Source organism: Mucilaginibacter endophyticus, assembly GCF_003351025.1.
Taxonomy (GTDB): domain Bacteria; phylum Bacteroidota; class Bacteroidia; order Sphingobacteriales; family Sphingobacteriaceae; genus Mucilaginibacter; species Mucilaginibacter endophyticus.
In genome coordinates, this window is record NZ_QPCG01000005.1 from 403,700 (window position 1) to 519,042 (window position 115,343).

General features: G+C 43.0%; 87 protein-coding genes (2 of these 87 running past the window's edge). 45 read left to right on the forward strand and 42 right to left on the reverse strand.

Features of this window, described 5'->3' with window-relative positions:
- The 3 genes in view from DUL71_RS21930 to lpxK are tightly spaced (each overlapping or abutting the next) and all read right to left on the reverse strand, a layout consistent with a single transcriptional unit that may run on beyond the window.
- Positions 1-57, reverse strand: the 5' portion of a protein-coding gene (locus DUL71_RS21930) for a putative porin (RefSeq protein WP_244228810.1). The gene continues 2,043 nt to the left of window position 1, outside the view; 57 of the gene's 2,100 nt are visible here — the first part of the coding sequence; it begins with the start codon at positions 55-57; its stop codon lies beyond the left edge, outside the window.
- On the reverse strand, positions 57-872 hold the full coding sequence (locus DUL71_RS21935; protein ID WP_114940049.1) for a purine-nucleoside phosphorylase: 816 nt from the start codon (positions 870-872) through the stop codon (positions 57-59). The genes DUL71_RS21930 and DUL71_RS21935 overlap by 1 nt, the downstream gene beginning before the upstream one ends.
- A complete protein-coding gene (gene lpxK, locus DUL71_RS21940) occupies positions 856-1,899 on the reverse strand; it encodes a tetraacyldisaccharide 4'-kinase (protein ID WP_114940050.1) in 1,044 nt (347 codons plus the stop codon). Before lpxK ends, DUL71_RS21935 begins: the two co-directional genes overlap by 17 nt.
- A gap of 194 nt (positions 1,900-2,093) precedes the next feature.
- On the opposite strand from lpxK, the gene DUL71_RS21945 reads away from it, so the two are divergent.
- Complete coding sequence (locus DUL71_RS21945; protein WP_161964484.1) at positions 2,094-2,819, forward strand: energy transducer TonB; 726 nt, start codon at positions 2,094-2,096, stop codon at positions 2,817-2,819.
- 4 nt (positions 2,820-2,823) lie between these two features.
- On the opposite strand, the gene DUL71_RS21950 is transcribed toward DUL71_RS21945, so the two are convergent.
- Positions 2,824-3,378 (reverse strand): hypothetical protein, encoded by a 555-nt coding sequence (locus DUL71_RS21950; protein WP_154402454.1) that lies wholly within the window; start codon positions 3,376-3,378, stop codon positions 2,824-2,826.
- Positions 3,379-3,398: 20 nt separating this feature from the next.
- On the opposite strand from DUL71_RS21950, the gene DUL71_RS21955 reads away from it, so the two are divergent.
- The 3 genes from DUL71_RS21955 (at position 3,399) to DUL71_RS21970 (ending at position 8,193) form a co-directional block, all read left to right on the forward strand.
- Positions 3,399-4,307, forward strand: coding sequence for a serine hydrolase (locus tag DUL71_RS21955; RefSeq protein WP_114940053.1), 909 nt, complete (start codon positions 3,399-3,401; stop codon positions 4,305-4,307).
- A 502-nt stretch (positions 4,308-4,809) separates the two neighbouring features.
- Positions 4,810-7,167: a TonB-dependent receptor gene (locus DUL71_RS21960; RefSeq protein ID WP_161964485.1), complete on the forward strand. Its 2,358-nt coding sequence runs from the start codon at positions 4,810-4,812 to the stop codon at positions 7,165-7,167.
- A gap of 498 nt (positions 7,168-7,665) precedes the next feature.
- Complete coding sequence (locus tag DUL71_RS21970; protein WP_114940056.1) at positions 7,666-8,193, forward strand: hypothetical protein; 528 nt, start codon at positions 7,666-7,668, stop codon at positions 8,191-8,193.
- Positions 8,194-8,197: 4 nt separating this feature from the next.
- On the opposite strand, the gene DUL71_RS21975 is transcribed toward DUL71_RS21970, so the two are convergent.
- Both DUL71_RS21975 and tcmP read right to left on the reverse strand, forming a co-directional pair.
- Entirely contained in the window at positions 8,198-8,959 is a 762-nt protein-coding gene (locus DUL71_RS21975; protein ID WP_112575819.1) for a DUF5131 family protein, read from the reverse strand.
- Between the two features lie 6 nt (positions 8,960-8,965).
- Positions 8,966-10,051: a three-Cys-motif partner protein TcmP gene (tcmP, locus tag DUL71_RS21980; RefSeq protein WP_112575820.1), complete on the reverse strand. Its 1,086-nt coding sequence runs from the start codon at positions 10,049-10,051 to the stop codon at positions 8,966-8,968.
- 200 nt (positions 10,052-10,251) lie between these two features.
- Between tcmP and fabG the strand changes: the two genes are divergently transcribed.
- Together fabG and DUL71_RS21990 are read left to right on the forward strand one after the other, a co-directional pair.
- Positions 10,252-10,995: a 3-oxoacyl-[acyl-carrier-protein] reductase gene (fabG, locus tag DUL71_RS21985; protein ID WP_114940057.1), complete on the forward strand. Its 744-nt coding sequence runs from the start codon at positions 10,252-10,254 to the stop codon at positions 10,993-10,995.
- 259 nt (positions 10,996-11,254) lie between these two features.
- Complete coding sequence (locus tag DUL71_RS21990) at positions 11,255-13,336, forward strand: vWA domain-containing protein (RefSeq protein WP_114940058.1); 2,082 nt, start codon at positions 11,255-11,257, stop codon at positions 13,334-13,336.
- Between the two features lie 901 nt (positions 13,337-14,237).
- Here DUL71_RS21990 and DUL71_RS21995 read toward each other — a convergent pair.
- From DUL71_RS21995 to DUL71_RS22030, 8 genes are all read right to left on the reverse strand, one after another.
- Positions 14,238-14,561 carry an FtsB family cell division protein gene (locus DUL71_RS21995; protein WP_244228811.1) on the reverse strand — a complete coding sequence of 108 codons (324 nt, stop codon included), beginning with the start codon at positions 14,559-14,561 and terminating at the stop codon, positions 14,238-14,240.
- A 161-nt stretch (positions 14,562-14,722) separates the two neighbouring features.
- Positions 14,723-16,087: a DEAD/DEAH box helicase gene (locus DUL71_RS22000; protein ID WP_114940059.1), complete on the reverse strand. Its 1,365-nt coding sequence runs from the start codon at positions 16,085-16,087 to the stop codon at positions 14,723-14,725.
- 155 nt (positions 16,088-16,242) lie between these two features.
- A complete protein-coding gene (gene lspA / locus DUL71_RS22005; RefSeq protein WP_114940060.1) occupies positions 16,243-16,779 on the reverse strand; it encodes a signal peptidase II in 537 nt (178 codons plus the stop codon).
- A gap of 192 nt (positions 16,780-16,971) precedes the next feature.
- A complete protein-coding gene (gene eno, locus DUL71_RS22010; RefSeq protein ID WP_114940061.1) occupies positions 16,972-18,267 on the reverse strand; it encodes a phosphopyruvate hydratase in 1,296 nt (431 codons plus the stop codon).
- A gap of 363 nt (positions 18,268-18,630) precedes the next feature.
- Positions 18,631-19,368, reverse strand: a complete 738-nt coding sequence (locus DUL71_RS22015) for a DUF2490 domain-containing protein (protein ID WP_114940062.1) — start codon at positions 19,366-19,368, stop codon at positions 18,631-18,633.
- A 121-nt stretch (positions 19,369-19,489) separates the two neighbouring features.
- Complete coding sequence (locus DUL71_RS22020) at positions 19,490-20,614, reverse strand: ABC transporter permease (protein WP_114940063.1); 1,125 nt, start codon at positions 20,612-20,614, stop codon at positions 19,490-19,492.
- A gap of 265 nt (positions 20,615-20,879) precedes the next feature.
- Positions 20,880-21,644, reverse strand: coding sequence for an ABC transporter ATP-binding protein (locus DUL71_RS22025; RefSeq protein WP_112575829.1), 765 nt, complete (start codon positions 21,642-21,644; stop codon positions 20,880-20,882).
- A gap of 549 nt (positions 21,645-22,193) precedes the next feature.
- On the reverse strand, positions 22,194-22,400 hold the full coding sequence (locus DUL71_RS22030) for a hypervirulence associated TUDOR domain-containing protein (RefSeq protein WP_114940064.1): 207 nt from the start codon (positions 22,398-22,400) through the stop codon (positions 22,194-22,196).
- A 466-nt stretch (positions 22,401-22,866) separates the two neighbouring features.
- Between DUL71_RS22030 and DUL71_RS22035 the strand changes: the two genes are divergently transcribed.
- Positions 22,867-24,438, forward strand: a complete 1,572-nt coding sequence (locus DUL71_RS22035) for a hypothetical protein (protein WP_114940065.1) — start codon at positions 22,867-22,869, stop codon at positions 24,436-24,438.
- A 295-nt stretch (positions 24,439-24,733) separates the two neighbouring features.
- On the opposite strand, the gene DUL71_RS22040 is transcribed toward DUL71_RS22035, so the two are convergent.
- The 4 genes from DUL71_RS22040 to DUL71_RS22055 all read right to left on the reverse strand — a co-directional run bounded on the left by DUL71_RS22040 (position 24,734) and on the right by DUL71_RS22055 (position 27,825).
- The gene (locus tag DUL71_RS22040) at positions 24,734-25,447 is read right to left on the reverse strand and encodes a siderophore-interacting protein (RefSeq protein WP_114940066.1); all 714 of its coding nucleotides are present in this window, start codon (positions 25,445-25,447) and stop codon (positions 24,734-24,736) included.
- Positions 25,448-25,524: 77 nt separating this feature from the next.
- A complete protein-coding gene (locus tag DUL71_RS22045; RefSeq protein ID WP_114940067.1) occupies positions 25,525-26,376 on the reverse strand; it encodes a helix-turn-helix domain-containing protein in 852 nt (283 codons plus the stop codon).
- A 108-nt stretch (positions 26,377-26,484) separates the two neighbouring features.
- Positions 26,485-26,811: a DUF6686 family protein gene (locus tag DUL71_RS22050; protein ID WP_114940068.1), complete on the reverse strand. Its 327-nt coding sequence runs from the start codon at positions 26,809-26,811 to the stop codon at positions 26,485-26,487.
- A gap of 90 nt (positions 26,812-26,901) precedes the next feature.
- Complete coding sequence (locus DUL71_RS22055) at positions 26,902-27,825, reverse strand: DUF6607 family protein (RefSeq protein ID WP_114940069.1); 924 nt, start codon at positions 27,823-27,825, stop codon at positions 26,902-26,904.
- 406 nt (positions 27,826-28,231) lie between these two features.
- Between DUL71_RS22055 and DUL71_RS22060 the strand changes: the two genes are divergently transcribed.
- On the forward strand, positions 28,232-30,769 hold the full coding sequence (locus tag DUL71_RS22060) for an NACHT domain-containing protein (protein WP_114940070.1): 2,538 nt from the start codon (positions 28,232-28,234) through the stop codon (positions 30,767-30,769).
- Here the strand turns inward: DUL71_RS22060 and DUL71_RS22065 are convergent.
- A complete protein-coding gene (locus DUL71_RS22065) occupies positions 30,759-31,286 on the reverse strand; it encodes a DUF892 family protein (RefSeq protein WP_161964486.1) in 528 nt (175 codons plus the stop codon). The two genes, DUL71_RS22060 and DUL71_RS22065, sit on opposite strands and share 11 nt — an antisense overlap.
- Before the next feature lie 694 nt (positions 31,287-31,980).
- Between DUL71_RS22065 and DUL71_RS22070 the strand changes: the two genes are divergently transcribed.
- Both DUL71_RS22070 and DUL71_RS22075 read left to right on the forward strand, forming a co-directional pair.
- Entirely contained in the window at positions 31,981-32,496 is a 516-nt protein-coding gene (locus DUL71_RS22070; protein WP_154402456.1) for a hypothetical protein, read from the forward strand.
- A gap of 136 nt (positions 32,497-32,632) precedes the next feature.
- On the forward strand, positions 32,633-34,816 hold the full coding sequence (locus tag DUL71_RS22075; protein WP_114940073.1) for a TonB-dependent receptor family protein: 2,184 nt from the start codon (positions 32,633-32,635) through the stop codon (positions 34,814-34,816).
- A 136-nt stretch (positions 34,817-34,952) separates the two neighbouring features.
- On the opposite strand, the gene DUL71_RS22080 is transcribed toward DUL71_RS22075, so the two are convergent.
- Positions 34,953-35,324, reverse strand: coding sequence for a response regulator (locus tag DUL71_RS22080; RefSeq protein ID WP_112575841.1), 372 nt, complete (start codon positions 35,322-35,324; stop codon positions 34,953-34,955).
- A gap of 128 nt (positions 35,325-35,452) precedes the next feature.
- The gene (locus tag DUL71_RS22085) at positions 35,453-36,034 is read right to left on the reverse strand and encodes a thymidine kinase (protein WP_112575842.1); all 582 of its coding nucleotides are present in this window, start codon (positions 36,032-36,034) and stop codon (positions 35,453-35,455) included.
- Between the two features lie 73 nt (positions 36,035-36,107).
- On the opposite strand from DUL71_RS22085, the gene DUL71_RS22090 reads away from it, so the two are divergent.
- Positions 36,108-37,172: a hypothetical protein gene (locus tag DUL71_RS22090; protein WP_114940074.1), complete on the forward strand. Its 1,065-nt coding sequence runs from the start codon at positions 36,108-36,110 to the stop codon at positions 37,170-37,172.
- A 105-nt stretch (positions 37,173-37,277) separates the two neighbouring features.
- Here the strand turns inward: DUL71_RS22090 and rodA are convergent, their stop codons facing one another.
- From rodA to DUL71_RS22135, 9 genes are all read right to left on the reverse strand, one after another.
- Positions 37,278-38,543: a rod shape-determining protein RodA gene (gene rodA, locus DUL71_RS22095; RefSeq protein ID WP_114940075.1), complete on the reverse strand. Its 1,266-nt coding sequence runs from the start codon at positions 38,541-38,543 to the stop codon at positions 37,278-37,280.
- Positions 38,540-40,573, reverse strand: a complete 2,034-nt coding sequence (gene mrdA / locus DUL71_RS22100) for a penicillin-binding protein 2 (protein WP_114940076.1) — start codon at positions 40,571-40,573, stop codon at positions 38,540-38,542. The genes rodA and mrdA overlap by 4 nt, the downstream gene beginning before the upstream one ends.
- Positions 40,570-41,088: a rod shape-determining protein MreD gene (locus tag DUL71_RS22105; protein WP_112575846.1), complete on the reverse strand. Its 519-nt coding sequence runs from the start codon at positions 41,086-41,088 to the stop codon at positions 40,570-40,572. The genes mrdA and DUL71_RS22105 overlap by 4 nt, the downstream gene beginning before the upstream one ends.
- Entirely contained in the window at positions 41,081-41,914 is an 834-nt protein-coding gene (mreC, locus tag DUL71_RS22110) for a rod shape-determining protein MreC (RefSeq protein WP_114940077.1), read from the reverse strand. The genes DUL71_RS22105 and mreC overlap by 8 nt, the downstream gene beginning before the upstream one ends.
- Positions 41,915-42,040: 126 nt before the next feature.
- Complete coding sequence (locus DUL71_RS22115; RefSeq protein WP_090528947.1) at positions 42,041-43,063, reverse strand: rod shape-determining protein; 1,023 nt, start codon at positions 43,061-43,063, stop codon at positions 42,041-42,043.
- Between the two features lie 273 nt (positions 43,064-43,336).
- On the reverse strand, positions 43,337-44,863 hold the full coding sequence (purH, locus tag DUL71_RS22120) for a bifunctional phosphoribosylaminoimidazolecarboxamide formyltransferase/IMP cyclohydrolase (RefSeq protein ID WP_112575848.1): 1,527 nt from the start codon (positions 44,861-44,863) through the stop codon (positions 43,337-43,339).
- 150 nt (positions 44,864-45,013) lie between these two features.
- The gene (locus DUL71_RS22125; RefSeq protein WP_112575849.1) at positions 45,014-45,379 is read right to left on the reverse strand and encodes a four helix bundle protein; all 366 of its coding nucleotides are present in this window, start codon (positions 45,377-45,379) and stop codon (positions 45,014-45,016) included.
- Positions 45,380-45,464: 85 nt separating this feature from the next.
- The gene (purN, locus tag DUL71_RS22130; RefSeq protein WP_112575850.1) at positions 45,465-46,043 is read right to left on the reverse strand and encodes a phosphoribosylglycinamide formyltransferase; all 579 of its coding nucleotides are present in this window, start codon (positions 46,041-46,043) and stop codon (positions 45,465-45,467) included.
- A gap of 113 nt (positions 46,044-46,156) precedes the next feature.
- Entirely contained in the window at positions 46,157-46,663 is a 507-nt protein-coding gene (locus DUL71_RS22135; protein WP_114940078.1) for a lipocalin family protein, read from the reverse strand.
- An 89-nt stretch (positions 46,664-46,752) separates the two neighbouring features.
- On the opposite strand from DUL71_RS22135, the gene yiaK reads away from it, so the two are divergent.
- The 3 genes from yiaK to DUL71_RS22150 are packed head-to-tail and all read left to right on the forward strand — an operon-like array spanning position 46,753 to position 48,478.
- A complete protein-coding gene (gene yiaK, locus DUL71_RS22140; RefSeq protein WP_114940079.1) occupies positions 46,753-47,745 on the forward strand; it encodes a 3-dehydro-L-gulonate 2-dehydrogenase in 993 nt (330 codons plus the stop codon).
- 42 nt (positions 47,746-47,787) lie between these two features.
- Complete coding sequence (locus tag DUL71_RS22145; RefSeq protein WP_112575853.1) at positions 47,788-48,006, forward strand: hypothetical protein; 219 nt, start codon at positions 47,788-47,790, stop codon at positions 48,004-48,006.
- Between the two features lie 10 nt (positions 48,007-48,016).
- The gene (locus DUL71_RS22150) at positions 48,017-48,478 is read left to right on the forward strand and encodes a type II toxin-antitoxin system VapC family toxin (protein ID WP_244228812.1); all 462 of its coding nucleotides are present in this window, start codon (positions 48,017-48,019) and stop codon (positions 48,476-48,478) included.
- 31 nt (positions 48,479-48,509) lie between these two features.
- Here the strand turns inward: DUL71_RS22150 and DUL71_RS22155 are convergent, their stop codons facing one another.
- Together DUL71_RS22155 and panB are read right to left on the reverse strand one after the other, a co-directional pair.
- Positions 48,510-49,235 (reverse strand): RluA family pseudouridine synthase, encoded by a 726-nt coding sequence (locus DUL71_RS22155; RefSeq protein WP_114940081.1) that lies wholly within the window; start codon positions 49,233-49,235, stop codon positions 48,510-48,512.
- 81 nt (positions 49,236-49,316) lie between these two features.
- Positions 49,317-50,132 carry a 3-methyl-2-oxobutanoate hydroxymethyltransferase gene (gene panB / locus DUL71_RS22160; protein ID WP_112575855.1) on the reverse strand — a complete coding sequence of 272 codons (816 nt, stop codon included), beginning with the start codon at positions 50,130-50,132 and terminating at the stop codon, positions 49,317-49,319.
- 358 nt (positions 50,133-50,490) lie between these two features.
- On the opposite strand from panB, the gene carA reads away from it, so the two are divergent.
- Both carA and DUL71_RS22170 read left to right on the forward strand, forming a co-directional pair.
- A complete protein-coding gene (gene carA, locus DUL71_RS22165) occupies positions 50,491-51,591 on the forward strand; it encodes a glutamine-hydrolyzing carbamoyl-phosphate synthase small subunit (RefSeq protein ID WP_114940082.1) in 1,101 nt (366 codons plus the stop codon).
- Between the two features lie 123 nt (positions 51,592-51,714).
- Positions 51,715-52,215: a helix-hairpin-helix domain-containing protein gene (locus tag DUL71_RS22170; protein WP_114940083.1), complete on the forward strand. Its 501-nt coding sequence runs from the start codon at positions 51,715-51,717 to the stop codon at positions 52,213-52,215.
- A gap of 328 nt (positions 52,216-52,543) precedes the next feature.
- On the opposite strand, the gene DUL71_RS22175 is transcribed toward DUL71_RS22170, so the two are convergent.
- Together DUL71_RS22175 and DUL71_RS22180 are read right to left on the reverse strand one after the other, a co-directional pair.
- Positions 52,544-53,404 (reverse strand): sigma-70 family RNA polymerase sigma factor, encoded by an 861-nt coding sequence (locus tag DUL71_RS22175; RefSeq protein ID WP_091165711.1) that lies wholly within the window; start codon positions 53,402-53,404, stop codon positions 52,544-52,546.
- Between the two features lie 335 nt (positions 53,405-53,739).
- The gene (locus DUL71_RS22180) at positions 53,740-56,133 is read right to left on the reverse strand and encodes an AsmA-like C-terminal region-containing protein (RefSeq protein ID WP_244228813.1); all 2,394 of its coding nucleotides are present in this window, start codon (positions 56,131-56,133) and stop codon (positions 53,740-53,742) included.
- 259 nt (positions 56,134-56,392) lie between these two features.
- On the opposite strand from DUL71_RS22180, the gene DUL71_RS22185 reads away from it, so the two are divergent.
- From DUL71_RS22185 to DUL71_RS22200, 4 genes are all read left to right on the forward strand, one after another.
- On the forward strand, positions 56,393-57,067 hold the full coding sequence (locus DUL71_RS22185; protein ID WP_114940085.1) for an NAD-dependent epimerase/dehydratase family protein: 675 nt from the start codon (positions 56,393-56,395) through the stop codon (positions 57,065-57,067).
- A 181-nt stretch (positions 57,068-57,248) separates the two neighbouring features.
- On the forward strand, positions 57,249-58,040 hold the full coding sequence (locus DUL71_RS22190) for an alpha/beta hydrolase (RefSeq protein ID WP_114940225.1): 792 nt from the start codon (positions 57,249-57,251) through the stop codon (positions 58,038-58,040).
- Positions 58,041-58,122: 82 nt separating this feature from the next.
- Positions 58,123-58,989 (forward strand): helix-turn-helix domain-containing protein, encoded by an 867-nt coding sequence (locus DUL71_RS22195; protein WP_114940086.1) that lies wholly within the window; start codon positions 58,123-58,125, stop codon positions 58,987-58,989.
- An 87-nt stretch (positions 58,990-59,076) separates the two neighbouring features.
- Entirely contained in the window at positions 59,077-59,619 is a 543-nt protein-coding gene (locus DUL71_RS22200; RefSeq protein WP_114940087.1) for a YbhB/YbcL family Raf kinase inhibitor-like protein, read from the forward strand.
- A gap of 198 nt (positions 59,620-59,817) precedes the next feature.
- Here the strand turns inward: DUL71_RS22200 and DUL71_RS22205 are convergent, their stop codons facing one another.
- Entirely contained in the window at positions 59,818-61,311 is a 1,494-nt protein-coding gene (locus tag DUL71_RS22205; RefSeq protein ID WP_114940088.1) for a family 43 glycosylhydrolase, read from the reverse strand.
- 123 nt (positions 61,312-61,434) lie between these two features.
- Positions 61,435-62,322, reverse strand: coding sequence for an AraC family transcriptional regulator (locus DUL71_RS22210; RefSeq protein WP_114940089.1), 888 nt, complete (start codon positions 62,320-62,322; stop codon positions 61,435-61,437).
- 303 nt (positions 62,323-62,625) lie between these two features.
- On the opposite strand from DUL71_RS22210, the gene DUL71_RS22220 reads away from it, so the two are divergent.
- The 11 genes from DUL71_RS22220 to DUL71_RS22275 all read left to right on the forward strand — a co-directional run bounded on the left by DUL71_RS22220 (position 62,626) and on the right by DUL71_RS22275 (position 80,260).
- Positions 62,626-64,074: an arabinose isomerase gene (locus DUL71_RS22220; RefSeq protein WP_114940091.1), complete on the forward strand. Its 1,449-nt coding sequence runs from the start codon at positions 62,626-62,628 to the stop codon at positions 64,072-64,074.
- Between the two features lie 529 nt (positions 64,075-64,603).
- Positions 64,604-66,310, forward strand: a complete 1,707-nt coding sequence (locus DUL71_RS22225) for a ribulokinase (protein ID WP_114940092.1) — start codon at positions 64,604-64,606, stop codon at positions 66,308-66,310.
- Between the two features lie 7 nt (positions 66,311-66,317).
- Positions 66,318-67,016, forward strand: coding sequence for an L-ribulose-5-phosphate 4-epimerase (locus DUL71_RS22230; protein WP_114940093.1), 699 nt, complete (start codon positions 66,318-66,320; stop codon positions 67,014-67,016).
- A gap of 5 nt (positions 67,017-67,021) precedes the next feature.
- Positions 67,022-68,383, forward strand: coding sequence for a glycoside hydrolase family 27 protein (locus tag DUL71_RS22235; RefSeq protein ID WP_114940094.1), 1,362 nt, complete (start codon positions 67,022-67,024; stop codon positions 68,381-68,383).
- Positions 68,384-68,430: 47 nt separating this feature from the next.
- The gene (gene araA / locus DUL71_RS22240; protein WP_114940095.1) at positions 68,431-69,924 is read left to right on the forward strand and encodes an L-arabinose isomerase; all 1,494 of its coding nucleotides are present in this window, start codon (positions 68,431-68,433) and stop codon (positions 69,922-69,924) included.
- A gap of 520 nt (positions 69,925-70,444) precedes the next feature.
- Positions 70,445-72,145 carry a sodium:solute symporter family transporter gene (locus DUL71_RS22250; protein ID WP_114940097.1) on the forward strand — a complete coding sequence of 567 codons (1,701 nt, stop codon included), beginning with the start codon at positions 70,445-70,447 and terminating at the stop codon, positions 72,143-72,145.
- A 215-nt stretch (positions 72,146-72,360) separates the two neighbouring features.
- Positions 72,361-73,533: an aldose epimerase family protein gene (locus DUL71_RS22255; RefSeq protein ID WP_244228814.1), complete on the forward strand. Its 1,173-nt coding sequence runs from the start codon at positions 72,361-72,363 to the stop codon at positions 73,531-73,533.
- A gap of 7 nt (positions 73,534-73,540) precedes the next feature.
- Positions 73,541-75,511: an alpha-L-arabinofuranosidase C-terminal domain-containing protein gene (locus DUL71_RS22260; protein WP_114940098.1), complete on the forward strand. Its 1,971-nt coding sequence runs from the start codon at positions 73,541-73,543 to the stop codon at positions 75,509-75,511.
- 3 nt (positions 75,512-75,514) lie between these two features.
- Positions 75,515-76,519: a family 43 glycosylhydrolase gene (locus DUL71_RS22265; RefSeq protein WP_208645628.1), complete on the forward strand. Its 1,005-nt coding sequence runs from the start codon at positions 75,515-75,517 to the stop codon at positions 76,517-76,519.
- Positions 76,520-76,720: 201 nt separating this feature from the next.
- A complete protein-coding gene (locus tag DUL71_RS22270) occupies positions 76,721-77,698 on the forward strand; it encodes a glycoside hydrolase family 43 protein (protein ID WP_114940099.1) in 978 nt (325 codons plus the stop codon).
- A 333-nt stretch (positions 77,699-78,031) separates the two neighbouring features.
- On the forward strand, positions 78,032-80,260 hold the full coding sequence (locus DUL71_RS22275; protein ID WP_114940100.1) for a glycoside hydrolase family 2 protein: 2,229 nt from the start codon (positions 78,032-78,034) through the stop codon (positions 80,258-80,260).
- Between the two features lie 237 nt (positions 80,261-80,497).
- Here the strand turns inward: DUL71_RS22275 and DUL71_RS22280 are convergent, their stop codons facing one another.
- Complete coding sequence (locus tag DUL71_RS22280) at positions 80,498-84,049, reverse strand: VCBS repeat-containing protein (protein ID WP_114940101.1); 3,552 nt, start codon at positions 84,047-84,049, stop codon at positions 80,498-80,500.
- 242 nt (positions 84,050-84,291) lie between these two features.
- Here DUL71_RS22280 and DUL71_RS22285 point away from each other — a divergent pair, with 242 nt between their 5' ends.
- The gene (locus DUL71_RS22285; RefSeq protein ID WP_114940102.1) at positions 84,292-85,608 is read left to right on the forward strand and encodes a vanadium-dependent haloperoxidase; all 1,317 of its coding nucleotides are present in this window, start codon (positions 84,292-84,294) and stop codon (positions 85,606-85,608) included.
- Between the two features lie 336 nt (positions 85,609-85,944).
- Here DUL71_RS22285 and DUL71_RS22290 read toward each other — a convergent pair whose 3' ends face one another.
- Positions 85,945-90,069 (reverse strand): hybrid sensor histidine kinase/response regulator transcription factor, encoded by a 4,125-nt coding sequence (locus tag DUL71_RS22290; protein ID WP_114940103.1) that lies wholly within the window; start codon positions 90,067-90,069, stop codon positions 85,945-85,947.
- 62 nt (positions 90,070-90,131) lie between these two features.
- On the opposite strand from DUL71_RS22290, the gene DUL71_RS22295 reads away from it, so the two are divergent.
- The 10 genes from DUL71_RS22295 (at position 90,132) to DUL71_RS22340 (ending at position 106,815) form a co-directional block, all read left to right on the forward strand.
- A complete protein-coding gene (locus DUL71_RS22295) occupies positions 90,132-93,341 on the forward strand; it encodes a SusC/RagA family TonB-linked outer membrane protein (protein ID WP_244228815.1) in 3,210 nt (1,069 codons plus the stop codon).
- A 23-nt stretch (positions 93,342-93,364) separates the two neighbouring features.
- Positions 93,365-95,260 (forward strand): RagB/SusD family nutrient uptake outer membrane protein, encoded by a 1,896-nt coding sequence (locus tag DUL71_RS22300; protein WP_114940104.1) that lies wholly within the window; start codon positions 93,365-93,367, stop codon positions 95,258-95,260.
- Between the two features lie 19 nt (positions 95,261-95,279).
- On the forward strand, positions 95,280-95,990 hold the full coding sequence (locus tag DUL71_RS22305) for a DUF3823 domain-containing protein (RefSeq protein WP_114940105.1): 711 nt from the start codon (positions 95,280-95,282) through the stop codon (positions 95,988-95,990).
- Between the two features lie 89 nt (positions 95,991-96,079).
- On the forward strand, positions 96,080-97,921 hold the full coding sequence (locus DUL71_RS22310) for a glycoside hydrolase family 2 protein (RefSeq protein ID WP_114940106.1): 1,842 nt from the start codon (positions 96,080-96,082) through the stop codon (positions 97,919-97,921).
- A gap of 11 nt (positions 97,922-97,932) precedes the next feature.
- Positions 97,933-100,005, forward strand: coding sequence for a beta-L-arabinofuranosidase domain-containing protein (locus DUL71_RS22315; protein ID WP_244228816.1), 2,073 nt, complete (start codon positions 97,933-97,935; stop codon positions 100,003-100,005).
- A 14-nt stretch (positions 100,006-100,019) separates the two neighbouring features.
- Positions 100,020-101,045, forward strand: a complete 1,026-nt coding sequence (locus DUL71_RS22320) for a family 43 glycosylhydrolase (RefSeq protein ID WP_114940230.1) — start codon at positions 100,020-100,022, stop codon at positions 101,043-101,045.
- Positions 101,046-101,079: 34 nt separating this feature from the next.
- On the forward strand, positions 101,080-102,216 hold the full coding sequence (locus DUL71_RS22325) for a sialidase family protein (protein ID WP_114940107.1): 1,137 nt from the start codon (positions 101,080-101,082) through the stop codon (positions 102,214-102,216).
- Positions 102,217-102,414: 198 nt separating this feature from the next.
- Positions 102,415-103,485, forward strand: coding sequence for a cellulase family glycosylhydrolase (locus DUL71_RS22330; RefSeq protein ID WP_208644800.1), 1,071 nt, complete (start codon positions 102,415-102,417; stop codon positions 103,483-103,485).
- A gap of 221 nt (positions 103,486-103,706) precedes the next feature.
- Entirely contained in the window at positions 103,707-104,717 is a 1,011-nt protein-coding gene (locus tag DUL71_RS22335) for a glycoside hydrolase family 43 protein (protein WP_114940108.1), read from the forward strand.
- A gap of 7 nt (positions 104,718-104,724) precedes the next feature.
- Positions 104,725-106,815, forward strand: a complete 2,091-nt coding sequence (locus DUL71_RS22340) for a hypothetical protein (RefSeq protein WP_114940109.1) — start codon at positions 104,725-104,727, stop codon at positions 106,813-106,815.
- Positions 106,816-107,302: 487 nt separating this feature from the next.
- Here the strand turns inward: DUL71_RS22340 and DUL71_RS22350 are convergent, their stop codons facing one another.
- Together DUL71_RS22350 and DUL71_RS22355 are read right to left on the reverse strand one after the other, a co-directional pair.
- Positions 107,303-108,109 carry a phytanoyl-CoA dioxygenase family protein gene (locus tag DUL71_RS22350; RefSeq protein WP_114940111.1) on the reverse strand — a complete coding sequence of 269 codons (807 nt, stop codon included), beginning with the start codon at positions 108,107-108,109 and terminating at the stop codon, positions 107,303-107,305.
- A gap of 265 nt (positions 108,110-108,374) precedes the next feature.
- Positions 108,375-109,151, reverse strand: a complete 777-nt coding sequence (locus tag DUL71_RS22355) for an SDR family NAD(P)-dependent oxidoreductase (RefSeq protein WP_114940112.1) — start codon at positions 109,149-109,151, stop codon at positions 108,375-108,377.
- Positions 109,152-109,376: 225 nt separating this feature from the next.
- Between DUL71_RS22355 and DUL71_RS22360 the strand changes: the two genes are divergently transcribed.
- Positions 109,377-110,543 carry a hypothetical protein gene (locus DUL71_RS22360; RefSeq protein ID WP_114940113.1) on the forward strand — a complete coding sequence of 389 codons (1,167 nt, stop codon included), beginning with the start codon at positions 109,377-109,379 and terminating at the stop codon, positions 110,541-110,543.
- Positions 110,544-110,545: 2 nt separating this feature from the next.
- On the opposite strand, the gene DUL71_RS22365 is transcribed toward DUL71_RS22360, so the two are convergent.
- Entirely contained in the window at positions 110,546-111,574 is a 1,029-nt protein-coding gene (locus DUL71_RS22365) for a S66 peptidase family protein (protein ID WP_114940114.1), read from the reverse strand.
- 148 nt (positions 111,575-111,722) lie between these two features.
- Between DUL71_RS22365 and DUL71_RS22370 the strand changes: the two genes are divergently transcribed.
- Positions 111,723-112,988 (forward strand): formylglycine-generating enzyme family protein, encoded by a 1,266-nt coding sequence (locus DUL71_RS22370; RefSeq protein WP_244228817.1) that lies wholly within the window; start codon positions 111,723-111,725, stop codon positions 112,986-112,988.
- Between the two features lie 318 nt (positions 112,989-113,306).
- On the opposite strand, the gene DUL71_RS22375 is transcribed toward DUL71_RS22370, so the two are convergent.
- Positions 113,307-114,038, reverse strand: a complete 732-nt coding sequence (locus DUL71_RS22375; protein WP_114940232.1) for a GntR family transcriptional regulator — start codon at positions 114,036-114,038, stop codon at positions 113,307-113,309.
- Positions 114,039-114,347: 309 nt separating this feature from the next.
- On the opposite strand from DUL71_RS22375, the gene DUL71_RS22380 reads away from it, so the two are divergent.
- Positions 114,348-115,343 carry the 5' portion of a glucosidase family protein gene (locus DUL71_RS22380; protein ID WP_114940115.1) on the forward strand. It continues 306 nt past the right edge of the window, so only the first 996 of its 1,302 coding nucleotides appear in the window; the start codon lies at positions 114,348-114,350; its stop codon lies off the right edge, out of view.

A 115,343-nucleotide genomic window follows, 5' to 3' on the forward strand; every position in this document is an offset into this window, starting at 1 on the left:
AGCCTGTACCGACAGGCACATCAGTAATAAAAAAATATATTTGAGCTTTTGGCGCATTAATTACCGGCTATCAGTTCTTTAAGTATCAGGGTCATTTTGGGTTCGGCTTCCTGCGCAATGGCGATGATCTCCTCAAGGGTTATTGGCTTAAGCACTTCAGGGAAACCTTCATCAGTTAACACTGAAATAGCAAAGGTTGGGATGCCCATGTGATTGGCAACAATAACTTCGGGCACGGTGCTCATACCAACGGCATCGCCGCCTATGATGCGCAGGTATTTGTATTCGGCACGTGTTTCCAGGTTAGGGCCCGTTACCGCTACGTAAACGCCTTTATGGCATGTAATGTTGTTTTTTTGGGCGATGGCCAAACCTTTTTCGATCATGTCATGGCGGTAAGGTTCGCTCATGTCCGGGAAGCGCGGGCCAAGTTCTTCATAATTGCGGCCAACCAGCGGGTTTTGAGGCTGCAGGTTAATGTGATCTTCAATGATCATCAGGTCGCCTTTTTTGAAATCGGGATTAAGGGAACCACTGGCGTTTGACACGTACAGGGTTTTAATGCCCAGGTATTTCATCACCCTAACCGGGAAGGTGATCTGTTGCATGTTGTAGCCTTCGTAATAATGCAAACGGCCCTGCATGGCAACAACCTTAACGCCTGCAAGCGTACCAAAAATAAGTTTGCCCGAATGGAACTCTAATGTTGAAATAGGAAAATCAGGTATGTTTGAGTACATCAACTGTTTTTCGACCTCAATTTCCTTTACCAGGCCGCCAAGACCGGTGCCTAAGATTATACCTACTTCAGGTTCAAAATCGCCTATCTTGTTTTTGATATACCGGGCGGTGCCTTCAATATTGTCTAACATATGTTTGTATTAATTCGTCAAATTGTTGTTGCCCGTTATTTAAAAAACTAATGCCTATGGGCAGCACCCAAACAGGCAGTTTTTTAACCATCGGAAGCAGGTCCTGTTCCCCTAAACGTTGCGCATCCTTTTCTGTTGTGATGATCACTTTTTTTTGTGAGGAGCAGGCCGAAAAATCATCGGCAAGTTTACTGATATTTTTTAAGCTAAAACGGTGATGGTCGGGATAATTATGATGTATAACCAGTTGTGTTTGCTTTTTGAGATGTGCCAGTAATGGTTTGGGATTAGCTATACCCGTAAGCAGAAAAACGGTGGTTTGGTTGTCGATACCGTTGTTGACCGTTACACCATCCAGAGTTTGGGCCGGCAGATAGTTTATATTAGTAAAAAACAGCGACTGGTGCGGATAGGGTTTGATCCGTTTAATTACACGGCCCTGATCCAGATCAGTTAATGAAGCAGGACATTTGCTGATGATGATCACATCGGCTCTTTTGCGGCCGCCAAATGATTCGCGCAGGTTGCCAGCCGGAAGCAGGAAGTGAGGTTCGTTAACCCGACTGTAATCAAAAAGCAAAATGCTCATGCCCGGATCAAGCGCGCGGTGCTGGTAAGCATCATCTAAAATAATAACGTCATGATTGTCTTTCAGCTGTTCGACGCCGCTCACACGTTTTTCGCAAACGGCTACATCAATATCCGGAAATTTATGTTTGAATTGTGCCGGCTCATCGCCAATGTCCGAAGCTTTGCTTTCGGCAGTCGCCATTAAAAAACCTTTAGTTGTGCGACCATAACCCCGACTAAGCGTGGCAATTTTATAACTGTTTTTTAGTAGCCTGATCAGATACTCGGTCATCGGGCTTTTGCCTGCCCCGCCAACGTCGAGGTTGCCTACTACAATCACCGGCATATCAAATCCGATACTCTTAAAAATGCCCCGGTTATAGCACCAGTTACGGATCCCCACAATAAGGCCATAAATAAGCGAAAACGGAATTAAAAGCCAGCGCAGGAATTTCATATATGGTATTTCTCAGCCCGTCATTGTTTTGTTGCTTATAATGACGTTCTTCTTTGTTTATTTCTGAAGAACAACAAAGTTACTATTTGAAGCTGATTTATAGAAGTTACTGTTTAATTGAAGGACTGCAGTTTTTTCGGATAGGCATAATGAAAAGTGCATTAATCCGTTTAAAGCGAAATGACCTTTACCTTATGGAACCGCTTCAAAATATTCAACTTACTTTCAAATGTCCTAAAACACTAAATGATCTTTCACCCTGTAACAGCGACTGGTATTGCGCCGGCTGTAACAGGATAATTATGGATTTTAGAGGAATGGAGGAGGCCCAGATCCTGGGCTCGCTGAACAATGGCGATAAAATACACTGTGGCATTTTTGATGCCCAAAGGATAGCCTATACACCTCAATCCAAATGGTACCGCTGGCTTTCGGCCGCATTAATAGCATTAGGACTAAATACTTTAAATAACCGCGTTTTTGCTCAGCAGAAAGTCTCTGCTTCGGGTAGCGATACCACCGCTGCTAAACAAAAGGCGACAGCCGATTCTTCAGATAACCAGGTTACCATGGGGATATTTCTGGTTTCTGCACGACCCGAATATCCTGGCGGGATAACCCGGTTTTATGATCACCTCCGATCAAATTTGCAGAAGGTATCGGTCAAAGAAGCTGCCACTACTGTTGTTAAGTTTACGATAGAAAGAGACGGTACCCCGGTTAATGCCAGGCTTGTAACAAGCGGGAATACCAAAGTAGATAAGCAGTTAGTACAGCTTATCAAAACATCTTACAGATGGAAACCAGGGGTGATAAACGGGCGTCCGGTGACTATAGATTACAACTGCACAGTTAAGGTAAACCCGGGCGGGGAGTTTGATATTAATGTTGAACAGGTAAACCAGACAGGATCCCGGTAGTAAATCAATCTACCACCCCAAACTGCTTTAAATGATGCGTAAAATGTTTGCCATGCCATATGATCCATTCGTTATAATCCAGTGGACCGAAACCGCCGTGGATCACTTTAAGATCGAGTGTGTTGAAATGCCTGTCAAAGGTATCCAGCTCTTTCATTAGTTGATTAATGGCTGTTTCCAGGTCAGGGTAGGTTAGCGCGTCGGGCAGTTCTTCTAAGATAATATTGCGGGGCATTTCATTATTGGTATAAATGCCGTTTTGCTTACGTGTGGCGGTGTTTTCATGAGGGCCATCCCAGGTTGGTATTCTAACGCCGTTGGTATATTGAACCTGTGTGATCAGATGTTCGATCATTTGCTGGGGTGTCATTTTACCCCAAAGTGGTTTAGCCTGCGCATCGAGGTTAAGCAATAAACGGTACAATACTTTGCGGTTGGTGATATCAACAAACTGGTTCATGTGCTCTGGGATTTTTTGCAAAGATAGAAAACGTAGTTTTGAGTAGTACTTCTGCATGAAAGGGATGGTTGCCCGTTGTATTAAAATTTGTATTTTCATTTTTTAAGATCGCACATCTCATGAAATATAAATTCACCCTGTTGTTGCTGTTGTTTGCAGCATCTGCCTTTGCTCAAACCGATGGTAAACTCACTGCCAAACTTAATGATGCCGTAAAAGATTTTCACGGCCAGGTTGGCATTTATGTGCATAACCTTAAAACAGGCAAAACTGCCGAGATCAACGCTGATACCCTGTTCCCTACGGCAAGTATGATCAAAGTAAGTATTCAATGCGGGGTGATGGATAAGATAGAAAAGGGCGAACTGAAATATAACCAAAAACTGGTTTACCGCGATTCGCTGCTTTACGCCGGTGAAGACCTGCTGGGTTCGTTTAAAGACAAAGATACCGTGCAACTAAGTAAAGTAGCCATGCTGATGATCACCATGAGCGATAACACGGCAAGCCTTTGGCTGCAAAAACTGGTGGGGAGTGAATATATTAACAACTGGCTCGATCAAAATGGTTTTAAGGTGATGCGTGTAAATTCAAGGGCGCCGGGCCGCGAAGCTATGCGCAAAATATACGGCTGGGGTGTAAGTACACCACGCGAAATGTGTCGGCTGTTCACCCTGATTCGGGAAGGAAAGGCAGTTAGCCCAGCCGCCAGCGAACGGATGTACCGTAACATGGGCCGCATTTACTGGGATGAGCATGCGCTGTCGCAGATACCGCCGTATGTGCACACCATATCCAAACAGGGCGCGGTTGACGAATCCCGCTCAGAAACGATATTGGTTAATGCTCCACATGGCGATTATGTATTTTCGATCATTACCAATCATAACAAAGATACCAGCTGGACGCCCAACAACGAAGCTGGCCTGCTGATCAAAAAAATATCGGCCCTGCTATGGCATTATTTTGAACCTGCTGATAAGTGGCAACCCGCTGATGGGGTAGATAAGTTTATGCTGAATGAATAGACTTTATTACTTGTTGCTATATTTCATTTGCTCCCCACTATTGCTGAATAAGTACCAGAGAATCCCGGGAAAATTGAGGTAATGAAAAAAAATTAGATGGTGTGTGCGGGGGCCTGCGTTAGTGATAGGAGCGGATACCGGCCTTGTGGTTAAGGCCTGTGTAGTATGAGCGCATAGCACGGGCCGCAGGCAACGCCCATATTTATGATGTTGCTCAAAAGACACCTCTCGCATCTTTCCAACGCTTCTGCAAAAACTTGCTATACCCTTTCTTAGGCACTGGCCACCATTGTTCTGTCCTCTTTCACTTGAAGCTTATGCTCAAGAAACATTTCTTTTACTTTGTCTTGTAGTGTATAGGAGCAACCTTAAATGTTAGAATATATTTTTTTATATAAATCACGTAATATTTACGCGGGATAGGTGTTAATTGTTTGTCATTTGCTATTATTGACAATCGATTACAATGTGTGATCTGTACACATTTAACTATACCTATTTTATGCGTAAATTATTTACTTTATTACTACTTATTATTGCTTTTTCGGCCCGGAGCCAAACCACGGGCGATTATTCGGGTACCATTACCGATAGCAAAAGCCAACCTATCGCAGGCGCCTCGGTGTACCTGCTCAATACAAACTATCAAACCAGCGCCGACAGGAGCGGGAAGTTTATTTTAAAAAATATTACTACCGGGAAATATACCCTGCATATCAGCGCTATTGGTTATGCGGCTAAAAATGTACCGGTAAATATGATCGGCACCAGTCGCCCGATAACAATCCAGTTAAATGATGCCAGCAATCAGTTGGATGAGGTTACGGTATCGGCCCAAAAAACAGAAGAACAGGCACAGCGTGTACCGTTCAGTATTTCAACGTTATCAGCCAAACAAATACAGGATTACAGGCTTTGGGACCTGAAAGACCTTACTGCCATTGTACCTAACTTAAACTCAGGTGCTCCCGGCGATGGCCGTACGGTAACAGGTATCCGTGGTATTGTTACCACATCATATGATCCAGCCGTAGCAACTTATGTTGATGGTGTAAATCAGTATGGGCTGGACACCTATATCCCTCAGTTATTGGATGTAGATAGGATAGAGGTTTTGCGTGGCCCGCAGGGAACTTTGTACGGACGTAACGCTACCGGTGGTGTAATCAATGTGATCACCAGGCAGCCATCAAATACATTAAGCGGCTTTGCGGGTGTTGATGTTGGTAATTACAATCAGCAGCGTTATACTTTAGGCATCAAAGCTCCGCTGGTAAAAGATAAATTGTATTTAGGTGTAGCCGGTATTTATTCTGGTTTTAACGGTTTTTATACCAATACATTTAATAATACACATTTTGATAAGCAGCATTATTTTTTGGGTAACTATTACCTGAAGTTTTTGGCTACCTCAAAACTTGCTTTTACACTGAATGTTAAAAATTATAACAACCGTAATAATGGCGCGTTTACTTTAGCCGGTTCGCCTGATGAAGCTTTGAGCCACCCGTTTGAAGTTAATCAGAACGCTACTACCAAAATGGTTGACAATACCTTTCAATCATCGTTAACGGCTAACTACAGCGGCAACGATTTTAACTTTACCTCACAAACATCTTACCAGGTAAATAACCGTTATTATACCACGCCTATAGATGGCGACTTTTCACCTATCGACGCGGTATCTATTGTAAATAACTATGGTGGTAAATGGAATAAAGTAAAAACTACCATCCAGGAGTTTCGCTTTACTTCTCCGGCTTCTTCGACTGCAAAATTGAAATGGGCTGCCGGTACTTACGGTTTTTATCACTACGCTCCAAACAGGCAGGGCACCTACTTTGGTGATGACGCGGCGGCGGTTGGTTCGCCAATGACGGATTTTACCAGTATCAATACCAATACCGATCGTAATTATGGCTTAGCTGTTTACGGGCAGGCTACTTACGCTGTAAGCGAGCAGTTTGACGTTACGGCTGGTTTGCGTTATGATTATGAGCACAAAAAAGAAAATGTAATGGGCGAATTCCTGCCAAAGGGCGGTGAGTCGGTTGTTACGCGTTCAGATACATCATCAACTGCGCATTATAAGGCCTTTACACCGAAGCTGAGTTTGGCTTACCATATAGCGGCACATAATAACTTGTTTGCTACCTATAGCCGTGGCTTCCGCGCGGGTGGCATTACGGAGTTAGGTTCTGATCCATCATCGCCACCGCTTTATTCTTTCAAACCTGAATACAGCAATAATTTTGAAGTGGGTTCAAAAAACGACTTTTTAGATAACCGCCTGCGTGTAAATGTAACCGCGTTTTATACCCGTGTTACCGATGCCCAGGTACCAACGCTGGTATTGCCTGATGCTATTACCATCACCAAAAACGCGGGTAAATTAAGCAGCAAAGGTATCGAGGCCGAAATTAACGCCACACCAATTAAAGGACTTGAATTTGATTACAACTTTGGATATACCCATGCCCGTTATATTACATTGGTAGTAGGCAACAACGGCGAAGAAGTGAACCTGAAAGGCAATAAGCAAATTTATACACCTAACATTACCAGCATGCTTGCACTGCAGTATGGTTATGACCTGGGTGGTCCGCTAAAAACTAAGTTGATTGCCCGTGGCGAATGGCGCTACCTTGGCGACCAGTATTTTGACCTTGCTAACCAAATAGAACAGAAAGGTTACAGCAAGTTTAATGCGAGGGTAGGTGTAAGCACCAAAAGGTTCGGTCTGTTTTTCTGGGAGAGCAACATTGCCAACAAAAAATACATTGACTATGCCTATGATTTTGGCGCGACTCACTTAGGTAACCCACGTACCTATGGTGTATCGTTGAATACTACTTTCTAATTTTTATTGCATCTGCACGTTCAAACGTCTACGTTTGAATGACTGTTACTCTGAGCGTCCACGCTCCCGGTTTAGGGGTAAGCGTGGACGCTTACTTTTTAAAAGCATCGGGATGTGCGATTCCCCTCTTGAGAGTAATGGCCTATGAAAAGACACAATACTTAAAATTATCACACATATCTACTCACCCCGACATCGCTGCGCTCGTCACCCCTCTCTACGCTGCGCGTAAAGAGGGGATTTTAATTTATATTTTTTCTTACCCTCTTTATCCGAAGGATAGAGAGGGTGGTCCAGCGAAGCGCAGACCGGGTGAGTCAAGTATACAGCTTGTCATTTCCGGTACCAGTCTTTTATGGGCTATGTATTCTCTCTCAAGAAGGGATTTTTAAAACGCTTCTTCCAGCTACCGTGTAATATTTGGTTGTTTTACCCTGCCATTCCGGATATTTTTTGTTAATTCAATCAAAATCTGATTGTTAATAAACTTTGATCTTCATGAAAAAGAATATCCTGCCGTTGCTCATCGCTATTGTTAGCATTGCTATCACTTTCCCTGCACATTCGCAGGTGATTACCAAATACGGTGATAATGTGAGTACCCTTGACGGTATCATGAAAGCCTATTATGGCGTGGTTACCGTTAAGAAAGGTGAAAAGGTAAGTTACGAGCGCGACAGTCTGCTGCATATTTCCAACGCCCATGTTGGCGCAGGTTATATTGATAAGCAGGGCAAACAGCAGTTTAGTTATATGACGTTGAAGGAATACCACAAACTGGCCGATCCGTCCCTGTCAAAAAATGGTTTTGACGAACGGGAGATAGCCCGTCGGGTAGAAAAGTTTGGTAGTATTTATCACGTATGGAGCACATACGAATCGCGCAATACCGCCGGGGGGCCTGTAACTGAACGTGGTATCAATAGTATTGAGCTGTTTAACGATGGCACCCGTTTCTGGATCCTGGCCTGGTTTTATGACGGCGAACGTAAGGACAATCCTATCCCGGCGGAGTATTTGAAATAGGTTTTTAAGCCGCATTAGTTGGCATTTCTCTATAAATTTCCCCATCCAATTCACATCCACCTTTAGCGTGTTTAGGATGATTTGCTTCTATTGTAGGATCGTTAGGATTAATATTGAACTTGGCTTTTCCCCATTGTTTAAAGAAGAACGGAATATTTTCTTCGCTACATTTATTTTTTACAAAGTCAATCCATTGCTTTTGTAACGGACGTGCTTTATGCCCTGATTCCCCACCAACTATAACCCAATCTATATTTTTTAGACGTAGAGAAGTAACAGGTCCAATAAGAGGCTCTATCGATAAAAATTTAATTTTTGCGTTCGTATTTGCCAAATGTTCCACCCTATAAGTATAATCATCATTTTCGACAGAAACGCCCATCCAAATATTATTTGTCCAATTAAGTTCAGTTGAAAGTGCTAATAGTCTTTCAGATCTCTTGGTTAAAACTTGATATATATGTTGAGGAGTACTATTCATAACGGAAAAAACCGCTTTGATAAATTCGAACGGTACGTCATCATGAAATAAATCGCTCATTGAATTTACAAAAACCACTTTTGGCTTTTTCCAAGTAAACGGAATCGATAACGTTTCAGGATGAACTCTTAATAAAAAGCCATCTTTGTATTTTTCGGTACCCATTGCCTTTAGTCTTTTGGACATAGATTCAGCATAGCAATGTTTACATCCGGGACTTATTTTATTACACCCGGTTACTGGATTCCAAGTTAGCTCTGTCCATTCTATTCCGGAAGCACTCATAATATTTTAATTTAATACACTAATTTTAGTGTTGTCGTTATCTCGATGTAAATCTGAGGAAATTAGCTTAAATTGGAAATCTATATCTTTCTTTTTCTTAAGCCTTTCAAGTACAGTATTGGCATCTTTAAATAAAAATCCTTCATCTAATGAATATAAATAAACAGAATGTTTATCTATCAGCCTTTTATTCAAAATAAGTTCAGTTAAATTCTTTTCGAAAACCTGTCTTTTGTTTGGTTTATTAAAATGATCAAATAGGAATGGCTGATTAAAATCGATTTTTTCACTATCTATATCATAATTTGCTTCGCCTCGCATTTTATCATTTCTCCATGCTATAGCCAAGAATTTTTCAATCCCGAGTGTATGATTCGTACCAAAAATTAAACCATAAATATTAGATCCCTTTTTTATAGAGAACGGCGCTAAGTAATATTTCTTATTATTAGGGATTAATGATTTGTAATGTTGAAGCACGTTTCGATGAATATGATAATAATTCATCTGCTGTATTTCTATCGGATCAAAAGAAAAATATTTTTTGAATTCAGGTGTATCTGCAAACCTTTTAAAATATGAAGAAGATATGTAGAACAGGAAATCAGTTTGTTTTAAGGAAATAATTTTATTGAAAATTTCTGAAGTAATTTGCTTTATCCCATTTTGATCCAAAAACAAAAAATTGGCAGATGTTTTCATTGATTCATATAGGGATGAGAATAGTGAAGCAAAATCTTCTTTATAAGGCTTGATTTCAAAATCCCCTTCAATATCTTTTAATGATTCAATAAGAAAATTATAGTTGTCTTGATCCAACTCGTTGAAATGTAAAATTACTCTAATTCCATTGTCCTTTATAAAATGCTCAATTGACTTGACTATCGCAATTGCAATTAAAGGACTGCCTGGAACATCATTCTTATCCTTGCCCTGCCCGGCAAAAAAGTCAAAGATTTGTACGGTTCTCCAAATAGGTTCTTTCTTTGAAAGAAAAACTGGAAGCCATTCTTTAAAATAATCTTTATAAATTTTTAATTTAACTAAAGTTCCCTCATCGAAGGGCTTTCTGAAAAGGTCTTTACCAGGCATAAAGTAAAATTACTAAAATTATTAGTATTTAAAAATAAAAGTGAGTGTTTATAAATTGGATCTAACTATCTGTTTTGCAAATATTAAGTAATATCATTATATAATATGATATTTGCAAGGGCATTTTATGGTCGGAATAGAGCTATGATTGAAAACAAAAAACTGCTAACTTCACCGCCCTGAAATCATATACTTTAATTATGAAATTATTAGAAGGAAAAACCGCGTTGGTTACCGGCGCGTCAAAAGGAATAGGCCGTAAGATTGCCGAAAAATTTGCCGAGCATGGCGCTAACGTAGCTTTCACCTACTTGTCGTCTGTTGAAAAAGGTCAGGCGTTGGAGCAGGAGCTGCAAAGCTTCGGCACTAAAATAAAAGGTTACCGCTCTGACGCTTCCAAATTTGATGAAGCTGATAAATTGATCACCGATATTGTTGCTGATTTTGGAACTCTTGATATTGTGGTTAACAATGCCGGTATTACTAAAGATGGTTTGCTGATGCGCATGACCGAAGAAAACTGGGACGAAGTGCTTGACGTAAACCTGAAATCGATATTCAACGTTACTAAAGCTGCCTCAAAAATCATGATGAAAAACCGTAAAGGTGTGTTCATTAACATGAGCTCTGTTGTTGGTGTACAAGGCAATGCCGGTCAGGCTAATTATGCTGCTTCAAAAGCAGGTATCATCGGTTTCTCTAAATCGGTAGCTAAAGAGTTGGGTTCACGTAACATCCGCACTAACGTTGTTGCCCCGGGCTTTATCCATACCGAAATGACCGAGGTGCTGGACCCAAAAGTTGTTGAAGGCTGGGCAGCCGGTATCCCGCTTAAACGTGCCGGCGAAGTTGAGGACGTAGCTAATGCCTGCGTATTCCTTGCTTCAGACATGGCCGCTTATATCACCGGACAGGTTATCCCTGTTGATGGTGGTATGTTGTAAGATATATTTATTTCTACTACATGTCATTGCGGGGAGGAACGACGAAGCGATCTCGTAGCTATACAGGGCGGCTTTGCTTCCGTGCGGTTGCCACGCTTCGCTCGCAATGACATGGTTTTTTAAATCCTGGTAAGTTCGTCTCGATCTCAACCGGCGAATTAAAACTTATTCCCCTCTTTTCACAATAATTTCGCATTTTGCAGTTAATGTTTATTGGGCCGGATGCCCCGCGCCTTTGACAATGATACTATAGCTACAAATGTTTTCACTTACATGGGGTTCTGTTTCGGGATGGTGGTTGCCTGCCGGCTTATTGCTTGGCTTAGGGTATGCCTGGCTCATGTACCGCAAGCCGGTTGATCTTGGTAAAAATTTACGCTATATACTGGCTGCTTTCCGTGCAATTACCGTATTTTTCATAACGGTGCTGCTCATTTCCCCCTTAGTAAAAACGGTTAAATATGAGCCGCAAAGGCCTTTGGTACTTATTGCCCAGGATAATTCATCATCTGTCAATACGTTTAAGCCAACTGACTTTAGCTCTTCTACCTTTGTTGATGATCTGGCTAAACTCAAACAGGAACTTGGTGATAAGTATGATGTGCAGGAATTTCATTTTGATAAAGATCTGCATACTGGTCTTTCAAAAAGTTTCGGTGGTAAGCAAACCGATATAGCCGGAGCATTGCATCAGCTTAACGACAGGTTTACCAATCAAAACATCGGCGCATTGGTATTGGCTACCGATGGTTTATATAACCAGGGGAACGATCCGCAATATGAAGCCCGGAATATTAAAACCAATATCTACACGATAGCCCTTGGCGATACCACTACCAAACGTGATTTACTCATAGGTAACGTAAATTATAACAAGACTGCCTTTTTAGGGAACGATTTTGTGATAGAAGTGCTCGCCACAGCTTATCAAAGCAATGGCGAAAACATGAACCTGGCTGTTACTGAAGATGGCAAACAAGTTTATACGCAAAGTATCCCGGTAACAGGAAATGATTTTAAAAAGATTGTTTCCATAAAACTAAATGCGGCAAAGAAAGGGCTTCGGAAATATAACATCAGCATAGCGTCCATAAAAAACGAACTCTCGACCCAAAACAATACCGAAACCATTTATGTGGAAGTGTTGGATGCAAGGCAAAAAGTTTTGTTGCTGTATAATGGTCCGCACCCGGATTTAACGGTGATTAAACAGGCTATAGAAACCAACAAAAACTTTGAGGTAAAGGCAAGCTCCCTTGCCGATGCAGCTACCATTAAACCTGCCGATTACAGCCTGGTGGTCCTGTATCAACTTTCGGCGGGTGAATATGCCCCGATAAAGAATTTTATAGCTAAAAGTAAAACGCCCGTTTGGTACATTGTTGGTTCGCAAAGTAACCTGCAGGCGATTAACAGCGAACAAAACACGGTACGCATAAGTGCAGGCAGGGCCGAAACCCAGGAAGTAATTCCGTTGCCGGCCAATGATTTTACAGCTTTTACACTGTCAGATTCGGCCAGGAGAAAGATTGCAGCATTCCCGCCATTGGTTGCACCGTTTGGCAGTTATGGAACCGCGGCAGGCACTTCAGTATTGTTGAAACAAAAGATTGGCGCGGTAGCTACTACTTACCCTTTACTTGCCTTTGGCGATGAAGCAGGACGGCGTATTGCTGTGCTAACCGGTGAAGGGATCTGGCGCTGGCAACTGTCCGAATTTCAAAACTATGGCAACAGGAACGCCACTGATGAACTGCTGAGCCAAACCGTACAATACTTAACAGCTAATGCCAACCGTCAGCGTTTCCGTGTTTACCCGGCACGTAATGTATTTGACGAGGGTGAAAACGTGATCCTCAATGCCGAATTGTATAATGATGCGCTTGAACTCATCAACACACCTGATGTAAAGATAGAACTGAAAAGCGCGGCAGGAAAAAATTACAGCTTCCTGTTCACCCGTACTGGTCAGAGCTATCAACTGGACGGTGGGGCGTTGCCTATAGGCGAGTACACTTACAGCGCCTCAACTCAAAACGGAAAACAGGATTTTAAAGCCACAGGGCAATTCACCATAAAACCCCTTAACCTCGAAGCCCGCCAAAGCGCCGCTAATCATTCACTGCTTAATACGCTGGCTAAACAAAGTGGCGGACAAATGATCAAACCTTCACAAATTAACCAGCTTGCCGATCTGATCCGCAAAAACGAAAACATTAAAACGGTAGTTTATGAGGATAAGCACTACAGCGATCTGATTGATATGAAGTGGCTGTTTGTAATGATTCTGCTGCTGTTATCAACGGAGTGGTTTTTGAGGAAGCGGGAAGGAGAAGTTTAGCGTATTAGAGTCAAGACGGTAAGATTCAAGAGGCAGGAAAGAAGGGCAGAAATCGAAAGAAAAAACGACAGGTAAAAGCGTGGCCAATTGCGATACCCTCCCCCGGGAACCATTATAGGAACATAGATTTAGGGGCTTAATTCCCCGTAGGGGATACCTGTTTGTAGCAAAAAGGGTGAAAATCCTTTGCCTCGTAGAGGCTACCCTTTAATATTGATTGCAAACATAGCCTGATTAGGGTAGCGCCTACGGCGCACAAGACTGTTTCTGTCCTTTTTCTACAAACAGGTAGCACCTACGGCGCAAAAATGGGCGTAACGATGTAGCCTTGGGAGAAGAGGCAGTCGCAAGACCCGCCCTTGGAAATCATAAGGGGGTATAGATTTTAAGGGTTTAATTCTCCGTAGGGGATACTTGTTTGTAACAAAATAAGGGTGAAAATCCTTTGCCTCGTAGAGGCTACCCTTTAACATTGATTGCAAACATCGCCCGATTAGGGTAGCGCCTACGGCGCACAAGACTGTTTCTGTCCTTTTTCTACAAACAGGTAGCACCTACGGCGCAAAAATGGACGTAACGGTGTAGCCTTGGGAGAAGAGGCAGTCGCAAGACCCGCCCTTGGAAATCATAAGGGGGTATAGATTTTAAGGGTTTAATTCTCCGTAGGGGATACTTGTTTGTAACAAAATAAGGGTGAAAATCCTTTGCCTCGTAGAGGCTACCCTTTAACATTGATTGCAAACATCGCCCGATTAGGGTAGCGCCTACGGCGCACAAGACTGTTTCTGTCCTTTTTCTACAAACAGGTAGCACCTACGGCGCAAAAATGGACGTAACGGTGTAGCTTTGGGAGAAGAGGCAGTCGCAAGATGCTCCTATTTTGGAGAAGCTAATCTTTTGTTTACTTGTCTTTACTCTCCGGTACTACCACATAAACATCCTCATTGGCTTTTTTCATAAGGTACTTTTCGCGGGCAAATTTTTCCATTTGCTGTGGATTGGTGGTAAGTTCTTTAAGCTCTTTAGTTACCTGATCGGTTTGGGCTTTATAGAAATCGCGCTCAACTCTTAGTTTTTTAACCTGTTGATGGTATTGGTATTGGGAGAAAAGATCGTTCCTGTCGAAGAATATCATCCACACTACAAAAGCAAGGGTAACCAGAAAAAACTTGTTCTTGAAAAGATCTATAAGGCGTTTCATTGATACCGGCTGTATGATTTTCATTTAAAGCTATTTAATTTTTTCGACCGCTACAAATATGCTTATTAACTTATTAACAGGGGGATTTTTTTGGAGATTGGTTGATTAAGTTGATTAGGTGAGTGGTTTTGTCTATAACTAAAACAACCATTCACCTAACCAACTACTCACTCAATCAACCAGTCTTAACCTTTTCTGGCTCCGCTCATGCCGCTTTTGCCGCCGGGTTTAGATGCTTCTGAGCGGTTACCGCCTGGTTTTTTATTGCCACCAGAACGGTTATTTCCGGCTGAACGGCTGTTGCCGCTACCGCCAGATCTGCGGTTACCTCCACGGCCACCGCCACCTCCTCGTTGGCCGCCTGAACCACCTTTTTTAGGTGCTTCGTTTATTTTAGCTGCCATAGCCGCCGGGCTAAGCGGGTAAGGGTGACCTTCTTCAACCGGGATCTGTTTGGCTATCAGTTTGTGGATATCTTTCAAAAACTCCAGTTCCTCGGCATCGCAAAATGAAAACGCTATGCCATCTGCCCCGGCACGACCGGTACGGCCAATACGGTGTACGTAGGTTTCGGGTATGTTAGGCAATTCGTAGTTGATAACGTGTGTTAACTCGTCAATATCAATACCACGGGCCGCGATATCGGTAGCTATCAATACACGTGTTGTACGGTTTTTAAAGTTGGTTAATGCGCGCTGCCTTGCATTTTGTGATTTATTGCCGTGGATAGCTTCGGCAGTAATACCTGCCCGGGTTAAATCTTTTACAACTTTATCGGCTCCGTGTTTGGTGCGCGTAAATACCAAAGCGGTTTTAATATTTTTATCTTTCAGTATGTGGATCAGCAGCGATTTTTTATCGCTCTTATCAACATAATAAATCTTTTGCTGTATGGTATCGGCAGTGGATGAAACCGGGGTAACTTCTACTTTTTCGGGATTATTCAGGATGCTATCTGCCAGGCTCTGGATCTCTTTTGGCATGGTGGCCGAAAAGAACAACGTTTGCCTTTTAGCGGGCACTTTGGCAATGATCTTCTTAACATCATTAACAAAGCCCATATCCAGCATGCGGTCGGCCTCGTCCAATATCAAGAATTTAACATGCTCCAGGTTAATAAAACGCTGGTTCATTAAATCCAGCAATCGGCCCGGGGTTGCTACTAAAATATCAACACCACGACGCAAAGCATCAACCTGTGGGTTTTGCGACACACCACCAAATATGACCAGGTTTTTAAGGCCTGTATGCCTTCCGTAATTGGTAAAGCTTTCGCCAATTTGAAGGGCAAGCTCACGGGTAGGCGTTAAAACCAAAGCTTTAATGGTTTTTTGCTCTTTGTGGGCTATCCTGTCCTGGTGCAATAGCTGTAGGGTAGGGATAGCGAACGCCGCGGTTTTACCGGTGCCGGTTTGGGCACAGCCAAGCAAATCATGGCGTTTTAATATAATAGGGATGGCTTGCGCCTGTATTGGAGTAGGTGTGGTATATCCCTCAGTTTTTAAAGCCTTGAGGATAGGCTCAATCAAATTTAAATTTTCGAATGACATTCTTGATCTTTTGTAAATATAAGTGTGCTAACGCGAAAGCATAAGCGGATCTGAAGAGTATGCAGGAACTCAAAACCGTAAAGCGAACGGGTAATTAGCTGCAAAGATACGCTTTTTATTGTTAAGAAAATTTTAAGGGCAAGAGTTACACCGGATTAAGCTGCCAATGTTTCGGTATCGGGAGCGTTCTGTTCCTTTTTAGCCTTACGGTCTTTTTGCCATGATTCCAGCAAAATAAGGCCCATACCTATCATGATAGATACATCCGCAACGTTGAATACGCCGGTTTGGAAAATGCCGAAATTCATGTGCATAAAGTCGGTTACGCTGCCGTACAACATCCTGTCATATAAATTACCTGCGCCGCCGGCAATGACCAAAACAATACCAATGGTGGTTAATTTACCTATTAATGGTTTTAACATCACGTAAAAAACACCGAAGGCAAGGGCCAATAGTGGCAATAATGATAGCAGGATAAATTTCCATGGGTTTTGCAACGAATCGCCAAGGCTTAAAAAAGCGCCGGTATTTTCGGCATGCAGTATGGTGAAAAAGTTTTTGATAACAAAAATGTTATCGCTGATGTGAATGTGTTCCCTTATGTAGATTTTAGTAACCCTGTCAAGCGCGATGCTTAAAACCAATATCAGCACTATACCCAATATCCTCGAAATCCCTTTTCTGTTCATTAGTTTATTTTAACAAGTTATTATAACGCAGTTGTTTCGGTTTAATTATGTGGCCTTGATTGCGGACGCAAAGGTAAAAAAATACTTGGAGATGAGGATAAAATATCGTTATGTTGAACTGGTTTCAGCATAACAAGGGGCAATAAAAAAGGCCATCTGCTTTACACAGATGGCCTTCTCAGTATCAAAAGATTATTTTTTGAAGTATTTGAAATCTTTACCGATGAATTTAGCGTTAGCGCCTAATTCTTCTTCGATACGTAACAACTGGTTGTATTTAGCGATCCTGTCTGAACGTGAAGCCGAACCGGTTTTGATCTGACCGCAGTTTAATGCTACAGCAAGGTCAGCAATGGTTGAGTCTTCAGTTTCGCCCGAACGGTGGCTCATTACTGAGGTGAAACCGTTGGTTTGAGCTAAAGTAACAGCGTTGATAGTTTCAGTTAATGAACCAATTTGGTTTACTTTTACCAGGATTGAGTTAGCAATGCCTTCGCTAACACCTCTTTGTAAACGTTTAGTGTTGGTTACAAATAAATCGTCACCTACTAACTGAACTTTTTTACCGATTTTGTCGGTTAAGATTTTCCAACCTTCCCAATCGTCCTCAGCCATACCGTCTTCGATAGAGATAACAGGATATTTTTCAACTAATTCGGCAAGGTAATCAGCTTGCTCGGCGCTGGTACGGATAGCACCTTTTTCGCCTTCAAATTTAGTATAATCGTATTTACCGTCTTTGTAAAACTCAGAAGCAGCACAGTCAAACGCGATGAAGATATCTTCACCAGCTTTGTAACCTGCTTTTTCAATAGCTTGTAAAATGGTTTCAACGCCATCTTCAGTACCTTCAAAAGTTGGAGCAAAACCGCCTTCGTCACCTACTGCAGTTGATAAACCGCGATCGTGAAGGATTTTTTTCAGGTTGTGGAATACTTCGGTACCCCAACGTAAAGCTTCAGAGAATGAAGGAGCGCCAACCGGCATGATCATAAACTCCTGGAATGCGATAGGAGCGTCAGAGTGTGAACCACCGTTTACGATGTTCATCATCGGGATTGGCAAAGTGTTAGCGTTTACACCACCAATGTAGCGGTATAAAGGCTGACGGCTTTCCTGAGCCGCAGCTTTAGCAACAGCTAATGAAACACCTAATATAGCGTTAGCACCAATTTTACCTTTGTTTTCGGTACCGTCAATCTCAATCATTAAAGCGTCGATAGCATTTTGTTCAAACACATCGATACCTTTTAATTCAGGAGCTAAAATGTCGTTTACATTGGCAACTGCTTTTAATACACCTTTACCCATGTATTTTGACTTGTCATTGTCGCGAAGTTCAACAGCTTCGTGAACGCCGGTTGATGCACCTGATGGTACAGCAGCGCGACCGAATGCGCCATTCTCAGTTAAAACTTCTACCTCAATAGTAGGATTACCGCGAGAATCTAAAATCTGGCGGGCATGGACATCAATTATTATGCTCATAGTGAATTGTCAGAGTGTGGTTTGAATGAATACTATTAATAACGGCGGCTAAGTTAATGTGTAAATAAGGAAAACGCAATTGAAATTTTGTATTTGTAACGATTATAGCCCCGTTAAGGTGCGATTTAACATGAATTTAATATAGAATGAGTGAATTTTTCATAAAAACACAAGGTTTTTGAACTGGATTAAGGGATTTTAGATCGGGTAGTGTTAAAATTGATGTGCTTTTCTATCCCGTCGTCGTGTCCCCACGACAACACATATAATTGGTTGCCTGAACTCGAATTTGTTGAATTTGCCGAATTGACTGATGAATGATTCAATAAATTCAAATAATTCGTTTAATTCGAGTTCAGACAATTAATCACTTGTAGTAGGTACATGTTCACGCTGCACAGCATTTTTGCGCTGAATGCGGTACATGAGTATCAGCATAATATTATCCTTATCGCTTTTAGCGGTTGTTGAATAATTGTACTGGTTGATCCAACCGGCTTGCATGATCCACGATTTATCAAACTGGTAACCAAGGGCCGCCGAAATCCTGTTGCGTTCAAAATTAGGGACTTTATTATTCAGGAATACCTCGTCAAAAACGGATACAAACCAGGTTTTGGCAACAATTTTAGTATTGTTGAGTGGTACAAATACATTAAGTCTGTAGCGGAAACGGTTACGGTAATCGCCGTTAACCCAGCGTTGCTCTACCCGGTAGCGGTGCTCCAGTTTTAAACGGTACAAGAACTGGTTACTGGTGATCTGTTCCCAAAAGCGGGTTTCGCTAGTGGTGGGGCCTTTGCCGACATCCATGTAATCAAAAGTAGTGTAGCGGCCTGTGCCTAAAAGCGCAGTGAAGTTTTTATCAATATCATAGCTCACGCCAGCTTTAACCTCATAGTATTGAAACTGGCTGAACACATTGTTTGTGCGGGTTTGAAACTCGGTATAACCACCCCATTTATGCGTACTGTCACCAGGAAGTACTACAGTAGCTATTCCCCAGGTGCCAACTTTGGAGTCTTGGGCATTAACATTAACTGAATGTATGGTTAATAAAAAGAATATAATAGTTATTAAAATGGGATATCTCACTGTCATTTAGGAATCTTTTTTACAAAAGTATTTCCTAAATGTTATCTCAATGTTAATATTGACGATGTTAATATTAAATTAATGTTAAGTTTTTAAGCTCATTCTTGGCCTTGATAACTTTAAAATACTATTCCCATTTAAATGTTTTTACGGCTACCGCGTAAATGCCAACAAACCATGCCAACAATATCAGCAATTGGTGGGTAACATCACCTAAGCCCGCACCCTCGAAAGCTACTTTACGCATAGCATCGTTTAAATGTGTAAGCGGTAGTACTTTACTAATGTATTGCAGCCAGGTAGGGAAAGCAGTAATAGAAAAAAATGTGCCCGAAAGTAAAAACTGGGGCAGCGTAATGATATTAGAAAGCGGTGGAACTGAGCTTTCGTTTTTGGCAATGCCCGATACCGTGAACCCAAATCCCATGAAGATGATCAATCCGATTGCCGAAAGCACCAGCATATTAAGTACAGTGGTAACACCATGGATTAGTGTAAAACCAAACATGTAATGTCCGACTAATATGATAAACAATGAGCCTAATAATGAAAAAGCAAGCCTTGCAATAGCCTCGCCCAAAACAATGCTGTAGCGCTTAACCGGTGTAGCAAAAAAACGCTTGATAACCAAAGTTAAACGTAAGCTCAGGAACACGAAAGCCGTACCAAAAACGCCGCTGCTTAATAATGAAAAGCCCAACTGCCCCGGTAAAATAAAGTCGATATATTTATACGGGCGACCGCTGATAGTTTCTTCTTTTAAATCGATCAGGTTGGGAACTTTAACTGTTGTGTATGATTGAATCCGCTTCAATTCTTCTGATTGAATACGGTAAAAAATGTTATTCAGCGCTGATTTCAATACACTGCCTTTATCGCCCGATGCCTGGCTGTATTGCACATGAACAGTCATGGCTGCAGGTGGCGCAAAGGGTTTCAGGTCAAGAATGGCATCGATATTACCCTTTGCCAGGTTTTTGCTCATCTCATCGGCCGTTTGATCGGTAATGAGGTGCATGATCTTGTTTTTTTTCAGGGCGATATAAACCGGGTTGTTGGCTGAAGTATCGCTTCCTTTAGCTAAGCCCACATCTATCGACATGCCACCGCCGCCAATATTGGCAAAAACAATGATAAATATTAACGGGAAAGCCAGTGTAAACACCACCGCCGAAGGGCTGCGTAATATCGACCGGAAACTTGCCCGGGCAATAGCCAGGGTTGCTTTTGTATTGCTGTACTGTTTGTTCATTAATTTATATCATTTTGCCTGGGGCGTCATTAGGTCATTTAGTCATTTTTGCCTGTCGGCGTCACTATATCATTTTGCCTGGGGCGTCATTAGGTCATTTAGTCATTTTTGCCTGTCGGCGTCACTATATCATTTTGCCTGGGGCGTCATTAGGTCATTTAGTCATTTTTGCCTGTCGGCGTCACTATATCATTTTGCCTGGGGCGTCATTAGGTCATTGAGCATTTTGGCCTGCTAACTGCAAACTCAGAACTGCCAACTGCACCTATCCTTCCCGCCATTCCTTCCCGGTAAGGTTAATAAATACATCCTCCAGGTTGGCGAGCTTTACTTGTTTTTTGCGCTCGAAGCCGGAGGCTACCAACTCGTCGATAAAGTGATCGGGAGTGTCAATGCCGATGATGTGGCCACCGTCAACAAAGGCAACACGGTCGCACAGTACTTCGGCTTCGTCCATATAGTGGGTGGTGATCACCACGGTAGTTCCCTGGTCGCGGATCTCGCGGATCAAATCCCAAAGGTTGCGGCGGGCCTGCGGATCGAGGCCTGTAGTGGGCTCATCTAAAAATATGATCCTAGGGTTATTGATCAGTGTAGTGGCAATAGAAAAACGTTGCTTTTGCCCACCGGACAGATCTTTGTATTTAGCCTTAGCCTTATCGGTAAGCGCTACTTTTTCCAGCATCTCCATCGGGGTTTTATCGATGCCATATAAGCCCGAAAATAGTACGATGAGTTCCGAAAGATTAAGATTGGGATAATAACCGGCGGCTTGTAACTGTACGCCTATACGCTTTTTGATGCTATCGGCATCGGTTTCGATGTCGAAACCATCAACTACTATACTGCCGGATGTTTTATCGCGAAGGGTTTCAATAATTTCGAGGGTAGTGGTTTTACCTGCGCCGTTGGGGCCAAGCAGGCCGAAGATCTCGCCTTCGTAAACTTCAAAACTAATGCCTTTAACGGCTGCAAAATCGCCATAGTTTTTTACCAGGTTGTTTACAGTGATGATAGGTTGTTTTGTCATAGGGTAAAAATGCATCAGATTCATGAAATAACCATGAGTTTTTCGGTGAACCACATAATTTTTACGGTGAAAGTACGTTGCCCGTCGGAATAGCTCCGTTGATATTATTTGACATCATAAAAATAACCGGATGTCATGGTGAGCAATGTCATTAAGTTAAGGAAATCCCCCGGAGGGGGAACAGGTTTGTAGTAATGTAATTATACCAAAAGCAACAGTGCCAGAGGTACTGAACACCGGAGTTGTGTACCTCTGGCACACAAAAAATGCCATTCATTTGATTTCTACAAACCTTTTGCACCTCTGGTGCAGTATATAAATCTCTTAACCTAATGACATGGTATGCTGAGCCGGTCGAAACATGGTGAGTAGTGCCTCTGCACGCGACCCTTCAACAGGCTCAGGGTGACAGCCTCCTTTTGTCATTTCTCCCTTAGAAGCCGCGGATTTTATAACTCGGATAACAAATAGCATTTGAAAATGAAAAAGCCCGGATGTTTATCATCCGGGCAAATAAATGCGCTTCGCAAATATTCCCCCTTTAGGGTGTTAGGGGGCCTTTAATTCACTTTCAGATTTCAGCACTCTGCTGCCGTTTTTCTGTTCAATTTCATAAGCGGGCTCCTCTTTGCTGGCGTTGCGTTTAACTTTCGCGCCTTTTATATTTTTGCTTACCGGCTTGTCGTGCTTCTTGACGATATGGCCTTCAGCCTGTGATTTTCCCCATTTCCAGGTTACTTCATCTCCCTTTTTCATACACTTTACCTTTTCTGATTAACGTATGGGTTTTGTTATTGATTTAACAAAGATGAAATAACCATCCCTCGGGGTGCCGGGACATTATTTTATTAAATGACCGATTGAGTGGGCGATAGCTACGGCATGTTCCGCGGCTTTTATAACTAAATGGATCAATTGAATTGCAAGTAGAGTTTTCATGGCATTTATTTGTTGTTGTTTAGTGACCCAAAATTGCGCACAAAAGGCACCCTGCCGTTAGGTTTATTAGGCGAAGCAAGCGCGCTTATCGGTAAACAGGGGTAAAACATCGGAGAAATGCCGGTAAAAAAATACTGCTGTCGGTAAAACTTCCCGGAATGAAAAAGGGCTATGTTGGCAATTGGGTTGAAATATTTTGCCTGATGCCCATTTTATAGATCAATGATTTTGTTACTTTTATTCTAAATAAGTAAACAATTATCACCTAATTAATTATCACTAAATGAAAAAGACTGCCTTGTTGGTCGTGTTAATGCTATTGTGCGGCATCATTGTAAAAGCACAATTTAAATTTCTTGCCGAAAGCCCGGCCTTCGAAGAGCCAGAGGCCGGGAGAGCCAAAATACTTCAGCTCAAAAATGGCAATACCATGTTTATTCTTATTGATCATAAAAAAGGAATGAACATCCGGATATATAATGCAGCACATCAGGAAACAGCCATAACTCATGTTGATGCATCATTCGGTAGTATTAATGCAGGTGTTAATGCGGTTTTTGAACTGGCAGGTGATGTTGTTATGATGATCAATGTAATTGATTCCCGTACACCTATGTTGTACCGTATTGTAATTGATGGTAAAACCGGCAATGTAAAGGACGACAAAAAAATAGCAGAGGTAAGTAAAAGAGGTGTTTTTTTCGGCGAATCTGATGTTATATATGGTGGTTTGACGGCTCCTGACTTTTATGTACAGAAAGACCCCAACAGCGACAATTATGCTGTTGTAATATTTAACCGGTTTGAATCCGAACAAAGTAAACGGATTGAAATTATTGCTTACGGCAGTGATAACAAAGAGATTAACCGGGCTTTTTATTCATCTCCGGAAGAAAAATATAAATACCTGCGCTGTGTGGACATGGCTGTTATTGGCACCGAGAAAGTGAGCCTGTTGATTTATGGTTACAATACCCGGGGGGCTACAGCTAAAGATAGGTCGCTTATTTTGGCAAATTTAGATAAGGGAGAAAAATCTGTAAGCTTTACTGAGCTCGATTTTTCAAAAGATCTTATAGTTTACCAGGGAATTGTTCGCTATAACCCGGTCATGAAATCATTAATCTTGTTAACACTGGTAAAAGAGAAAAGCAGAGACAACGGTTATATCCCCATTATGGCTTTTGTTGACCCTTATGCAAAAAAAATAAACAGGGTTAATGTTGTTTCGCCTTCCGACCGGCTCAATCAGTATTCAAAGAAAGGATTCAGTGGTTTGCCGCAAAACCTGTATTTAAATGATGACGGCACATTTAGTATTGTATCTGAAGAAATGAAGACGCTGTTACAAGGCAGGTATGCTAAAACAACTTTGGGCGATTTGGCTATAGTAAATTACAGCAAAACGGGTGAGTTTATCAATGACTACCTTATACGCAAGGATCAAGAGTTGCCAAATTGGTATCTAAATCCTTTTTATCAGTGGGAGCGTGAGGGGACATTACAGGTATTGGGAGATGGAAATCAATTTAAACCATTTGCATTTTTGAGTGCAGGGCCTAAAAGTTTTGTTTTGTTTAATGATACCGAAAGAAATAACGATGCCCTGGAAAAAGGTAGCCTGGTGACCGTTAAAGGAGTTAGCAATTGCGATGGCTTTTACTATCCACTTAAAGGCGCCGACCCTATTTTAAAACGTGATTACGTGTTTGGCAATCCCGCAGGTAAGCGTGATCATGATCTCGCGTTATTCTCCGTATCTGATTATGATCGAAAAAACAATGTCTACGTAACACTGAAGCTTGAGAACCAGCACGGTAATAAAGGTGTTAAATTAGTTTGGCTGCAGCCGTAAAGTAATGCTTACCAAACACAAAAGCCGCTTTACAGTTAATAAAGCGGCTTTTGTGTTTTCATAGGTAGCTGATATATCAATTAACCAGGTTAGTTAATGCCTGGATAACCATAGTGCTGTGCTCCTGCAAGATGACTATAGCAGCTATAAGTGGATTGTAAAATGTTTTCATGATAATGTTATTTGCCGCAAATATGTGCCCCCGGCTTTTTATTAAACAGATATTTTAGGTGAAACGGCACAAAATGTCGGTGAACGCATGATCAATCTGGGATAGCGGCTATAAAAGAAGCTTTTATGACCAAAATCCTTGCGCCCTGATCTGGCTTGAGGGATAGCCTTGCAGTTTCAGTAGCTTGCGCAGTTCACCCACCATGGTATGGTTACCGGCAAGATAAAATACCGAATGTTCAAGATTGTATTGCTGTTCCATTACCCATTGAATAAGGCTGTGATGACCGTACACATCATTGCGTTCAATAGGTTTTAATGGTGATTTAAAATATTCGCCAAATAAACCCCGGTGATTTTCATCGGCCATAACTATAGCTCCCGAAAAACGGGTTGCGGGTAATACCATTTGTTGTAAGGCCAGCAGGTGCCCCATGCTGCTTTCGTCGCCAAGGCCTATTATAGCCGGAGTGCTCGCGGGCGCGTGCCTGGTTGAGCGGATTTTGAAATAATGAATGGGATCGCCGGTTTGTAATTGCTTAGCCCATTTACTACCCGGGCCGTTGTGCGCCGCGTCAATATAAAGGGTGCAGGTACTGGTTTCGGCATCCCAGCCGGCGGGGGTATAATCGCGGTAGGTAAGGTCGCCAACTTTTACTTTTATATAAGGTACCTCGTGCCAGTTTTGCATATCGGCCAGGGGCAAATGCAGGTCGATCTCGATCATGGTCGACGGTTCCCAGTGCCTTACTTCAAGTACCCGCCCGCTTTGTAAAAGCTGGTTCTCAAACAAGTTGCTTGCCCTTCTTTTTAATTTATGTAGAGTGGATGTTTCCATGTTTGTTGTATTTTGATAATACAAATAAACACGGAAATTCAGCTCGATGAAATAGTAATTTCGGGGTAAAGATTGGATTATTTACGGTGTTTGTCTCTAAACTCAAGCGGTGTGATACATGCCGATTTTTTAAACAGCCTTGAAAAATAGGTGTGATCATCATAACCCAGCGTATGCGCAATTTCCTTTACGTTGAGCCCGCTGTAATACAATAGCCTTTTAGCTTCCAGCATTACTTCCTGGGTTATCCAGTAACTTACCGGGAAACCGGTAGTTTTCTTTAATACCTCGTTAAGGTATGATTCCGACACATTGAGCATGCCTGCATAAGCCGATGGGCCTTTAACAGTACGAACGTTTCTAAGCAAAAGCTTTTTAAACTGATGCGAAATTTGAGCAGGGCGGGAAAGCTGCTTTTCGGGCGTATAAACGTTACTAAAGGTAGCTGCGGCCATACCGGCAAAGGATTGTATGAGCGATTGCAAAACCGGTAAAAAGAAAGCGTTGTTGCTATCTTCGGCATTTTTTTCGCGCAACAGACAAAGGATCTGCTGGTATTGTTTCAATTCATTATCGTTAAGTTGATAAGGCTGCTGCAGAAAAAGCTGGTTCTCGAAAATATTCCGGAAATCGGATGGAATATGTTGGGTATCGATAGCAACATACCAGCCGCCGGCAATTGCATTATTTATCCTGTGATGTACTTGCCCCGGCAAAATATAATAAAGAGTGTTTTCGCAAAAATGGATCTCGTTAAAATCAATCATTAATGATGCAGTACCGTTTTCAACCAGGAAAAACAAGTAATGATCATCGCGATGTGCTCCCATAGGCGGCTTTTTCAAATCTTCTTCGCCGCTTTCAAAGTGCTTAATCTCAAACCCCGAGTTTGTTCGTTCATGTAACTGGTGTACAGGTATATCTTTCATTTTGCCGGGCAGCTGTTGTATTAATTGTGTTAACGTAATCTTTAGCCGGTTTGATGCAATTGTTTCACTGCTAAATATCTTCTTTTATACTATGGGTAACTACAGCGCTTACTTGCCGCCTTCTACCATCGCGTAAATTTCCTGCATATAAATGGCTTCATCCATTGAGGCATGAAAATCTTCCCATTCATCAACGGTAAAAGTAAGCTGTATATCATTAACCGGCGTACGCATTACCACACGCTCCTGTCCGTCGGGAAAAGGGAAAGAATGGTCGCTGAATTCAAGATCGATAGTGAAATTTTTAAACTGGATAAATTGCTCCGGGTTAAAGCTAAGGATCAGGTTATGGTGCCATATAAATATGCATTGGCATTCGGAGCAGCGGCTTACTACCGATGTTCCCTTTTGGCTGAGTATTTTAGCATCGCACATAAATTCCGGTAATTTAATTTGAATTGGTGCCTGCTCTGCCGGTTAAGTGTTTGATGAAAACTACTTAAATGCAGAACAGGACTTTATATTTTAAGCATTAGTAACCAAATAGTTGTTGATAAGCTTTCGGGCTTCTGTTTTACTTTTTTGTGCATCCCATTTTTCTTTTGCCGATTGATCGGCAAGGTCAAACAGGCGTTCGTAAAGCAGTTTGCCGTCTACTTTTCCTTTTAGTTTAACAATGGTATTTTGCGCATAAACCTCGTCCCATACCTGGCGTACGGCTGTCCAGTAAGGCTGCTGTTTTTGCCACCAGCCCTTTGCAAAGGCAAATCTGGCTTCATCTGTTTTGGTAAATTCTTCATAGCCTTTTTCGCGTACAAGAAGTTTATCGTTACCTGCCGAGCGGATTATTTTTTGGTTATCCTGCTCAAACATCCATCCGTTTGGAGTTAAATAGATACGGTTGCCGCGTCGTAATACATTATAATCGCTGCGCTTGGTAAATTCACGGCGGGGCAGGGGCGAGTCGCATTCGCTTTGCCAAAAGTGTTTTCCATCAGCATGTACCCAGGTGCCAATACTTTCATACCGCGGACTGTCATCAACCTGAAAAACCTTTTGTACCCAGCGGCCTTTTGCTTCGGCGGGCTTTAGTGTGCCCTTTTTCCAGGTACTGCTTTGATCGAAGTTAAGCAGGGTGGGCTCCTCGTACACCCAGTCTTCACGCCAATGTTTTATTACTGCAGAATCACCAATCACCAATAAATGCTGTATAACTATTTTTTTGGGAGAATCTTCTTCAACAGCGGCCCATTCGTAGCCCCATGAGTGGTATTGCGGATGATTGCGATAAGCGGTATCAGGAGAAAAGGTTTCGGCATAATCAAAAGTAACTTTATAAAAACCACCAAGCGCACGGATGGCCGCGCGGTCCTGTTCTAATTTTGATTGTGCTTTAACACTAATCTGAACCGCACTTAGCAATACTAACAGGTAAAGGACTTTTTTCATGAACTAACGGATTGCTGTAATGTATTAACAGCAACAAAGGAATGTCTTATTTAGAATAAATCCAAATAAAAATAAAAAAAGCATCTTGCTTATTTAACCAATTTAATTAAAACAATTTGCCATGGGCATACTTACTATAAAATTATGTACCCTAATGCAGGCATATTGAAACAATTGTAAGGCAGGCGTTTGCAAGGGTTTTCTACTCAACATCAACCCTTAATATTTTATTCATTTTATTCATCTTGGTAGTTTGGCCTGTCAATAACTATATTTAAGCATAATTATTTTGTTAATTATAAGCAAGCCTGTACAGGTAAAGTATATAAAACAATAAATATTATTCAGCGTATTATTGGTGTACCCCCTTAACGATAATAAGTTTTGCTGAGTTGAAACGCCAATTATGACGAGTTTTTCAAAACATTATTCAGAGAACTTAAAAAATTCTGTTCTTGCTGTTGCGGGGTTATCAAATATAGCTCCGGCCGATTGTAAGATGCTGGAAGCTTTAATTCTCGAAAAAACCAAACAACGGGTTAGCGAAACAACGCTAAAACGGATCTACGGTTTTGCGTATAGTAAATTCAACCCTTCCATGTTTACCCTCAATACCTTATCGCGCTATTGCGACTATGAGGGTTGGGATGATTTTTGCAGAAAGCAGGAGGCCGAATCCATAAAGCAAAGCGGCACTACTGTTGATTGGGACCTGTTAAAAGCCAACGCGGGTAAAATAACTTCTTTTACGCTGCAGGCAATTAAAAATAAAACCGGGATACCTTATCCTCAAACTATCAGACGCCAGTTTATTGATGATCATTTTGCCGCCTTTTTGCAGGGAAATTATACTGCAAGCGTGATTACGGCCCCCGCAGGGTATGGTAAAACAGTAGCGCTTTGCCATTGGGTTGATGAAAAAATACACCAAATAGGCAATGACATCATACTGTTTTTTAGCAGCAGTGCTTTAATGAACGTTTTTCTAAGCGGTCGCGATTTGAACGATTGGATGCTTGGCCTGCTTGGTTATTCAACGGAAGAAGATATTGTAGCCCTGCTTGACGTAAAGCAACGTAAGGAAGGGCGGTTTTTCCTGATTGTTGATGGCGTTGACGAGCACATGTTTAAGAACGATCAGTTTCAATTGGTTATAAACCAACTGGTTGATATTTTTTCCTTTTACCAGTCGCATGAATGGTTTAAACTGGTTTTAACCATGCGTTCATCAACCTGGATGAACTATAAGCATTTGATTGAGATGGGGCAGAGCCCCTGGTTTGAAGGTTTTTTCAGTTCGCACAATCAGCCGTCAAATGTACCGCTGTTCAGTATCCAGGAAATAAAAGAGCTTTGTATTAAAATTAATCCGGCCATAAAAAGCTTTATAGCGATAAATGTGGTCGAAAACTTTAATCACCCGTTATATTTTCAGTTCTACTATAAGCAGCATAAGAAAAACTTTTCGCTCAATGATGTTGATCACGTGAGTGTTTATGAACTTATATCAAACTTTGTTTTAAACAAAGTTTACATGGGCCAGTATTCGGCCGATAAAATTTACCTGATCCAGGCTATAGTTGAGCAGATGGATTTTGAAAATGGTGTATTTGAGGCCAGCAAGCTTGGGCTTATCAATGTTATAAAGCAATATAACCATGCCTATCTCGAACTGTTGAGCATTGGTTTTATCCGTGAGCTTAACACCAGCAGCGATTTTGAATACCGTGCGTCCATTGAGTTTAGCAACGATCATTTTTTTGAGTTTTCGATAAGCCGGTATCTCCTTCATAATAATGATAACCTTTTTAATATCGACCTGATAAATATTATTAATAAATATTTTACTGGGGAGCGTAAGTTATCCATATTAAAATGGAGCATCATTTATGCTATTAAAAGCGGGCAGCAGGAAAGCTTTCAGCTTTTATCACAAACCCGCCTTACTACCAGCGAAAAATCAGATCTGATCATTTTTTTGGGTGATTTATTAGAAAAAGAATTAAGTACTTTAAAAGATACCGAAACGCTTGTACAATATTTTAAACAGGATTGCAGCGATGAACTGTTTGATTATTTATTTGGCCTGGAGTTTATTCATAATGATTATGCCAAAACGCTGCACACGCTGCTCAAGTTTGAGCTTTCGGACAAAAAGAAGATCCTGGTGTATACCGCCCTTGCTACAATAAGTGTAATAGGGCTTGAAATGAACAAACTGGAAGAGTATCTTAAAATAATGAGCGGCTTTGGCGCTGTGAGCTATTATGAGTTTTCGGTTAATCCTTTAAAATGTATCAATACCATATATCAGTTTCTTAAGTATGGTATTGTTAACAAGGAGTTTTTTAAGGAACTCACAAGGTTTTATTTTCAACCACCGTTGCACCTGGAACAGTCAGGTTCAAATGACCTGGTACTTTTGTTAGCAGCGCACACTTTAAGGATTTGCAATAAGCCGTTGAAAACATTGCGTTTTATTGCAATGCTGGAAAAATATTACCGGCCTGTTAGCAATACTATGTGTGTATACTGCTTTTTTTTGAAACGAATAAAAACGGAAGAATATCTTGCCCTCGGGCAGACAAATAAGGCTATGGAGCTATATTTTGAATTGGATGACGCTTACAGGCATGCCGATGGGGCCTTTACCCCGCTTATGATCACATCATTCAATTGTATTAAGATCATAGTTGATTTTAATTACAAGCAACTTTCATTAACCGATGATACAATGGAAGAATGGGCAAACCTCATTATTAACGAAATGGAGTATAAGCTATCACGGGTATATATGTTTGCTTTTTTACTAAGAAACCAGCACCATATCAAACAGCCGCCCGAACGGGTTTATAAACATATTAACTATATGTTTTTAAAAACGATGAGCGAAAGCGGTTTACGGGCTGATATTTTTTTAAAGCAAAACAGTTTTACAAGCTGATAGCCGCCCGTTGGTTATTATCATATTTTGCCGATAAAAAATCATAAAGCTTATGCCTGGTTTTTGAGTTGCTCAAATGCTCATTCAAAAAACGGATCATTGGCTCATTGTTTTTTTCAATAGCGGTTAATTGTAATATCTGCATCGAGTTTTTTTCGATATCTGAAACATATTCCAGGTATGAAAGGATGCACATATCGCGCAGCACTTCATCGTCGCTATGCTGGTGTATGTTTGTAAATTCATCTTCGAGTAAAGAGATGAGGCCGCCGCAATTTTCAAATGAGTAACGTTTTTGAAGCTGCGCATAAACGCCATCCATACGCGCAATTTGTTTTTCGGCGTCGCTAAGTGTTTCTTTTATCGGAGTATCAAGATCCTTAAAGCTATCGGTATCTGCAATTTCCAAAAGTCGTTCGGCCAGGTGTGCTTTGGCGCAATAAATCCTGTTCAGGTGTTCTGTAAAAAAAACTGTTAATTTATCAGACGCCCATTGTGCTGGGTAAGGGGGTACCATACGGGGTGTTTTTTTAGTCATTAAGTGTAATATCAGTCATAGTTAAATAATAATGCCACTGCCGCGTTGCAGGTTTTGTTTATAGGGTTGTATGACCGATAAAACAGGGGAATGGATATTGATAGGAAATAACTAACCGGATATCCGGCTTTTAGGGTAATTTGAGCAAATGCTAATTGTGCTAAAGTTATTTCTTGTTATGATTAAATAACAAGTTTATGCAATATTCATTCTTTAATGTGACGCTTGAAATAACCAGTGGTTTATCTCAATAATCGTCAGGACATTATTAAATAAATCTACAATACGCAGGTCAAAACGCGTACCGATTTTGTTACATCTACGTAAAAAATGTGATTGTAATATATAAGTTACCTTCTTTTGTAAATTTTTATGCGTTTTTGAAAGTCATTTTCGCGACAGTTATAAAACTATAGCACACGTATCTTATTAACATATGTTTGTATACATGATTATGTACAAAGTGTGGTGAAAATGAACGAGTATGTTATGTTGGTGCAGTTTTGTTCCCTCAATAATGCGTTTATCCAGAATTTATCCAAAATTAATTATTCGGGTTTAATGTTTTTAACATATAAATTATTTTATCCTTAAAATTTTGTGTAGCATTGCTACTGTTTAGAACGATTATTGATTGAAAAAGACCTTTGCCATAGTAATGCTAATTACTCATATGCTCAATTTACTTGGGTATATGGCGCTCAATCAATATTTTGCCAATAAAAATAATGGGATAATTGCCAGGCAAATTGCCAAAGGCAAATACAACACCCGTGATCTGATCGAAATTAAGATCAAACAAAATTTGCCTTTTATACACGACTGGGAAGATTATGTAAACATTGCCGGGCAGCTCCAGTTGGATGGCGTTGCATACAATTACGTGAAACTAAGAGTTACCCGCGATACGGTTTATGTTCAGTGTATTCCGAACTATGAAACAACAAAATTGCTGAACGAGAACGTGATCTGCGCCAAGAAGCTCGATACAACACCTATCAGTAAGCGCAATCACGAATCGTCAGAAAAGAAACTTGGGAGCGATGCTAAGTATAATTGCCCCGAAATTTCGTACTCGTTCATAAAACCAGCCGAGCCTGTTCAGGTTCCCGGTACATTTGTTTATATCAGTATTCCCGATGCCTTTGTATCCGTTGGCGGCCAGCCTCCGGAAATGGCACATGCCTGAATTTATAGCTGATAATTAATCTGTTCTGCTCACCCATGATGAATGGCATAATATGCTATGCAATTTGCTATGCTTATATATGATTCTGGTTGTTGCAGCTGAACAGTATACCCCTAATATTTTTCAATTTGAATAAATGAATACTCTTTATAAAATTTCATTAGCCGCGCTTTTTACAGGTTGCGCCGGCTTTGCCCATGCGCAAAACAAAAGCGTTAAAGATACCTTGCAACTGGATAGTGTTATCATTAAAGAAAGCAGGCCTAAGCATTTGCCTAACGTATCGGGCACCAATATTTTTGCCGGGAAAAGAACCTTCGATATTTTCCTTGATGCCGGAAAAGCCAATTTAGCCAATAACAATGCCCGCATGACCTTTGCTAAAGTGCCGGGTGTTAACGTTTGGGAAATGGATGGCGCAGGCTTGCAGCTCAATATAGGCACCCGTGGTACGGATACCCACAGATCGATAGAAACCAATATCAGGCAAAATGGCTACAACACCAACTCGGATATGTTTGGCTATCCCGAAAATCATTACAATGTGCCGTTTCAGGCTGTGAGTGAAATTCAGATTGTGCGTGGTTCGGCCGCATTACAATTTGGCAGTCAATTTGGCGGCATGGTTAACTTTAAACTTAAGGAAGGCGACAGTACCAAAGTGTTTGGTTTTGAAAGCGAGCAATCGGCCGGTTCAAACAGGTTTTTCAACTCCTATAATGCCATTGGCGGCAAGGTGGGCAAAGTGAGCTATTACGCTTTTTACAGTGCCCGTACCGGAGATGGTTGGCGGCCAGATGCCGCTTTTAATTCACGCGCTTACTATGCCAACATCAAATACCAGTTTAACGATAAGGGGAGCATTGCTTTCCAGTTTTCACGGTCGGATTACAGGCAGCAGATAGCAGGCGGTTTAACCGACGCGCAGTTTGACGCCAATAACCGCCAGTCAACCCGTGCCCGCAACTTTTTTAACCCGGAAATTAATATCCCTGCATTGTTGTTCAATTACCAGTTTGATAAAGATACCCGGCTGGAAATTACCTCGCATGTATTGTTTGGCCAGCGTAACAGTGTGCAGTTTATTAATACAGCCAACATTCCGGATACGGTTAATACAAGCCTGAAAACATTTAACCCGCGCCAGGTTGACCGTGACTATTACGCCGGTTTTACCACCGAGGCCCGTTTACTGCATAATTATAAGCTGGGCGATCTTAAGAGTTCATTCACGGCCGGGGTGAGGTATTTTGAGGAAACCACCAAACGTAAACAAAAAGGTACAGGTACAGTAGGCTCTGATTTTGACCTGAGCCTGGTTAAGGACTACGGCATCGATTTAAGGTTGCACACTTTAAACTATGCCGCTTTTGCCGAAAATATGTTCCAGGTTACCAAAGCATTTACAGTTACACCGGGCGTTAGGTTCGAGCAAATCAATACCACAAACACCGGCGTTATTGTAAACCGCACCGTGCCGGTAAGTTATAAAGATAAACGTAACTTTCCATTGTTTGGGACAGGTTTACAGTATCAATTGGATAACGGAAGTCAGTTTTACGGTAATATCTCGCAGGCTTATCGCCCATATATTTATGCAGCCGTTACCCCGGCAGATCAGCTGACCATCATCGATCCTAATATTAAAGACAGCAAAGGTTATGATGCCGATCTGGGCTATCGCGGCCATATCAGTACTGTATTTAGTTTTGACATAGACGCGTTTTATGTTTATTATGGCAAAAGGGCAGGAACCTTAACGCAGACCGATGCCAACAACGTAACGCATCTTTACATGACCAACATTGGTAATGGCGTAGCTAAAGGTATTGAGGCATTTACCGAAGTTTCTTTAATTCGCTCATTTGATAAATCGGCAGGAAGTGATCTGCGTTTGTTTAACTCGCTATCGTATACCCACGGCCGTTACACCAGTGGCTCTATTAGCCAAAATGGTAAAAACGTGAGCCTGGTTGGTAATCATCTTGAGGGCACTCCGGACTGGATTGACCGTGCTGGTTTAACCTTTTTAAGCGGCCATGTAAGCAGTACCCTGCAATACAGCTATGTAGGCAAAAGCTTTAGTGATGCCAATAACACTACATTCAATGCTACCGGCGCTACAGGTATTGTGCCGTCGTATCATTTGTTTGACTGGGCTTTCAACTATAGTTTCCTGAAAAACTATCACCTAACGGCTAACGTGAACAATATTTTTAACGCTAAGTATTTTACCCGCCGTATTAACATGTACCCCGGCCCTGGCATTTTACCTGCCGATGGACGCACATTCAATATTGGTTTTGGTGTGAAGATTTGACCTCACCTAAATCCTCTCCAAAGGAGAGGACTTTGAAAATGCTTTAAGCCCCTCTCCTTTGGAGAGGGGTTGGGGTGAGGCAAATACGGCCCTTCAAATTCATGAAGGGCCGTTTATTTATACTGATAAGGATTGCTTACTTAGTGATGTGCTTTTTTACGATCTCTGAAAGTGCTGTAAGGTCGAAGGGTTTGGCAAGGTAGCCATCGGCATTCCCGGCTTTGGCTATTTCCTTAATATTGCTAACTGCCGAAATGATCACTACGGGAATGTGGCTGGTGGCAGGATCGTCCTTTATTCCTTTGCTTAGTTGTTGCCCATTGGCATCGCTGGTCCAGTCGGTGAGCCAGTTATCAAGCAATATCAGGTCGGGGTTGATAGAGGCGAGGGTTCGCAGGATACGGGCATTATCGGAGTGTATTACTTCGTAACCTTCTTCCTCCAATACATACACTACGGTGTCGCGGATATCTTTATCGTCCTCTATAACTAAAACCTTTTTGGCCATAAGTTTTGATTGCTATATAATTTAAATATCAGCCTTTCGGCCTGTTTTGTTTAACTATATAACAAACAAATACCCTGAATTTGTTTTAGTTGTAGTATTAAATAAAAAATATATTATTTAATGAAATGTTAACCGGCAACGGTATTATAACAGGCGCGGCAACGTGGTTCGTAGCTTTCTTTTTCGCCCAATAATATTTTTGAATTATCGTGCACCAAACGGTACGAGTATTGGGCAGGGTTACCGCACCTAACGCAAACGGCCTGTAGCTTGGTTACCGATTCGGCAATGGCCATGATGGTTGGCATTGAGCCAAACGGGCGCCCTTTAAAATCCATATCAAGACCGGCCACAATCACACGTACACCACGATTGGCCAGTATGGTACATACTTCGGGAAGTTCATCGTCAAAAAACTGCGCTTCATCAACACCTATCACGTGGGCATCGCTGGCCAGCAGTAAAATAGCAGATGCGCTATCAACTGGGGTAGAGGTAATTTTGCTGGCATTGTGCGAAACAATGGCCTCTTCGTCGTAACGGGTATCGGCTTTCGGACTAAAGATCTCGACCTTAAGCTTGGCTATGCGGGCACGGTTTAGCCTCCTGATCAGCTCTTCGGTTTTGCCCGAAAACATTGATCCGCAGATAACCTCAATACTGCCGCCTAACTCACTTTTACGCCTGAAAACCTCTTCGTGATATACCATTTATGACTTTTATAGTCGGCAAATATCAGAATTTAATCCTACTTTTGATAAGCATTTTCCTAACATTGAGGCCATGAAGCAAATGGATGTATTTAAAAAGATAGGTGGGATTTTAAAAGAGCTTAATGATCAATACGACTACCTTTCTGCTGATCCCAGCGAACTAAACGAACTTGAATTAGAGCTTTTTGTAGCCAACGCCCATTTTTTAAAAGACCATGCCGAAATTTTGCGCCGTATTAACGAGCGCGCGGCAGTTCCTGTACCATCAGCAGAAAAATCTCAGCCGGTAGCAGAGCAGTCTAAACCCATAACCCCGGTAGCTCCTCCGGCACCAGCCCCTGTAACACCACCTGCAAAACAGGATGCATTGTATGAGCAGCGCTTTTTTGAGCCGGTTGTTCAACAGCATATCCCTGTTCCGGTAGATAAAATTGAACTTACCAATAACGTTGAACCGGTTGCTCCGGCGCCGTTTAATAACCCGGTAAAAATAGAAGTGATTACACCAGAACCGGAAATAAATGAAGCTCCCGAGCCGCAGATAGATATAGCTGTAGAAAAAGACACCGACAGCTACTCGTTTCAGCAGGAGATTTCGGAAGGAAGCAGCTTCGAACTTAATTTAAACGAGGCTGACACCTGGGATGATGAAGCCGACCGCTTTGAACAGGAAGAGCTGATCAGTCAGCTTCCTGAAAAACCTGTTGAAATTGTGCCCATTGCCGAACAACCAAAACCTTTGCCCGTAGTTGAGCCTGTGACGCCCGCCGCCGAACCTGTTACTGCTACTGCACCCGATAACAGCCAGCAGGTGTTAACCTTTAATCAAAGGATCATGGCTCAAAAAGCCGAGAAAGCCAGCGCCGCGGCGACAAGCACCACAACTGAATTGCCTGTTACCGATCTGAAATCGGCCATTAACCTGAATGATAAGCTGCTTTATATAAAAGATCTGTTTAACGGTTACAGCCTGGCCTACAGCGAAGCTATAGAGATTGTAAACCGCTTTAATACTTTTGAAGAGGCCGAACGCTTCCTGAAAACCAATTACGTGGTTAAGAACAACTGGGAAAGTAAAGCTTCAACAGCTGATAAGTTTTATGCTTTGCTGAGAAGAAGGTACCCAACTGCGTAGCCATTGAGTACATAGTTGATGGTTCATAGTTCATAACCACAATTGTTTGGTTGCAGGGATTCTCTCTTTCTGACTTACGGATTTTCCCGACTTGCGGACAAAAAGCTAAACGTTCGATTTCCTGTTTGAGTCGAGCTTAATGAGCGTGAACAGGAGCATGGTAAAGCTTATTAATGATGACCCACCGTAACTGATAAATGGTAGCGGAATGCCAATTACCGGCACTACACCGATAGTCATACCGATATTGATCACTACGTGGAAAAACAATACTGAAGCTACACCGTAACCGTAAACACGCGTAAAGGGTGATCGTTGCCGCTCGGCTATCAGAATAACGCGCAATATCAGGAACATGAACAGGCTTATCACAGTTAATGAACCTGCAAATCCCCACTCTTCACCAACGGTACAAAATATAAAGTCGGTACTTTGTTCGGGTACAAACGAGTACTGCGTTTGGGTGCCATGTAAATAGCCTTTACCCCAAAGTTTACCGGAACCAATGGCAATTTTTGATTGGTTTACGTTGTAGCCCTTTCCCCTTAAATCGGTAGTGATACCCAATAAAATGTTGATACGCTCAGTTTGGTGTTTCTTTAAAACGTGGGTATAAATAAACTTTACGCTGAATATAAATGCTATACAAATGGCCAGGCCAATAAGCATAGTTTTAATCAATTGTCTGTTCCGCTTAAATAAAAAGATGATGAACGCGGTTATTGCAACCAGTATCAGGATAATATAAAGCGGATTGTACAACAGGGATGTAACAAACAGGGTAATAAATAAACCTGCTATGATCAGGAAATAAGGCGATAAGCCTTCCCGATATAACACGAATATCAATGAGCAAAATACCAGTGTTGAGCCGGTATCTGGCTGTAACATGATCAGCAACATCGGGAACCCGATAATGGCCGCGGCCATTAAAAACGATTTTGGGTCGGTAACGCGGATGTTTGTCCCGCTTAAGTATCGCGCCAGCAATAAACAGGTGGCAAACTTGGCAAACTCGGAGGGCTGCAGCCTGAAACCGCCGCCAAGGTTTATCCAGGCCTGGTTGCCGCCAACGTTTCGCCCTATAATGAGCACCAGGACCAGCAGCAAAACTATGACCACGTAAAACGCGGGCGCAAGCGCCGCGATAAACCGGCTTTCGAGCAGCAGGATAACGATACCTACAACAGCAGATATACAAATGAAGATGAATTGCTTACCGTAATTGGTTGAGACGTCAACAATACTTTGATGAGCAGGATCGTAAACTGCGGCGTGAATATTAAACCAGCCAATTGTACACAATATCAGGTACAGGAAAACTGTAAGCCAATCTACGTTAAAGAAGAAACTACGTTGCTGGGTACTCATGACTTGCTCCTTCCGCCTGTTAATGATTTAATCCAGTTTGCCGGCTTATTGTTATAAGCCGCTTCGCGTCGCTCCTTCTTAATTGAATCGGCTTTGAATTTCTTAATTGAATCGGCTTTGAACTTTTTGATCGAATCAACTTTTGCTGCCCTGATGCTGTCGCGCCTGCGTTCTTTTTGCAGATCTTGCGCGTAAAGACTAAGATCAGGCAGACGGTTGGCATTAGCAAAGTAATCAACCGTAAATCCTGATTCGCGTGGGGTAATTTTGCCTTTTAAATATTTTTCAACTATAAAGCTGGCAATAGGAGCAGCCCAATGGGCGCCCTCGCCCGAGTTTTCGACAACAACGGCTATCGCTATTTTAGGATTATCGCGCGGAGCGAAAGCCACGAATACCGAATGATCTTCGCCATGGGGGTTTTGTGCTGTACCGGTTTTGCCGCACATGATAACATCCGGAATTTTTGACCTGCGGGCCGTACCACTTTCAACTACGGCCTCCATCCCATTAATTACCGGTTCAAAATATCCCGAATCAATACCAACGTAGTTTTTCTCTATGTACTCTTTCTTGATCACGTTTTGGGTGCCGATAGCTTTAACGAGATGCGGTTTATAAAAGAAACCACGGTTGGCGATGGTACACTCCAGGTTAGCTAATTGTAAGGGGGTAGCTAATAATTCGCCCTGGCCTATAGCTAACGCGGCAATGGTGCTTGAGCGCCAGGCGCCTTTACGATAGGTGTTATCATAGTGCAAAGGTGTTGGTACGTTGCCACGGCTTTCTGCCGGCATATCCAGATCAAGCCGGGCGCCCAGGCCAAACTTCATTACATTATTTCGCCAGGCGGTGAAATTAGCGGCTGTGTTTTTTACGCCGTACCGGTCAACAATACGCTGAAATACCATTGTGAAGTAGCCGTTACATGACTCGGCTACTGCTTTTGCCATATTTACCGTGCCGTGTGCTTCGCCATGGTTACAGTGTACAATACGGTTTCCTACCCTGTAATTACCGGTGCAATAAAAAGTTTCATTTGGGTTGATAATTCCCTCTTGCAAAGCAATAAGCGCGCTCAAAGGCTTAAATGACGAACCTGGAGGATATTGTGCCTGTATAGGCCTGATGAAAAATGGCTTATACGGGTTATTATACATTTTAGCGAGGTTATTACCACGCTCACGACCAACCATCAGGTTGGGATCATAAGTGGGGCTACTTACATAACATAATATTTCGCCCGATGAGGGTTCAATAGCCACAATACTACCAAGCTTGTTTTGCATCAGCTTTTCGCCAAGGCGTTGCAGGTCGATATCCAATGATGAAGTAAGGCGCTCGCCCGAACGGGGCACGGTATCAAGTGCGCCATTGGCAAATGAACCTTTAAATACACCATGCGAATCAACCATTTGGATCTGCACACCACGCTGACCGCGAAGTACGTTTTCGTAAGCCTTTTCAACACCGGTAACACCAATATAATCACCAAGGCGATAGTAGCCGTTTGAGCGTTTGATGTCCCTGTCGGTAACCTCACCAATAAAGCCCAAAAACTGGGCTGCTACCGAATCTGGATAAGTACGTATAGTGCGGGGCACAATAGAAAAACCCGGAAACTCAAATAGCTTTTCCTGCAGGGCAGCGTATAACTCTACAGACAGCTGTTTTTCAAATATCGATGCTTTGGCTGGCGATTGCCTTTGCGCTTTGGTAAAGCGCTTATCAAAGCCTTCTTTATCGATACCAATCATTTTGCAAAGCAGAAGGGTATCAAAAGGTTTAACCTCTTTGGGGTTAACCATTACATCGTAAATAGGTTCGTTTTGTACCAGGATCTTGCCGTTACGGTCAAGTATGGGGCCGCGCGCGGGATAAAGTATAGTAGTGCGCCTTACATTGCTGTTTGCGTATATGGTATAGCGGTCATCAACTATCTGGATATAATAGAGTCTCCCTAAAAGGGCTAAAATAATAGCTATAAAGATACCGGTAACAACGTAGCGGCGTTCAAAAAACTTATTCATTTACGTTCTTTCCTTCTGAAAAATAGCAGGCCCGAAATTAGTATTAAAAATACTGTAAACAATGAACTTAAAACAACACGGCTTAGTGTGTATTGTATTTCAGAAAAACTAAAAACCTCTAAATTAAGCAGGAAAAAGTGGTGGAATAAAGTGAGTATCAAAGCATAGGTAAAAAACCACCTGAAGCCCATGATACTCAATGTAGGTTCAGGTTCGTTATCAAAACCATCCTTTTGCACTGTTATACTGATGAACAGCACACGCACTAAAGCGAGTACCACACAGGCCGAAGCGTGCAGCCCCGGCGTATCGTAAAAGGCATCAATAGTGAGGCCTAAAACGAATGATAATACAAACAGCAGTACATTGGGTACTTCAAAGGGAAGCAAGAGGATGAACAGTATATAGAAATACGGAGTCGCGAGATTATAGAACGTAATGTTTTTTAACAGGAAAACCTGTATAAAAACCAATACGATAAACCTAAGGAGGTTAATAAGGATAGTCCTACTCATTTTTGTTTTGTACGGCCTCCAGTCCCGTTTGTTCACCGGCAAACTTGTTATTTACCACGTAAACGTATTGAAGCTTTGTAAAATCGACAGCTAAGGCTACCTCAACGTTAATAAGTAAACCACCGCCTTTTGCATGCAGGTTAGTAATTTTACCAAACGGTATACCTGTAGGGAAAAGCGAATAGCCGGATGTTACAACCGAGTCGCCCACTTTGGGTTGCGCGTTATTTTGGATATCAATCAGTAAACCTTTGTGTGGGTCAAGGTCATTACCCCATACAAATGAGCCTATATCTTTAGTGCCGGCAAGCATAGCGCTAAACCGTGTGTTTTTGTGTAAAACTGATTGAATGATAGCCAAATGATCGGTTACCTGGATAACCTGGCCCACTACGCCCGCGCCGGTTATTACACCCATATCTTTTTGTATTCCGTCCCGGCTACCCCTGTCGATAGTAATGTAGTTGCTGCGCTTGTTGAACGAGTTGTTGATAACCTTGGCTACAATATAGCTATACTGCTGCTTGTAAACAGTATCATTAACCTTACGCTTATCAACACTGTCAACATAAAAGGAAACTTTAAGCTGGCCGCGGAGTTTTGCGTTTTCACGGGCAAGACTATCATTGGTTTCTTTTAATGACAGGTATCCTTTTAACGCATCAACCTGGCCGTACAGGGTACCTGTTACCTGGCTGGTTGAATTAATAAAAGATGCTTTCTGAAATGAGTTGTATTTGATATAAATAAGCAGCGAGCTAATCTCAAAAATCAGGAATAAAAAAAACGCGTTATACTTAGTTATAAATATCCAAAGGTTACGCATTGTTGGAGATTAGTTAATTGGAGATCAGAGATTAGTTGTCTATAGCAAAATTAGAAATTAGGAATCGGAGATAAGTATTGTAATAAAAACTAATCTCTAATCCCTAACCTCTAATCACTAACTCAGTTACTGCATTAAAAATTTAAAATTGCCAATGTTTTTAAGGGCAGTGCCGGTTCCGCGTACTACGGCGCGAAGAGGGTCTTCGGCAACGTGAACCGGAAGTTTGGTTTTGGCAGCCACACGTTTATCCAGGCCACGCAATAATGCGCCACCACCGGTTAAGTAGATACCGGTTTGGTAAATATCGGCCGAAAGCTCGGGAGGAGTGATCTCCAATGCTTTTAGTATCGCTTCCTCAATCTTTGAGATTGATTTATCTAAACAATGCGCAATCTCGGTGTATGATACCATGATCTGTTTTGGTACACCGGTCATCAGGTCGCGGCCCTGAACGGCAAAGTCGCCCGGTGGCTCGCTCAATTCAGGAAGGGCGGCGCCAACCTCAATTTTAATTTTTTCGGCAGTACGGTCACCAATCATGATGTTATGCTGGCGACGGATATATTGAACAATGTCCGAATCAAAGTTATCACCCGCAACACGGATCGACTGGTCGCACACGATACCCGATAAAGCGATAACGGCGATCTCGGTAGTACCACCACCAATATCGATGATCATGTTGCCCATAGGCTCTTCCACATCAATGCCGATACCTACAGCAGCAGCCATTGGCTCGTGGATAAGGTAAACCTCCTTGGCACCGGCAATCTCGGCCGAGTCACGCACGGCACGTTTCTCTACCTCGGTAATACCCGAAGGGATACAGATCACCATACGTAATGATGGAAAAAACCATCCCTTACCCTGGTTAATCATTTTGATCATCCCGCGGATCATGTGCTCGGCAGCGTTAAAGTCGGCAATTACACCGTCTTTTAGTGGGCGCACAGTACGGATATTATCGTGCGTTTTACCTTCCATCTGCATGGCTTGCCTGCCTATGGCAATCACTTTATTGGTTGTTCTGTCAAACGCCACTATTGAGGGTTCGTCAACAACAACTTTGTCGTTATGTATAATGAGGGTATTTGCTGTACCTAAGTCGATAGCAATTTCTTGTGTAAAAAAGTTAAATAAACCCATCTGGTATTTCTTTCAGTATGTTATGCAAAGTTTATAAAAATACGCTTAAATAGTTTAGCATTTTGCAAACTTAAGCGTTAAAAAATCACATTTATTGTGTTGGGGTTGGGTTGATAGAGCTTATTTATTAAATGGTTTACTGGATTTACAGGTAAATTAAGTTAAAACAGGTTAAAAACATTTTTCCTTTTCACCAAATCAATCCCTACTCTTAAATCAAACGTTTTTAACCTAATAAACTACTCACCTAATCAACCCAATCAACCATTAATTTTAGTGTTTAAAGTGACGAACACCGGTAGTAACCATAGCCAGGCCTTTTTCATTGCACATCGCAACCGAAAGCTTGTCATTAATTGATCCGCCTGGTTGTAAAATGGCAGTAATACCTGCTTCGGCAGCCAGTTCGGCACAATCCGGGAACGGGAAGAAAGCATCAGATGCCATTACCGCGCCGTTCAGGTCGAAACCAAAACTTTGTGCCTTGATCACGGCTTGCTTCAGCGCGTCAACCCTTGAGGTTTGGCCCACGCCGCTTGCCATTAGCTGGTTATTTTTTGCAAACACAATGGTGTTTGACTTTGTATGTTTTACAATTTTGTTAGCGAAGTATAAGTCTTTCAACTCTGCCTCGGTAGGGGCTTTTTCAGTAACGGTTGTCATTTGGGCCGGGCCTTCAATAACCGCGTCTTTATCCTGCTCAATTACACCATTCAATAAAGTTTTGAAGTGTTTAACAGGAAGCTCAACCGGCTGGCGAACCAACAAGATACGGTTCTTTTTACCTGAAAGGATCTTTACAGCTTCGTCAGAGAAAGCCGGTGCGATCAGAACCTCATAAAATAATTTGTCGATCTCAGTGGCGGTTTCCACGTCGATCTCGGCATTGGCAATAATTACACCACCAAAAGCAGATACCGGGTCGCAGGCCAAAGCGTCGATCCATGCTTGTTTGATAGATGAACGTGAAGCTACGCCGCAGGCGTTGGTATGCTTAAGGATGGCTACAGTAGGCTCGGTAAACTCGTCAATGATAGCAACGGCGGCGTCAACGTCAACAAGGTTATTGTATGAAAGCTCTTTGCCGTTCAATTTGTTGAACATGGCATCAAGGTTGCCATAGAAGGTGCCTTTTTGATGCGGGTTTTCACCGTAACGTAAAACCTGGCTGGTTTGGATACTTTGTTTAAATACCGGAAGTGGTTCGGCTTCGTTAAAATAGTTGAAAATATGAGTATCGTAGTTTGACGATATGTTGAATGCTTTCTGAGCAAATGAACGGCGTTGATCAATTGTGGTAGCACCATCCTGCGTTTTCAGGATATTCTCCAGACCGGCGTAGTCATCTTTTGACGCTACGATCACTACATCTTTAAAATTTTTTGCAGCTGCACGGATTAATGAGATACCACCGATATCGATCTTTTCGATAATATCTTCGGCGCTGGCACCTGATGCTACGGTTTCTTCAAACGGGTACAGATCAACAATCACCAAATCAATTTCAGGAATTTCGTATTGTGCTATTTGCTGTTTATCGCCATCAAAATCTCTGCGGGTTAAAATACCACCGAAAACCTTAGGGTGCAGGGTTTTAACACGACCACCCAGGATTGAAGGATATGAAGTAAGGTCCTCAACCGGGATCACGTTTACACCTAAATTGCGGATAAAAGTTTCGGTACCACCGGTTGAATAGATATTTACACCAAGGCGGTTTAATTCATGAATGATGGGCTCTAAATTGTCTTTGTAATAAACAGAAATTAAAGCATTTTTTATTTGAACTGACTGGCTCATGTACACGCTGTTTTTTGAGCCGCAAAGGTAGTGATTAGTGATTAGAGATTTGAGGTTAGAGATTAGTTTTTTTTAATCAATGTTTTTGGAAGCTATTGGAGGTTAGAGTTTTGGAAATACACTACTTAAAAAGTACGAATTTAAGTAGTGTTAATTCTCTACTTGCTTCTTTAGATAAGAAATATAGCCATTGATCATTCGCATACATTCCTCGCAATCTTGCCTGAGATTATCCATTGTTTGCTGATCTATCAGGTTATTATCAAAGGCGATGATTAAATGATCGATGGTTTCGGCGGCAGAGCCACGGGCATTTACCAAAAATTTTGAGGCATCTAAATAATGAAATCTGCCATGGCCTTCGGCTATGTTGTTACCAATAGAACGAGATGAGCGGATAATTTGATCAGTTAAACGATATTTTTCCTCGGCAGGGAACGCTTTAACTAATTCTGTAATATTATTTCGTAGCAAACGAGCCTTTTTCCAAACCTCTAAATCAGTAAAAGCTCCCATCTATGTGTTAAATGTATAAAAGAAGACCTGTAATCAACTGAATAAAAACCTAATCTCTGACCTCAAATCTCTAATCACTAAACAATCAGCTCTTCATCTTTTTCAACAATGCTTCAACCACTTTAGGGAAATGGTTATGCTCCAGTTGCTGGCCTTTAAATTTTACGATTTCCAAAGTATCGCCGGGTTCTATCTTAAATTTTGATTGGTGGATGATCTCTCCTTCGTCAAAGTTTTCGTTTACAAAATGTATGGTGATACCGCTTTCTTCTTCTTTATCCTCTAAAACTTTGCGGTGAACATTATCGCCATACATGCCTTTGCCACCGTATTTGGGGAGTAGGGCAGGGTGCAGGTTGATGATTTTATTTGGGAATGCTTTTAGTAACGATTGTGGTACGAGCCATAAAAAGCCGGCCAGTACAATCAGGTCAACCTGAAGGTTTTTAAGCAGGCGGATAACACCATCTGTTTCATAAAATTCGTGGCGGCTGAAAATATGCGATGGTACTTCAAAGTTATCGGCGCGTTGTAAAACGTATGCTTGAGGGTTGTTGGTGAGTATCAGCACAACTTCAGCATCGGCATTGCGTTTAAAATGCTCCATTAATTTCTGAGCGTTTGAACCGGAACCTGAAGCGAAAATGGCAATTCTTTTTTTCATCGATAATATGTTTTTCAACGGAGATGAAACTGTAATAGTTTCATCGGGCTGAATGTTTAACTGGTATTGAAACTATTATACTAAAACCATTTTATAATTTAAAACTAAATTTTTTACTGGCTTGCGGTTGTCCTTTGTCTGATAAAGCCATATCGCATAACTCGTCTTTTTTTAGTTGCCGAATAGTTTGGTTCAACATCCCCCGTTTCCAATACCAGCGAATAGTTGCCTAACGTAACTATTTTAGCGTTTGCAAACGGTTTTGAAGTGCCGCCCGATGATTTGGTAGTATCCTTGCAAACCATATCCGAAGTTAAAAATAATTTATTTGCGGTAAGCCCCCAACGGCCTACCGCCGAATCGGCATTACATTGAAAATTAGTGTAATTGCAAGAATTATCGGCCTTGAAAGTGAAATACTGAATAATGCTGCAGGTTTGATTTAACGTATCTAATGAAACTTGTGAGTCACCAACATAATTGGTAACGGTTATTGAGGCGAGTTGCCACTTTCCGGCCATCAGCCCTGGTATGTGGCTTAAATTATCTTTCTTGCATGAATTAACGATCAGCGCAATGCTTATAAGCAACAGAAAAAACAACAGCGGAGCTTTTTTCATTTATTGAGGACAAAATTATAAAATATGGTTGATTACCTTGCATCAGTATACTGTAATAAACGTTATAAATTAAATTTATTTCAAAACCGATGCGTGTTCCGTTCCAAAAGCTTAAAACTGAATTTAGAAGAGTGTTGCTGATGCTTGGCTTTACCGATGGCAAAGCTGAAATTATTGCCTCTGTTTTTGCTGAAAATAGCCGAGATGGTGTTTATACCCATGGCTTAAACCGTTTCCCTGTTTTTGTAAATTATATAAAAAACGGATTAATAGCTATACAGGCCGATCCTGTTAAGGTAACTGGTTTTGGAGCTATTGAACAATGGGACGGCAAACTTGGGCCTGGCATACTAAACGCACGTTTTGCCATGAACAGGGCAATAGAACTTGCTGCAGAAAATGGTATTGGTTGTGTGGCATTAAAAAATACCAATCATTGGATGCGTGGTGGCACCTACGGCTGGCAGGCGGCCGATGCCGGTTTTATCAGTATTTCCTTTACAAATACAATAGCTAACCTACCACCTTGGGGAGGTATTAGTCCGCGGCTTGGTAACAATCCGTTAGTTATTGCAGTGCCCCGTAAAAACGGGCATGTTGTTTTGGATATGGCGATATCGCAGTACGCGGTGGGTAAATTGAAGCAATATAAATCGAATAATAATGAGGCCCTGCCCTTACCTGGTGGTTATGACGAAGAAGGGAAATTGAGCACCGATGCCGCGGCTATATTAAAATCACAGCGCTTGCTGCCCGTTGGTTTTTGGAAGGGATCGGGTTTGTCACTGGTGCTGGATGTATTAGCTACCGTGTTAAGTGCTGGTAGATCAACCGCAGAAATAACTAAAAGTGAACACGAATCAGGTATTTCCCAGGTCTTTATTTGTATCAAACCCAATAGCAGCGAACAAACGGAAAGCCTGATTGAGGAAATCATTAACTATACCAAAACAAGTACACCGGAGCATGAGGGGGCATCAATATCTTACCCTGGTGAAGGAACTATAAAGACAAGAGAAAAGAATTTGACAGAAGGTGTGCCTGTAGATGAGCGGATCTGGAACGAGGTGTTGAAGACGTGATGTTTAAAAATATTCCTTATCTTTGATAAAAGCTAAAAAGCGATGAAGCATAATATTTCTACTAATAACGGCTCATTTAAAACTCATCCTACGCATTCGCCCGAAGAGGTGTTAGCTGCAGGGGGGACAACAGCTTTTAGTTTGAAATCTAACAAAAATACCAGGAGTTTAATAAAAGCCCTTCAGAATTCGCCCAAAATCGAACCATTTACAGAGGAAGAATGGAATGATTTGTCAAAACAAATGAGTAAGGACAAATGAGTAAGGACAAATGATGAATTTGTTACTTGATACTAACATTGTTTTGAATATTATAAGAGCGAAAGATTTCGCTGGCGTTGTAAATTTTATTAATCCAAACGAAGCTCAATTATATCTCTCAGTTGTTTCGGAAGCCGAGCTTAAGTCAATCGCTATTAAAAATAGTTGGGGTGTTAACAGGCGTGCTTTACTTGATAGTTTTTTAGATGAGGTTAATATTATTGAGGTTAATCAACTGTATGTAAATATCTACGCAGAAATTGATGCGTTTTCCCAAAAGGCAAATCCTGCCTTTACCGTTTATGATTTTAATACTCCGCGTAATATGGGTAAGAATGATCTTTGGATCGCGTCACTTGCCGCCCTTTTGAGTTTGCAGCTTGTAACAACGGACGCGGATTTTGATCACCTTCACAATGTATTTGTTGATGTACGACGTATCAATCCTGCTGAGTTTTTAATGTTTTTTTGAAGAACGAAGCAACGATCAAATCGGTTTCGCATCACTCCACCATCATCCCCTCAAACTTCTCCCAAAAGCCATCGCGTGGTACAGGTGCAATAATGGCAACCGGCTCGTTTTTTACCGGATGAATAAAAGTCAGTTTACGGGCATGCAGGCAAATGCTTTTGCGTAAGCTGCCACGTGGATAGCCATATTTATTATCGCCAACAATAGGGCAACCAAGGGTTGAAAGCTGTACCCTGATCTGGTGCGGGCGACCTGTTATCGGGTCAACCTCAATTAAATAGTATCCGTTTAATTCACCAACCAGTTTATAACTCAGTTCAGAACGTAAGCTGCCCTGAACTTCACGGTCATGGGCTTTAGTTACATTTTTTTGAGAGTTTTTAACCAGCCAGTGTACAAGTGTCCCTTCCTCAGGGAATGGCTTTTTGCGAACTACCGCATAATAGGTTTTATGCATTTCGCGGGCTTTAAACATTTTGTTGATCCTGTCCAACGCTTTGCTGGTTTTAGCAAACAGGATCACGCCGCTAACAGGTCTGTCCAACCGGTGTACCACCCCCAGGAACGCGCCGTTGGGTTTGCTGTATTTGTGGGCGATGTATTTTTTTACCTTTTCGTCCAATGGCTCGTCGCCGGTTTCATCAACCTGCACAATATCGCCCGCGCGCTTGTTTATGCCAATAAGGTGATTGTCTTCATAAAGAACATCCTTATCAGTGATATCGTTATTGCTATAATTAAATTCGGGACGAGGCATTGTTTAGTTTATGGTTCATGGTTGATAGTTCATAGCCGATCATTTTTTACTATGATCTATGAACTATCAACCATAAGCTAATTAATATTGTTCCTTTTCGTTAGGGAAGCTATTGCTTTTTACGTCGGTATTGTAATTTTTGATTGCGTCGTGCATAACATCATACAGGTTGGAATACTGGCGTAAAAAACGAGGCTTGAAGCCTTTGTTAATTCCCAGCATATCGTGGATCACCAATACCTGTCCGTCGCAATGCTGACCGGCGCCAATACCTATTGTAGGGATCTGCAGATTAGCGGTCACTTCCTGGGCAAGTTTGGCCGGGATTTTTTCCAGTACTACACCAAAGCAGCCAAGCTCCTGTAGCTTAACCGCATCTTCACGCAGTTTTTGTGCTTCGGCTTCATGTTTGGCGCGTACCGTGTAAGTTCCAAATTTGTATATGGATTGAGGGGTAAGCCCAAGGTGTCCCATTACCGGTATGCCCGCAGTTAAGATCCTGCTTACCGATTCGGCTATTTCAACACCGCCTTCAATTTTAACGGCATGTGCGCCGGCCTCCTTCATGATACGGATGGCCGAGTTCAAAGCCTCTTTAGAGTTGCCTTGGTATGAACCAAATGGCAAATCGACAACCACTAAGGCGCGTTTTGCTGCACGTACTACAGATGAAGCATGATAGATCATCTGATCGAGCGTGATAGGTAACGTAGTTTCGTGACCGGCCATTACATTTGAAGCCGAATCGCCAACGAGGATGATATCCGTCCCAGCTTCGTCGACTATAGTAGCCATTGAATAATCATATGCGGTAAGCATAGAGATCTTTTCACCACGAACCTTCATTTCCTGAATGGTATTGGTGGTGATACGCTTTATTTCTTTATTTACAGACATTGATAAATGTTTTATCGGCAGTGCAAAGGTAATCATGATTTCGAATTCGGATTTTTTATTTTTTTGCTCTGCTATTGTGAAGCAGCGTGCCCGTTAATTAACAAGCTCCGGAGTTTTATATCTGAAATCCAAAATCCAAATCAAACCCAATTCCATATTCTAAATCAAAACAATTCCGAAATCCCACATCCGAAATCCGAAATCAAAATAATTCCAAAATTCCATATCCGAAATCCGAAATAATTTTCTACTTTTGCGCCGTGAATCCGGAAGTTCCTTACTTCATTATTTCTATCAGTTTTCACGGGGCTTTGAACCAGGCAATCCGATCATTTAACCCTTTCAATTTTTTTAAGCGATGAACTATTTCACCAAACTACCGGCTATATTGCTGCTTGCTGACGGTACCGTTTTTTATGGTAAGGCTGCTGGCAAAATGGGTACTACCACCGGCGAGATTTGTTTTAATACCGGCATGACCGGCTACCAGGAAATTTTTACCGACCCTTCATACTTTGGGCAAATTATGGTAACCACCAATGCGCACATTGGTAACTACGGTATTGCTAATGAAGAGGTTGAATCGGGCAGGATCCAGATAGCGGGTCTTGTTTGTAAAAACTATAACATCGCCTACAGCCGTAAACAGGCTGATGAATCGATACAGGATTATTTCCAGGAACAAAATATTGTAGGTATTTCTGATATCGATACCCGCCAGCTTGTTCGCCACATTCGTGATAAAGGCGCTATGAACGCTATTATCTCGTCAGAAATATTGGATCTGGATGAGTTGAAAGCAAAGCTTGACCTGGTGCCTTCAATGGATGGCCTGGAGCTTTCATCGCAGGTATCAACTACCGAAACTTATACTTTTGGCAGCGAAGATGCTCCTTACCGTGTAGCAGTACTTGACCTTGGTGTAAAGAAAAACATCCTTCGCAATTTTGATTCGCGCGAGGTTTATGCCAAAGTGTTCCCGGCTAAAACAACTTACGCCGAAATGGAAAAGGATTTTGCGCCTACCGGTTATTTTATTTCAAATGGCCCTGGCGATCCATCAGCTATGCCTTACGCGGTTGAAACAGTAAAAGAAATTTTAGCTGCTGATAAGCCAATGTTCGGTATTTGTTTAGGTCATCAGCTGCTGGCTTTGGCTAATGATATCCCAACCCAAAAAATGTTTAACGGTCACCGTGGCTTAAACCACCCGGTAAAAAATATCATTATTAATCATTGCGAGGTTACTTCACAAAACCACGGTTTTGGTGTAGTGCCTGAGGCTGTACGTGCTTCAGATAAAGTAGAGATCACTCACGTTAACCTGAACGACCAGTCGATAGAAGGGATCCGCGTAAAAGGTAAAAAGGCATTCTCGGTACAATATCACCCTGAATCTTCACCTGGCCCGCACGATTCAAGGTATTTGTTTGATGATTTTATCAAATCGATGAAATAAATTTTGACTACAGATGTGCAGATTTTAAATGTGCAGATGATATATAAAAGCCTTTCTATTTAGAAAGGCTTTTTTTGTTTCTCGGGATTCCTTTTTAACTTAGTTGTTATATCCACCTAAATTATGAAGAAATCAATTAATCTGCTCTTAAATGCCGAAGAGAAGGCGCTGCTCAGGGCCCAAAAAACTAAGATTTCTGACCTCACTACTTTTGCTCCCGACGAAGTGGCGATGATATTAAATGCAGATACTGAACGTGCAAAAGAAATTAACGCGCTTATTGAATTTCAAAGTATTCCTTCATTAGGGATCAACTTTGCTACCGAGCTGATGCAGCAAGGGTATTACTCGTTAGAGCAGTTAAAGGGTAAAGACCCGGTTGAGTTGTTTAATGCTTTTGAACGGCACGTTGGCGCCTGGGCCGACCCTTGTGTGGAGGATTCATACCGGTTGCTTGCTCATTATATAAAACATGGCGACACCGGCAAAAACTGGTGGGATTTTACCGCCGAACGAAAAGCTTACCGGACAAAACACGGCTTCCCCACAAACCGGCCGGCCAAAGCCTGGTACGAGCTGCCGCAATACCGAAATAAGCAAAAAGATTTTGTTGGAAATAAGTAGGGAGGCGTTGTGCGATTCCCGCGCATGTATTCATCTTTTAAAATAAAAAAATGTCATTTCGATAGAGCAGGGGCGGCTTGTGGTGTGGCGCGAAAGAGAAATCTTCTACATCTGGTTATACAACTATACAGGTAAAAACAGGGCGTAGAAGATTTCTCCTCACCTCCGGCGCACAAATCCAACCCTTGGTTCGTCGAAATGACATTTGCTTAATGATAAAGAGAAGTTTATACAAAGTAGCCCAAAGGACGGGTTACCCCCACAAAAAAACGCGAATGATTTACTCATTCGCGTTTTTGGTATAAAAACTCAGGCGGATATTCCTGGATTAGTTTAAGTATGATTGCAACAGGTTTGATTTTGAGTTGTGACGTAAACGCATCAAAGCTTTGTCTTTCAACTGACGAACGCGTTCGCGGGTTAAATCAAATTTTTCACCTATTTCCTCTAATGAATGTGGCGCATGGCCACCAAGGCCAAAAAACAACATCAGTACTTCACGGTCGCGTTCGGCAAGGATACCTAACGAACGTTTAATTTCCTGTGATAATGAATCGGCCATTACTTCGGTATCGGTTGCAGCATCAGAGCTTGCCAATACGTCAAGTAAAGTATTTTCTTCACCCTGGATAAAAGGAGCATCCATTGAAATCTGACGACCTGCATTATTCATTGAATCAGCGATTTTATCAACCGAAATTTCAAGGTTATCTGCAAGTTCTTCAGGCGTTGGCTGCCTTTCGTATTCCTGCTCCAGTTTTGAAGCGGCTTTATGAATCTTACTTAATGAACCAATTTGGTTCAATGGTAAACGCACAATACGTGATTGCTCGGCAATGGCCGACAGAATTGACTGACGGATCCACCATACGGCATATGAAATAAATTTAAAACCTTTAGTTTCGTCAAAGCGTTTTGCCGCTTTGATCAGGCCAAGGTTTCCCTCGTTTATTAAGTCGCCCAGGGTAAGGCCCTGGTTTTGGTACTGCTTAGCAACCGATACCACAAAGCGAAGGTTAGTTTTTGTCAAACGTTCTAACGCTACCTGGTCGCCCTCACGAATCTTTTGCGCCAGGATCACTTCCTCCTCAGCTGTGATCAAATCTACCTTGCCAATATCGTGCAGGTATTTTTCGAGCGATGCTGATTCACGGTTAGTGATTGATTGGGATATTTTAAGTTGTCTCATTTTTTAATACAGATTATTAAGCTAAAAACGGTTCAATAAGATACTTGTGCCAGGTTAAACAACCGGAGTTAAAACATACTACATTAAACTTTGCTTCCTTCTTTATTTGTGAACCCGGGATAAGTATTTAATATTTAAAACGAGGGTTTTCTACTGATATTATTGCTGTAAGGAACGAGCGGTTTAAAAGTTTTAAAATAATGTGCTAACCAATAAATGTTTAATCAACATATTACCTTATAATGAACAGCACAAAGGTAAGCATTTATTTGCTATTATAGTGTCATTTCAACACCATGAAACAACGGTTAAAGTGAAGATTATGTGAATTTTTATTAATCTTGCGCTGGTTCCGGTGTTTGCTGCTTATCGTCTGTCTTCTGGTCGTCATCATCCTGCTTGGTTTTTTTGTGATTTTTATTCCATTTTATCTTTATTTTACCGTCATCGCCGTCGGTGGCAAGGATATGTAAAACAATACCTTTCATTCGTTTTTTGTTTCGTTCGGCCTCGTCCTCAATCTTGCTGTCGTTTTTCGGGTTCCGTAACGGAACATCCAGTGCAATGTTGGTGCCCCGTGATAGCGAATAGGTTCCCTCTACATCCATATTCAAAACGCTCGAATTGATTTGCATAGGGGCGATCTTTATCTTATCGCCGTCAAGATCAAATCTGGCTTTCAAATCGCCAAAAGTGATATTGTCCAAATCGCGGAAAGGGAAGGCGAACTTGCCTACGCTTTTTATCGGGGCGAAATTGACCAGTGCGCCGTCTTTTAAACTAACCTGTGCAAAGCCTTTGATTGATTTTGGTACCAGGTCGCCGGTATTTTTGATTCCACCCTTAATATCTACTCTTGCCGAAAGAAAACCACGCAAGTTATCGCTGGTAAAATCCTTGAGACCGAAGTTGTTAAACGATGCAAAGAAGGTATTAGTATTTACGTTGTTAATAGTTGTGCTGATAGCAAAATTATTGGTTGGCCCCTGCAATACCAAGCCGCTTAAATTCAATGTTCCGCCCGAACTTTTGAGGCTCACATTGCGCATCTTCATGGTGTTGTCGGCCAGCAGGATATCGGCATTTACATCGGTAGCCAAAAACTTCTTGTAGTAAACTTTTGCCAAACGTAAATGAAGCTCGGCCTGCCCTTTATCAAACGCGGTATTCAGCTGACTTGTGATTTTGGCGTTTGATACCTTTTTGCCCGATCCGCCATGGCTGGCAGTACTTTCATATCCGCGATTGTTCAGGAAGCCCAAAAATTCGCCAAGCCGGATCTGCGGACTGGTGATCTGCCACACGATCAGGATCTTTTCCGGATCGGTATAATACAGGTTTAAAAAGTTGCTAACCTTACCCTGCATGTACACTATACTGCTGCCGTTTTGCAGGCGGATGTTGTTGATATAAAGATCCTTCTCGGTGAATTTTAAAGCGATAGAATTGTTTTTGAAAGCCAGGCCGCGGGGCAGGTATTCTACATCTGCATTTTTGATATCTACATTGCCGGTAACAAAAGGTTTGGTGAATTTAAAATTTACGATATCGGCTTTATAAGCCAGTTTCAAGTCGGCTATGCCTTTGGTGAATTTCAAACTTTCATCGCCAATAACAGGGTTAAGTTTGGTAACCGGAAAGCGTGAGCGGAAAATGCCTGTTGCCACAGGCGTGTTTAGGTTGTTGATGAACGCTGTATCAATGGTAAAGGGAATATCTTTATAGTAGCCGTTAAAATGGTAAAGCTTGATAACCGAATTATCGTCGTTTAACCCTTTGCCGTTGATATAGTTATTGCTGAACACACCATTAAAACTGCAGTTTTCGATAGTGCCGCCCTGGGTTTTCAAAATGTTGTTTTTTACTTTAGCCGTAACGTAAATAGACGGATCGCCTCCGCCTCCAAAACTTCCTTTCAGGTCGCAGGTTACATCAATAGGTTTTTTCAGATCGAACATTTTGAGGCTTTTGGTGATATTGGCAGCCAGTAGGTTGGCAGCATCATTCCACAAAATATCGTCAACCTTGAGGTTAATAGTAAAATCTGTTTGCGGCGATTTTAGGTTAAACTGCGCGCCTACCGTAAATGGATTATCGCCGATATTGAGTGTATTGGGAGCGAGGTTTATAATTTGCGAGTTATCGTCATAGCTGATATCAAAGTGGCCTTTTAAAAGCCTGTTTTTCATGAAGCTTCCTTTTTTTGTATTAAAGGAAAAGCTGTTTGCCATGGTATTCAGATCGATATCGGCATTCCATCCTTTGGCAGGATAATCCATGCGGCCCTGGATATCATTAACAGCAAATTTGAACAGTTTATAAGCGTGGCGGTCATCAACCACAAAGTTCACTTTGTTTAAGGAAAAACGTTTGATTTGTGTTGATGAGCTGGTTTGTTTTTCTTTTGGGTCTTTTTCAACCTTAGGTTTTGCTTTAAATATAGCTGTATTGCTGTAGCCGGTGCTATCGGTAAACAGGTCGATATCGGCATTGCTGATATCTATTTTATTGATCACCACCTCGCCTTTAAGCAAGGCCGAGGCATTAACCGATACTTCAAAATCTTTGGCGGTAAGTAAAGTATGGTGGTGCTGGGCCCAGCGGTTATCTTTCAGTACCACATCCTTCAGTTCAACAGATACGCCCGGAAACCCCTGGAACAATGTAGGGTTGATGGTACCGATAGTTAGTGTGCCGTTCAAGTTTTTATTAAGCTCGGAAGTGATCATAGCAAGTACCTTCTGCTTATTATAATTAACATAAACAGTAAGAGCGATAAACAAAATTATAATTAAACCCACGAACGCTCCTGCGATCTTTAAGGTTATCTTTAACCATTTCGGCATCTTCAACTAATTTATTGTTAAAGCGTTATGGTTATATAATTGTTTGTATTGTAACATATAATTAACACACGGTATAGGAATAGGTAAATAAATCTGCAATAAGATACAATATTTTAAATTTATAATCGGCTACATCATTATCATGGAAACAACTAATAAAATAAAGGTAATTATTACAGGCGCCACCGGCATGGTAGGCGAGGGGGTACTGCACCAATGTTTACTGAGCAATAAGGTTGAAGAGGTACTGATCATTAACCGCAAACCAAGCGGCGTTACGCATCCTAAGCTCAAAGAAATTATTCACGCCGATTTCTTTAACCTCACCCCCATAGAAAGCCAGCTGCAAGGTTATAATGCCTGCTTTTTTTGTTTAGGGGTTTCGTCGGTAGGTATGAGTGAAGAGGCTTATTACAAAGTAACCTACCTGCTTACTATGCATGTTGCCGAGATCCTGAGTCGCGTTAATCCGGATATGACCTTTTGCTACATATCCGGAGCTGGTACCGATAGTACAGAAAATGGCCGCAGCATGTGGGCACGCGTAAAAGGCAAAACTGAAAACGACCTCATGAAGCTGCCCTTTAAACAAGTATTTAACTTCAGGCCGGGATTTATGAAAAGCTTTAAAGGTGCAAAAAATACACTTTCGTTTTATAAATACATCAGCTGTATGTATCCCATCGGCAGGCTTATTTACCCTAAAGGTTTTATCACACTGGAAGAAGTTGGCAAAGCCATGATCAATACAGCGAACCGGGGAACAGGTCGTTGGATCCTGGACGGAAAAGATATTGTAGCGCTGGCCAACGAATAGCGGGTTATGATATACGGATAGCATCGTCGTGTAAATCCGATATATCGTTATTGTGGTTAATGGTTTTTTTGTTGTAAGTTGTTGCAATATAGTTGTTTGTGTTTTTGGTGTGAGGTTTGGGTTATTGGTTTTAACAACATTAATCAATGCATCATTTGTGAAAACTAAACTCAAAAACAACATGAAAGCCAAATCACTGAAAGCCCGCTTAAATAAATATTTAATTGCGGCAGTAGTTTTATCAGGCAGTTTATTTGCCCTTACCTTTAAAGCAAGCGCGCAGGGCACACCTGTTAAAAACATTGTATTGGTACATGGCGCCTTTGCCGATGGCTCGGGCTTTCAAGCCGTGTACAATATCCTTACTAAAAAAGGATACAATGTTACCGTGGTTCAAAACCCCTTAACCTCGCTTAAGGATGATGTTGACGCGGCTAACCGGATCCTGGATAAACAGGACGGCCCAACAGTTTTGGTTGGCCACTCCTATGGCGGTACGGTAATTACCGAAGCTGGGAATAATTCAAAAGTAGTGGCATTGGTTTACATTGCCGCTTTTGCACCAGATAAAGGGGAGAATACCATAAAATGGGTACAATCTGCTCCCCCCGCTCCCGAAAACGGAATTTTGCCGCCGGATGATAAAGGTTTTGTTTACTATGATAAAGCTAAATTTCATGGTGGGTTTGCCGGCGATTTGAGCCAGGCCGAGGCCGACTTTATGTTTGCCTCCCAGGGGCCAACCTCTGTTCAATGTTTTATAACCCCTGTTGCAGAAGCAGCCTGGAAAACCAAGCCAAGCTATGGTATAGTGGCCACCGAAGATAAAAGCATCGTACCCGATGTTGAGCGTACCATGTATAAACGTGCCGGAGCCAAAATAACCGAGATCAAAGGCAGTCACGTAATATTTATTTCGCAGCCTGAAGCTGTTGCTAAAGTAATTATCGAGGCGGCGAACAGCGTTAAGTAAAAGATAGTTTTTGTTACAGTTTTAAGCGGAACCGGCCATTGGCCGTTCCGCTTTTTTGTTAGTTTTACGTTCTCGATCACTAATGGAAGCCATTACCGTACCCGAAGCAGTTAAAGATAAACCGCAGATTAAAGCGGGCGAGATCTCTTTTGTATACTACCGGGAACGCGGCAGTCTGCTCAGAAACCAGGTGATTTTTAACCAATGCGCCGTAAGCTTTGTGCTTAACGGGCAAAAAGAGCTTTATCGTCATGCCGATTGTACCATCATCAGGCCAGGACAAGGTTTGCTGATTCCCGAAGGTAATACTCTTATCGCAGAGCATACCGTAAACGGGACTTCAAATGATGTGCTTTACAGTAGTTTTATCGTCTTCTTTCCGCAACGGCTGATCACCGAATTTTTTGCTAAGCATGGTCTTTCCACAAAAAATACGCAAGCTGATGGTTCGCCTTATTTGCTTTTTTCAAACACCGCTTACCTTAATGAATACCTCCGGGGTATCCGGGCTTTGGTTGATGAGCGACAGCAGCTTTCATACCCGGTAGCGCTGCATAAACTGGAAGAGTTGCTGCTTATCATTTATGAATTATACCCAAATCAGTTGACGGCCTTACTTGGTAGCGAGCATAACAATACCGGTTTATCACTGCAAAAGCTGGTCGGAAATAACCTGTTTAATAACCTCACTCTTGATGAATTGGCTTTTCTGGCCAATCGGAGCCTGTCGTCATTCAAACGAGATTTTGAGAAAGCTTATGGCCTGTCGCCGCAAAAATATATCCGCGAAAGGAAACTGGAAGCTGCCTGTATTGAGTTAAAGAGTGGGCGCAGGGCAAGTGAGCTTTACATCACTTTCGGTTACGAAAACCTGTCGAATTTTAATACAGCTTTTAAGAAAAAGTTCGGGGTTACCCCGGCTGCTTACGGTCAGCAAATTGTAGTTTGAGCCGCTTGCACTACTATTTGAACCGTTTGCAATAACAGTGTGAACGCCCGCAAGGCCAACTTTGTAGCGTAATTAAATACTGTTATTATGAAAACGATTTTCTCTCTATTCATCAGCTTTTTTATAGCTAAGGCTGCATGTTCACAAACGTTTACTTTAAAAAGTGCCGATTTAGGCGGACAGTTCAGCAATGAGTTTATTGCCGGTAATTTTGGCTGCAATGGTGGTAACAAATCGCCGCAACTAAGCTGGGTTAATGCGCCAGAAGGTACCCAAAGCTTTGCCGTAACCATGTACGATGCAGATGCCCCAACCGGAAGCGGATTTTGGCACTGGGTTGTGGTGGATATTCCCGCAAATATTCATGAACTTAAGCAAGGCGCGGGCGACGTAAAAAGTGGTTTAGCTCCGCAAGGCAGCCTGCAAAGTATTAACGATGTAGGCGTACCCGGTTACCAGGGCCCATGCCCCGGCATTGGCGAGGGCGATCACCGGTATTTAATCACCGTTTATGCGTTAAAAACAGCCAAACTGGGTACAACGCAAGCTTCAACCGCGGCATTAACGGGTTATTTATTAGGTAAGCAATTGCTGGCCAAGGCCTCGTTAATGGTTTATATGAAGAGATAGTTTAACACTGCACCTAAAAAAGCCCTGGGATTGTGCGATTCCCTCCCCTGGGAGGGTGTAGGGAGGGGTTTATGTGATATGCCTAATCGTTAGCAAAATGTATAAACCCCTCCCTGCCAACGCCCATACCTAACGCACCCCTCCCAAGGGAGGGAATTGTTTGGTTGAGGCTATTGTTCTCTTTTTTAAGTAACAGATTTACTGGATGACAACCTGCAATTTAAGCACCCTGTTTTTTTCTGCCGAAAAGCTTGCCCCATTATCATTGCTTATTAACGCCACATTATTCGGATCGGTTAACAGGTCGTTATAAGCAAAGCCATAGCAGCCTTTGGTTGTGGCCGATTTTATAACGACAGCATATCGCTTACCAACGGTAACAGGAATATTTGTCTTTACAATAACGTTCCTGGCCGACCATGAAACAGAATCAGCAGGTAAAGTGACGGAAGCCAATGCTTTACCTGTTGGTGATCCGGTATTGCCAAGTTCAAATATCTCGACAGCCAGACCGGCATCGGGATGCCCTGTTTGAAAAGTGGCAAAACTGATGCTGGCTAAATTGCTGTTCCTGCTTGCCGTAAAAATTTGCGCGCGCTGTACATTTCTGCCAATGTCGCATCCGGTGGTAAAATCTTCGGTTGGATTAACCGGATTTGAGCTCCTGGTAAAATTTGCTGTTTGCTGGCATTCCATAGGGTTGACGGAGCCATCGGCAGTAAAGGTGAGCGGCGCCCAGTAAAAATTAGCAAGGGCCTCGTTTTTGGCAGCGTTATTCCACAAATCGCTGCCGAAAAGGAAAATGGTTTCCGAATCCAATTTAATGGTTGATACAAACGAAGGTTGCCCGCCGCAGGAGTTATCACTGATCTTGATCCCATCCGACCATGGTCCCAATGGCGACGACGCGGTACGATAAGATGCTCCGGTGCCCGAACAATAACCGCAATTAGGATCGGAGTAAATGAGGTAATATTTGCCTTTACGCTTGAACAATGCAGGTGCTTCTGTATTGCCTGTAGTAACCGATTTTACATACTGCCCGGTTCCGGTTAAATAGTCGGCGCTTAATTTTTCAATAACAATACTGCCTTTTGTTCGCCAGTCGGTATACGCTAAATAGGCTGTGCCATCGTCATCAACAAAAGTATCATGGTCGCCATTGTTTAAACCTGCAACCGGCATTTCGCTGTTTACTGCAAGGGTTGGCTCCTTAATTTCAATGAATGGTCCAACCGGGGTTTTGCTGGTAAATACCCGGTAACCAACCCGGTTATCGTAAACGTTTATCCACAGTACGTAGCGTTTTGTTTTTTTATTGTAGATCACATGCGGTCTAAAGCAGCCATAGGTTTTACCATCGCAGCGGGTTTGCCAAACGGGCGTTTTGGCATCAAACATAAATCCTCTGTCGGTCCAGTGTTGCAAATCAGTTGATGAGTAGGTTTTAAAACCGCAAAAGGGGGCCGTTTTGTTTCCCCATTCAAAACCGCAATCATAACTGGTACCGTACAGGTAGTACACGCCGTTAAATAAGGCTATCTCGCCGTCGTGCGCGTCAACCGCGTTGCCCAGGTTATCGAATTTAGTTACCTGCTTACCGTTTTTATCAAAATTTTTAATGCTTTGCGCCGATGCGAACCGGACAGTTAAAATGGCAGCCAACAGGCTAAGCAGGATAAGTTTTTTCATTGGTTTTGTTATTACTGAACTGCAGGTGCTAAAATTTTCAGCGAAAAGCGGCTATATCATCGACCCAAATCTATCAACGAACTCAAAAGTACCGGTTACACTTTTTGATATTAGGTTTATCATTTATGATAGCTGATCTCCCTGCGCCCGTTTCCGGTAATCGGTAGGGGCAATGCCGGTTTTTTCTTTAAACAGTTTAGAGAAATAAAAATACGACTCGAACCTCAGATCGTAAGCAATCTGTTTAATAGGGATAGACGGATCATTCAGTAACTCTTTAGCGCGGTCTATTTTTAACTGGATATAGTACTGGCCTGGTGATAACCCTGTATGGCTTTTAAAGGCTTTTCTGAACCAGGAATAACCTACGCCTAATTGAGACGCAGCTTGTTCCGGTGAAAAATCGGCAGTTATATTTGAGCGGAACAGCAACCTCGCTTCGTTGATCAATACTTCGCGGCCATCGTTCACCGCGTTTTGCCTGCTCACGGCATGAAAGCTTCCTAATAGGTGCAGCACCGCGCCTGAGATCTGGGGCTGATAGCCGGTATCTTCCTGTTGTGTTTTTTCGATGATATTGTTAAAGAGACCAAAAATGCTTTCATTAAAACCGATGCTAAGACACGGGGCTTCCGGTTTAAAAAAGCTTTTGTTGATCAGGTTGTCCATCACTTCGCCCTTAAAACCTATCCAGTATTCATCCCAGCCGGTTTTTTCATCAGGCTTATAACGGTGCCGCTCTCCCGGAAACAGAACTATAACACTGCCAGCCTTTACTTCAATCCGTTTGCAACTGTCCGATTCAAAAAGGCCTTTGCCCCGGGTTATATAAATTACCTGGTACTCGTTCAGTACACGGCCGGTGTTCCAGTTAAAATTATGATGCGCGGGATGTGCCTTGCCGGGGTATGAACCCGAGGCCTCAATATGGGTACAGCCGGTATTTAACACGCATAGTCCCCAGTTTTCGTCTTCCTTACTTACTGGCAGGTATTTGTAGTAATTGATCATATGGTAATGCTGTCCGGCATCAATAAATACATCTTAAATATCAAAATGTGTATTGGTACCAGGGTTTATATGGCAATATTTGACTCACACCAAATTATGATGAGTTGTTTAAAAACGATGTTTATTCAGAAGCTGTATAACGCTGCTGTCCATTTAAAAATTCGCTGCGTATATTGTATAGCTCAATGTGTCGCCCCTAAGGTGAAAAAATAACCTGTTTTAAACAACACCTAAATTAATATTAAGTTTATAGCTTTCTAATTATCAGTCAAATCCATCCATTTCGCAATAATAAACTCTAAAATGAATACTTCCGGCAATCAAATAACATCACGCCTTAAAATTGGACTTTTCGGTATCGGCCTTAATACTTATTGGGATCAGTTTGAAGGGCTTGAACAGCGGCTATCGGGATACGTGGATGAGGTAGCAGATAAACTTGCCGGTTTTGGTTCGGGAATGGTTAACCTTGGGCTGATTGATACGCCGCAAAAGGCATTTGAAGCGGGCAGCCGCTTCCGTAAGGAAGATGTGGATCTGATATTTTTATACGTTACTACCTATGCGCTATCGTCAACCGTATTGCCTGTTGTAAAAAAAGCTAAAGTTCCGGTGGTGATCCTGAACCTTACGCCGGGCGCGGCAATTGACTACGTGGCTTTCAACAAAATGCAAAACCGCACAGCCATGACCGGCGAATGGCTGGCCTATTGCTCGGCTTGCCCGGTACCTGAAATAGCCAATGTGTTTAAACGGGCTGCTATTCCTTTTTATCAAATTACGGGAATGCTGCATAACGATCCGCATGTTTGGCAGCAGGTAGAAGAATGGATAGCAGCGGCTAAAGTGGCGCATATCATGTACCATAACACGCTGGGCATTATGGGTAATTACTATGGGGGGATGCTGGATATCTATTCCGACCTCACCCTGCAATGCGCCACATTTGGCGGCCATATTGAAATTATGGAGGTTGATGAGCTATCGGGCTTACGCGATACGGTTCAGGAGATTGAGGTTAAAAACAAGGTCAAAGAATTTCACGAAAGGTTTGATGTGCAGTCTGATTGTTCGGATTTTGAACTGGAACGCGCCGCTACAACTGCTGTGGCTTTAGATAAGCTGGTGGCCAAATACAACCTTGGCTCTATGGCTTACTACCATAAAGGAACAGGAAACGCGGTTAACGAGGATACCATGAGCTCGGTGATCCTGGGTAATTCATTGCTTACGGCGGCAGGGATCCCGGTAGCGGGGGAGTATGAGATCAAAAATGCCCAGGCCATGAAAATAATGGACAGTTTTGGCACGGGTGGTTCCTTTACCGAATACTATGCCATGGATTTTAATGATGATATAGTGCTGATGGGGCATGATGGTCCGTGTCACCCGGCTATTGCCGAGGGTAAGATCAAAGTAAAGCCACTACAGGTTTATCATGGTAAGGTTGGTAACGGCCTTTCTGTCGAAATGTCGGTGAGTCATGGCCCGGTTACCATGCTATCGGTTGTGGAAACGGCCGGAGGTAAAATCATTTTCCTGGTAGCAGAAGCTGAATCCGTTGCCGGACCCATATTGGAAATAGGGAATACTAACAGCCGTTACAAATTTGCCATCGGGGCCAGGGCTTTTGTAGAAACCTGGAATTCGCATGGCCCCGCGCACCATTGCGCGGTGGGCAAAGGGCATATCGCATCAAAAATTAAAAAGCTGGGCGATTTGTTGGGGGTAGAGACGGTGAAGGTTTGTTGATCTCGTGTAGATGAAGGTTTTTAGTGTGCGTTGATTTACGAGGCACCTACGGAGCCTTAATCCGTTATTTCTTTGACTATAAACACGATACTCCTACGGAGTGCTTTAGCAAAATTGCTTTTCAACTCCGTAGGAGTATCGTGTTTATAGAATTTCCGCAATGCAAAATTTTAGGGCTCCATAGGAGCCTCGTTTTAATAAAAGCGATACTGGCTTAGCACGCATTTTGCTCATAAGCATGATGAGGATATGATTTAATTATCTCCTTAAATTAAACGTTTTACCATTCCAAAACAGCAAATCCACTACGGAATGATGTTTTTATATTGTTAAAATAACACTAATTATCGCCTCTCCGCTGGCCCTTTCTCCAAGTCTTTTCTGTGTCTGATTTACTTATGTAATGACTTTTTTACAGGGTTTACATCTCTGTTAACCTAATAATCGATTTTACCTGAATAATTTTTTAAATAAAATTTCTCTTTGTCAATAATTAAGTGTTATTTCGACAATAATTATAAATCTTTATATGAGCAATAACCAATTAGTGATCGGTGTCGATTACGGTTCCGATTCCGTGCGTTCCGTGATAGTGAACGCCGCCAACGGAGAAGAAATAGCATCATCAGTGTTTAATTATCCCCGCTGGCGCGATGGCAAGTATTGCGTGCCTGCCGAAAATCAATTCCGTCAGCATCCGCAGGATTATATCGACGGGCTTAAAACCACCATTAAAGATTGTATAGCGCAGGCCGGCGGCGAGGCCATCGCGAAAAACATAAAAGGTATTTCTGTTGATACTACAGGCTCAACTCCCGTAGCTGTTGACGCGACCGGCACCCCGCTTGCTTTAACTCCTGGTTTTGAAACCAATCCTAATGCCATGTTTGTGCTTTGGAAAGATCATACCTCGGTTAAAGAAGCTGCGCAGATCAATGAGCATGCTACAAAATTTGATACCAATTATTTGAAATACGTTGGCGGCATCTACTCGTCGGAGTGGTTCTGGGCTAAGTTATTACACGTATTAAGGGTTGATGCACAAGTACGTGACGCCGCGGCCTCATGGGTTGAGCATTGCGACTGGATCCCTTTCCTGTTAACCGGTGGTGCCGATGTTAAAGCTATCAAGCGCGGTCGTTGCTCTGCCGGTCATAAAGCATTATGGGCAGAGGAGTTTAATGGCTTGCCTCCCGAAGAATTTTTTGTTTCCCTTGATCCTGTACTGGCTGGTTTCAGGGATAAATTATATGAAGACACATACACTGCCGATGAAGCGGCCGGAAATCTTAGCGCGGAGTGGGCGGAGATATTGGGACTCTCAACCGATGTGATTGTAGGTACCGGCGCTTTTGACGCGCACATGGGCGCGGTTGGCGGCCAGATTGAGCCTTATCACCTGAGCAAGGTAATGGGTACATCAACCTGTGATATTTTGGTAGCCCCATCATCAGAGATGGAAGGTAAACTGGTACGCGGCATTTGCGGACAGGTTAACGGTTCGGTTATTCCGGGCATGACAGGTTTAGAGGCTGGTCAGTCGGCTTTTGGCGATACTTACGCCTGGTTCAAGAATATCCTGGCCTGGCCATTAAACAACCTGCTGTCGCAATCGCAGGTAATTGACGCGGCTACTGCCGAAGCCTTGAAAGAAGAAATTTCTGAGATGATCATCCCTGAACTGAGCAGACAAGCGGCTTTGTTACCAATTGATGAAAGTAATGAGCTGGCTATTGATTGGTTTAACGGCAGGCGTACGCCGGATGCCAACCAGGAATTAAAAGGCGCAATTACCGGCTTAGGTTTAGGTAGCGATGCACCAAGAGTATTCCGTGCATTGGCCGAGGCTACGTGTTTTGGCGCCAAAAGCATTGTTGATCGTTTTATCAGCGAAGGGATCCCGGTAAAAGGCATTATCGGTATTGGTGGTGTGGCAAAAAAATCATCTTTTGTGATGCAAATGATGGCCGATGTTTTGGGTATGCCTATCCGTATTCACCAGTTTAAACATACCTGTGCTTTGGGCGCGGCCATGTTCGCGGCAGTTGTTGCTGGTATCTATCCAACTATTGAAGAAGCCATGACAGCCATGGGCCGTGGGTTTGACGTGGTTTATGAGCCAAACATCGCGCTGAAAGAGGTTTATCAGCAACGCTATAATCAATACAGCACATTAGGACGGTTTGTTGCCGCCGAGGTTGCCCTGAAAAATAATCCTGAACTGCAAAACGCATAATAACGAAATGAGTAAATATGACCATATAAGGCTTAGTGCCTATAATGCCAACATGCAGCTGCCTAAACTTGGCCTTGTGCTGTTCACTTTTGGTAACGTAAGCGCTGCCGACAGAGAATTAGGCGTATTCGCCATTAAGCCAAGCGGTGTACCTTATGAAGACCTATCGCCCGAAAAAATGGTGATTGTTGATTTTGATGGCAATACTATTGAAGGTGACCTTCGCCCGTCAAGCGATACCAAAACCCACGCCGTGCTTTATAAACATTGGGATGGTATCAATGGTATTGTGCACACGCACTCTACCTACGGAACTGCCTGGGCACAGTCTCAACGTGATATCCCTATCTTCGGTACTACCCACGCCGATCATTTAACGGTTGATATTCCCTGTGCTCCACCTATGAATGACGAAATGATCAAAGGTAACTACGAGTATCAAACCGGTTTCCAGATCATGGAATGCTTTGAAGAAAAAGGTTTGGATTATAAAGAGGTTGAAATGGTATTGGTGGGTAATCACGCACCGTTTACCTGGGGTAAAACCGCCGAAAAAGCAGTTTATAACAGCGCCGTACTTGAAGCTGTAGCCCAGATGGCCTACCTTACAGAGCAAATTGACAGAAGCGCCCCCCGCTTAAAAGATGCGCTGATTAAAAAACATTACGAGCGCAAACACGGACCTGATTCATATTACGGACAATAAACCTGATGAAAAAAATAAATCTGTTTTTCCTGCTGCTTTGTTTTTTCGCCTGCACCCGGTTATCGGCGCAAGTAGCAGCTACACCGCCAATGGGTTGGAACAGTTATAACTGTTTTGGTTCGGCAGTACATGAAGATGAGGTAAAAGCCAATGCCGATTACATGGCAGAGCATTTGAAGCAACATGGCTGGGAGTATGTAGTTGTGGATTTTTTATGGTCGTACGATAACCCTCCGGGAAGTAACATCGGCAACCCATTCCAATTGCGTTTGCAGGATGGCTCATATGTGCCATGGCTTACTATGGATAAATGGGGAAGGTTAACACCACAGCCTACCAAGTTTCCATCGGCTTTTGGTGGTAACGGTTTTAAACCACTGGGCGATTATATCCACAGTAAAGGCTTGAAATTTGGCATCCACGTGATGCGCGGTATTCCGAGACAGGCCGTTTGGTCAAAATCACCGGTAAAAGGTACCAATGGCATCACTGCCGATATGGTAGCAGATACCAACTCAAAATGCCCATGGATGAACCATATGTATGGTTTGGATATGAAAAAACCCGGCGCACAGGAATACCTGAACTCGCTGTTAGAGCTTTATGCTTCATGGGGAGTAGATTTTATTAAGGTAGATGACCTTTCGCGCCCGTACAGCAATGCCGAGGTTGAAGGTTACCAAAAAGCGATTCAGCAATGCGGCAGACCGGTTGTGCTGAGCCTGTCGCCAGGTGAAACTCCTGTTGCGCAGGCAGCACATGCCACCAAATATGCTAACATGTGGCGTATGGCCGATGATTTTTGGGATAACTGGAAAGAGATCCTGCACATGTTTGATTATGCCAAAAGCTGGGAAGGCGTGGGCGGCCCGGGACACTGGCCGGATTGTGATATGATCCAGATTGGTAAACTGAGCAAACGTGGCCCGGTTGGAGAGGAGCGTTTCAGCCGCTTTACCCAGGATGAAGAATATACGCACATGACTTTCTGGAGTATTTTCCAGTCGCCGTTGATGCTTGGCGGTAACCTGCCCGAAAACCGTGATTTTGAGCTGAAGCTTTTTACCAATGATGAGGTAATAGCGGTGAACCAAAAAGGTGCACATCCAAAACAACTGTACAAAAAAGATGGCGCTATGATCTGGTATTCAGAGATTCCTGGCAGTAAGGATTTATATGTCGCCTTCTTCAATATTGGAGATGACGACAAAACCGTATCCCTGAATTTTAAAGATCTGGGCCTGAAAGGTAAAGTAATCGTACGCGATTTGTGGAAAAAGCAGGATGTTGGCCAGTACAGCTCAGGCTATCAGCAAAAAATAAATAAACATGGTGCAGCACTATTTAAACTGTCACCAAAAAACTAAACCAATTCATTAAATCAATAATTCGCTAAATCAATAATTAATATATAATGATCGATCTGAAAACATTTGAAGTATGGTTCATTACAGGTAGCCAGAACTTATACGGAGAAGAAACACTAAAAAAAGTTGCCGAGCACTCACAGGAAATAGCTAAAGGTATAGATGGCGCTGCCAATATCCCGGTGCGCGTGGTATACAAACCCGTTGTAAAATCAACCGAAGAAATTTATAACACCTTACAGCAGGCTAATGTTGCCGAAAACTGTATCGGTGTTATTGCCTGGATGCATACGTTTTCGCCTGCTAAAATGTGGATCAGGGGCTTAAGCATCCTTAAAAAACCGATGCTACACCTGCATACACAATATAACCGCGATATTCCATGGAGCTCGATAGATATGGACTTTATGAACCTTAACCAAAGCGCCCATGGCGACAGGGAGTTTGGGTTCATGGTATCGCGCATGCGCATTAACCGTAAAGTGGTTGTTGGTCACTGGCAGGACAGCGAGGTGTTGAAAGATATTGAAAGCTGGAGCCGTGCAGCTGCAGGCTGGTACGACTGGCAAGGTGCTAAATTTGTTCGTTTCGGCGACAACATGCGTTTTGTTGCGGTAACCGATGGTGATAAAGTTGAGGCCGAATTGAAATTTGGTTTCGCGGTAAATACTTATGGTATTGGCGATCTGGTAGCTGTAGTTGACAGCATCAGCGACGCGGAAGTTAAAGCCCTTACCGATGAATACGAAGCTACGTATACCATGGCCGATGATCTTAAACAAGGCGGCGCAAGGTATCAGTCGGTTTATGACGCTGCCAAAATTGAACTTGGCCTACGTAAGTTTTTACAGGATGGCGGTTACAAAGGTTTCAGCGATACTTTTGAAGATCTGCATGGCATGATTCAATTACCGGGTATTGCCTCGCAGCGTTTAATGGCGGATGGTTACGGTTTTGCCGGTGAAGGCGACTGGAAAACTGCCGCCCTTGTACGTGCTTTCAAAGTAATGGGTGCAGGATTGGCAGGCGGTAACGCTTTCATGGAAGATTACACTTATCACTTCGACCCGAACAACGCTTTAGTTTTAGGCTCACACATGCTTGAGGTAGATAGCAGCCTGGCTAATGGAAAAGCAGCATTAGAAGTTCATGCCTTAGGCATTGGCGGCAAGGCCGATCCTGCACGTTTGGTATTTAACGTAGCCGGTGGCGCAGCATTAAACGCTTCGATTGTGGATATGGGCAACCGTTTCCGTTTAATTGTAAACGAGGTTGAAGCTATTGAACCTATTGAAGATTTGCCAAAACTGCCTGTTGCAAGGGTACTTTGGAAACCGCTTCCGGATATGAAAACCGGCTGCGCTGCATGGATCTACGCAGGTGGCGCACACCACACCGCATACAGCCAAAATCTGTCTGCTGAGCTGATCAATGATTTTGCAGACATGGCAGGTATCGAGTTTTTACGCATAGGTAAAGACACCAAGCTTGATCAGTTCAGGAACGAGATCAGGTGGAATGACGCGGCTTATAAGCTGTAATACTTTCTAAAAGCAATAAGCTATAAAAAGGAAAATGCCGCCGCTCGGCTCCAGCCGAGTGGCAGCTATCCCAAGGCCTCTGGCCTGCTACTCCGGCTTCGGCGGTCAGAGGCCGTTAATAGTTACCACTCGGCTGGAGCCGAGCGGCGGCGGAGGTAAAAAAACGCGGTTTGCGTTAGGGATAGAAGCGGATACCGGCCATGTGGCTAAGGCCTGTGCAGTATGAGCGGATAGCCCGGGCCGAAGGCAACGCCATTGTGAATTTGAAATTTCGGATATCGATTTCGGAATGGTCTAAACTTGAATTCATGGAATTAAAGAATTTGTAGAATTCGCTTAGCATTCTGTCAATTCATTAATTCCACAAATTCAAGTTGAAAAAATGAGAAGAATATAAACTTAATCAAAGGCTCATAAAAACCCTCACCCTTTAGGAGAGGGTTGATAGGGAATAAATAAAAGAATAACTAACCAAAAAGAAGAAGAATTTAAACTAACCAACAATCCATTAAACCTAATAATGAACAAATTTGCAACTATCGATTACGTGATCTTCGTAATCTATTTTATTGTAGTTACGGGCTACGGGTACTGGGTATACAGCCGTAAAAAGATCAAAGGCGTATCCGATAGTCATGACTTTTTCCTGGCCGAAGGTTCGCTCACCTGGTGGGCTATCGGCGCTTCGCTGATTGCTTCAAACATATCGGCCGAGCAATTTATAGGCACCAGCGGTCAGGGCTTTGAAGTAGGCCTTGCCGTAGCAGCCTACGAATGGGTTGCCGCTATAGCGCTTATCATAGTGGCTGTGTGGTTTATCCCAATTTTCCTCAAAAATAAGATCTTCACCATGCCGCAGTTTTTGCATAACCGTTATAACGAAACGGTGAGCTTTATCATGGCCATATTTTGGCTGTTGCTGTACGTGCTGGTGAACCTTACCTCCATACTTTATCTGGGTGCTTTGGCTATCAACAACCTGATGGGCGGTGGCTACTTGCATGAAATCATTATTGCGCTTTCAATTTTCGCGCTGTTTATCACCCTTGGTGGTATGAAGGTAATCGGCTTTACTGATGTTATCCAAGTTTTGGTTTTGGTTATTGGCGGTTTGGCTACAACCTATATCGCACTTACTTTGGTGAGCGAGCATTTTGGTTTAGGTAAAGATGCTATGGCCGGTTTAAACAAAATGATGAGCGATGCTCCTGAGCATTTCAGAATGATGATGGCTAAACCTAAACCGGGCGCACCACAGGAAGAGATCAATAAGTATCTGGCCCTGCCTGGTATCGCCATGTATTTCGCCGGTCAGTGGATCGTGAACCTGAACTACTGGGGCTGTAATCAATACATCACCCAACGCGCTTTGGGTGCCGATCTTAAAACTGCCCGCACCGGGATCTTATTTGCCGGTTTAATGAAACTGGCCATGCCTGTAATTGTAGTTTTACCGGGTATCGCTGCTTATGTATTGTACAAAAACGGCGCTTTACAACAGGAGATGGCAACCGGCGGGCACTTCAAAATAGATAATGCTTATTCGGCAATACTTGGATTTTTGCCAACCGGTCTAAAAGGCCTTTCGGTAGCGGCACTTACAGCCGCGATTGTGGCATCACTTGCGGGTAAGGCCAATAGTATCTCTACCATTTTTACGCTGGATATTTACAAAAAGCATATCAATAAAGAGGCCAGCGAAAAAAACATGGTGGTATTCGGAAGGCTTACCATTGTGGCTGCCCTGGTATTCTCAATCATACTTACCTGGAAAGATTTGCTGGGCATAGGCGGTGAGGGTGGTTTTACCTTCATTCAAAAATATACCGGCTTTATCAGCCCGGGTATCTTTGCTATTTTCATTTTAGGTTTCTTCTGGAAACGCACTACCAGCGCGGCTGCTATAGCGGGTATTTTAACAAGCTTTGGCATGTCGGTATTGTTCAATAACTACGCGCCTAAACTGTTCGGTCACGAAACTTTCCTTTACACGGCTTTCCCTAACGGCAAAGGCGGTTATGAGATCCCTTTCCTGATTTGTATGGGCTTGTCGTTCCTGTTCACTATGATCGTGACGATAGGTATCAGCTTAGCCGGACCGAAGGTTAACCCTAAAGCGCTTGAAATTCCGCGCAGTATGTTCAAGGTCGAAAAATCGACCATGGCATTAATTATAGTTACGCTTATACTGCTTACCATGCTTTATGTGAAGTTCTGGTAAATGGTTGAAATATTTGATTTTTGAATAAGAAAGTCCCGCGCGAGGCGGGCTTTTTTTAATTAAATATTTTAAGTGTTTTTTTAACAATTATAAATTAATTTTTATACATTGGTCTCGCTGATCACTAGTTATCAGTTTAAGCCAATTTATTTGTTCCGGAAATTATAATAGTTAAAACGGTAATGCTGTAAAAGGCAAGCTAACAACCTCAAATTATGAAGAATAACAAGAATTTATTAATGATGTTAAGCTGTTCGGCTGCACTTTTCGCGGCTTGCAACGGTAATCCTAAAGCAACTGATTCAACCGTGAAAGATTCAACTTCGGTAACTACCCATGCTATACCCGATTCGGCAAATTTTGAAGCCGATGTACAAGGGCAAAAAACAAAACTCTTTACCCTTAAAAATACCGGCGGCGTAACAGCAGCTATCACTAATTATGGCGGCAGGCTGGTGAGCCTGTTGGTGCCTGATAAAGACGGTAAAGCTACCGATGTTATTTTAGGTTATGATTCGGTGAAAAGCTATCAAAAACCAAAGGAGCCATATTTTGGCGCCATCATTGGTCGTTATGGCAACCGCATTGCCAAAGGCAAATTCACGCTTGATGGTAAAGCTTACCAGCTGGATATTAACGATGGCGTAAATACCCTGCATGGCGGTTTTAATGGTTTTTATGGCAAGGTATTTTCTGCCAAGCAATTAAGCGCTTCACAACTGGAACTTACCTATGTTTCAAAAGATGGTGAAGGTGGTTATCCCGGTAATTTAACCGCGACCGTAGTTTATACTTTGGGTGATGATAACTCATTGAAAATAGAATACAAAGCTACTACCGATAAACCTACCATTGTTAACTTAACCAATCACGCTTATTTTAACCTGAATGGCGCGGGCAGCCCTACTATTACAGATAACGTAATGCAAATAAACGCCGATGCTTTTTTGCCTGTGGATACCACACTTATCCCAACCGGTAAATTACAACCGGTTAAAGATACCCCGTTTGATTTTACCACATCAAAAGCTATTGGTAAAGATATTGGTGCTGCCGATGAGCAATTAAAAAACGGCAAAGGTTACGATCATAATTTTGTATTGAACAAACATGATCTTACCACGCCGGTAGCTACCGCTAAAAGTACTGTTACCGGTATTACTATGGAGGTATTTACCGAAGAACCTGGTCTGCAGTTTTACTCTGGTAACTTTTTAACCGGCGAAACTAAAGACGGTAAAGGCGGCAAAGCATATCCGTACCGGTCGGCTTTTTGTTTGGAAACCCAGCATTTTCCTGATGCGCCAAACCAGCCTGCTTTTGCTTCAACCGTGTTAAAACCGGGAGAAACCTACCACACAGTTACCATTTACAAATTTTCTAAATAAGTAAATCATGTTAAAAAGGACTTTTTTAACGTTGTGTGCGGCCGGTGCTTTTGCTATGGCAAACGCGCAAACACAATATACCATTGCCGCGGATAAGGTAAAGGCGCATATTCAGCCTACCATGTATGGGATATTTTTTGAGGATATCAACCTTGCTGCCGATGGTGGTGTATATGCCGAGCTGGTAAAAAATCGTTCGTTCGAGTTCAACATGCCTTTGATGGGATGGAAGGAACAGAAGAAGGATGGAGGCGATGGCCGCACGGAAGTGATTAACCGTGCTGTTGAGCGCCCGGAGAATGCTCATTTTATAAAAAGCTATATCACAAGCGATGCCGGTTTTTACGGTTTCTCAAACGAGGGTTTCCGCGGTGGTATGGGTGTTAAAGAGGGTGAAGAATACAGCTTTTCGGTAATAGCTAAACAGGAAGGCGACACCAATGTAAAGCTAAACATTGAATTGCATGGCGATAACGGCGACATTATAGGAAAGGCAGAGCTTACGCCAACTGATAAAGAATGGAACCGTTACAGCGTAAAATTTAAATCGACTGCTACAACACCGAAAGCGCAACTTTATGTTTGGATGAGCGGCAAGGGTGTTATTGATATGGATATGATCTCGCTGTTCCCTGAACATACCTGGAAAAACCGTCCGGGTGGCTTGCGTGCAGATCTGGTACAGCGACTGGCCGATCTTAAGCCGGGCTTTTTACGTTTCCCGGGCGGATGTATCGTTGAAGGCCGTGAGCTTAACAATCGCTATCAATGGAAAAAAACCATAGGCCCGGTTGATAAACGCGAGAACATCATCAACCGCTGGAATACCGAATTTAAACATCGTCCGGCACCTGATTATTACCAAACTTTCGGTCTGGGTTTCATGGAGTATTTCCTGACAGCCGAAGATATTGGTGCTTCACCGCTGCCTATCCTGAATTGTGGTATGGCCTGCGAATTTAATACCGGCGAGTTAGTTCCGTTGGATAAGCTTGATCCTTATGTGCAGGACGCGCTCGACCTGATTGAGTTTGCCAATGGCGATGCCAGCACCAAATGGGGTAAGCTGCGTACCGATCTTGGTCACCCGGCACCATTTAATTTAAAAATGATTGGTGTAGGTAACGAGCAATGGGGGCCGCAATATATCGACCGCTGGAAAATTTTCACCAAGGCTATCAAAACTAAATATCCTAATGTGAAGATTGTATCAGCCTTAGGCCCATCACCTGAAGGCAAAGAGTTTGACCTGTTAAATAAAACGTTCCGTAGTTTGGGAGCCGATATTTTAGATGAGCATTATTATGCGCCGGCAAAATGGTTTAGGGATAATGCCCGCCGTTATGATAACTATGACCGTAAAGGCCCTAAGATCTTCGCCGGTGAATATGCCGCGCAAAGCGTATCTACAGTAAACCCGGATAATAAAAACAACTGGGAGTGCGCGCTGTCTGAGGCTGCTTTCATGACTGGTTTAGAGCGTAATGCCGACGTAGTAAACATGGCTTCATACGCCCCGCTTTTTGCCCACGTAGAAGGTTGGCAGTGGACACCAAACCTCATCTGGTTTGATAACCTGAAAAGCTATGCTACGCCAAATTACTATGTGCAGCAATTGTTTTCAGTAAATAAAGGTACCGATGTGGTGCCACTTACATTAAACAATGAAGCTGTAGCCGGGCAAAATGATAGCTATGCTACAGCCAGTCTGGATAAGAATACCAATGAACTGGTGATCAAATTTGTGAATACCAGCACATCGGCACAAAATGTGAGCTTTAAAATTACCGGTTCAAAAGGCTATCAAAAACAGGCTACGGTTACGACGCTAAAAGCTGACAGCAAGGACGCCGAAAACTCACTGACCGCACCTACAGCAGTTAGTCCGGTTGAAAGCACCATTGATATCTCTGGTAATACCCTGAAGCTGGCGCTTGAGCCGTACTCGTTCAAAATAGTAAGGCTTAAAAACAAATAACCCTTGAAAAAGATCCTTCTGATCATATCCTTATTGTTCCCGGGCATTATAAGCAATGCCCAGGAACTAAGGACTGATATATCGGTTCACGACCCGGTAATGACCCGGCAGGATAGTACTTATTATATCTTTTGCACGGGTAATGGTATTGCCATGTGGTCGTCGGGAGATAGGGTGCATTGGAAAGCTGAGAAACCGGTATTTGCCGCTGCCCCACAATGGGCGGTTGACGCTATTCCCGGTTTTAAAGGTCATATCTGGGCTCCGGATATTTCTTTTTACAACGGATTATACTACCTGTTCTATTCTGTATCCGCGTTTGGCAAAAATACATCGGCCATTGGCGTAGCAACCAATACTACGCTTCATACCAACGATGCTAACTATAAATGGGTCGATCATGGTAAGGTAATTCAATCTATCCCCGGTAAAACTAACTGGAACGCTATCGACCCTAATTTAATTACAGATAAAGACGGAACGCCATACCTGGTATTCGGCTCGTTTTGGGATGGGCTGAAACTGGTAAAGCTGAATAAAGACCGGTTAAGCGTTGCGGAGGATATTAGCAAGATTCCAACCATAGCTACCCGTAGAAAGGCAGCGGCAGAAAACCTGCCGGCCGTTGATGGCAACCCCGTTGACGCAGGTGGTAATGCTATTGAAGCGCCTTATATATTTAAGCACGATAAATATTTTTACCTGTTTGCCTCGATAGATTATTGCTGCAAAGGGCCGAAGAGCACTTACAAAATGATCATCGGTCGTTCAAAAAAACTGAAAGGGCCATACCTGGATAAGGAGGGTATAGCCATGAACAAAGGCGGCGGCAGCATTCTGCTGGCCGGCGACGCTAACTGGTATGGTGTAGGCCATAACGGGGTAAGTACTTTTGATGGAGTTGATTATATCATTTTTCATGGTTATGACGCGGCAGATAGGGGGATTTCTAAATTGAGGGTGGAGAAACTGAATTGGGTCGATGGATGGGCGGTGATAAGGAAATGAGTGAAGTAGATTGAACAAAGTAAGGGCCGTGCGATTCCCTCCCCTGGGAGGGTGTAGGGAGGGGTTTCATCGATCTTCCTACTTGCTGGCAGCGCACATAAACCCCTCCCTGCCACTTCACATACCGACCACGCCCCTCCCGAGGGAGGGAATTAGAAAGGCCGTGGGCTTAACGCCTATGAGTTTAAAATTGATTAACATATGAAAATATCACAATATCTGATCACATTAGGCCTGGCACTTGGTAGCCTGACACATGCCAATGCCACATCCCGCGATACCACTTTCCATTCGGATGGCAATCCTATTATCAGGCATAAGTATACTGCAGATCCGGCTGCTATGGTTTACAAGGATAAAGTATACCTGTACACGGGACATGATGAAGCTGCTCCAGGACATAACGGTTATACCATGCACGATTGGACTTGCTTTACTTCATCTGACATGGTAAACTGGACAGAACATCCATCCCCCTTGAATGTTAAAGAATTTAAATGGGCTAAAGCCGATGCATGGGCTTCGCAGGTAATTGAGCGCAATGGTAAGTTTTACTGGTATGTAGCGGTGGAACATGGTACAATTCCGGGTAAGGCTATTGGGGTAGCTGTATCTGACAGTCCGTTGGGGCCGTTTAAAGATGCCCGGGGCAGCGCTTTAGTGACCAATGACATGACCAAAGCTGTAAAACATTCCTGGGATGATATCGACCCAACGGTAATTATTGATAAAGATGGACAGGCCTACCTGTTTTGGGGTAATGGCATTTGCTACTATGCCAAACTAAAAAGCAACATGACCGAACTTGACGGCGAGATCAAAACCATTACCCTGCCACATTATACCGAAGCGCCGTGGGTACATTACCGTAATGGCTGGTATTACCTGTCGTACGCTTATGAATTTCCTGAAAAGATAGCTTATGCGATGGGCAAAAGCATCAATGGTCCGTGGGAATATAAGGGGATCATTAATGAGTTGGCAGGTAACTCCAATACCAATCACCAAGCTATTATTGAATTTAAAGGCCAATGGTATTTTATATATCATAACGGCGCGTTGGTGCCTGATGCCGGAAGTTTTCACCGTTCGGTTTGTATCGATTATTTGTATTACAATAAAGACGGCAGCATTAAGCGGGTTATTATGACAAGCGAAGGGGTGAAACCTGTAAAGTAATTTTATTGTAGAGACGCGTCACATGCGTTTCCCACATGCAGATCATGGTAGATTTGTTGTTCAATAAAAGACGCATGTGATGCGTCTTTACGTTAAATGATATTATAAACTAAGAAGCAGGAAAGGATAATCTCTTTCCTGCTTCTTAGTTTACGGGCTGTTACCTGCAACAAATCGTATCAACTTTTCTTCAAAACCAATCAAACGTAACCAAACGTTAAAATCGGTTCAATTTATCCTATACTTTTAGTGCGAAATAATTAATTCAAAAGCCTGTATGGCCGGTTTAAATCGTTTGTCGGAACTGTTTAGCCGGCTTTATAACCTACAATTATGAACATAAAAAAGTTTATTGTAATTGCCGCTGCCGCGTTGCCCTGTCTTACCTATGCACAGGAATGGCAGCCCAAAAAAGCCGTTTTAATGACGCGCTTTGCCAAAGATGTCGACCCGAAAAACGTACTGCCAGAGTATCCACGTCCACAACTGGCACGCGAAAAATGGATGAACCTAAACGGTCTGTGGCAATACCAACCAGGAACCGCCGCCGAGGCAGTGCCTAAAGGCAAGTTATCGAAAACCATCCTTGTGCCTTTTCCGGTTGAATCGGCTTTGTCCGGCGTAATGGAACAACACGACCGCATCTGGTACCGTCGTAAGTTTACCGTTCCTGCTTCATGGAAAGGTGAACATATTCTGCTACATTTTGGCGCAGTTGATTACGAAAGCGAAGTATTTGTTAACGGCAAAAGCTTTGGCAAACATACGGGCGGTTATGATCCGTTCAGCTATGATATTACATCAGCTATTAAAAGCGCGGGCGAGCAGGAGATCACCGTGCGTGTTTATGACCCGACTGATGACGGAGGTTTTCCGCGGGGTAAACAAACCTTGCATCCTCAGGGTATCATGTATACCTCAACAACCGGTATCTGGCAAACAGTTTGGTTAGAGCCGGTTCCTGCTGTAAACATCAGCGATATCAGGATCACACCAGATATTGATCAATCGGTAGTAAAATTAAATGTAGATGCTGCGACTGCGGCAGGTTACACGGTTAACGTAAAAGTAAAAGACGGCAGCAAGGTTGTAAGTACAGCTTCGGGCAAGCCTAATGCCGAATTTACTGTACCGGTTCCTAACGCCAAATTATGGTCACCGGATTCACCGTTTTTGTATGATTTGGATATCACCCTTGAAAAAGGTGGCAAAAAGGTTGATGCCATCAGCAGTTATGTTGGTATGCGCAAAATTTCGGTAGGCGAGCAGGATGGTTACAAAAAGCTTTTCCTGAATAATAAATTTCTATTCCAGATTGGTCCGTTAGATCAGGGTTTCTGGCCTGATGGTATCTACACTGCACCAACCGACGCGGCTATCAAGAATGATCTGCAAATGATCAAGAATTTCGGCTATAACATGGTGCGCAAACACATTAAAGTTGAGCCGTACCGCTGGTATTACTGGGCTGATAAACTGGGTTTGATGATTTGGCAGGATATGCCTTCGGCTAATTCTTACACTGAGCACACGCCACCGGTTGATACAGCTGCTTATGCTTCAGAACTTACCCGCATGGTTAAAACACACTGGAATTCCCCTTCTATTGTAACATGGGTGGTATTTAACGAATCACAAGGACAGCACAATACGCCAGAGTTGGTTAGCCTGGTGCGTAAACTGGATAATTCGCGTTTAATCAATCAAGCCAGCGGTGGCAGCCATTTTGGTGTGGGCGATTTCCTGGATATTCACAGCTATCCGCCGCCTGCTGCTCCCTCAAGCAAAACACAGGTGTTGGCCTGCGGAGAATATGGCGGTATCGGTTATATTATTCCCGGTCACGTTTGGAAAACAGGCCCGACGTACGTCATGATGGATAACCAAAAAGCTTATACCAACCTGTATGATGAGTTTGCCAACGATCTTGTGATCTACAAAACAAATGAGGGCTTAAGTGCCGCGGTATACACCGAAACTACCGACGTAGAAGTTGAGCTGAACGGTTTGCTTACTTACGACAGGGAAATTGTAAAAGGTCCGGTTGCAACTATCAAGGCATCAAATGATAAGATCATTCACGATGAAGAGTATATCCGCGAGGTGTTGCCATCATCAAAAGATAAAGCACGTACCTGGAAATACACTTTTGATAAACCTGCCGATGGCTGGTTTGGCGAAAAATTTGATGATAACGCATGGAAATCAGGCGAAGCTGGCTTTGGTACTGCCAACACTCCGGGAGCAGTAGTAAAAACTGTATGGGACGGCAAAGACATCTGGATAAGGCAGGAGTTTACGCTAAATGTATCTAACGTGAATAAGGATGATCTGGTGCTGTCATTACATCATGATGATGCCTGCGAGGTTTATATCAATGGTGTTAAGGCTGCCATAAAAGAAGGCTATACATCAGGTTATGCCATCATCCAAATGACTAAGGAAAGCAAGGACGCGATAAAACTGAATGGTAAAAATGTGATAGCTATCCATTGCAACCAAACTGTAGGCGGTCAGTATATCGACGCCGGCATTTCAGCAATGAGCAAAACTAAACCGTAAATTGGGGTTTATGTATTAAAGAAAACGCCCGGGCATATTGCCCGGGCGTTTTCTTTTTACCCTTACCCTAAAAAAAAGCCACCGCTCGGCTCCAGCCGAGTGGTAACTATCAAGCGGCCTCTGGCCGCCGAAGCCGGAGTAGCAGGCCAGAGGCCTGAGAATAATTGCCACTCGGCTGGAGCCGAGCGGCGGCGGGTTTATTGAACTATGCCATTGCAATGACGTATTTTCGCTGTTTTATCCCTTCCTTTTCCCACCATTATAACTCGTTATTGTCACATCGTCTGCATTAGCATCTAACTCTAATACACGTGATGATTGCGACAAGTATGTTGATCCGTAATAAAACTCAACGTGTTTTTTGCTGCCGTTTTTAAGGGTAATATCAGCATAAAAATCATCAGGTTTTAGCTTGATATATCGCTTGACAACGTTAGCACCGGTATTGCGGAATACTTTTACGCTATCCTGGTTTTGAGTAGCTACCAGCAAAGCGCCTTTGGCTGTTTGTATGTTTGCCAAGGCTTTTCCATCACCTGCCACGTAGATACCGCTTTGGGCTATTGACAGCGGAGTAAAGCCGCCTTTTCCGTCACCTTTCATGTATAAACCCATAAAAGCATCATGACGGCCAGTGAAAGGTTCCATGCCAAAATCGTTGCCTACCATTAATAGGTCAAGATTGCCATCATGGTCAACATCTTTAGTTATCATGCCATAAACAGGAGCCATTTGTGCGTCTTGTGGTAAGGCGCTAATGCTGAACGTTCCGTTACCTTTCCCAGTGATGAGGCTGGTATTCATATCAGTTGCTTTGAGGATCACGGCGCCTTCTTTATCTTTATCGCTCCACAGATTATTCATGGTAGCGTGACCGAAGCCGCGGTAGCTTGGATATTTTTTGCGGATGGAAATGAGCTGACTGATCAGGTCATCGCGGGTATGCATTGGGAACGGCTTTTGTGAGCCGTCTTCGTCCTTCAGATAGCAAAATATCATGGCATCGAAAGATCCGTTACCATCCAAATCTTTACCTAAAATGGTCATTGGCTGTTCAAATGATGCTTTGAAGTTTGAATTTTGCCCCAGGTTACCCGCCACATAATCAATATTGCCATCATTGTTAAAATCGCCTGCAACAATGCTGTTCCACCAGCCCACATGGTCGTCAATACCCGATTTAATTTTGCTGAAACCGTGCCCGTTGTTTTTATAGAAGGTAACCGGCATCCATTCGCCAACTACAACCAAATCGGTTTTGCCATCCTTATCAAAGTCCGACCATAAGGCGTCGGTGATCATGCCTCCATGAACCAGTTCCGGGCAAAGCTGACCGGTTACGTCGGTAAACTTACCGCCATCGTTCCTGAGTAAGTGACTAACCGGCGAGGAAGGATAAGCTCCTGAAACAGATCTTGAACCTACGAAAAGGTCAAGGTCGCCGTCGCCATCAAAATCTGCCGCGCGAACGCATGAACCGTTATCGTATTCTACAGGTACCGCTGTAATATCCCGGGTAAAATGGCCTTTTTTATCATTGATATAAAGCCTGTCCTGCGCGGTGGTATGCCCTTTCTGAAATTCGTAACTGCCGCTCGCTATGTACAGATCCGGAAAACCATCGCCATTGGCATCAAATAACAGGGCTCCCATATCTTCCTCGTCTTTAATCTCTTCGTTCAGGAAACGGTTGTTATCCATCGTAAAATGTCCGCTGGCATCCTGCATAAAAAATACGCCTTTGTTGCCGGCAGCGCCTCCCACAAATAAATCATCATAGCCGTTGCCGTCCACATCGCCAACGGCTATGGCAGGCCCGTACTGGCTTAGTTTATGTGGCAGGGTAGGTTGTATGTTATAGTCGATGGCATCTTTTTCCTGGTGCACATATTTTATACCGGTAGCATTATTTGCGTCCTGAAATACCGGGACGATTTTATCCGCAGCATCGGGCGGAAAATAGCCCGCTGCGTTTTTGTATTGGAGCGTGAGCGTTTGGTTTGCCTTCACACCAGTAAGCAGTTGGGTTTTACCATCAGGCCAGCGTACTCGTAACGAGTCGACAGTAGTTGATGCGCCGATACCGAAATGCCCGCGCGCGTCATCCGTACTCATGTACCCGCGGCAAGGCTGCTGATCATAAAACTGCTGGTTGCCTTTGTAATAGATCCGGATGGTAGCGCCAATGCCGCCAACGTTTTTGCTATCGCCTTGCAGGGCAACGGTTAGGTAATTATGATCTTTAGCTACCTGGGTTTTGCTGTTGGCAGTATTTTCATACACAAAAGCATCATCGTCAATATTGTTGATCACAAGGTCAAGGTCGCCATCGTTATCCAGATCGGCATAAACACCGCCGGTTGAAAAAGTAGGTTTTACAATGCCCCAATCCTTCGATTGATCTTTAAACAAATAGCCGCCCGCATTTCTGAACGCATAGCTTGATGTTTTTACAACCGGAAATGAATCGGCGGCAGCCAGCGTAGTGTTTTCTTTAACAGTACGGCCCTGGTCATTACTGTACAGGGCGTGGTCAAGGTCTGTTACGTCGCGGGGATAGCCGTTGGTGATCATCATATCGCGGTAGCCATCATTGTCAAAGTCGGCTACCAATGGTGTCCAGCTCCAATCGGTTTGATAAATGCCTGCCTGGTAAGCCATTTCGCTGTATTGCGGGTGACCTGCAGGTGTTTGGCCCTGGTTCAGTTGCAACACGTTGCGGATATATTGATGCTCGTAATTGAATTTTTTATTGTTGATATAAGTGATATAATTATCGCCAACCAACATGGTTTTTTTGCGGACATTCTCTTCGGGCAGCATCTCCAGCGATACCAGATCGGCCTTGCCATCGTTGTTGATGTCAACCATGTCTGATCCCATTACCGACCAGCCTGTATGCTTAAAGTATTCACCGGCGCGGTTGGTGAAAGTTCCGTTTTTATTGTTTACCCAAAGCAAATCGTTTGAAATAAAGTCGTTACCCACGTAAACATCTGGCCAGCCATCGTTATTTACATCGCAGATAGAAACCGAGTTACCGAAGCCCTCTATCAAGATACCGGCTTCTTTGGTTACGTTGGTGAATGTACCGTTGCCGTTGTTGCGGTAAAGGCGGTCGTTGTTCTGAGCACTGCCATCAGTTAATTTAGGGCGATAGGCCACCGGGGTTTCCTTGCCTAAAAAGTTGGTGAGTAGGTACATGTCAAGATCGCCATCATGATCGTAATCAAAAAATACAGCCTGTGTACTGTAACCGGTATCCTGCAGACCGTATGCAGCAGCCGATTCTTTAAAAGTCGGTACTCCATCTTTATTAGCTCCCTGGTTAATGTATAACAGGTTTTTGCGATGATTGGGATCACTTTTAAAGGATGAGCAAACGTAAATATCCAGCCAGCCATCGTTGTTGATATCAACTACCGAAACCCCTGCATACCAATCGCCATTGCCGGCAACACCGGCGGCATCGGTAACATCTTTAAATGTAAGTGAGCCTTTGTTGATGTATAATTTATTGGCAACCATGTTACCGGCAAAGTAAACATCGGGTAAGCCGTCGTGGTTAAAATCGCCAATGCCAACGCCTGCGCCATTGTACAAATACGGGTGATTGAGGATGTTGATGCTGTCACTTTCGGTAATCGTATTCTTAAAATCGATGCCGGTTTGAGACGCGTCAAGCAGTTTAAATAGGGTTGGGCCGGATGATTTTTTTGAACAGCCAACACCTAAAAATAGCAACAATAAGGTAGATAGTTTAAACGCTTTGGGTAAACTTTTTATCATGCAGATACGGTTAATAATTTATTAATGGTTTATGCTTTGGTTAAGCTCTAAGTTATTGGTTTTAATGCAATAAGCCACCGTAAAGAAAATGGATTTTACAATTCCAGATTCTGCAAATAGTATCAAAAGTTAGTTATTTACTATCGGCTCATATTTTAATATTTATTAACTGTTAGCTTTGGTCAGAACCCTTGTTTGAGGGATAAACCAATTAAACTGATCAAGCCTTTCTGTTCATCATAATGAAGAGATTATACTTTGCCCTCATTGTTATTATAGCCTGCTCATCATGCAGTAAAAAAAGCTGGGAAAAGCCGGCCGAAAACCCTGATTTTATTCACAGGTCTATCAAAGATGTTACTGATGTGGTACGGCATGACATTTATTCGCCTCCTGTTGCCAGTCGCATTTATGCCTATATCAGTGTAGCTGCATACGAGGCGGCGCGTAATGGTGATAAGCATTATCAGTCGCTTGAAGGGCAATTGAAAGGATTGGATTCTGTACCGAAGCCTATCGCCGGAAAAAAATACTGCTTTACATTATCCGCATCCCATGCTGTTTTAACCGTTGGCAAAATATTGATCATGAGTGAAGGCCGGATTGAAGGTTTTCATGACAAGCTGATGGGCGAGTTTAAAGAAACCGGGATGCCCGATAGCGTGTACAACAACTCGATAGAATACGGTAAACTTATTGCCGACAGGATAATCAAGTGGGCAAGCAAGGATAATTATAAACATACCCGTTCACTATCAAAATATGATGTGCAAACTGATGATGCCAGCTGGAAGCCTACTCCACCGGCTTACATGAAAGGAATTGAACCACACTGGAATGAGATCCGTCCGTTTTTGCTTGATTCGGCCCAGCAGTTTAAGCCGGCTCATCCATTTACTTTCAGCAATATTCCAGGCAGTAATTTTTATAAGCTGGCTATGGAGGTATATGATACCGGTAAGCACCTGACCGATGACGAGGCTACCATTGCCACCTTTTGGGACGATAACCCTTTTAAGGTGAATATCAATGGGCACACGATGTTTGCCACCAAAAAAATTTCGCCGGGAGGGCATTGGATCAATATTACCGCGCTGGCCTGCCGTAAAGCTAAAGCCGATTATATAAAAAGTTCCGAAGCATATGCCAGCATAGCTGTGGTTATCGCGGATAGTTTTATCAATTGCTGGGACGAAAAATACCGCAGTAAAGTGATCAGGCCTGAAACTTATATCAACCAGTATATTGATCAAAGCTGGATGCCATTGCTGCAAACGCCACCTTTTCCTGAATATACCAGCGGGCACAGCGTAGTTTCTACCGCTTCGGCAGTAGTGTTAAGCAAGTTATTTGGTGATGAGTTTTCGTTTACTGATTCAACCGAAATGGAGTTTTCTATTCCCGCCCGTAATTTCAAATCATTTAAAGCCGCAGCCGAAGAAGCAGCTATCAGCAGGTTTTATGGTGGTATTCATTATATGCCATCAATCACTAATGGTGTTGATGAAGGCGATAGAATAGGGCAGTTTGCTTTAACCAAATTGCATACAAGGAAGTAAATGTTGATTATATCTCCTGATTTTTTGGACTGAAGCCCTTAAGAGTTTGCGCTTTGCTCCGTTTATTAAAGCAATTAAGTTAAGAGATTGACAGGTTGCACCAGAGGTGCAAAAGGTTTGTAGAATTAAGATATAACAAATTTTTAGTGTGCCAGAGGTACACAACTCCGGTGTTCCGTACCTCTGGCACGGTTGTTTTTGGATATATTATTACTACAGACCTTTACCCCCTCTGGGGGATTTCCGTTAACTTAATGAGATTTGGCTTTAGCCAACGGCAATGATTATTTCTGTTTACGTACATTCAAGTGTCATCGCTTGAACTGCCGTCTGATACTAAACCTGTTTCACCTTACTCCGTTTAGCAGCCTGATACTCAGTCGGCGTAGTGCCAAATTGCTTCAGGAAATTACGGCCAAGGTGTGATTGGGAGCTGTAACCTACCATATTTGCTACTTCGTAAATCTTATAATCGCCTTCTTCCAATAATTGGGCGGCAGCTTTTAACCGGGTAATATTAATGAGCTCGTTAATAGTAAGGTTGGAAATAGCCTTAACCTTGCGGTACAAGGTAGGCTTGCTCATATTCATCAGATTGGCTATCTGCTCTACATCAAGTTCGGCATTCTGAATGTTTTTGTAGATAACGCCGTTGAGTTTATCCAAAAAGCTTTCATCAGGTTTTGAATAAGCCATCGACTTGATATGTGCCAAAGGCGAACTTGCAAAATGCTCTCTGATCTTGTTACGGTTAATAAGCAGGTTGGCTATTTGCACCTGTAAATGCTCTGGCGAAAATGGTTTTTCGATATATGCGTCGGCACCAACTTCCAGGCCTTCAATTTTACTTTGCAGGGTGTTTTTAGCCGTTAGTAATATAATAGGGATGTGGCTGTAATCGAAATTTGTTTTGATGGTTTTGCACAGCTCAAACCCATCTATTCCCGGCATCATGACGTCGCTTATAATAAGCTGGATGTTTTCTATAGCTATCATATCCAGCGCTTCCTGTCCGTTAAGGGCTTTAATAACCGAATATTTGTCGCTCAGATCATCCGAAATAAAATCAAGTATTTCCGGGTTATCGTCCACTAAAAGTATAACTGGTTTCATAAAGTCAATATTCTCCTCTCTGTTACTTAGGTCTGCCTGCTCATATTCATCGGGGGTAATATGCAGGTCGAATTCTTTTTCCTGGTGTACAGGCAAAGTAAGGTTAAATATATTAAAATCGTTAATAGATTTATTCAACACCAATAAACCTTTATGCAATTCGGCTAAGGAGCGCGATAAAGAAAGACCAATTCCTGTGCCAATTTGCTTTTCCGATTCCTTCATCCTGAAGAAAGGTTCAAAGATCTTTTCGCGCATTTCGTAAGGGATCAGGTTGCCGCTATTCCTTATTTCGATGGTAAAAGTAGGGTCGTTATCCGGGTGATCAATTAATTCGATCTCCACATCAGATGTGCTGTATTTGATAGCATTATTGATAAGGTTACTTATAATTTTAGTGAATGCCTCAATATCAACATAGGCATAAACGGTTTTTGCCGGATGTATAAACGTATAGCTGAGGTTCTTTTGCTCGGCCATAGGTTTAAACCGCATAAAGGTATCGGCAAGCAGATCGGTGATGTCTGTTTTAACAAAACTGAGGCTAAAGCCATTAGTTTCGGTTTTGCGGAAATCAAGCAGCTGGTTGGTAAGATCAAGCAACCGGTTGGTGTTCTTTTCCATAATCTTCAGGTTGTTCTGAATCTCCGGAACATGCTCGGCCTTCCTGATCACCTTTTCCATAGGCCCTTTGATAAGGGTTAGCGGCGTGCGGATTTCATGGGCCACATTGGTGAAAAATTCAATTTTGGCATTGTAGATCTGTTTTTCCTTGTCATTTTCGAGGGTTTCGATAATGCGTTTGTTTTTTTCGCGGGTTTTGCGGTGATAGCTTCTGAGCAGATAGTAGCCGGTCAGCAAAAACAACATGCAATAAGCTATATAAGCCCAAACACTTTCCCAAAAAGGTGGCGCTATATTAATTTCGAGGGTTGTTTCTTTTTGGGTCCAGATACCGTTATTACCCGCCGCTTTTACCACAAAGGTGTAATGACCGGGCTGCAATTGGGTAAAGTAAACTTTACGGTTGCGTTTAAGTTCGGTCCAGCCTTTATCTAAACCCTTCATCGTGTATTTATACTGGGTCATTTCCGGCGATGGGAAACTCAGCGCTGCGAAATCGATACTAAATGATGACTGGTTATGATTGAGGTTGATTTTTTTTGTGCTGATGATGGATTGGCTGAGCAACGAATCGGCGCCCTTAACGGAGATCTCTTTATTGTGTACCTGGAAGCCGGTTATATAAACAGGAGCAATAAAGTGATTTATTTTAAAATTGGCAGGATTAAAGCTAACCATACCACGTACGCAACCAAAGTACATGGTGCCATCGGCATCTTTAAAAGATGAGTTATAATTAAACTGATCGCTTAGCAAACCATTGGCTTTGGTGTAAATTTTAATTGCCTCAGTAGCAGGATTGAAACAAACGAGACCGCGCGTAGTGCTGATCCACAGGTTTTTATGGCCATCCTCTTCTACCCGGAAAATGTAATTACTCGGAAAACCTTTATTGCTGTCATAAAACTTATAGCTATCGGCTTTCGGGTCATACTTCCATAATCCCAAACCTTCGGTAGCAAACCATAACTTGTTGTCGCTATCTTCAAAAACACCATTAACTGTGGTGGTATTGAGCGCGTTTTTAACGGGGTAACGATAGTTTAGCTTGGTGCTTGTATTGTTTGCCGGATTATAACAGTAAATGCCGTCACGCACAGTACCAATCCATATTTTACCGTTATGGTCTTCGGTTATGGCATAAATGAAATCATACGGAGGTAATTTATCTATCAGGGTAAAATCTTTAGTAGCTAAGTTATACCTGTAGAACCCCCGCGTGGTGCCAACAAATATGAGCCCGCTCCGGGTTTTACAAAAGCAAATTATAAAGTTGCTTTTAAGATCGTTGCTTTGATTGCCGGCCAGGTAAACGCGTTCTACCTTCCCTGTTTTGATGTTCATGATATCAAGGCCACGCTCAAAAGTACCTACAAACAATTCGTTGCCAACCGGTAGTATGCCATGGATATTGGTGTTTGAAATACTGGCTTTCCCGTTGGGATAGTAATGTGTCCAGGTATGTTTATCGGGAGATAGTTTGTTAAGCCCGTTATCTTCCGTACCCATCCACAGGTTGCCATACATGTCTTTATTAATTTCGCGCACAACATTTCCCTTAAGCGAGTTTGGTTCGTTATCGGGATAAAACTTGTTGAAGGTTGAATATTGTTTAGGGTAATAATTAAGACCGCCAAAGTAGGTGCCTATCCACACGCCGCCTTCCGAATCTTTGTAAAGGCTATAAACAGCATTATCGGATATGGAGTACGGATCATTGAAATGTTTCCGGAGATTAAGGAACGTACCCTTTACCGAATCATAAATAAATACGCCGGATTCCGTCGCTATCCAGTATTCGGTGTCGCTGTATTTTAAAAAATCGCGTACATAAATCGCGGTTTTATCCGGGTTGTAGTTAAGCAGATCGGTATATGCACCGGTTTCGGAGTCAAACTCTTTGAAACCGTGACTGTTGGTGGCCACAAATATTTTATTGTTACCTGCGTAATAGATCTTCTCTATAAATTTTGATGTAACGTTATCCGTTGGCTTAAACAGGTTGTACGAAGTAAATGTGCGGTTTGCCTGATCCATTTTCTCCATTACGCCTGATGAGGCCGATGTCCACACGATACCATTAATAATTACTACCGATGTAGCTTCAAAGTGTTGCCATGGCCAATAGTCAATTTTTTCGCCGGTTTTTTGGTCGTACTTTATTAATGAGGCCCCGGCTATAAACCAGCAGTTATTGTGTTCATCAAAGGTGATACTGCGTACGCCATTAATATTTGCTGTATTTATATGTGCAAATGTTTCGGATTGCGGATCGTACTTATCAAGGCCTTCATCAGTACCTACCCAAAGTGTACCTTTTTGATCAAGGGACAGCGTGTGCACCATATTATTGGAAATGGTGCTTTTATCGGCAGGGTTATGCCTGAATGTTTTAAAAGTATAGCCATCAAAGCGGTTAAGACCATCTTTGGTGCCAAACCATAAAAAGCCGCGCTTATCCTGCAGGCTGCAGTAAACGGTATTATGCGATAAACCATGTTCAACCTGGTAGTGCCTGAAATAGTACGTTTGGGCATTACAAATGCCGCAGAATACTGTAAAAAGTAATAAAAATATATATAGTGGTTTCAAAATAATCAGCTTAAAGCAAATATAACCAATCTGTTGCAGCGTTTCTACCCTCCTGAAAATTGATACTTTTTGACTAAGTATTGATATGATTTGGTTAATCGCCGGGGCTAAAATCCTTTTTCTTTGAAGCATGATTTTAGATATGTCAATTGTACATTTTTAAAATCAAAACTTAACCAATTAATAGATCATTTATGAGAAAATTTTTACTACTCAGGCATGGGGGAAATCCTCATGTGCAGTGGCCGCCCAGTAAGTGGAGCCCAAAAGTACTGCTAATCGCTTTTTTCATCATGACCGGTTTCCTTTTTTCGTTTAGTGCCTCCGCGCAAAATAAAATTAAGGTTACAGGAACCGTGACAGACACCACCGGCCTGGCGCTAACAGGCGTAGCGGTAAGGGTGCAAGGCACGCAAGGTGGAACAACGACAGATGCTCAGGGTAACTTTTCACTTAATGTACCTACAACAAACAGTACATTAACATTCACTTACATCGGCTACGTGGCGCAGGAGATTGCCCTGCAAGGCAGAACAACTTTGAAAGTTCGGCTTCGCGAAACAAACTCTTCATTACAGGAAGTTGTGGTTACAGGTTACGGTTCGCAGAAAAAGGCCTCTATTACAGGCGCTATCTCCAGTGTAACCAGTAAGGATATTGATCGTGTGCACGCCGGTTCAACCGTTAGTACTACACTGGCGGGTAAAATTCCTGGTGTAACCTTCAGACAATCGGAAGGTCGTCCTGGTGCCAGTGCCAGTATTCAGATCCGTAACATGGGATCACCACTGTTTGTAATTGATGGTATACAGCAGGATGAAGGCCAATTTAACAACCTTGCACCTAACGATGTTGAAAGTATAGCGGTGTTGAAAGACGCATCTGCTGCTATTTACGGTGTACGTGCTGCTAACGGTGTTATTGTGGTAACTACCAAAAAGGGTTCGGGCGAATCAAGAATCAATATTGATGCCTATACCGGTTACCAAAATTTCTATCGTTTTCCTAACGTGCTGACCAACTCATATGATTATATGCGTTATCTGGCCGACGCACAGGTGAATAGCAACGGTTCAACAACCATTACGCAAGCTGATCTTGACAAATATAAAGCGGGTACCGAAAAAGGTTACCAAAGCTTTAACTGGCGTGATTACGTTTTGAAGGCTAACAACAATGCTCCTCAAAATTCGGCTAACATTAACTTTACAGGTGGTACAGATAAATTGAATTACTATGTTTCTGCAACCAACCTGCACCAAAATTCTCAATTGGGTAAAGAGTACCTTTTTAACCGTTCAAATATTCAATCTAACATATCGCTGAAAGTAGCCAACGGTTTAAAGGTTAGCATGGACGTTAACGGTCGTATCGAAACCCGTGAAAACCCTGGTGTACCAGGTGGTGACGACTACTTCCTGGCCCGTTTTGCTGTGTTAAGAAATACACCGCTTGAGCGCCCTTATGCAAACGACAATCCGGCTTACCTGAATGATATAGGCCATACCGAATCAAATTATGCTTTCCTTAACAAGAAGCTATCGGGTTTATATCACAGTGATTGGCGCGTTTTACAAACCAATTTTGCTGCCGAATACCAGGTGCCGGGTATTAAAGGCTTGATGGTAAAAGGTTTATATTCATACTATATTGCCGATTACTTGCTTAATAACCAGGAATATACTTATAATGCTTACACTTACCGCCCTGCAACCGATACTTATGATATAACCGGTGGTAGTACTAATCCTTGGCGTGAACGTGAGCAAAGGAAAGAGTTTGCTAAAACTTACCAGTGGCAAATTAATTACAACAATACTTTCGGTAAACACACCATAGGTGCAACATTTGTTTCTGAACGTATTGAATTACAGCATTTGCGTAACTGGATCCACGCTTCTCCGGTATCAAACAATTTACCGCTTATTTATTTCCCAACTGCCGACCAATACCAGGATAGCGATAATAAGGAAGCTCGTACAGGTTATATTGGCCGTTTTGATTATAACTATGACAACAAATATTACTTCCAGTTTTCGGGAAGGCGTGATGCTTCTTATTTATTTGCACCTGATAAACGCGTAGGCTACTTCCCGGGCGGGTCTATCGGTTGGCGCATCACCCAGGAAGGTTTTATGAAGAAACTACTTGGCGAAAACAGCTTCCTGAACGACTTAAAAATCCGTGCGTCATACGGTGTATTAGGTGATGACCGTGATCCTAACAACGCAGCAAACCCAATTGTAACTCCTTATGCTTACTTGCCAGGTTACAATTACAACGCGGGTACTGCAATTATTGACGGTAATGCCATCGTTACTTCAACCGATAAAGGTTTGGTAACAACGAACATATCATGGTCAAAAAGTAAAATGACCGATGTGGGTATGGACTTTACCTTACTAAACAACAGGTTAAGTGGTGTTATTGATTATTTCTATCGTAAGCGTACTGGTTTGGCTGGCCCGCCATCTAAACTGGTGTTGCCATTGGAAGTAGGTTATTCATTACCTGCAGAAAACTCAAGCAGCGATTCACAGTCGGGTGGTGAGTTTTCATTGAGCTGGAACGATAAGGTTGGAAAGGTAAGCTATAACATTGGCGGTAACATTTCTTATTCGCGTCAGAAATCAGTATTCAGAAACGAATATTTTGGTAACTCATTAGAACAATATTTTGGTTCTGCAATCAATCGTTACGCCAATATTGATTGGGGATATACGGTTGTGGGGCAGTTCTCGTCTATTGAGCAGATCAACAATTACAAGATCAACAACGACGGCCAAGGCAACAGGACAATGCTTCCGGGCGATTTAATGTACAAAGACTGGAACGGTGACGGTAAAATTGACGGTTACGATACCCGTCCTATCGGTTATGGGTACGGTAAACAGCCAAATATCAACTTTGGTTTAACATTGGGCGCTGCATATCATGGCTTTGATTTCCATGCGGATTTTTCAGGTGGCGCGGGTTATACCTGGTTCCAGAACTATGAAACACGTTGGGCATTCCAAAATAATGGTAACCTGAACACCATATTTGAAGACAGGTACCATCGTACAGATCCGTTTGATATAAACAGTGCGTGGGTACCAGGTAAATATCCTGCCAACAGGGTTAACCCCGGTACTACCAACAGCGATTATGACCGTAACTCAACCTTTTGGTTACATAGTGTAAAATACCTGAGGGTACGTACACTGGAGTTAGGTTACTCACTGCCTACTCAGCTGCTGGCTAAAGTGAAGATCAAGAGAGCTCGCTTTTATGTTAACGCCTATAACATGTTCTCGTTTGATAACCTGAAACAGTTTGGCGTTGACCCTGAAACAACGGATGATAACGGGTTACAATTCCCACAGAGCAAGGTGCTCAACTTTGGTGTTAATTTAACCTTTTAATTGATCCCTCAAGTTTAAACCAAATGAAAAAAACAACCATTATATCAACATTTGCACTCCTGTTAGTTACGGGGGCCTGCAAAAAAGACAGTGCCTTTTTGGATGTACCACCCAAGCAGGTGGTAACTTCAGATGTTGCATTCTCCGACCCCAACCTTGTACTTTCTATTCTTGCTGATTTATATAACCGTGTTTACGATTTTTCTGGTCTGGATAACGGCTGGGCTTCATTTGCTGATTTCAGCGAATCATTCCCTTCAGAAAACGGAAGCTATTATATAGTTCAGCGTACAGGCTGGGATTTTGGCTCATGGGGTACATGGGATTATAAATATGTTCGCGATTTGAACTTATTTATTGAGCGTGCTACCGCTGCTACCAAATTAACCGACGCGCAAAAAAATCAATTTATTGCCGAAGGCCGTTTTTTACGTGCCCAGTATTATTTTGAGCTGGTTAAAAGAATGGGCGGTGTTCCTCTGATCACTAAATCGCTTACTTATGATTTTTCGGGTAACGTTGAAGCGTTGCAGATCCCGCGTGCAAAAGAGTCGGAAGTTTACGACTTTATCATCAGCGAGGCTGAAGCGATAAAAGGTTTGTTACCTGTTAACGTTTCTGAAAAATCAAGGGCAACCCCGGCTGCAGTATTAGCTATGGAATCAAGGGCCGCTTTATATGCTGCTTCAATAGCTAAGTATGGTGCAACAACACCACAGGTATCATTGCCGGGCGGCGAGGTGGGCATACCTGCAAGTTCTGCTACAGGTTATTACACTAAAGCGCTTGCTGCCGCCAAAGAGATCATATCAGGCACAGCAGGTAATTATTCGCTTTACAAACAATTACCTGATTTAAGCGACAACTTTGCTAACTTGTTCCTTGATAAAAGCAGCTCGGAGTCAATCTGGGTTGAGGATTTCAAAGCTAATGGTGGTAAAACGCACGGTTTCACCACTAACGACCAGCCTTTCTCAATTTCGGACGAAGGTTTGGACGCGGGTAGGTTAAACCCATCGTTAAACCTGGTTGAGGCGTTTGAAAAGCTTGACAATTCATATGCTCCAATGGCAACTAAAGATGGTGCAGGCGATCCTATTTACTATACCGATCAATTAGATATGTTTGCGGGCCGCGATGCAAGATTGGCCGGTACTGTATTGTTACCAAACGGATTATTTAAGGGTAAACGTACCGAAGTATATGCAGGTTATCAATTGGGTAATGGTACAGTTATATCAAGCAGCGATGCTACCATTACACAGGATGTTCCGGGCTTAGGCAAGGTACAGGTAGTGGGTAAAGATGGGCCGGTTAACGGTGCTGAGTTCCGTACTCAAACCGGTTTCTATATCCGTAAATACCTTGATCCAACTGTAGGTTCTGGTCGTCGCGGTCGTGGTAGTGATGTTAACTTTATCCGTTACCGTTACGCTGAAGTGTTATTGAACGCCGCCGAAGCAGATGCTGAATTAGGCAATTATGCAGAGGCTTCAGGTTATATTAACCAAGTGCGTTTAAGGGCTGGCCTTACCACGCCATTGGTGCTTACCGCAGCTAATTATTTTGACCGTATTGTTCATGAACGCCGTGTTGAACTTGCTTTTGAAGGACACACTTTATTTGATATGAAACGCTGGAGAATTGCTGATGCCGTTTGGGATGGTAACTCAATGTCAGTTGCCGATCTGGTTGCTAACATTGGTAAGGCCACTAAACGCAGCACACAACCTTTCGGCTTGTGGCCATATAAATATTACAATCCGGGTAATGCTAACAACGGAAAGTGGATATTTAAAGAAACAAAACCTTCGCCGGTAACAGGTTCAAACAGGTTCCTGTTGGGTAACTACTATTCACGTATTGGTGACGATGTAATAGCAGCCAACCCGAAAATTGTTAAACAACCAAATCAATAAGAGTTAAAGAAAAGTGTTTATGAAAATCAAGTTTCATCATATTTTAATAGGGCTTTTTCTTGCTGCCTCGGGCTGTAAGAAAGACAATTACGATGCGCCCACATCGAGACTGAGCGGTAGGTTGGTTTACAAAGGCGAAGCTATAAACGTTGAGTATAACGCTGTCCCTTACCAAATATATCAACCTGGTTTTGCAACAAAATCAGCCATACAGGGAACCTTTGATCCCGATGGTAATTACGCCCAGTTGTTATTTGACGGCACTTATAAGTTCACTATCCCTGCAAACCAGGGGCCGTTTATGTGGAAAGAGTTACCAGCCGGAACCCGCGATAGCTTAACGGTAAACTTAAAAGGCAGCCAGACAGTTGATATTGAGGTAACTCCTTATTATTTGGTGCAAAATGCCAAGTTTGCAGCTACCGGCAGAAAGGTAACTGCTACTTTCGATATACAGAAAGTAATTACGGATGCCAACGCTAAGAATATCGACCATGTTTACTTATATGTGAATAAAACACAGTTTGTTTCGGGCGGCTACCGTTTGGGCGATGGCGATCCGCCATCAATTGCCGGCTCTGCTATTACAGGCATGAATAACCTCAGCCTGAGTTTTGATGTACCCAATATTGTTCCTACTCAAAACTATGTATTTGCACGTGTAGGCCTAAAGATTGCCGGAGTTGAAGATTTGATCTTCTCACCGGTATCAAAAGTAACTTTACAATAATTTACCGGCCCCTGCCGTAGCGGTGGGGGCCTTTTTTATGTGCTGCATAATTCTAATTAATATAATAACCCATATCTGCTTTTTTACTAATGAAGAAACTATCGCTTTGCCTGTCTCTTTTTATTTCTACCTATCTATCTGCCAATGCACAGCAAGGCGAATGGCATTTGATAAAAGACAAGATCACCACCCCATGGGCCGAAAAAGTTGACCCAAAAGCACCGCTTCCTGAATATCCGCGTCCGCAAATGGTGCGTGGCAACTGGCAAAACCTGAATGGTTTATGGAACTATGCCATAGTACCTAAAGCTACTATAGGGCCGGCAAAATATGATGGAAAGATCCTGGTGCCTTTCGCGGTTGAATCGGCGCTATCTGGTGTTGGTAAAACTGTTGGTAAGGATAGCATGTTGTGGTATAAAACAACAATCAGCTTAAACAAAACATTAAAAGGTAAAGACGTACTGCTGCATTTTGGCGCGGTTGACTGGCGTACCGAAGTATTTGTAAACGGTAAAAGCGCCGGCGTCCATGAAGGCGGCTTTGATCCTTTTACGTTCAACATTACCCCTTATTTAAAAGGCGGTTCAAAACAAGATATTACCGTGAGCGTATGGGATCCGACTGATGATGGTCCGCAGCCGCGTGGTAAACAAGTGAAAAAGCCCGAAGGTATCTGGTATACTCCGGTTACCGGTATCTGGCAAACTGTTTGGCTGGAAGGCGTAGCTAAAACGCACATTGAAGCCACCAAACAAACCCCCAACATTGACGATCACACACTATCGGTATCTGCCGAAGTTTCAAATAGCCAGCCGGGCGATAAGCTGAAGATCAGCGCCTGGAACGGCAAAACCCTCGTATCCGAAAAAACAATTGACGCCGGCGAAACCGCCGTGTTGGATATTAAAGATCAGCACTTATGGTCAACCACCGATCCGTTTTTGTATGACCTGAAAGTTGCCGTTATCCGCAACAACAAAGCGGTTGACGAAATAGGCAGCTACTTTGCCATGCGTAAAATTTCGCTTGGCCCTGATGCCAACGGTATTCAGCGCATGTTGCTGAACAACAAATTTGTGTTTCAGTATGGCCCGCTTGATCAGGGCTGGTGGCCGGATGGTTTATACACCCCGCCAACTTATGAGGCCATGAGCTTTGATATCGATAAGCTTAAAGAAATGGGCTTTAACATGATCCGCAAGCACATCAAAGTTGAACCGGCACGTTATTATGCTTATTGCGATAAAACAGGTATGCTGCTGTGGCAGGATATGCCAAGCGGCGATTTAGGTAACCATTGGGAAAACCGCCCGGGTGTGCTTGACCGCGCTACCGATAAAGACCGTACTCCTGAATCTGAAGGATACTACCGCAAAGAATGGAACGCTATCATCAACTCGTTATATAACTATCCTTGTATTGTAGTCTGGACTCCGTTTAATGAGGCCTGGGGTCAGTTTAAAACCGTTGAGATTACCGAGTGGACCGAGAAAAAAGATCCATCACGTTTGGTAAACAGCGCCAGCGGCGGTAACTTTTATGATACCGGTAACATTGTCGATCTGCACAATTATCCACACCCGGCTATGCCGCGTCCGGAGATTTTCGGTAAAACCAAAGCCGTTGTACTGGGCGAGTTTGGCGGTCTTGGCTGGCCTGTAGATGGCCACACCTGGCAGGCAAACAAAAACTGGGGCTACCAAAACTTTAAAAATGGCGACGACCTGTTTAAAAGGTATTCAACCTTTACCGATAGGTTGCAGGAACTGATTAAAGTGGGCCTTTCGGCAGCAGTATATACACAAACAACAGATGTGGAAGGTGAAGTGAACGGCTTCATGACTTACGACCGTAAGGTGATTAAAATGCCTGTTGAATTGTTACAAAAAGCCAACAGTAAACTATACGATCCGGCGTTGGTGAAATAATATCTTTACGTATGACTATCAAAAACAGTATAAAACTAATGCGCAGGGAGGTTTGTCTTTCAGTGGCTATGATATGTGCGGGCTTCGCAACAGCAAGTGCCCAGGGAGTGAAGGCAACAACGGTTACAACAGTTGATAACAAAAGCGCCAATGCCTTTTATGTAAATAACCGCGCCCCGCTGCAAAGACAATATTTTGCCAAATTGCCTACCGGCAGCATTGAAGCCGGCGGCTGGTTAAAGAAAATGCTGGAGCTGCAACGTGATGGCTTAACCGGTAACCTGGGCGAGATAAGCGTATGGCTTTCAAAAACCAATAATGCCTGGCTTAATAAAGAGGGTAAAGGCGAATACGGTTGGGAAGAGTTGCCTTACTGGCTAAAGGGCTATGCCGATATTGCCTACACGCTGAAGGATAAAAAGATGATAGCCGAAACCAAATTCTGGATTGATGCTGTGCTAAATAACCAGCGTGATAATGGCGATTTCGGTCCGGCGGTTGAGCACAATGGTAATCGCGATTTGTGGACTAACATGCCAATGTTGTGGTGCCTGCAATCATATTACGAGTACACTAAAGACCCGCGCGTTATTCCTTTCATGACCAAGTACTTTAAATATGAGCTATCGGTACCTGATAGCAAATTTTTAAAGGATTACTGGGAAAACAGCCGCGGCGGCGATAACATGCTGAGTGTATACTGGTTGTACAACCGCACCGGCGATAAGTTTTTGCTTGACTTAGCTACCAAACTTGATAAAAATACTGCAGACTGGCGCCAGGCTAATAACCTGCCCAACTGGCATAACGTTAACGTAGCGCAATGTTTCCGCGAACCTGCAACTTATTATCTGCAAAGCCATGATAAAAAAGATCTGGATGCTACTTACAACAATTTTAAACTCATCCGTGATATTTACGGCCAGGTTCCGGGCGGTATGTTTGGTGCCGATGAAAATGCCCGTAAAGGTTATGACGATCCACGCCAGGCAGTAGAAACCTGTGGTTTGGTAGAGCAAATGACATCCGACCAGATGTTGCTGGGCAATACCGGCGATCGTTTCTGGGCCGAAAATTGTGAGGATGTTGCTTTCAATACTTTCCCGGCTGCCTTCATGCCCGATTACCGTGCTTTGCGTTATTTAACCGCACCTAACATGGTAGTGAGCGATGGTAAAAACCATCATCCGGGTATAGCCAATGAAGGTCCGTTTTTAATGATGAACCCATTTGGTAGCCGTTGCTGCCAACATAATCATGCCGCCGGCTGGGTATATTATGCCGAAAACAGCTGGATGGCTACTCCCGATAATGGTATAGCCGCCTTGCTTTACACCGAAGGTAAGGTTAACGCGAAGGTTGGCAACGGTACTGCGGTAAGCATTGCCGAAACAAGTCATTACCCGTTCCAGGACCAGATCAACTTTACCCTTACTACTCCTAAAGCAGTTGATTTCCCGCTTTACCTGCGCATACCTGAATGGTGCAAAGGCGCATCTGTAAAAATAAATGGTGTTGCTGTAGATGTAAATACTTCAACAGGCGATTATATCCGTTTGGCAAAAAGCTGGAAAAACGGTGATAAGGTAACACTTCAACTACCGATGCAATTGAAAGTGCAGGAGTGGGCTAAAAACAAAAATAGCGTCAGTGTTAGCTACGGCCCGCTTACCTATTCATTGAAAATTGAAGAGCAATATACCAAGGGGGATAACCTGAAAGATGCCCAGGGCGATTCGCACTGGCAGCCTGGTGCCGATCCTCAGAAATGGCCGTCTTATAACATCTACGCGGCATCACCATGGAACTACGGTTTGCTGATAAATGAACAGCACCCTGAAAAATCGATAGAAGTTATTCACCGCGCGTGGCCAAAAGATAATAATCCGTTCACCAATGCCAATGCCCCGATAGAGTTAAAGGCGAAAGGTAAACAGCTACCGGGCTGGAAAATTGACGAAACCGGTTTATGTGGTGTATTACCGCAAAGCCCTGTGAAAACAGAAGAGCCTGCTAAAGAGCTTACGCTGGTGCCTATGGGTGGTGCGAGGTTAAGGATTTCGGCTTTCCCGGTTACCGAATAATGAGAAATACATTCATGATAAAAGGAATAGTATGCGGTTTAATGATGATGGTTGGTTTTACTGCACTGGCACAGGATGCCGCGGTTAAAAATCAGCCGCCATCGCCGCTGTACCGCGACCCGATTTACGATGGCGCTGCCGATCCGGTATTAGTTTATAACAAAGCCGAAAAGGAATGGACAATGTTATACACCCAACGCCGGGCCAATGTACAATCGCCGGGTGTGGCATTTTGTTATGGTACCGCCATTGGCGTTGCTACTTCAAAAGATCATGGGCACACCTGGGTATACCGTGGTGCCCTGAACCTGGAACATGAGCGTGGGCAAAATACCTTTTGGGCTCCCGATGTGGTTTTCGACAAAGGCATATACCACATGTTTGTAGTATATATCCCCGGAGTGTACAGCCAGTGGGGAGGCGATTCGCACCTGGTGCATTATACCAGTAAAAACCTGTGGGACTGGAAATATGAAGGCCCGTTGAATTTGCCCGATCATAACATCATCGACCCAACACTCATGAAACTGCCCGACGGTAAATGGCACATGTGGTACAAGGATCAAAAACTGGGCAGCATTACCATGACCGCCGAAAGTAATGATTTGGTGAACTGGAAAGCGGAAGATAAGCCCGCTATTGAAGGGCGCGCACATGAGGGCCCCAAAATCTTCCGGTTTAAGGATTATTACTGGATGATAACCGACGAGTGGCAAGGTCAGCGTGTTTACCGCTCAAAAGATGCTAAAACCTGGGAACATCAGGGTTTGGTGCTGGATAAGCCCGGTCACCGGCCGGAGGATACGCCAACAGGGGCTCATGCCGATGTGGTGGTAAGTGAAGGCCACGCCTATATCATTTACTTTACCCATCCCGGTCGTAAAAAGCATTTTGAAGATGGTGGCCTTGATGCCGATGGCGCATACAGTTACACAACCAAACGCACATCCATCCATGCCGCCGAACTGGAGTTTAATGGTGAAACTTTGGTTTGTGACAGGGATAAGCCATTTAGTTTTTGGCTGGCCGACGTAAAATAAAATATCTACATAAATAAAGAGAATATAATTGGTTATGCGGCAGATATTCATTTGGTTAATGGGTGTGTTTGCCCCGGTGATGGTTCTGGGGCAACACAATGCCGTTAATAATAAAACTATTGCCTGGGATCAAACCACCCTAAAACAGGTGGGTAACAAAAATGGCAATTACGCCCGCATGATCCAGCTGAGTAATGGCAACCTGTTTTGCGTTTATGAAAATGCCGGTGGCGTTGAATGTATCGCAAGTAACGATCTTGGTAAAAGCTGGGATCAGCCTGTTGTAATTGCCAAACCTATGTTAGGCGTAAACATGGCAGTACCCGAAATATTGGAACTGAAAGATCACTCCTTACTGGCATCATACAACCCACGCCCGCATAAGGTGAACGGCGGCTGGGATACCACAAAACACTTTGCCATCTGCACAAAAAAGAGCTATGATCAAGGCAAAACATGGAAGGACGAGCGCCTGATTTACGAAGCCCATTACAACTTTGATGATGGCTGCTGGGAACCTTCCCAAATTCAGTTGCCATCTGGCGAGATTCAATTGTTCTTTTCAAACGAGGGTGTTTATACCAAATCAAACGAGCAAAATATTTCCATATTCCGTTCAAAGGATAATGGCTTAAACTGGACAAAGCAGCCCGAAATAGTGTCCTTCAGGCCAAATCACCGGGATGGTATGCCGGTGCCGGTTATCCTGAAAGAGAAAAATGAGATCGTATTTTCGATAGAGGATAACGCCGGAGCAACTTTCAAGCCGTCCATCATCCGTAACAGCATCGGCCAAAACTGGAAAAAAACGGTAGGCCCCGATGATGCCGAACGCACTTATGCGCTCACTCCCAAGCTGCCCGATACAGTTTATGCCGGAGCCCCTTATTTGAGGCAGCTCCATAGCGGCGAAACGGTGTTATCATATCAAAGTACTCAAAACCGCAACCATAACTGGGAGCAAGCCTGTATGCAGGTGGCTTTGGGTAACAGCAATGCTAAAGATTTTGTAAGTGTGCCAACGCCATTTGATATTCCGCTCAACAAACACGGATTGTGGAATGCGTTGTGTGTGCTTAATGATGATAGCATTATTGCGTTAACATCAACCAATGCGTTTGGAAAGGGAACAGAGATTTGGATGATAAAGGGGAGAGTGGTAAAGAAATAAGAGCAAAACAAAAAGTAAATGTCATTTCGATAGAGCAGTGGAGGCTTGGAGCGCTGGGGCGAAAGAGAAATCTTGTACATTATGCAGAGTCAATAGCATGGCGTATAAGATTTCTCCTCACACCTCGCTCATAATCCCCCTCCGGTTCGTCGAAATGACAAATGGGTAAAACAGAATTAAACTATTAAATACATATAAATGCAAACAAAACTAAAAGTATTGGCCCTTGCTTTGGCAATGCCATTGGGGATGAGGGTAATGGCGCAGCAGAAAGCGCCGGCGCAGGTATGGTCTGAAGCGAAGGCAAAAACATGGTACGCGCAGCAACAATGGCTGGTTGGTGCCGATTTTATTCCAAGCACAGCCATCAATCAGTTAGAGATGTGGCAAGCCGATACTTTCGATCCAAAAACAATAGATAAAGAATTGGGCTATGCTCAGGGGATTGGTATGAATGTGATGCGCGTATTCCTGCACCATTTAGCCTGGGAGCAGGATCCTGAAGGTTTCAAAAAACGTATGGACGAGTACTTGGCTATCTCCAGTAAGCACGGCGTTAAAACCATGTTTGTATTTTTTGACGATTGCTGGAACAAAGTGCCTAAAGTTGGTAAGCAGCCAGAGCCAAAACCGGGTATCCATAATTCAGGCTGGATGCAGGATCCGGGGCAGCCGGCATCGGATAACGCGGCAAATTCGCCGGTACTTGAAAAATATGTAAAAGACGTATTGAAGCGTTTCGCCAATGATAAACGCGTACTGCTTTGGGATTTGTACAATGAGCCAGGCAACTCAGATAAAGGCAGCCGCTCGTTACCATTGCTTAAAAGCGTTTTCAAATGGGCAAGGCAGGTAAACCCGAGTCAGCCAATTAGTGCCGGTGTTTGGCGCTGGGACCTGGAAGAGTTAAACAAATTCCAGATAGCTAACTCGGACATTGTTACTTATCATGACTATACTCCGGAAGCTGAACACCTGAAAACAGTACAGTTTTTGAAAATGAATGGTCGCCCGTTGATTTGTACTGAATATATGGCCCGTCCGCGCAACAGCCTGTTCGGCACGGTATTGCCAATGCTTAAAAAAGAAAATGTGGGCGCTATAAACTGGGGTTTTGTAAGCGGTAAAACCAATACCATTTACGCCTGGGATACCCCAATGCCTGATGGTAAAGAACCAAAGCTGTGGTTCCACGATATTTTCCGTAAGGATGGTACTGCCTACATCCCGGAAGAAACAAACCTGATCAAGAAATTGACCGGAAGATAGTTTTTAGGATGTGCGGATTTCAAATGTACTGATGTGCAGATGATTTCCGGATCCGGAAACCAATATTTAAAGCAGGGCCACGTCACATGTGCCTCTCGCGTTCAACCTATCACACCACCTGCTTATCATACGTGAGAGGCAGTTTATTACAGACTTACGAAGTTTTTAAAACTTCGTAAGTCCTGTTCCTCGTTAACACTACCCTTAAACCAATTACACCTATGAAGAAGTTTTTTACTTACCTGATGCTGGGCCTGTTGGGCACTGTAACCGCCTGCCGCAGCCATGCGCAGCAAGTTGAGCCAATTAAGCAGGCAGCGCCTTATAGCGGCCTTATTCATGTTGTGCTTGACAGGGATTTTCCCGATCCTACGGTGATTAGTTATAGTGGTAAGTATTACGCTTATGCAACCCAATCGCCGGGAGGTAATGGGAAAATGATCAATATCCAGGTGGCATGGTCAACAGATCACGAACACTGGACTTACGCCGGTGATGCTTTGCCGCAAAAACCTTCATGGGCTTCCAATACACAAAACTTTTGGGCGCCGGATGTTTTCTTCGATGCTAAACTCAACAAGTTTGTCATGTTTTTTTCTGCCGATCCAAACGAGTTGACCGGCAAATGGATGGGCATAGCTTACGCTGATAATCCGCTTGGCCCATTCACCGACAGAGGTACACCCTTTATGAAAGGCCCAAGTTTTCACTGTATCGATCCTAAAGCTTTTGTTGATCCTAAAACCGGGAAGCACTTCCTTTACTGGGGATCGGATTTTCAGCCATTACGGGTACAGGAAATGAAAGATGACTGGTCGGACTTTAAAGATGGCTCACAGCCAACAGCTGCTGTTGAGCCGGGTAAGGATAAAAGCTACAGCAACCTGGTTGAAGGCTCATGGCTTGATTATGATAACGGTACTTATTACCTGTATTACTCGGGTGATAACTGTTGCGGAGTAGGAGCCAATTATGCTGTAATGATAGCTAAGGCCGATAATCCGCTCGGTCCATTTGTTCGATTAGGGGAAAGTGATAAAACTCTCAATAGTGCTATTTTAGTAAAAGACGCGGTTTATACGGCCCCCGGTCACAATTCTATTTTTACTGATGAAAAGGGGAATAAATTCATAGCCTATCATGCTATCGAAATAGCCCATAAAGAAAAGGGTAGGGTGATGTGTATCAGCCCAGTTAAGTATCAAAATGGCTGGCCGGTAGTAACTAAATAATAAGCGTATGATTCATCAATTAAAACATCTTGTTCTTTTCGGATTGCTGTCACTGACTTTTTTTAAGTCGGAAGCACAGGTAGCGAGCGATAAAAACTTTAAACCGGCTGCCGGCGTAAGTGTAAAGGTAAATACCTCAAACGTCACGGTAACCTGGCCTGCGGGGACTAACAGCAACGGCAGACTTATTTTAAACTTAAAAAATGATGAACCGCTATTCAGCAGCGTTCAACTAAGTAAAGCCGGAGTTTATAAGTCGGTGATTGAAAATGTTGATCCGCAATTTATCCTAACAGAAGGCAAGCGTGATCTTGTTTCTCAAAATGGCTGGAACATCTTTTTTGATAAAGTACCACTTAAACCCCACCATTCTTATAAGGTAGGTTTTCATAAAAAGTCAATCAGCGTAAGCAGCAAAGGCACACGTACAATAATTACTTTGCCAAGAGTGGAAGCCCCCAATTTTAAAGGCGATCTGGAACTCACACTCTACAACGGACAGCCTTTATTTAACGTGGCAGCAGTTGTATCAACCCAAATTGATTCGACGGCTATATTGTATGATGCTGGTTTGGTAGCGAAAGCCCAACCGGTTAAAGCAATAAGCTACAGCGATGTTTATGAACACCTGCAAATCGATGATATCAGTAAACCGGATACCGCTAAAAACCTTGCGGTAAAATATCGCACCATCATCGGTACAAATGATAAAGCGGGCATTGCCGTATTCCCTGCCCCGCACCAGTATTTTTATCCGTTGGATGAAGCCTTCAACCTCAAGTTTGTATGGTATGGCAATAATTACCGCGATCTGCTTCCTGGCTTTGGGCTTGGCATCAGGCAGGAACTACAGGGCGATAAGCGTTTTGTGCCATGGTTTAACGCGCCTCCGGGAACCAAACAACGGCTCAACTTTTTTTGCCTGCTGGGTACAGATGGTGCTGATAATTTGCTGAGTAAGGTAAAGCAATTTACCCATGATGATAGCTACAAACCACTTCCCGGTTATAAGACTATGGCCAGCCATTTTCATAACGAGTTTATCATGAGCGTTGTACTGGCGGGCAATCCGGTGCCTGATAGTCCGTCATTTGTAAAGGTTTTAAAGCGCCAGGGTATTAATATAGTTCACCTGGCCGAGTTTCATTATACAGCCCATCCTAAAGGCCCGGATGAACAGCGCCTTAAAGAACTGAAAGCGCTATTTGACCAATGCAGCCGTTTGTCTGATAGAAACTTTTTGCTGTTGCCCGGCGAAGAGCCTAATGAATTTTTTGGTGGTCATTGGCTGGCATTTTTCCCGAAGCCGGTTTACTGGATCATGTCGCGCAAGGCAGGTACACCTTTTGAAAGCAACACTCCGGGGTTTGGTAAAGTTTATCATATAGGCGATAAAACGGATATGCTCAACCTGCTAAAAGCCGAAAACGGTTTAGCCTGGACAGCGCATGCCCGTACCAAAGGTTCTACCGGTTTTCCGGATGCTTACAAAAAAGAAGATTTTTACTTGTCGGACAGGTTTTTGGGCGCGGCCTGGAAAGCATTACCTGCCGACCTTTCGGAGCCTCGTTTAGGCAAACGTGTTTTAGACCTGATGGACGATATGAACAACTGGGGACTGAAAAAGAAAGTACTCTCCGAAGCCGACCTCTTTACTATCGAGCCTGAAAACGAAATGTACGCCCACCTCAATGTAAACTACCTGAAACTTGCCAAACAGCCGGAATATAAAAATGGCTGGCAACCAGTATTGGATGTGCTGGAGCAAGGCAAATTTTTTTCCACCACGGGCGAGGTTTTGATAGAAGATTTTACAGTAAATGGCCATTCATCCGGACAAACTATTGCCATCCCGGCCGACGGAAAATGCACCATCAGCTTTAAAACCAACTGGACATTCCCGCTAAATTTTGCTGAGATCATTTCGGGCGATGGGAAAAAAGTATACCGGGAACGGATCGATCTTACTTCGACTCAAGCCTTCGGCACAAAAACATTTAGCAAAGTGCTGAATATGAAAGGCCGCAAATGGGCACGACTTGAAGTTTGGGATACGGCTGTTGATGGTGCTTATACACAAACTGTGTGGTTGAAGTAAACAGATAATTATAAATCCTCCGCCGCCGCTCGGCTCCTGCCGAGTGGCAACTATCAAAACGGCCTCTGGCCGGCGTCAATCCGCATGGCGTACACAGGCCAGAGGCCTGGAAATAACTACCACTCGGCTGGAGCCGAGCGGCGGCGGGGAAATGACAAAAGGAGGCTGTCACCCTGAGCCTGTCGAAGGCGCGCGCGCAGAGGCCCTGCCCACCATGCTTCGACTGGCTCAGCATGACACCCTTTTTGAAACTTGTCATGGGTAGCGAAGCGCGGCAATCTCGTAGCCCATGCATGTCTGATCTGTATAGCTACGAGATTGCCACGTCGCCCCAGATGCTCTTTACCCATGCGGCTCCTCGCAAAGACATGTTTTTTTATTTTACCGGGACTTTAACCAGTGCCCGCTCTGTGAAAAAGCTTTTCAGGGCTGCTATTTTCCCGGTGCGGATGAGATAACTAACGAATAAGGCTATTAACATAAATTTTTACTTAACAATACTTGCAAAACGTTGATAAAAGGCGGTAGGGCTGTCGGCGTGCTTCGGCTCGTATTTACCGGCGATGATGGGGATATATATTACCCTGCGGCGGCTTGCTTCACCAATTACGGTTGATTGGGCCACGCGGTGCCATAAGCGGCCATCATGTATGGTCAAATCGCCGGCAGTTGGGATAATAGCAACCTCGTTTTCGTCGGTATCATGATCAAGGAAGTACTTTTTACGGAAAAGCATCTGGTAAAGGTTTTGTTTATGTGTGCCGGGCAGGATGCGTAAACCACCATTCTCTGGTTTCAGGGTACTCAGGTGGATGCCAACATTAAGCATCGGGTTTAATTTCTGCCCGTGAAAAATATCGCGCAGTCCATCCGTATGCCAGCCCATTTTAGAAAAACTGCTTTCGGGGCCGTTTACATAGTGGTTAAAAACCATTCCGTCCTTTTCATCTGTTCCCAGCCGGGAGCCCTCACCAATCAGGTTAAGCAATACCTGGAAACGGGGATCTTTGGTAAATTCATCTAAAAGGTTATGATGCTGATTGATAAAAGCAAAACGCTGTACAATAGGCGATCCGTCAAGGTCTTTACCGTATTTGATAGGCACACCATTCACTTTTTCGGTGTTGTTATTTAGCCAGGTTGCTTCAACCTGTTTTGAGGCGTTAATAATGTCGGTAACGGTTTCGGGCTTAATGAAATTTTTGAAATGGATAAAGCCGTGCTGATTGAAAAAAGCTTGTTGTTCGGGCGTAATTGTTGAGCCTAATGTGAATTTTTGATATGACGTTGCCATGTGGTGGAAAAGATATTAAAGTACCTGGAAAATGAAATTGTAAACGCTGGATGCCGCCGGGGCGGTTTTAGGAAAGGAGCTGGTCCTTTTAAGGGAAATTAACAACAACAGCTGCACATGACCCTTGTTATCAAGGGCATTCGCATTGGGTATGCAAATAGTATGTTGTGCTTATTGTTCAATGTATATTAAATCTATCTTTTTAGTAGACTAATGCAAATGTAAACAAATTGTTAATCAGTCCAAATATTTGTGAAAATATTTTTTAATGCTTGTAAAGTCCGGCGGTTACCCTTTCAATCAGGCTTTTAGGACTATGTGTTGCTGCCGCTGCAGAGAGTTTGTTTAAAAATCCGGGAACTATTTCGGCTTTTTTATTGAACATGCCTTTTATACCTATCGCTGCAACCTCATCGGCTTTCATGTTGAATTTTGCTGCCAGTTCGGCCAGGGCATCCATTCCTGCGCGGTGAGCGAAGCTGGTATCCGTAGGGCCCGGGCATAAGCAGCTCACAGCTATCGACGTGTCTTTAAGTTCATATCGCAAAGCCCGGCTAAATGATAAAACAAATGCTTTGGTCGCCGCGTAAATCGCAAGGGTAGGTACAGCCTGATAAGCCGCGGTGCTGGATACGTTGAGGATAAACGCCTGTTGCTGTAGTTTTAAAACAGGGATGAAATAATACGAAAGCTCGGTAAGGGCATTCATATTAACCTGCATCATGCCGGTTTGCGCGGCTACGTCCAATTTATTGAAATTTCCCCACATACCAAGCCCCGCGTTATTTATTAATATGGATACAGGTACATTTAAGCTTTTAACCCAGTCAAAGACCCGGAGGGCTGCGCCTATTTCCGAAAGGTCAATCGCAAGGAAATCAGCCTTAACCTTATAATCGGTTTTTATTTGGGCGGATAAGGCAGTGAGATCATTTTCCGACCGGGAAACCAACAGCAGGTTATATCCTTTTTGAGCAAGCAATATGGCCATTGACCTCCCGATGCCTTTCCCGGCCCCCGTAATTAAAGCGTATTGATCCATTATTTTTATCGAAATATCGACGATACAAGTTTAAAGAAAAATAATCTACTAAACTTGTAGACTATTTAAAATGTTATTACGTTTGTGTAGATATGAAAAACACTGCTATATGTTTTCGTTTTTTAAGCTATAGCCAACCCCGCTATTGTTGTTGCCGGTAAATAAAAACCGCTCACCTCTTCGTTATTATCTCAACAACAAACTATCACAAGCTTAAAATTGATCATGACTACTCATCATATAAAATATTTATTCAGTGCTTTTTTAATCATTGTTTTTATCTCGTTCAGGCTTCCGGTATCAGCACAGCTATCTGCCGCGGTAAAGTATAAGCTAAACCTGCAGCACGATACATCTGCCCATAGTGTAATTGATGAAAGTTATCCAACAAGCTTAGCTGCCGGGCCCATATTAAACAAGCCTGTTACCGATAAAACTGATGCAGGCTTTGAAACAGAGCTGGAAAGCCAACTGGATACCCATGCAGGCCGCAAAAAGTTGCTTACCTATTTAAAGGATCTATCGGTAACTAATACCAATGAGGCAAACTATAACCAGGCTAAGGTTAAAACTTACTATAAGCTGGCCAATGTATTTGCCAAGCTGCATTTGTACCCCTTGGCCATGAAATGCTTTTTTAAAGCGATGGCATTTAAAAATGATGGCAATAATCTTTTACCCGCAGCTTCTGATTCTTCGGGTACAGATACCACGGGCAGGCAATTACGCTTAAACAGCGGCTTGTTGGCTATTAATACTCAGGATGATTCGGTTTTTGTAAATAACCCCGTTCAACTGAAGGGTAAAAAGGAAAAGAAAAGTAAATCGATCACGTACAATCGTATTTTAAGCACTTTTGATGATGGGAAAAAAGCGGCGGCCTATGCTTTGCTATTTCATGTAAAGCAACCCAAACCTGGCAAGCCGGCTGTGTTTGTGAGGGCTAATACAGGTCATACATTTATTACGCTTATTAAGTATAATACCGATTCAACTTCGGTTTCTGTTTCTTTCGGATTTTATCCTAAAAAGGATAACATATTTTCGGCCACGCCGTGGGAGCCGGAAACTTCAGGCACTTTTAAAAACGACGAAGCACACCAGTGGGACGAGGTTATGGGCAAGTTTATAACCGAGCGCCGCTTTAAACGAATCCTGAAGCTTACCCGTAATTACGACGGATTAGAGTATCATTTATCAAAGAATAACTGTACGGATTTTGCTTTACAGGCAGCTTCATATGCCGGTTTTGGGGTTACCAATTCAAAAGGTTCATGGCCGCTGGGGCATGGTAATAATCCCGGAACAACGGGACAAAGCATTATAGCCGGAGCGGTTTACGATAATGATCAGGCAGATTTGTTTATTGACTTTGATGAGGCTTTAAGATAAGATTACAACGATTTGAGCGTACTCCCTTCAGCGCCAACCTCAAGAATATGTCTTACCCCGCATTTTAGCGCGAAATTGTTTTTCTGATGTCCTACCGGGAAATCAAAGCAAATGGGATAATTGTATTCTTTTACTTTTTCGGTAACGATATCATAAATGGTGTGGCCAAATTCTTCGCCTTCAATATCGGGTTTAAGTTGAAAACCGCCAATGATGAGCCCGGCCAGGTTTGAAAGTTTACCGCTTTGTTTCAGGTTCCAGAACATGCGGTCGATATTGTAGAGGTACTCATGGGTATCCTCAACAAATAAGATCTTGCCGTCGGTATGCAAATCAGATGGCGTACCTGACAGTGTCGCGATCAGGCTCAGGTTTCCACCTACCAGGGTAGCTTCGGCTTTCCCATAACGGTTTTGTGCAACTGGAGGTGAAGAATAACTAAGACTTTCGCCGGTCAAAGCCTGCCTGATGGATTGAATAGTGGCAATCTGCATGGCATCAGCTTTTGTCCAATCATCCGGAAAGCTGTTGCACATTTTTGAATGGATGGTTGCTATCCCGAAATTACGGTTAATATGGCAATGTAACGCGGTAATATCACTAAAGCCGATGAGCCATTTAGGGTGCTTTTTAAAGTATTTAAAATTTAAACGATCAATAACCCTGACCAGGCCATAGCCGCCCCTTGCACACATGATGGCTTTAATTTCCGGATCATCCAACATCTGCTGCAGATCTGCTATGCGCTCTTCATCCGTCCCGCCGTATATAAAATCCTTTTTGCCTGTGTTATCGCCTATAACTATATTAAAGCCCCAGCTTTGCATGAGTTGTACGGCCGGTAAAATTTCGGCCAGGCTCATATACCCTGAAGGACTGACAATGCCTATGGTATCTCCCGGTTTTAAATAGGGCGGTATTTTATGACTGGCTTTAGCAATGGAATTTTCGGGCGTATTCGCCCATGCCCTTGATGTTGACAGTGCAGCACCGGCAGTTACTAATGAGGAGATGAAGCGTTTTCTGTCCATTTTTGTTGCTGCATTTTTGATGCAACAAGGTTGATAAAATTATGAAAAACGAGAGAAAACTAATTAACGCCGGTTGGGTAATATTTTATATCCTACAATCTTTACAAAAATGATGTTCCTGATGTAAAGATTACTAAGTTTGAATTTGATGAAAAGCAAACATATTTCTCTTCCCGGAATTATAACTGCCCTACTGCTGTCTTCAGCGATTTTTCAGGGTTGCCATACCGCCGATCATAAAGAACAAAACAAAACTGATACTGCAACTTCGCGGCCTGCAACTGCCACTTCCGCCGCCGGCTTTAAAGTTAAGGCAGCTATTTCGTGCACTAAAAATGGCATGATCAGGGAGGATAGTATTTTGTATATGCACCAGGGAGGTGAGTCTTTTCAGCCCACTATTGTTAATGTGAACAATATGGCGGTTAACCAAACGAATAACGATATGGCCTGGATTCCGGGTGGTACATTTAGTATGGGTGGCGTAAACCCTACCGGCATGACCGATGGCGGCATGGAAGCCATGGATGATGCGAGGCCTGTTCACCGGGTATTGGTTGATGGCTTTTATATGGACAAAAACGAGGTGACTAACGCGCAGTTTGTCAAATTTGTAAAAGCTACCGGCTACATAACTGTGGCCGAGCAAAAGCCAACTGCCGAAGAGTTTCCGGGTGTACCTGCTGAAGATCTGGTTGCCGGATCGGTTGTTTTTACCCCACCAAATCAAAAAGTGCCATTAGATGATATTTCGCAATGGTGGTCGTATAAAAAAGGTGCAGATTGGAGGCATCCGCTTGGGCCTGGGTCCGATCTAAAAGGGAAAGAGAATTTCCCGGTGGTACAAGTGGCCTGGGAGGATGCTGCCGCTTATGCAAAATGGGCGGGAAAACGTTTGCCTACAGAAGCTGAGTGGGAATTTGCTGCAAGGGGAGGCAAAGCCGGCGAGTTATATCCCTGGGGAAACCAGTTAAAACAGAACGGCCGGTGGATGGCCAATATATTTCAGGGATCGTTCCCTAACCGTGATAATGCCGAAGATGGTGAAACAGGTCTTGGCCCGGTAAAAAAATATCCGGCTAATGCTTACGGTTTATATGACATGGCGGGTAACGCCTGGGAGTGGTGTGCCGACTGGTACCGTAATGACTATTATAATAGTTTCAATCCAAATGTAGTTGCCCGCAACCCAAAAGGCCCGGCCGATTCATATGATCCGCAGGAGCCCGGACAAAAGAAGAAGGTACAAAGAGGAGGCTCGTTTTTATGTACCGATCAATATTGTATGCGCTATATGGTGGGTTCAAGAGGTAAGGGCGAATATCGTTCAGCAACAAACCACGTTGGTTTCAGGTGCGTGCAGGATACTAAGCAAAGTAATCAAACAAAACAGGTTACTCAAAAATCGCTTTAGGATGTGAACAGTGCAGATAGCTTTTGACTTACGCTTTTAAGCTTTTCAAAAAGGTTATAAAAAAAGAAGCACTCCTGTTGGGCAGGAATGCGTTCTAACCAATTATAAACCTAAATTATGAGAAGAGATGTAAACCCGGGGTCGAACCGGAGTCGCTGCCTGTCAGCTATTCACATGATGGTACAAATATACGTGTAATCCGTACAATTATTGTCATCTTAATATGAAAATTTTACTTTTATTGGTATTCTGCTATAAATGACAGTCGGTTTATGGATAATTTGCAACGATTTATAACAGAAGCTTTACAAAACCGGATCAGGTCCTTCTGCTTTCAACCGTGTAAACAAAACTTTCGGCTTTGTAATAGCCCAGATTATACTCCATGGGGCGCTCGCCCTGATCATAAACAAACCTTTTTCTGAATAAGACGGGACTGCCGTTTTCAATTTCAAGCTTATCGGCTATAAATTTATTAGCTTCAATAGCACTGATCTCTTCTTTTGACAGGTTTGCTACAGTAGAGTATTCATCCTCAAGCATTTCATAAAGCGGGCGCTTAAAATCTTCTTCGCCTGTAAGGCCTATCCGCGGATGAAAATAAGATATGAAATAAACAAAGGGATTATCGCTGCTGCCACGTAACCGTTCCATTTTTACAATCTTTTTATCGGTACTGATATCAAAAAAGCTGGCGGTACTCTCATCCGGAAATACCCAGCTCACATGCAGCTCGTAATTTTTTACGTTGATGCCCCTCGCTTTCATTTCCTGCGAAAAGCTGAGCCAGTTCATAGATTTTGAACTTATTTTGGAACTGGCAACCTTGGTGCCGAAGCCTTTTTTACGGATCAGCAGCTCGTCATAAACCAATTTATTAATAGCCTGGCGCAGTGTGGTACGGGATATAGCCAGTTTTTTAGCCAGTTCAACTTCATTGGGCAGTAACTTACCTGCCTGGTACGCAGGATCTTTAATCAGTTCGCGAAGCAATTGCTCGGCTTGTATATGTAGAGGCACAGGGCTCTTATGGTCGATAGATAATTTCATAGTGGTTTTTACTAACCTTAATGAGTTTAATTGCGGTAAAGATAATAAAAAGCTTAACCATGTATTTACATGATTAAGGCCGGTGTTTTTAAATTGGTATATACAATGTAGCTGATTGTTTGGCATTGAAAAACGCAGTGGCGAGATTAGCTTATCCATTAACGACTAATTTCTCCGGGTTAAATAATTATTTGAAGTTTTGATACTAAATGTTCATACAAATAGTTGTTTGTTGTTTAGCTGAAGCCTTGATTTTTATTGAGCGGAAAGTTGATTATTACTGATAAATTTACCTGATTATTACTATAGATGAACCTGTTAAGATCAATCCTATTATCTGTTGCAATTACTATTCCGGGAATCCTGTTGGCGCAAAGCCGCGCATTTGACAAGGAACTGGCAAACAAAATCATGACCGATAGTCGCCTGGATACGGTTGAGGCCCGTGCTTTACGGTTGTTGACCGGCTTTACCGCGGGTACTTCATACGGCGAAATCTGGATCCGCGATTTTAATACATTTATTGAAGGCTCGTTACGGGTACATAGCAGGGAGGAGGTAAAAGAAAAGCTGTTGCTGTTTTTTAAGATCCAGGGTAAAGACGGTAACATCCCCGATGGTGCTATTCATAAAGACCAGGCGAACGGGGGGTATCAATATTTATATTCAGAACTGGCACCCGGTTGGGCTATTCATAAAAATACGGTCGAGACCGACCAGGAGTCATCGCTAATCCAGGCGGTTAAAAAGTATATTGATATCACCGGAGATAAAAGCATTTTAACTGATACCATTGGCGGCCGGACGGTAATACAACGTATGGAAGATGCGATGAACTACATCCTGAAATATCGCTGGTCGGCTAAATATAATTTGGTTATCGGCGCTACTACAGTTGATTGGGGCGATGTGCAAACGCAGAAAGGTTGGGGCGTAGCCGTCAATGATAAAACAAAATGGACAATTGATATTTATGATAACGCGATGTTTTTGCTGGCCATACATGATTTTCTGGCTATGAAGCCTGCCGGCTATAAAGCATCCCGTTATTGGGGAGATATAGCCATCGGAATGAAACTTAGAACACGGCATTACCTATGGGATAAAAAAGCGAGGAAATATATTCCGCACATTTATCTTGACAGCTCACCATTTCCTCCTTCATTTAATGAAAAACAGATCCTTTATCTCGGCGGCACTATATGTGCTGTAAAAGCAGGGCTGAATACGCCGAAGGAGATAGCCGATATCAATAACCAATTTCTGAAAGCAGCTTCTAAAGAAAAGTGCGCAACCATCGGCCTT

What these genes read in the sequence shown, in the direction of transcription:
- DUL71_RS22250 (WP_114940097.1), top strand. Translation starts at nt 70,445, where the DNA reads ATGAACAAATTTGCAACTATCGATTACGTGATCTTCGTAATCTATTTT.
- DUL71_RS22320 (WP_114940230.1), top strand. Translation starts at nt 100,020, where the DNA reads ATGATAAAAGGAATAGTATGCGGTTTAATGATGATGGTTGGTTTTACT.
- eno (WP_114940061.1), bottom strand. Translation starts at nt 18,267, where the DNA reads ATGAGCATAATAATTGATGTCCATGCCCGCCAGATTTTAGATTCTCGC.
- DUL71_RS22175 (WP_091165711.1), bottom strand. Translation starts at nt 53,404, where the DNA reads ATGAGACAACTTAAAATATCCCAATCAATCACTAACCGTGAATCAGCA.
- DUL71_RS22275 (WP_114940100.1), top strand. Translation starts at nt 78,032, where the DNA reads ATGAACATAAAAAAGTTTATTGTAATTGCCGCTGCCGCGTTGCCCTGT.
- DUL71_RS22205 (WP_114940088.1), bottom strand. Translation starts at nt 61,311, where the DNA reads ATGAAAAAACTTATCCTGCTTAGCCTGTTGGCTGCCATTTTAACTGTC.
- DUL71_RS22050 (WP_114940068.1), bottom strand. Translation starts at nt 26,811, where the DNA reads ATGTGCGATGCTAAAATACTCAGCCAAAAGGGAACATCGGTAGTAAGC.
- DUL71_RS22190 (WP_114940225.1), top strand. Translation starts at nt 57,249, where the DNA reads ATGAAAGCCAAATCACTGAAAGCCCGCTTAAATAAATATTTAATTGCG.
- DUL71_RS22040 (WP_114940066.1), bottom strand. Translation starts at nt 25,447, where the DNA reads ATGGAAACATCCACTCTACATAAATTAAAAAGAAGGGCAAGCAACTTG.
- DUL71_RS22225 (WP_114940092.1), top strand. Translation starts at nt 64,604, where the DNA reads ATGAGCAATAACCAATTAGTGATCGGTGTCGATTACGGTTCCGATTCC.
- DUL71_RS22000 (WP_114940059.1), bottom strand. Translation starts at nt 16,087, where the DNA reads ATGTCATTCGAAAATTTAAATTTGATTGAGCCTATCCTCAAGGCTTTA.
- DUL71_RS22310 (WP_114940106.1), top strand. Translation starts at nt 96,080, where the DNA reads ATGAAGAAACTATCGCTTTGCCTGTCTCTTTTTATTTCTACCTATCTA.
- panB (WP_112575855.1), bottom strand. Translation starts at nt 50,132, where the DNA reads ATGTCTGTAAATAAAGAAATAAAGCGTATCACCACCAATACCATTCAG.
- DUL71_RS22025 (WP_112575829.1), bottom strand. Translation starts at nt 21,644, where the DNA reads ATGACAAAACAACCTATCATCACTGTAAACAACCTGGTAAAAAACTAT.
- purN (WP_112575850.1), bottom strand. Translation starts at nt 46,043, where the DNA reads ATGAAAAAAAGAATTGCCATTTTCGCTTCAGGTTCCGGTTCAAACGCT.
- DUL71_RS22325 (WP_114940107.1), top strand. Translation starts at nt 101,080, where the DNA reads ATGCGGCAGATATTCATTTGGTTAATGGGTGTGTTTGCCCCGGTGATG.
- lpxK (WP_114940050.1), bottom strand. Translation starts at nt 1,899, where the DNA reads ATGAAATTCCTGCGCTGGCTTTTAATTCCGTTTTCGCTTATTTATGGC.
- DUL71_RS22285 (WP_114940102.1), top strand. Translation starts at nt 84,292, where the DNA reads ATGAAGAGATTATACTTTGCCCTCATTGTTATTATAGCCTGCTCATCA.
- yiaK (WP_114940079.1), top strand. Translation starts at nt 46,753, where the DNA reads ATGCGTGTTCCGTTCCAAAAGCTTAAAACTGAATTTAGAAGAGTGTTG.
- DUL71_RS22230 (WP_114940093.1), top strand. Translation starts at nt 66,318, where the DNA reads ATGAGTAAATATGACCATATAAGGCTTAGTGCCTATAATGCCAACATG.
- DUL71_RS22335 (WP_114940108.1), top strand. Translation starts at nt 103,707, where the DNA reads ATGAAGAAGTTTTTTACTTACCTGATGCTGGGCCTGTTGGGCACTGTA.
- carA (WP_114940082.1), top strand. Translation starts at nt 50,491, where the DNA reads ATGAACTATTTCACCAAACTACCGGCTATATTGCTGCTTGCTGACGGT.
- DUL71_RS22280 (WP_114940101.1), bottom strand. Translation starts at nt 84,049, where the DNA reads ATGATAAAAAGTTTACCCAAAGCGTTTAAACTATCTACCTTATTGTTG.
- DUL71_RS22185 (WP_114940085.1), top strand. Translation starts at nt 56,393, where the DNA reads ATGGAAACAACTAATAAAATAAAGGTAATTATTACAGGCGCCACCGGC.
- DUL71_RS22360 (WP_114940113.1), top strand. Translation starts at nt 109,377, where the DNA reads ATGACTACTCATCATATAAAATATTTATTCAGTGCTTTTTTAATCATT.
- DUL71_RS22045 (WP_114940067.1), bottom strand. Translation starts at nt 26,376, where the DNA reads ATGAAAGATATACCTGTACACCAGTTACATGAACGAACAAACTCGGGG.
- lspA (WP_114940060.1), bottom strand. Translation starts at nt 16,779, where the DNA reads ATGAACAGAAAAGGGATTTCGAGGATATTGGGTATAGTGCTGATATTG.
- DUL71_RS22015 (WP_114940062.1), bottom strand. Translation starts at nt 19,368, where the DNA reads ATGACAGTGAGATATCCCATTTTAATAACTATTATATTCTTTTTATTA.
- DUL71_RS22270 (WP_114940099.1), top strand. Translation starts at nt 76,721, where the DNA reads ATGAAAATATCACAATATCTGATCACATTAGGCCTGGCACTTGGTAGC.
- DUL71_RS22330 (WP_208644800.1), top strand. Translation starts at nt 102,415, where the DNA reads ATGCAAACAAAACTAAAAGTATTGGCCCTTGCTTTGGCAATGCCATTG.
- DUL71_RS22080 (WP_112575841.1), bottom strand. Translation starts at nt 35,324, where the DNA reads ATGGCCAAAAAGGTTTTAGTTATAGAGGACGATAAAGATATCCGCGAC.
- araA (WP_114940095.1), top strand. Translation starts at nt 68,431, where the DNA reads ATGATCGATCTGAAAACATTTGAAGTATGGTTCATTACAGGTAGCCAG.
- DUL71_RS22145 (WP_112575853.1), top strand. Translation starts at nt 47,788, where the DNA reads ATGAAGCATAATATTTCTACTAATAACGGCTCATTTAAAACTCATCCT.
- DUL71_RS22195 (WP_114940086.1), top strand. Translation starts at nt 58,123, where the DNA reads ATGGAAGCCATTACCGTACCCGAAGCAGTTAAAGATAAACCGCAGATT.
- DUL71_RS22220 (WP_114940091.1), top strand. Translation starts at nt 62,626, where the DNA reads ATGAATACTTCCGGCAATCAAATAACATCACGCCTTAAAATTGGACTT.
- DUL71_RS22135 (WP_114940078.1), bottom strand. Translation starts at nt 46,663, where the DNA reads ATGAAAAAAGCTCCGCTGTTGTTTTTTCTGTTGCTTATAAGCATTGCG.
- DUL71_RS21950 (WP_154402454.1), bottom strand. Translation starts at nt 3,378, where the DNA reads ATGAAAATACAAATTTTAATACAACGGGCAACCATCCCTTTCATGCAG.
- DUL71_RS21955 (WP_114940053.1), top strand. Translation starts at nt 3,399, where the DNA reads ATGAAATATAAATTCACCCTGTTGTTGCTGTTGTTTGCAGCATCTGCC.
- DUL71_RS21995 (WP_244228811.1), bottom strand. Translation starts at nt 14,561, where the DNA reads ATGAAAATCATACAGCCGGTATCAATGAAACGCCTTATAGATCTTTTC.
- DUL71_RS22260 (WP_114940098.1), top strand. Translation starts at nt 73,541, where the DNA reads ATGTTAAAAAGGACTTTTTTAACGTTGTGTGCGGCCGGTGCTTTTGCT.
- DUL71_RS21970 (WP_114940056.1), top strand. Translation starts at nt 7,666, where the DNA reads ATGAAAAAGAATATCCTGCCGTTGCTCATCGCTATTGTTAGCATTGCT.
- DUL71_RS22200 (WP_114940087.1), top strand. Translation starts at nt 59,077, where the DNA reads ATGAAAACGATTTTCTCTCTATTCATCAGCTTTTTTATAGCTAAGGCT.
- DUL71_RS22300 (WP_114940104.1), top strand. Translation starts at nt 93,365, where the DNA reads ATGAAAAAAACAACCATTATATCAACATTTGCACTCCTGTTAGTTACG.
- DUL71_RS22125 (WP_112575849.1), bottom strand. Translation starts at nt 45,379, where the DNA reads ATGGGAGCTTTTACTGATTTAGAGGTTTGGAAAAAGGCTCGTTTGCTA.
- rodA (WP_114940075.1), bottom strand. Translation starts at nt 38,543, where the DNA reads ATGAGTACCCAGCAACGTAGTTTCTTCTTTAACGTAGATTGGCTTACA.
- DUL71_RS22150 (WP_244228812.1), top strand. Translation starts at nt 48,017, where the DNA reads ATGATGAATTTGTTACTTGATACTAACATTGTTTTGAATATTATAAGA.
- DUL71_RS22070 (WP_154402456.1), top strand. Translation starts at nt 31,981, where the DNA reads ATGCTCAATTTACTTGGGTATATGGCGCTCAATCAATATTTTGCCAAT.
- DUL71_RS22020 (WP_114940063.1), bottom strand. Translation starts at nt 20,614, where the DNA reads ATGAACAAACAGTACAGCAATACAAAAGCAACCCTGGCTATTGCCCGG.
- DUL71_RS22035 (WP_114940065.1), top strand. Translation starts at nt 22,867, where the DNA reads ATGAAAAAGACTGCCTTGTTGGTCGTGTTAATGCTATTGTGCGGCATC.
- DUL71_RS22295 (WP_244228815.1), top strand. Translation starts at nt 90,132, where the DNA reads ATGAGAAAATTTTTACTACTCAGGCATGGGGGAAATCCTCATGTGCAG.
- DUL71_RS22315 (WP_244228816.1), top strand. Translation starts at nt 97,933, where the DNA reads ATGACTATCAAAAACAGTATAAAACTAATGCGCAGGGAGGTTTGTCTT.
- DUL71_RS22290 (WP_114940103.1), bottom strand. Translation starts at nt 90,069, where the DNA reads ATGCTTCAAAGAAAAAGGATTTTAGCCCCGGCGATTAACCAAATCATA.
- DUL71_RS22305 (WP_114940105.1), top strand. Translation starts at nt 95,280, where the DNA reads ATGAAAATCAAGTTTCATCATATTTTAATAGGGCTTTTTCTTGCTGCC.
- DUL71_RS22055 (WP_114940069.1), bottom strand. Translation starts at nt 27,825, where the DNA reads ATGAAAAAAGTCCTTTACCTGTTAGTATTGCTAAGTGCGGTTCAGATT.
- DUL71_RS22210 (WP_114940089.1), bottom strand. Translation starts at nt 62,322, where the DNA reads ATGATCAATTACTACAAATACCTGCCAGTAAGTAAGGAAGACGAAAAC.
- DUL71_RS22340 (WP_114940109.1), top strand. Translation starts at nt 104,725, where the DNA reads ATGATTCATCAATTAAAACATCTTGTTCTTTTCGGATTGCTGTCACTG.
- DUL71_RS22065 (WP_161964486.1), bottom strand. Translation starts at nt 31,286, where the DNA reads ATGGTACCCCCTTACCCAGCACAATGGGCGTCTGATAAATTAACAGTT.
- DUL71_RS22115 (WP_090528947.1), bottom strand. Translation starts at nt 43,063, where the DNA reads ATGGGTTTATTTAACTTTTTTACACAAGAAATTGCTATCGACTTAGGT.
- DUL71_RS21935 (WP_114940049.1), bottom strand. Translation starts at nt 872, where the DNA reads ATGTTAGACAATATTGAAGGCACCGCCCGGTATATCAAAAACAAGATA.
- DUL71_RS22155 (WP_114940081.1), bottom strand. Translation starts at nt 49,235, where the DNA reads ATGCCTCGTCCCGAATTTAATTATAGCAATAACGATATCACTGATAAG.
- DUL71_RS21990 (WP_114940058.1), top strand. Translation starts at nt 11,255, where the DNA reads ATGTTTTCACTTACATGGGGTTCTGTTTCGGGATGGTGGTTGCCTGCC.
- DUL71_RS22350 (WP_114940111.1), bottom strand. Translation starts at nt 108,109, where the DNA reads ATGGCAACGTCATATCAAAAATTCACATTAGGCTCAACAATTACGCCC.
- DUL71_RS22030 (WP_114940064.1), bottom strand. Translation starts at nt 22,400, where the DNA reads ATGAAAAAGGGAGATGAAGTAACCTGGAAATGGGGAAAATCACAGGCT.
- DUL71_RS22060 (WP_114940070.1), top strand. Translation starts at nt 28,232, where the DNA reads ATGACGAGTTTTTCAAAACATTATTCAGAGAACTTAAAAAATTCTGTT.
- DUL71_RS21960 (WP_161964485.1), top strand. Translation starts at nt 4,810, where the DNA reads ATGCGTAAATTATTTACTTTATTACTACTTATTATTGCTTTTTCGGCC.
- mrdA (WP_114940076.1), bottom strand. Translation starts at nt 40,573, where the DNA reads ATGAATAAGTTTTTTGAACGCCGCTACGTTGTTACCGGTATCTTTATA.
- DUL71_RS22085 (WP_112575842.1), bottom strand. Translation starts at nt 36,034, where the DNA reads ATGGTATATCACGAAGAGGTTTTCAGGCGTAAAAGTGAGTTAGGCGGC.
- DUL71_RS22255 (WP_244228814.1), top strand. Translation starts at nt 72,361, where the DNA reads ATGAAGAATAACAAGAATTTATTAATGATGTTAAGCTGTTCGGCTGCA.
- DUL71_RS22075 (WP_114940073.1), top strand. Translation starts at nt 32,633, where the DNA reads ATGAATACTCTTTATAAAATTTCATTAGCCGCGCTTTTTACAGGTTGC.
- DUL71_RS21945 (WP_161964484.1), top strand. Translation starts at nt 2,094, where the DNA reads ATGGAACCGCTTCAAAATATTCAACTTACTTTCAAATGTCCTAAAACA.
- DUL71_RS22170 (WP_114940083.1), top strand. Translation starts at nt 51,715, where the DNA reads ATGAAGAAATCAATTAATCTGCTCTTAAATGCCGAAGAGAAGGCGCTG.
- DUL71_RS22355 (WP_114940112.1), bottom strand. Translation starts at nt 109,151, where the DNA reads ATGGATCAATACGCTTTAATTACGGGGGCCGGGAAAGGCATCGGGAGG.
- tcmP (WP_112575820.1), bottom strand. Translation starts at nt 10,051, where the DNA reads ATGCCTGGTAAAGACCTTTTCAGAAAGCCCTTCGATGAGGGAACTTTA.
- DUL71_RS22375 (WP_114940232.1), bottom strand. Translation starts at nt 114,038, where the DNA reads ATGAAATTATCTATCGACCATAAGAGCCCTGTGCCTCTACATATACAA.
- DUL71_RS21975 (WP_112575819.1), bottom strand. Translation starts at nt 8,959, where the DNA reads ATGAGTGCTTCCGGAATAGAATGGACAGAGCTAACTTGGAATCCAGTA.
- DUL71_RS22105 (WP_112575846.1), bottom strand. Translation starts at nt 41,088, where the DNA reads ATGAGTAGGACTATCCTTATTAACCTCCTTAGGTTTATCGTATTGGTT.
- DUL71_RS22365 (WP_114940114.1), bottom strand. Translation starts at nt 111,574, where the DNA reads ATGGACAGAAAACGCTTCATCTCCTCATTAGTAACTGCCGGTGCTGCA.
- DUL71_RS22235 (WP_114940094.1), top strand. Translation starts at nt 67,022, where the DNA reads ATGAAAAAAATAAATCTGTTTTTCCTGCTGCTTTGTTTTTTCGCCTGC.
- DUL71_RS22180 (WP_244228813.1), bottom strand. Translation starts at nt 56,133, where the DNA reads ATGATCACTTCCGAGCTTAATAAAAACTTGAACGGCACACTAACTATC.
- DUL71_RS22090 (WP_114940074.1), top strand. Translation starts at nt 36,108, where the DNA reads ATGAAGCAAATGGATGTATTTAAAAAGATAGGTGGGATTTTAAAAGAG.
- purH (WP_112575848.1), bottom strand. Translation starts at nt 44,863, where the DNA reads ATGAGCCAGTCAGTTCAAATAAAAAATGCTTTAATTTCTGTTTATTAC.
- DUL71_RS22370 (WP_244228817.1), top strand. Translation starts at nt 111,723, where the DNA reads ATGAAAAGCAAACATATTTCTCTTCCCGGAATTATAACTGCCCTACTG.
- mreC (WP_114940077.1), bottom strand. Translation starts at nt 41,914, where the DNA reads ATGCGTAACCTTTGGATATTTATAACTAAGTATAACGCGTTTTTTTTA.
- fabG (WP_114940057.1), top strand. Translation starts at nt 10,252, where the DNA reads ATGAAATTATTAGAAGGAAAAACCGCGTTGGTTACCGGCGCGTCAAAA.